The organism is Confluentibacter flavum (genome assembly GCF_002843175.1).
Lineage (GTDB): Bacteria > Bacteroidota > Bacteroidia > Flavobacteriales > Flavobacteriaceae > Confluentibacter > Confluentibacter flavum.
On the sequence record NZ_PJEO01000014.1, the window covers coordinates 1 to 115,343 of the forward strand.

General features: G+C 34.7%; 115 protein-coding genes and 1 tRNA gene (1 of these 116 running past the window's edge). 72 read left to right on the top strand and 44 right to left on the bottom strand.

Going from position 1 to position 115,343, the window contains the following annotated elements:
• The first annotated feature begins 85 nt into the window (after window positions 1–85).
• The 8 genes from CSW08_RS02910 (at window position 86) to CSW08_RS02945 (ending at window position 9,053) form a co-directional block, all read left to right on the top strand.
• Window positions 86–964, top strand: coding sequence for an IS982 family transposase (locus CSW08_RS02910; RefSeq protein WP_106658080.1), 879 nt, complete (start codon window positions 86–88; stop codon window positions 962–964).
• A 51-nt stretch (window positions 965–1,015) separates the two neighbouring features.
• Window positions 1,016–1,648 (top strand): trimeric intracellular cation channel family protein, encoded by a 633-nt coding sequence (locus tag CSW08_RS02915; protein WP_106658416.1) that lies wholly within the window; start codon window positions 1,016–1,018, stop codon window positions 1,646–1,648.
• Window positions 1,649–1,692: 44 nt separating this feature from the next.
• Window positions 1,693–2,058, top strand: coding sequence for a hypothetical protein (locus tag CSW08_RS02920; protein WP_106658417.1), 366 nt, complete (start codon window positions 1,693–1,695; stop codon window positions 2,056–2,058).
• An 89-nt stretch (window positions 2,059–2,147) separates the two neighbouring features.
• Window positions 2,148–3,008, top strand: coding sequence for a DUF3347 domain-containing protein (locus CSW08_RS02925; RefSeq protein ID WP_203226842.1), 861 nt, complete (start codon window positions 2,148–2,150; stop codon window positions 3,006–3,008).
• Window positions 3,008–3,568 (top strand): helix-turn-helix domain-containing protein, encoded by a 561-nt coding sequence (locus CSW08_RS02930; RefSeq protein ID WP_106658418.1) that lies wholly within the window; start codon window positions 3,008–3,010, stop codon window positions 3,566–3,568. Before CSW08_RS02925 ends, CSW08_RS02930 begins: the two co-directional genes overlap by 1 nt.
• 93 nt (window positions 3,569–3,661) lie before the next feature.
• Window positions 3,662–6,163 (top strand): heavy metal translocating P-type ATPase, encoded by a 2,502-nt coding sequence (locus CSW08_RS02935; RefSeq protein WP_106658419.1) that lies wholly within the window; start codon window positions 3,662–3,664, stop codon window positions 6,161–6,163.
• A 45-nt stretch (window positions 6,164–6,208) separates the two neighbouring features.
• The gene (locus tag CSW08_RS02940; protein WP_394337022.1) at window positions 6,209–8,458 is read left to right on the top strand and encodes a multicopper oxidase domain-containing protein; all 2,250 of its coding nucleotides are present in this window, start codon (window positions 6,209–6,211) and stop codon (window positions 8,456–8,458) included.
• 133 nt (window positions 8,459–8,591) lie between these two features.
• Complete coding sequence (locus CSW08_RS02945) at window positions 8,592–9,053, top strand: toxin-antitoxin system YwqK family antitoxin (protein WP_106658421.1); 462 nt, start codon at window positions 8,592–8,594, stop codon at window positions 9,051–9,053.
• Between the two features lie 118 nt (window positions 9,054–9,171).
• On the opposite strand, the gene CSW08_RS02950 is transcribed toward CSW08_RS02945, so the two are convergent.
• The 5 genes from CSW08_RS02950 to CSW08_RS02970 form a co-directional block, all read right to left on the bottom strand.
• Complete coding sequence (locus tag CSW08_RS02950) at window positions 9,172–10,398, bottom strand: ATP-binding cassette domain-containing protein (RefSeq protein WP_106658422.1); 1,227 nt, start codon at window positions 10,396–10,398, stop codon at window positions 9,172–9,174.
• Between the two features lie 152 nt (window positions 10,399–10,550).
• Window positions 10,551–11,411: an N-acetylglucosamine kinase gene (locus CSW08_RS02955; protein ID WP_106658423.1), complete on the bottom strand. Its 861-nt coding sequence runs from the start codon at window positions 11,409–11,411 to the stop codon at window positions 10,551–10,553.
• Between the two features lie 84 nt (window positions 11,412–11,495).
• The gene (gap, locus tag CSW08_RS02960; protein WP_106658424.1) at window positions 11,496–12,497 is read right to left on the bottom strand and encodes a type I glyceraldehyde-3-phosphate dehydrogenase; all 1,002 of its coding nucleotides are present in this window, start codon (window positions 12,495–12,497) and stop codon (window positions 11,496–11,498) included.
• 17 nt (window positions 12,498–12,514) lie between these two features.
• Window positions 12,515–13,501: a 6-phosphofructokinase gene (gene pfkA / locus CSW08_RS02965; RefSeq protein WP_106658425.1), complete on the bottom strand. Its 987-nt coding sequence runs from the start codon at window positions 13,499–13,501 to the stop codon at window positions 12,515–12,517.
• A 155-nt stretch (window positions 13,502–13,656) separates the two neighbouring features.
• Complete coding sequence (locus CSW08_RS02970) at window positions 13,657–18,096, bottom strand: translocation/assembly module TamB domain-containing protein (protein WP_106658688.1); 4,440 nt, start codon at window positions 18,094–18,096, stop codon at window positions 13,657–13,659.
• 182 nt (window positions 18,097–18,278) lie between these two features.
• On the opposite strand from CSW08_RS02970, the gene tsaD reads away from it, so the two are divergent.
• From tsaD to CSW08_RS03000, 6 genes are all read left to right on the top strand, one after another.
• On the top strand, window positions 18,279–19,301 hold the full coding sequence (tsaD, locus tag CSW08_RS02975; protein WP_106658426.1) for a tRNA (adenosine(37)-N6)-threonylcarbamoyltransferase complex transferase subunit TsaD: 1,023 nt from the start codon (window positions 18,279–18,281) through the stop codon (window positions 19,299–19,301).
• A gap of 75 nt (window positions 19,302–19,376) precedes the next feature.
• Window positions 19,377–20,081: a 16S rRNA (uracil(1498)-N(3))-methyltransferase gene (locus CSW08_RS02980; RefSeq protein WP_106658427.1), complete on the top strand. Its 705-nt coding sequence runs from the start codon at window positions 19,377–19,379 to the stop codon at window positions 20,079–20,081.
• A gap of 1 nt (window position 20,082) precedes the next feature.
• The gene (locus CSW08_RS02985) at window positions 20,083–20,733 is read left to right on the top strand and encodes a DUF4159 domain-containing protein (protein ID WP_106658689.1); all 651 of its coding nucleotides are present in this window, start codon (window positions 20,083–20,085) and stop codon (window positions 20,731–20,733) included.
• A 148-nt stretch (window positions 20,734–20,881) separates the two neighbouring features.
• Window positions 20,882–21,382: a TrmH family RNA methyltransferase gene (locus CSW08_RS02990; protein ID WP_106658428.1), complete on the top strand. Its 501-nt coding sequence runs from the start codon at window positions 20,882–20,884 to the stop codon at window positions 21,380–21,382.
• Window positions 21,383–21,476: 94 nt separating this feature from the next.
• Window positions 21,477–22,565 carry an AI-2E family transporter gene (locus CSW08_RS02995; RefSeq protein ID WP_106658429.1) on the top strand — a complete coding sequence of 363 codons (1,089 nt, stop codon included), beginning with the start codon at window positions 21,477–21,479 and terminating at the stop codon, window positions 22,563–22,565.
• A 7-nt stretch (window positions 22,566–22,572) separates the two neighbouring features.
• A complete protein-coding gene (locus CSW08_RS03000; RefSeq protein ID WP_106658430.1) occupies window positions 22,573–23,751 on the top strand; it encodes a class I SAM-dependent methyltransferase in 1,179 nt (392 codons plus the stop codon).
• 360 nt (window positions 23,752–24,111) lie between these two features.
• Here the strand turns inward: CSW08_RS03000 and acs are convergent, their stop codons facing one another.
• From acs to CSW08_RS03015, 3 genes are all read right to left on the bottom strand, one after another.
• Window positions 24,112–26,022 carry an acetate--CoA ligase gene (gene acs, locus CSW08_RS03005; protein ID WP_106658431.1) on the bottom strand — a complete coding sequence of 637 codons (1,911 nt, stop codon included), beginning with the start codon at window positions 26,020–26,022 and terminating at the stop codon, window positions 24,112–24,114.
• A 68-nt stretch (window positions 26,023–26,090) separates the two neighbouring features.
• Complete coding sequence (locus CSW08_RS03010) at window positions 26,091–27,821, bottom strand: sodium:solute symporter family protein (RefSeq protein WP_394337023.1); 1,731 nt, start codon at window positions 27,819–27,821, stop codon at window positions 26,091–26,093.
• Window positions 27,811–28,068, bottom strand: coding sequence for a DUF4212 domain-containing protein (locus CSW08_RS03015; protein WP_106658432.1), 258 nt, complete (start codon window positions 28,066–28,068; stop codon window positions 27,811–27,813). The genes CSW08_RS03010 and CSW08_RS03015 overlap by 11 nt, the downstream gene beginning before the upstream one ends.
• Window positions 28,069–28,254: 186 nt before the next feature.
• Between CSW08_RS03015 and CSW08_RS03020 the strand changes: the two genes are divergently transcribed.
• The 8 genes from CSW08_RS03020 (at window position 28,255) to CSW08_RS03055 (ending at window position 34,896) form a co-directional block, all read left to right on the top strand.
• Window positions 28,255–29,343, top strand: a complete 1,089-nt coding sequence (locus CSW08_RS03020) for a heparan-alpha-glucosaminide N-acetyltransferase domain-containing protein (protein ID WP_106658433.1) — start codon at window positions 28,255–28,257, stop codon at window positions 29,341–29,343.
• A gap of 67 nt (window positions 29,344–29,410) precedes the next feature.
• Window positions 29,411–29,797, top strand: a complete 387-nt coding sequence (locus CSW08_RS03025) for a hypothetical protein (RefSeq protein WP_106658434.1) — start codon at window positions 29,411–29,413, stop codon at window positions 29,795–29,797.
• Window positions 29,798–29,873: 76 nt separating this feature from the next.
• Window positions 29,874–30,734: an HAEPLYID family protein gene (locus tag CSW08_RS03030; protein WP_106658691.1), complete on the top strand. Its 861-nt coding sequence runs from the start codon at window positions 29,874–29,876 to the stop codon at window positions 30,732–30,734.
• 143 nt (window positions 30,735–30,877) lie between these two features.
• Window positions 30,878–31,345 carry a hypothetical protein gene (locus tag CSW08_RS03035; protein WP_106658435.1) on the top strand — a complete coding sequence of 156 codons (468 nt, stop codon included), beginning with the start codon at window positions 30,878–30,880 and terminating at the stop codon, window positions 31,343–31,345.
• 281 nt (window positions 31,346–31,626) lie between these two features.
• The gene (locus CSW08_RS03040; RefSeq protein ID WP_106658436.1) at window positions 31,627–32,535 is read left to right on the top strand and encodes an NADP-dependent oxidoreductase; all 909 of its coding nucleotides are present in this window, start codon (window positions 31,627–31,629) and stop codon (window positions 32,533–32,535) included.
• Between the two features lie 295 nt (window positions 32,536–32,830).
• Window positions 32,831–33,178 (top strand): helix-turn-helix domain-containing protein, encoded by a 348-nt coding sequence (locus CSW08_RS03045; RefSeq protein ID WP_106658437.1) that lies wholly within the window; start codon window positions 32,831–32,833, stop codon window positions 33,176–33,178.
• On the top strand, window positions 33,172–34,488 hold the full coding sequence (locus tag CSW08_RS03050; RefSeq protein WP_106658438.1) for a type II toxin-antitoxin system HipA family toxin: 1,317 nt from the start codon (window positions 33,172–33,174) through the stop codon (window positions 34,486–34,488). The genes CSW08_RS03045 and CSW08_RS03050 overlap by 7 nt, the downstream gene beginning before the upstream one ends.
• 147 nt (window positions 34,489–34,635) lie before the next feature.
• Window positions 34,636–34,896, top strand: a complete 261-nt coding sequence (locus CSW08_RS03055) for a Fic family protein (protein WP_106658439.1) — start codon at window positions 34,636–34,638, stop codon at window positions 34,894–34,896.
• A 139-nt stretch (window positions 34,897–35,035) separates the two neighbouring features.
• On the opposite strand, the gene CSW08_RS03060 is transcribed toward CSW08_RS03055, so the two are convergent.
• Window positions 35,036–35,287, bottom strand: coding sequence for a hypothetical protein (locus tag CSW08_RS03060; protein ID WP_157831418.1), 252 nt, complete (start codon window positions 35,285–35,287; stop codon window positions 35,036–35,038).
• 42 nt (window positions 35,288–35,329) lie between these two features.
• Between CSW08_RS03060 and CSW08_RS03065 the strand changes: the two genes are divergently transcribed.
• Complete coding sequence (locus CSW08_RS03065; RefSeq protein WP_106658441.1) at window positions 35,330–36,136, top strand: restriction endonuclease; 807 nt, start codon at window positions 35,330–35,332, stop codon at window positions 36,134–36,136.
• Between the two features lie 25 nt (window positions 36,137–36,161).
• A complete protein-coding gene (locus CSW08_RS18420) occupies window positions 36,162–36,386 on the top strand; it encodes an MvaI/BcnI restriction endonuclease family protein (RefSeq protein ID WP_262496532.1) in 225 nt (74 codons plus the stop codon).
• A 28-nt stretch (window positions 36,387–36,414) separates the two neighbouring features.
• Here the strand turns inward: CSW08_RS18420 and CSW08_RS03075 are convergent, their stop codons facing one another.
• From CSW08_RS03075 to CSW08_RS03085, 3 genes are all read right to left on the bottom strand, one after another.
• Window positions 36,415–37,362, bottom strand: a complete 948-nt coding sequence (locus CSW08_RS03075; RefSeq protein WP_106658442.1) for a phosphoribosylaminoimidazolesuccinocarboxamide synthase — start codon at window positions 37,360–37,362, stop codon at window positions 36,415–36,417.
• Window positions 37,363–37,473: 111 nt separating this feature from the next.
• Window positions 37,474–37,986, bottom strand: a complete 513-nt coding sequence (locus tag CSW08_RS03080) for a hypothetical protein (protein WP_106658443.1) — start codon at window positions 37,984–37,986, stop codon at window positions 37,474–37,476.
• 359 nt (window positions 37,987–38,345) lie between these two features.
• Window positions 38,346–39,299, bottom strand: a complete 954-nt coding sequence (locus tag CSW08_RS03085) for a PhoH family protein (RefSeq protein WP_100614904.1) — start codon at window positions 39,297–39,299, stop codon at window positions 38,346–38,348.
• 242 nt (window positions 39,300–39,541) lie between these two features.
• Between CSW08_RS03085 and CSW08_RS03090 the strand changes: the two genes are divergently transcribed.
• The 5 genes from CSW08_RS03090 (at window position 39,542) to dnaN (ending at window position 44,653) form a co-directional block, all read left to right on the top strand.
• Window positions 39,542–40,429, top strand: coding sequence for an SAM hydrolase/SAM-dependent halogenase family protein (locus tag CSW08_RS03090; RefSeq protein ID WP_106658444.1), 888 nt, complete (start codon window positions 39,542–39,544; stop codon window positions 40,427–40,429).
• Window positions 40,430–40,499: 70 nt separating this feature from the next.
• Window positions 40,500–41,219 (top strand): gliding motility-associated ABC transporter permease subunit GldF, encoded by a 720-nt coding sequence (gene gldF / locus CSW08_RS03095; RefSeq protein WP_106658445.1) that lies wholly within the window; start codon window positions 40,500–40,502, stop codon window positions 41,217–41,219.
• Complete coding sequence (locus tag CSW08_RS03100; RefSeq protein ID WP_106658446.1) at window positions 41,216–41,701, top strand: hypothetical protein; 486 nt, start codon at window positions 41,216–41,218, stop codon at window positions 41,699–41,701. Before gldF ends, CSW08_RS03100 begins: the two co-directional genes overlap by 4 nt.
• Entirely contained in the window at window positions 41,697–43,361 is a 1,665-nt protein-coding gene (gene gldG / locus CSW08_RS03105; RefSeq protein WP_106658692.1) for a gliding motility-associated ABC transporter substrate-binding protein GldG, read from the top strand. Before CSW08_RS03100 ends, gldG begins: the two co-directional genes overlap by 5 nt.
• Window positions 43,362–43,534: 173 nt before the next feature.
• Complete coding sequence (gene dnaN, locus CSW08_RS03110; RefSeq protein WP_106658447.1) at window positions 43,535–44,653, top strand: DNA polymerase III subunit beta; 1,119 nt, start codon at window positions 43,535–43,537, stop codon at window positions 44,651–44,653.
• 100 nt (window positions 44,654–44,753) lie between these two features.
• Here dnaN and CSW08_RS03115 read toward each other — a convergent pair whose 3' ends face one another.
• A complete protein-coding gene (locus CSW08_RS03115; protein WP_106658693.1) occupies window positions 44,754–45,092 on the bottom strand; it encodes a DUF4870 domain-containing protein in 339 nt (112 codons plus the stop codon).
• A gap of 287 nt (window positions 45,093–45,379) precedes the next feature.
• On the opposite strand from CSW08_RS03115, the gene CSW08_RS03120 reads away from it, so the two are divergent.
• Genes CSW08_RS03120 through CSW08_RS03130 form a run of 3 tightly spaced genes read left to right on the top strand, consistent with a single transcriptional unit; the run spans window position 45,380 to window position 47,518 of the window.
• The gene (locus CSW08_RS03120) at window positions 45,380–46,408 is read left to right on the top strand and encodes a c-type cytochrome (RefSeq protein ID WP_106658448.1); all 1,029 of its coding nucleotides are present in this window, start codon (window positions 45,380–45,382) and stop codon (window positions 46,406–46,408) included.
• Window positions 46,409–46,410: 2 nt separating this feature from the next.
• On the top strand, window positions 46,411–47,085 hold the full coding sequence (locus CSW08_RS03125) for a Tat (twin-arginine translocation) pathway signal sequence containing protein (protein WP_106658449.1): 675 nt from the start codon (window positions 46,411–46,413) through the stop codon (window positions 47,083–47,085).
• Between the two features lie 19 nt (window positions 47,086–47,104).
• Entirely contained in the window at window positions 47,105–47,518 is a 414-nt protein-coding gene (locus tag CSW08_RS03130) for a DsrE family protein (protein ID WP_106658694.1), read from the top strand.
• A gap of 207 nt (window positions 47,519–47,725) precedes the next feature.
• On the opposite strand, the gene CSW08_RS03135 is transcribed toward CSW08_RS03130, so the two are convergent.
• The 10 genes from CSW08_RS03135 to CSW08_RS03180 all read right to left on the bottom strand — a co-directional run bounded on the left by CSW08_RS03135 (window position 47,726) and on the right by CSW08_RS03180 (window position 58,359).
• Window positions 47,726–47,914 (bottom strand): YgaP family membrane protein, encoded by a 189-nt coding sequence (locus CSW08_RS03135; protein WP_162495538.1) that lies wholly within the window; start codon window positions 47,912–47,914, stop codon window positions 47,726–47,728.
• 12 nt (window positions 47,915–47,926) lie between these two features.
• Window positions 47,927–48,232 (bottom strand): hypothetical protein, encoded by a 306-nt coding sequence (locus CSW08_RS03140; RefSeq protein ID WP_106658695.1) that lies wholly within the window; start codon window positions 48,230–48,232, stop codon window positions 47,927–47,929.
• Between the two features lie 4 nt (window positions 48,233–48,236).
• Window positions 48,237–51,488 carry an efflux RND transporter permease subunit gene (locus CSW08_RS03145; RefSeq protein WP_106658451.1) on the bottom strand — a complete coding sequence of 1,084 codons (3,252 nt, stop codon included), beginning with the start codon at window positions 51,486–51,488 and terminating at the stop codon, window positions 48,237–48,239.
• Window positions 51,489–51,562: 74 nt separating this feature from the next.
• Window positions 51,563–52,639 (bottom strand): efflux RND transporter periplasmic adaptor subunit, encoded by a 1,077-nt coding sequence (locus CSW08_RS03150; protein WP_106658452.1) that lies wholly within the window; start codon window positions 52,637–52,639, stop codon window positions 51,563–51,565.
• A 6-nt stretch (window positions 52,640–52,645) separates the two neighbouring features.
• Entirely contained in the window at window positions 52,646–53,956 is a 1,311-nt protein-coding gene (locus tag CSW08_RS03155; RefSeq protein WP_106658453.1) for a TolC family protein, read from the bottom strand.
• Between the two features lie 297 nt (window positions 53,957–54,253).
• Complete coding sequence (cydB, locus tag CSW08_RS03160; protein WP_106658454.1) at window positions 54,254–55,330, bottom strand: cytochrome d ubiquinol oxidase subunit II; 1,077 nt, start codon at window positions 55,328–55,330, stop codon at window positions 54,254–54,256.
• A 2-nt stretch (window positions 55,331–55,332) separates the two neighbouring features.
• Window positions 55,333–56,664, bottom strand: a complete 1,332-nt coding sequence (locus tag CSW08_RS03165) for a cytochrome ubiquinol oxidase subunit I (RefSeq protein WP_106658455.1) — start codon at window positions 56,662–56,664, stop codon at window positions 55,333–55,335.
• 59 nt (window positions 56,665–56,723) lie between these two features.
• Complete coding sequence (gene trxA / locus CSW08_RS03170; protein WP_106658456.1) at window positions 56,724–57,020, bottom strand: thioredoxin; 297 nt, start codon at window positions 57,018–57,020, stop codon at window positions 56,724–56,726.
• A gap of 14 nt (window positions 57,021–57,034) precedes the next feature.
• Window positions 57,035–57,496, bottom strand: a complete 462-nt coding sequence (locus CSW08_RS03175; RefSeq protein ID WP_106658457.1) for a c-type cytochrome — start codon at window positions 57,494–57,496, stop codon at window positions 57,035–57,037.
• A gap of 11 nt (window positions 57,497–57,507) precedes the next feature.
• Window positions 57,508–58,359 (bottom strand): universal stress protein, encoded by an 852-nt coding sequence (locus CSW08_RS03180; protein WP_106658458.1) that lies wholly within the window; start codon window positions 58,357–58,359, stop codon window positions 57,508–57,510.
• 184 nt (window positions 58,360–58,543) lie between these two features.
• Between CSW08_RS03180 and CSW08_RS03185 the strand changes: the two genes are divergently transcribed.
• From CSW08_RS03185 to CSW08_RS03205, 5 genes are all read left to right on the top strand, one after another.
• Window positions 58,544–59,308, top strand: coding sequence for a DUF3108 domain-containing protein (locus tag CSW08_RS03185; protein ID WP_106658459.1), 765 nt, complete (start codon window positions 58,544–58,546; stop codon window positions 59,306–59,308).
• Between the two features lie 100 nt (window positions 59,309–59,408).
• Window positions 59,409–59,750 carry an FUSC family protein gene (locus CSW08_RS03190; protein WP_106658460.1) on the top strand — a complete coding sequence of 114 codons (342 nt, stop codon included), beginning with the start codon at window positions 59,409–59,411 and terminating at the stop codon, window positions 59,748–59,750.
• Window positions 59,751–59,878: 128 nt separating this feature from the next.
• Window positions 59,879–60,934 carry a M28 family peptidase gene (locus CSW08_RS03195; protein ID WP_106658461.1) on the top strand — a complete coding sequence of 352 codons (1,056 nt, stop codon included), beginning with the start codon at window positions 59,879–59,881 and terminating at the stop codon, window positions 60,932–60,934.
• A 45-nt stretch (window positions 60,935–60,979) separates the two neighbouring features.
• Entirely contained in the window at window positions 60,980–61,993 is a 1,014-nt protein-coding gene (locus tag CSW08_RS03200; RefSeq protein ID WP_106658462.1) for a M28 family metallopeptidase, read from the top strand.
• A 20-nt stretch (window positions 61,994–62,013) separates the two neighbouring features.
• Complete coding sequence (locus tag CSW08_RS03205; protein WP_106658463.1) at window positions 62,014–62,562, top strand: chlorite dismutase family protein; 549 nt, start codon at window positions 62,014–62,016, stop codon at window positions 62,560–62,562.
• Between the two features lie 76 nt (window positions 62,563–62,638).
• Here CSW08_RS03205 and CSW08_RS03210 read toward each other — a convergent pair.
• Together CSW08_RS03210 and bshB1 are read right to left on the bottom strand one after the other, a co-directional pair.
• A tRNA-His gene (locus CSW08_RS03210) sits at window positions 62,639–62,714 on the bottom strand.
• Window positions 62,715–62,827: 113 nt separating this feature from the next.
• Entirely contained in the window at window positions 62,828–63,550 is a 723-nt protein-coding gene (gene bshB1, locus CSW08_RS03215; protein WP_106658464.1) for a bacillithiol biosynthesis deacetylase BshB1, read from the bottom strand.
• A 365-nt stretch (window positions 63,551–63,915) separates the two neighbouring features.
• On the opposite strand from bshB1, the gene pckA reads away from it, so the two are divergent.
• Window positions 63,916–65,547, top strand: coding sequence for a phosphoenolpyruvate carboxykinase (ATP) (gene pckA / locus CSW08_RS03220; protein ID WP_106658465.1), 1,632 nt, complete (start codon window positions 63,916–63,918; stop codon window positions 65,545–65,547).
• A gap of 64 nt (window positions 65,548–65,611) precedes the next feature.
• Here the strand turns inward: pckA and CSW08_RS03225 are convergent, their stop codons facing one another.
• Window positions 65,612–66,193, bottom strand: coding sequence for a TMEM175 family protein (locus tag CSW08_RS03225; protein ID WP_106658466.1), 582 nt, complete (start codon window positions 66,191–66,193; stop codon window positions 65,612–65,614).
• Between the two features lie 74 nt (window positions 66,194–66,267).
• On the opposite strand from CSW08_RS03225, the gene CSW08_RS03230 reads away from it, so the two are divergent.
• Window positions 66,268–66,924 (top strand): HAD family hydrolase, encoded by a 657-nt coding sequence (locus tag CSW08_RS03230; RefSeq protein WP_106658467.1) that lies wholly within the window; start codon window positions 66,268–66,270, stop codon window positions 66,922–66,924.
• Between the two features lie 73 nt (window positions 66,925–66,997).
• Here CSW08_RS03230 and CSW08_RS18225 read toward each other — a convergent pair whose 3' ends face one another.
• The 3 genes from CSW08_RS18225 to CSW08_RS03245 form a co-directional block, all read right to left on the bottom strand.
• Window positions 66,998–67,156: a hypothetical protein gene (locus CSW08_RS18225; RefSeq protein WP_203226843.1), complete on the bottom strand. Its 159-nt coding sequence runs from the start codon at window positions 67,154–67,156 to the stop codon at window positions 66,998–67,000.
• Window positions 67,157–67,160: 4 nt separating this feature from the next.
• Window positions 67,161–70,349 carry a cytochrome c biogenesis protein CcsA gene (ccsA, locus tag CSW08_RS03240; protein WP_106658469.1) on the bottom strand — a complete coding sequence of 1,063 codons (3,189 nt, stop codon included), beginning with the start codon at window positions 70,347–70,349 and terminating at the stop codon, window positions 67,161–67,163.
• A gap of 164 nt (window positions 70,350–70,513) precedes the next feature.
• Entirely contained in the window at window positions 70,514–70,900 is a 387-nt protein-coding gene (locus tag CSW08_RS03245) for a group III truncated hemoglobin (RefSeq protein WP_106658470.1), read from the bottom strand.
• Window positions 70,901–71,079: 179 nt separating this feature from the next.
• Here CSW08_RS03245 and CSW08_RS03250 point away from each other — a divergent pair, with 179 nt between their 5' ends.
• From CSW08_RS03250 to CSW08_RS03295, 10 genes are all read left to right on the top strand, one after another.
• Window positions 71,080–71,850 carry a Rossmann-like and DUF2520 domain-containing protein gene (locus tag CSW08_RS03250; RefSeq protein ID WP_106658471.1) on the top strand — a complete coding sequence of 257 codons (771 nt, stop codon included), beginning with the start codon at window positions 71,080–71,082 and terminating at the stop codon, window positions 71,848–71,850.
• Window positions 71,831–72,340 (top strand): KdsC family phosphatase, encoded by a 510-nt coding sequence (locus CSW08_RS03255; RefSeq protein WP_106658472.1) that lies wholly within the window; start codon window positions 71,831–71,833, stop codon window positions 72,338–72,340. The genes CSW08_RS03250 and CSW08_RS03255 overlap by 20 nt, the downstream gene beginning before the upstream one ends.
• 90 nt (window positions 72,341–72,430) lie before the next feature.
• On the top strand, window positions 72,431–73,348 hold the full coding sequence (locus CSW08_RS03260) for a geranylgeranylglycerol-phosphate geranylgeranyltransferase (RefSeq protein WP_106658473.1): 918 nt from the start codon (window positions 72,431–72,433) through the stop codon (window positions 73,346–73,348).
• Entirely contained in the window at window positions 73,348–73,950 is a 603-nt protein-coding gene (locus tag CSW08_RS03265) for a Maf-like protein (protein WP_106658474.1), read from the top strand. Before CSW08_RS03260 ends, CSW08_RS03265 begins: the two co-directional genes overlap by 1 nt.
• 66 nt (window positions 73,951–74,016) lie before the next feature.
• Complete coding sequence (locus tag CSW08_RS03270) at window positions 74,017–74,550, top strand: mechanosensitive ion channel domain-containing protein (protein WP_106658475.1); 534 nt, start codon at window positions 74,017–74,019, stop codon at window positions 74,548–74,550.
• Window positions 74,551–74,570: 20 nt separating this feature from the next.
• Window positions 74,571–75,638, top strand: coding sequence for a magnesium/cobalt transporter CorA (gene corA / locus CSW08_RS03275; RefSeq protein WP_106658476.1), 1,068 nt, complete (start codon window positions 74,571–74,573; stop codon window positions 75,636–75,638).
• 118 nt (window positions 75,639–75,756) lie between these two features.
• The gene (locus tag CSW08_RS03280; protein WP_106658477.1) at window positions 75,757–76,221 is read left to right on the top strand and encodes a hypothetical protein; all 465 of its coding nucleotides are present in this window, start codon (window positions 75,757–75,759) and stop codon (window positions 76,219–76,221) included.
• A gap of 92 nt (window positions 76,222–76,313) precedes the next feature.
• Window positions 76,314–78,839, top strand: a complete 2,526-nt coding sequence (locus tag CSW08_RS03285; protein WP_106658478.1) for a PIG-L family deacetylase — start codon at window positions 76,314–76,316, stop codon at window positions 78,837–78,839.
• 103 nt (window positions 78,840–78,942) lie between these two features.
• Window positions 78,943–80,655 carry a sodium:solute symporter gene (locus CSW08_RS03290; RefSeq protein WP_106658479.1) on the top strand — a complete coding sequence of 571 codons (1,713 nt, stop codon included), beginning with the start codon at window positions 78,943–78,945 and terminating at the stop codon, window positions 80,653–80,655.
• Window positions 80,633–81,625, top strand: a complete 993-nt coding sequence (locus CSW08_RS03295; RefSeq protein WP_106658480.1) for a Gfo/Idh/MocA family protein — start codon at window positions 80,633–80,635, stop codon at window positions 81,623–81,625. Before CSW08_RS03290 ends, CSW08_RS03295 begins: the two co-directional genes overlap by 23 nt.
• Before the next feature lie 120 nt (window positions 81,626–81,745).
• On the opposite strand, the gene CSW08_RS03300 is transcribed toward CSW08_RS03295, so the two are convergent.
• Window positions 81,746–82,597 carry a DUF2911 domain-containing protein gene (locus CSW08_RS03300; protein ID WP_106658481.1) on the bottom strand — a complete coding sequence of 284 codons (852 nt, stop codon included), beginning with the start codon at window positions 82,595–82,597 and terminating at the stop codon, window positions 81,746–81,748.
• Between the two features lie 252 nt (window positions 82,598–82,849).
• On the opposite strand from CSW08_RS03300, the gene CSW08_RS03305 reads away from it, so the two are divergent.
• From CSW08_RS03305 to CSW08_RS03370, 14 genes are all read left to right on the top strand, one after another.
• Entirely contained in the window at window positions 82,850–83,746 is an 897-nt protein-coding gene (locus CSW08_RS03305; protein WP_106658482.1) for an alpha/beta hydrolase, read from the top strand.
• Between the two features lie 181 nt (window positions 83,747–83,927).
• On the top strand, window positions 83,928–84,584 hold the full coding sequence (locus tag CSW08_RS03310) for a TetR family transcriptional regulator C-terminal domain-containing protein (RefSeq protein WP_106658483.1): 657 nt from the start codon (window positions 83,928–83,930) through the stop codon (window positions 84,582–84,584).
• Between the two features lie 10 nt (window positions 84,585–84,594).
• Window positions 84,595–85,905 (top strand): ABC1 kinase family protein, encoded by a 1,311-nt coding sequence (locus tag CSW08_RS03315; RefSeq protein WP_106658484.1) that lies wholly within the window; start codon window positions 84,595–84,597, stop codon window positions 85,903–85,905.
• Window positions 85,905–86,528, top strand: coding sequence for a flavin reductase family protein (locus tag CSW08_RS03320; RefSeq protein ID WP_106658485.1), 624 nt, complete (start codon window positions 85,905–85,907; stop codon window positions 86,526–86,528). Before CSW08_RS03315 ends, CSW08_RS03320 begins: the two co-directional genes overlap by 1 nt.
• Window positions 86,529–87,950, top strand: a complete 1,422-nt coding sequence (locus CSW08_RS03325; RefSeq protein ID WP_106658486.1) for an SDR family oxidoreductase — start codon at window positions 86,529–86,531, stop codon at window positions 87,948–87,950. It abuts the gene before it with no gap.
• Between the two features lie 6 nt (window positions 87,951–87,956).
• Window positions 87,957–88,088 (top strand): DUF2256 domain-containing protein, encoded by a 132-nt coding sequence (locus tag CSW08_RS03330; RefSeq protein WP_106658696.1) that lies wholly within the window; start codon window positions 87,957–87,959, stop codon window positions 88,086–88,088.
• 115 nt (window positions 88,089–88,203) lie between these two features.
• On the top strand, window positions 88,204–88,659 hold the full coding sequence (locus CSW08_RS03335) for a hypothetical protein (protein ID WP_238987191.1): 456 nt from the start codon (window positions 88,204–88,206) through the stop codon (window positions 88,657–88,659).
• Window positions 88,656–88,934: a TIGR03643 family protein gene (locus CSW08_RS03340; RefSeq protein WP_106658487.1), complete on the top strand. Its 279-nt coding sequence runs from the start codon at window positions 88,656–88,658 to the stop codon at window positions 88,932–88,934. Before CSW08_RS03335 ends, CSW08_RS03340 begins: the two co-directional genes overlap by 4 nt.
• Window positions 88,935–89,070: 136 nt before the next feature.
• Window positions 89,071–89,286: a hypothetical protein gene (locus CSW08_RS03345; RefSeq protein ID WP_100614655.1), complete on the top strand. Its 216-nt coding sequence runs from the start codon at window positions 89,071–89,073 to the stop codon at window positions 89,284–89,286.
• Window positions 89,287–89,291: 5 nt separating this feature from the next.
• Window positions 89,292–89,975, top strand: a complete 684-nt coding sequence (locus CSW08_RS03350) for an SDR family NAD(P)-dependent oxidoreductase (RefSeq protein WP_106658488.1) — start codon at window positions 89,292–89,294, stop codon at window positions 89,973–89,975.
• A gap of 18 nt (window positions 89,976–89,993) precedes the next feature.
• Window positions 89,994–90,533, top strand: a complete 540-nt coding sequence (locus CSW08_RS03355; RefSeq protein WP_106658489.1) for a glutathione peroxidase — start codon at window positions 89,994–89,996, stop codon at window positions 90,531–90,533.
• Window positions 90,530–90,991: a TspO/MBR family protein gene (locus CSW08_RS03360; RefSeq protein WP_106658490.1), complete on the top strand. Its 462-nt coding sequence runs from the start codon at window positions 90,530–90,532 to the stop codon at window positions 90,989–90,991. The genes CSW08_RS03355 and CSW08_RS03360 overlap by 4 nt, the downstream gene beginning before the upstream one ends.
• Entirely contained in the window at window positions 90,991–91,452 is a 462-nt protein-coding gene (locus CSW08_RS03365) for an SRPBCC family protein (protein WP_106658491.1), read from the top strand. The genes CSW08_RS03360 and CSW08_RS03365 overlap by 1 nt, the downstream gene beginning before the upstream one ends.
• A 3-nt stretch (window positions 91,453–91,455) precedes the next feature.
• A complete protein-coding gene (locus tag CSW08_RS03370; protein WP_106658492.1) occupies window positions 91,456–92,760 on the top strand; it encodes a cryptochrome/photolyase family protein in 1,305 nt (434 codons plus the stop codon).
• Between the two features lie 99 nt (window positions 92,761–92,859).
• On the opposite strand, the gene CSW08_RS03375 is transcribed toward CSW08_RS03370, so the two are convergent.
• The 6 genes from CSW08_RS03375 to CSW08_RS03400 all read right to left on the bottom strand — a co-directional run bounded on the left by CSW08_RS03375 (window position 92,860) and on the right by CSW08_RS03400 (window position 99,404).
• On the bottom strand, window positions 92,860–94,023 hold the full coding sequence (locus tag CSW08_RS03375) for a sigma-54-dependent transcriptional regulator (protein ID WP_106658493.1): 1,164 nt from the start codon (window positions 94,021–94,023) through the stop codon (window positions 92,860–92,862).
• A 239-nt stretch (window positions 94,024–94,262) separates the two neighbouring features.
• Window positions 94,263–95,150, bottom strand: a complete 888-nt coding sequence (locus tag CSW08_RS03380; RefSeq protein ID WP_106658494.1) for a mechanosensitive ion channel family protein — start codon at window positions 95,148–95,150, stop codon at window positions 94,263–94,265.
• Between the two features lies 1 nt (window position 95,151).
• Window positions 95,152–96,465 carry an ABC transporter permease gene (locus tag CSW08_RS03385; protein WP_106658495.1) on the bottom strand — a complete coding sequence of 438 codons (1,314 nt, stop codon included), beginning with the start codon at window positions 96,463–96,465 and terminating at the stop codon, window positions 95,152–95,154.
• Window positions 96,466–96,469: 4 nt separating this feature from the next.
• Entirely contained in the window at window positions 96,470–97,396 is a 927-nt protein-coding gene (locus tag CSW08_RS03390; protein WP_106658496.1) for an ABC transporter ATP-binding protein, read from the bottom strand.
• Window positions 97,397–97,680: 284 nt separating this feature from the next.
• Window positions 97,681–98,799: a molecular chaperone DnaJ gene (dnaJ, locus tag CSW08_RS03395; protein WP_106658497.1), complete on the bottom strand. Its 1,119-nt coding sequence runs from the start codon at window positions 98,797–98,799 to the stop codon at window positions 97,681–97,683.
• A gap of 53 nt (window positions 98,800–98,852) precedes the next feature.
• Entirely contained in the window at window positions 98,853–99,404 is a 552-nt protein-coding gene (locus CSW08_RS03400) for a nucleotide exchange factor GrpE (protein ID WP_106658498.1), read from the bottom strand.
• Between the two features lie 164 nt (window positions 99,405–99,568).
• On the opposite strand from CSW08_RS03400, the gene CSW08_RS03405 reads away from it, so the two are divergent.
• Both CSW08_RS03405 and CSW08_RS03410 read left to right on the top strand, forming a co-directional pair.
• The gene (locus tag CSW08_RS03405; protein WP_106658499.1) at window positions 99,569–100,252 is read left to right on the top strand and encodes a TonB-dependent receptor plug domain-containing protein; all 684 of its coding nucleotides are present in this window, start codon (window positions 99,569–99,571) and stop codon (window positions 100,250–100,252) included.
• 73 nt (window positions 100,253–100,325) lie between these two features.
• Entirely contained in the window at window positions 100,326–100,739 is a 414-nt protein-coding gene (locus CSW08_RS03410; RefSeq protein WP_106658500.1) for a Dabb family protein, read from the top strand.
• A 9-nt stretch (window positions 100,740–100,748) separates the two neighbouring features.
• Here CSW08_RS03410 and CSW08_RS03415 read toward each other — a convergent pair whose 3' ends face one another.
• The 3 genes from CSW08_RS03415 to CSW08_RS03425 all read right to left on the bottom strand — a co-directional run bounded on the left by CSW08_RS03415 (window position 100,749) and on the right by CSW08_RS03425 (window position 103,037).
• Entirely contained in the window at window positions 100,749–101,654 is a 906-nt protein-coding gene (locus CSW08_RS03415; protein ID WP_106658501.1) for a TIGR01777 family oxidoreductase, read from the bottom strand.
• Between the two features lie 205 nt (window positions 101,655–101,859).
• Complete coding sequence (gene mnmD / locus CSW08_RS03420; protein ID WP_106658502.1) at window positions 101,860–102,534, bottom strand: tRNA (5-methylaminomethyl-2-thiouridine)(34)-methyltransferase MnmD; 675 nt, start codon at window positions 102,532–102,534, stop codon at window positions 101,860–101,862.
• A gap of 2 nt (window positions 102,535–102,536) precedes the next feature.
• The gene (locus tag CSW08_RS03425; RefSeq protein WP_106658503.1) at window positions 102,537–103,037 is read right to left on the bottom strand and encodes a DUF4920 domain-containing protein; all 501 of its coding nucleotides are present in this window, start codon (window positions 103,035–103,037) and stop codon (window positions 102,537–102,539) included.
• A gap of 87 nt (window positions 103,038–103,124) precedes the next feature.
• On the opposite strand from CSW08_RS03425, the gene CSW08_RS03430 reads away from it, so the two are divergent.
• Window positions 103,125–104,189: a branched-chain amino acid aminotransferase gene (locus CSW08_RS03430; protein ID WP_106658504.1), complete on the top strand. Its 1,065-nt coding sequence runs from the start codon at window positions 103,125–103,127 to the stop codon at window positions 104,187–104,189.
• A 72-nt stretch (window positions 104,190–104,261) separates the two neighbouring features.
• Here CSW08_RS03430 and CSW08_RS03435 read toward each other — a convergent pair whose 3' ends face one another.
• Together CSW08_RS03435 and CSW08_RS03445 are read right to left on the bottom strand one after the other, a co-directional pair.
• Window positions 104,262–104,648, bottom strand: coding sequence for a pyrophosphohydrolase domain-containing protein (locus CSW08_RS03435; protein WP_106658505.1), 387 nt, complete (start codon window positions 104,646–104,648; stop codon window positions 104,262–104,264).
• A 493-nt stretch (window positions 104,649–105,141) separates the two neighbouring features.
• Entirely contained in the window at window positions 105,142–107,181 is a 2,040-nt protein-coding gene (locus tag CSW08_RS03445; RefSeq protein WP_106658507.1) for a dipeptidyl-peptidase 3 family protein, read from the bottom strand.
• Window positions 107,182–107,352: 171 nt separating this feature from the next.
• Between CSW08_RS03445 and CSW08_RS03450 the strand changes: the two genes are divergently transcribed.
• From CSW08_RS03450 to CSW08_RS03460, 3 genes are all read left to right on the top strand, one after another.
• Entirely contained in the window at window positions 107,353–108,375 is a 1,023-nt protein-coding gene (locus tag CSW08_RS03450; protein ID WP_106658508.1) for an SRPBCC family protein, read from the top strand.
• A gap of 287 nt (window positions 108,376–108,662) precedes the next feature.
• A complete protein-coding gene (locus tag CSW08_RS03455) occupies window positions 108,663–109,085 on the top strand; it encodes an Hsp20/alpha crystallin family protein (protein WP_106658509.1) in 423 nt (140 codons plus the stop codon).
• A gap of 230 nt (window positions 109,086–109,315) precedes the next feature.
• Window positions 109,316–109,669: a hypothetical protein gene (locus tag CSW08_RS03460; protein ID WP_157831419.1), complete on the top strand. Its 354-nt coding sequence runs from the start codon at window positions 109,316–109,318 to the stop codon at window positions 109,667–109,669.
• Between the two features lie 344 nt (window positions 109,670–110,013).
• Here CSW08_RS03460 and CSW08_RS03470 read toward each other — a convergent pair whose 3' ends face one another.
• Entirely contained in the window at window positions 110,014–110,619 is a 606-nt protein-coding gene (locus CSW08_RS03470; protein WP_106658512.1) for a DUF1684 domain-containing protein, read from the bottom strand.
• A gap of 430 nt (window positions 110,620–111,049) precedes the next feature.
• Between CSW08_RS03470 and CSW08_RS03475 the strand changes: the two genes are divergently transcribed.
• Entirely contained in the window at window positions 111,050–112,255 is a 1,206-nt protein-coding gene (locus CSW08_RS03475) for an MDR family MFS transporter (protein ID WP_106658513.1), read from the top strand.
• Window positions 112,243–113,223 (top strand): YpdA family putative bacillithiol disulfide reductase, encoded by a 981-nt coding sequence (locus CSW08_RS03480; RefSeq protein ID WP_394337024.1) that lies wholly within the window; start codon window positions 112,243–112,245, stop codon window positions 113,221–113,223. Before CSW08_RS03475 ends, CSW08_RS03480 begins: the two co-directional genes overlap by 13 nt.
• A gap of 183 nt (window positions 113,224–113,406) precedes the next feature.
• Here the strand turns inward: CSW08_RS03480 and CSW08_RS03485 are convergent, their stop codons facing one another.
• On the bottom strand, window positions 113,407–113,796 hold the full coding sequence (locus CSW08_RS03485; RefSeq protein ID WP_106658514.1) for a gamma-glutamylcyclotransferase family protein: 390 nt from the start codon (window positions 113,794–113,796) through the stop codon (window positions 113,407–113,409).
• A gap of 6 nt (window positions 113,797–113,802) precedes the next feature.
• Window positions 113,803–114,210, bottom strand: coding sequence for a bacillithiol system redox-active protein YtxJ (gene ytxJ / locus CSW08_RS03490; protein ID WP_238987192.1), 408 nt, complete (start codon window positions 114,208–114,210; stop codon window positions 113,803–113,805).
• Window positions 114,211–114,442: 232 nt separating this feature from the next.
• Here ytxJ and clpB point away from each other — a divergent pair, with 232 nt between their 5' ends.
• Window positions 114,443–115,343, top strand: partial view of an ATP-dependent chaperone ClpB gene (clpB, locus tag CSW08_RS03495; protein ID WP_106658700.1) — the start only. Its footprint extends 1,709 nt past the window's final position; only the first 901 of its 2,610 coding nucleotides appear in the window; it begins with the start codon at window positions 114,443–114,445; the stop codon falls past the right edge of the window.

Here is a 115,343-nt window from a genome sequence, read left to right on the forward strand (position 1 = left end):
ACCCGTTGTGCATTATGATTTAAAAGAAAAAAGTTGTCCATATTACTGATAATCAGTAAATTGTTTTAGCGATAAAACATTAATTATGAACAACTTAAATGCAAATTACGAAAGAATATTGGAAGTATTACAAAAAATATCAAAAGAACAACTTTTGGACTATCAAAGACGTCGACCGAAGCTGAGTGATTTGGAACTGATTTGTTTAAGCTTAACAGCTGAATTTATGGGAATAGATAGTGAGAATGATTTATTTAGAAAGCTCCCTGTCATTATTGCCTCAAAAATAGACAGGAGCGTCTACAATCGAAGAAGACGGAAATTAGTAGGTTACATGGATGATATCCGATTAAGATTAGCCTCTCATTTTAATGAATTTGAAGATTATTTTATAGTGGACAGTATGCCTTTAGAGGTTTGTAAATTATCACGAAGTTCCCGTTCGAGAGTCTGTAAAGAGGATGCCTATGCTTTTCCTGACAAAGGCTATTGTGCCTCCCAAGGTTCCAATTATTATGGTTATAAGCTGCACGCCGTCTGTTCTATTAAAGGTGTTTTTCAAAGTGTCGATTTGAGCCCTGCATCGGTACACGATGTCAATTACCTTAAGGACATTAAAGCACAAATGGGCGATTGCACTTTAATTGGAGATAGAGGGTATCTATCAGCAGAAATACAGCTCAATTTGTTTGAAACCTGTAACATAAAGCTAAATACACCTATGAGAAGCAATCAAAAAGATTATAAAAAACAACCTTACATTTTCAGAAAAAAGAGAAAAAGAATAGAGACATTGTTCTCACAATTATGTGACCAATTTATGATAAGACGTAATTATGCCAAGTCTTTTCGAGGATTTAAGACTAGGATCCTATCTAAAATAGCGGCCCTTACAACAATTCAATATATCAATAAGTTTATTTTTGATAGAAACATCAACAATATTAAAATTAGCATTATTTAAAATGCACAACGAGTATTATTAGTTTATAAATAGCAACAAACAAAAAGAATTTTGGAACTGAATTTCACCATACTCATAGAACTCTTAGGCACATTTGCATTTGCCATAAGTGGCATCCGGTTGGCATCGGGTAAACACATTGACTGGTTCGGGGCTTATATTATTGGTTTAGTAACCGCCATTGGTGGTGGCACCATGAGAGATTTGCTACTTGACGTCACGCCGTTTTGGATATTGGATTCTAAATACTTCATAACCACAGGCGTTGCCCTTATCGCCACATTGCTATTTAAAGACAAACTATTTAAATGGGGAAGTACCCTGTTTTTATTTGATACCATTGGACTTGGACTATTTACCATAGTGGGCATTACCTTGAGTATTAATGCTGGACTGCCTTTATGGGTTTGTATTGTTATGGGAACCATTACAGGTACTGTAGGCGGTGTGGTCAGGGACGTGTTGCTGAACGAAGTACCTTTAATTTTTAGAAAGGATATTTATGCGCTTGCCTGCGTGGCTGGTGGTGGCATCTATTTTGCTTGCAGTTATTTTAACCTACCAACAGATATTACGGAAATAATAGCAGCATCAACCGTCATAGTCTTGCGATTGGTTGCAGTAAAGTTTCATCTTCATTTGCCACAGTTACAAGCACTAAACAATAAATCGAAAGACAATTAAAAGCGATACTACAAACTAATTATTCCTATCTTTGGTATTAACGTATGTCGAGATTTTTATACATAGTATGTCTAACGCTGTTTGGTTTCATTCTGATACCAACAAACAGCTATGCTTGTGGAACATCCAGAGAAAAATCGGAGCGCACCTGTACTAAGGATAAATTAGCAAATTCCGACATACAAGATTGTTGTAAACAAGCTGATTCATCTCATAGCGAAAAAGGTTGTGATGGTATTTGTAGTAATGCTGGTTGTCATTGCCCATCCGTTTTTTCAAATGTTACAAACCCCTTATTTACTAAATTAGTTCAGGTAAAGTTTATAGAGACCACAACAAACCTCTATTACCAAGAAACGTATTATTCGTCAGGATTTCTTTCTATTTGGCAACCACCAAAAATAGGCTGATTTCATACTATCACAGACAAAGGTCTGTCTTATTGAAAGCTAAAATGGGCTTTCAATTTAATTATTTCAATAATATTAAACTTTCAAAAATGAACTCAATAAAAAAATGGATGGCAATGATACTGTTGCTATCAGTTACATCATGTAACGCTCAAATTAAGAATTCCAAGACCGAAAACGTAAAAATATACGGAAACTGTGAGATGTGCGAGAGCACCATCGAAAATGCAGGAAATATTAAAAAAGTAGCTAGTGTAGATTGGGACAAAGATACCAAAATGGCAACGCTTATTTATGATTCCAGTAAAACCAACTCAGATGAAATTTTGAAGCGCATTGCATTGGCGGGTTATGATAGTGATAACTTTTTGGCTCCAGACGATGCGTATGCCAAACTTGCTGAATGTTGCCAATACGACCGTGTGAAGAAAACGGCGATAGTAAAAACGGAATCCATGGAAGACCATGCCATGCACCATCAAGAAATGGTTAATGAAAATGTAGAAATAAAGCAAGATGAACATCCATTGAAAGTTGTTTTTGACGCCTATTTTATCTTAAAAGATGCGTTGGTTGCCTCTGATGGGACTTTGACTTCTGCAAAAGCTAAAACTTTACTTACCGCTATAGATGCAGTAAAAATGGAAAAACTAACAAGCGAATCACATACTGTCTGGATGAAGGTAATGAAAGACTTGGCGTTAAATACAGGACATATGGAAGCAACCAAAGATATCAGTCTTCAAAGAACCCATTTCATCACATTATCCGACCCTATGTACCAGATACTTAAAGCTTCTAAACAAGATACATCCATATATTACCAACATTGCCCCATGGCAAATAACGGTAAAGGCGCCAATTGGTTGAGCAAGGAAAGTGCCATTAAAAACCCATATTATGGGGCGCAAATGTTAACCTGCGGCAATACCTTAGAAACGATAGAATAATGAAGCTCTACATCAAAAATATGGTGTGTAGCCGTTGCAGAATGTTAGTGAAGTCTGAGTTAGAAAAACTCGGACTTCAACTACTTTCTGTTGATTTGGGAGTCATTGACACATTGGAACCTGTTACTGAACAGCAGAAGCATGACATAGCAGCCACATTAAAAGTATTTGGGTTCGAATTGATAGATGACAAAAAAAGTAAAGCCATAGAAAAAATAAAAACTTTAATCATTGATTTGGTGCATCACAAAAACAATGAACTTAATGTGAACCTATCAGAATATATTTCTAATCATTTACTGCAAGACTATGCCATGTTGAGTAATCTGTTTTCTGAGGTAGAAGGCATCACCATTGAGAAGTATTTTATCCTTCAAAAAATTGAGAGGGTTAAGGAACTCTTGATGTATGATGAAATGAGTCTCAGTGAAATTTCTTTTTTGCTACATTATAGTAGTGTGGCTTATTTGAGCAATCAGTTCAAAAAGATTACGGGATTTTCACCATCACATTACAAACAATTAAAAGACAAAAAAAGAATGCAGATTGAGGATTTATAAATGTTACAACTCAAAACCAAAATTCTACAACAAAAGTACACGACCAACTAGCGAACTTTGTAACATAGTTTTTTAACCTTAAAATTCAAGATTATGGTACATACATATCACATAACAGGAATGACCTGCAATGGTTGTCGGAGTCACGTTGAACAAACCCTTTCAAAAGTTAAAGGCGTTTCAAAAGCAACGGTTAATTTGGAGACCGCAGAAGCGACGATTGAAATGACATCCCATATTCCTTTGGAAACGTTTCAAGAAGCCCTTAAAAATGATGGTGGTAGATATGGTATTCATTTACCAGGTGGGCATCAACATCATTCGGAATCAAAACAACAAGAACAACCTAAAGGGAAAGGCACGGGAACGTTCTACTGCCCAATGCGGTGTGAAGACGATAAAATATATGATCAGCCGGTAGACTGTCCTGTTTGTGGAATGGATTTAATAGAAGAACAGAACGTATCGAGCACTTCTTCAGAACAATGGACATGCCCAATGCATCCCGAAATTATAAAAGACGAAGCCGGTGCTTGCCCCATCTGCGGAATGGATCTGGTGCCGCTACAACCCGACCTTTCAGCAGAGGAAAAAACGTATAAAAAATTATTGAAGAAGTTTTGGATAGCATCAGTATTCACCTTGCCCATTTTTTTAATCGCCATGAGCGAAATGCTTTCTAACAATCCACTTTATGAAATATTAGAACAAAAGTATTGGAATTGGATTCAGTTGGTATTGTCCATTCCAGTTGTGTTTTATGCCACTTGGATGTTTTTTGAGCGTGCCTACAAAAGCATCAAAACCTGGAACCTCAATATGTTTACACTTATCGGTATTGGTGCGGGTGTGGCGTGGTTATTTAGTTTGTTCGGGATGTTTTTTCCAGATGTTTTTCCTTCACAGTTTAAAACAGAATCAGGTGCTGTTCATGTCTATTTTGAAGCGGCGACCGTAATTCTAACCTTGGTGCTTTTAGGGCAATTATTAGAAGCTCGTGCCCATAGCAAAACCAATTCGGCAGTAAAAGAACTATTGAAATTAGCCCCCAACAAAGCCATCAAAGTAGTCGATGGTGAAGAAGTTGAAGTGACCATTGATAAAATTGAATTAGGTGATATTTTAAAAGTAAAACCTGGTGATAAAATTCCGGTGGATGGCTCAATTATAGAAGGAGAAACCACTATTGACGAATCGATGATTACAGGTGAGCCTATTCCCGTAAATAAAGTTACTGACGATAAAGTAACGAGTGGCACTATCAATGGTAACCAATCTTTTCTGATGAAAGCCGAAAAGGTAGGTAGTGATACATTACTCTCTCAAATCATTCATATGGTGAATAATGCCAGTAGAAGTCGTGCGCCTATTCAAAATTTAGCCGATAAAGTTTCAGGGTATTTTGTACCAGCAGTAGTCCTTATTTCTTTGCTCACTTTTGCTGTTTGGGCAATTTGGGGCCCAGAACCTGCTTATGTATTCGCCTTTGTCAATGCCATTGCCGTGTTGATTATTGCTTGTCCGTGTGCATTAGGGTTGGCTACGCCAATGTCGGTGATGGTAGGCGTGGGCAAAGGTGCTCAAAATGGTGTATTGATAAAAAATGCCGAAGCACTAGAGAAATTGAATAAAGTAAATACTTTAATTATTGACAAAACAGGAACAATTACAGAAGGAAAACCTACAGTCGAAAAAATAGGTGCTTTTGGTAATAGTTATAGTGAAAGTGAAGTGCTTCAAATTATCGTCTCATTAAATAGCAACAGTGAACACCCATTAGCTGAAGCAACGGTAAAATTTGGAAAAGAACAAGATACAAAGATTTTAACAAATGAAAAATTTAGTGCTGTTACAGGCAAAGGTGTTGAAGCTTTTGTTAATGGCAAAAAAGCAGCCTTAGGCAATCCAAAAATGATGGAATACAGCAATGCCGAAATTACTTCCAAAATGCAGGAAGAAGTTAAAACTTTTCAAAAACAAGGAAAAACAGTATCGTATTTATCTGTAGATAAAGAAGTAGTTGGCTATGTGGTGATCGGTGATAAAATAAAAGCCACAAGTGCCAAAGCCATTGCCGAACTTCAAAAAAATGGCATTGACGTAATTATGCTTACAGGCGATAATCACGATACGGCCAAAGCCGTTGCGGATGAACTAAAATTGGCAGATTTTAAAGCCAGTATGTTACCCGAAGATAAAATGAAGGAGGTGGAAAAACTTCAACAACAAGGCAAGGTAGTAGCAATGGCGGGCGATGGCATAAATGATGCTCCTGCTTTAGCAAAAAGTGATGTAGGTATCGCAATGGGAACAGGAACAGACGTTGCCATAGAAAGTGCCATGATAACCTTGATAAAGGGAGATTTACAGGGTATTGTGAAAGCACAAAAATTGAGTCAATCCGTAATGAGAAACATTAAGCAAAATCTATTTTTTGCACTCATTTACAACACGTTGGGAATTCCCATTGGAGCAGGATTGCTTTTTCCATTCTTTGGTATTTTACTCTCACCTATGATTGCTGCTTTGGCTATGAGCTTTAGCTCGGTTTCAGTGATTGTGAATGCGTTACGATTAAGAACTGTTAAGATATAATAGTAAAATCATTAAATGAATAATCGAAATACATTTAATAAAAAAATGTTAACAATCGTTGTTTTACTGTTGTTAACTACTACCATATTCGCCCAAAAAGTGGTGCGATATGACCTTTATGTAAAAGACACCATCGTCAATTTTACCGGAAAAGAAAAACGGGCCATTGCCGTAAACGGACAAATACCTATGCCAACACTCACCTTTACCGAAGGTGACACGGCTGAAATCCATGTTCATAATCAACTCAAAGAAAGTACATCGTTGCACTGGCACGGCTTGTATTTGCCCAATAAAGAAGATGGCGTTCCTTTTTTAACACAGATGCCCATTGAACCAAATACCACTCACATATATCGGTTTCCAATCATTCAAAATGGGACTCATTGGTACCATAGTCATAGCGGATTACAAGAGCAAATAGGTATGTATGGCTCGATGATTTTGAAAAAAAGAGAAGACGATCCTTCTTTTAGAAAAGGGATAGATGATTTGTCATCCGTTCCCATAATTTTAAGTGAATGGACAGATTACAATCCCGAAAATGTACACCGTATGTTGCATAACGCTACCGATTGGTTCGCCATTAAAAAGGGAACCACTCAAAGCTATGCTGAAGCCATAAAGGCAGGACATTTAAAAACCAAACTCACAAATGAATGGAAACGCATGTTAGCTATGGATGTGAGTGATATATATTATGATAAATTTCTAATAAATGGCACATCAGAAAGTCAAGTTCCCTCTCCTTTGGGGAGGGCGGAGGGTGGGGCTTTCAAAGCCGGTGATAAAGTACGTTTACAGATTTCCAATGGTGGAGCATCCTCCTATTTTTGGTTGACGTATGCTGGTGGTAAAATAATGGTCGTTGCCAATGATGGTAACGATGTAGAACCTGTGGAAGTAGATAGATTGATTATAGGCGTTTCAGAAACGTATGATGTTATTGTTACAATTCCAGCGGAAAACACGTCCTACGAATTTTTGGCAACACCCGAAGACCGTACCAAGTCAGTTTCAATCTATATCGGTGCAGGCATCAAACAATTGGTAAGTCCGTTACCCAAATTGAAATACTTTGAAGGCATGAAAATGATGAACGGTATGATGAACATGGACGGCACCATGAATGATATGGGCATGAATATGTCATTACAACAAATGGATATGAACACGGTCATGTATCCTGAGATTACGGGTGATAAAAAAAGTATGAAAATGGGTGACGACATGGCGATGGACACCATGGACCATTCCAACCACAGTCCGGGTAATACGGAGATGGTCACATTGAATTACGCCATGCTAAAATCGCCCACAAAAACAACCTTACCAGAAGATGCTCCAGTTAGGGAATTAAAATTTGACTTAACAGGAAATATGAACCGCTATGTGTGGAGTATGGATAACAAAGTGCTCTCTGAATCAGACAAAATTCTGATTAAAAAAGGTGAAATCGTCAGGATAACTCTGTTCAACAATTCTATGATGCGGCACCCTATGCACTTACACGGTCACGATTTTAGGGTCATCAATGGCCAAGGCGATTATGCACCACTTAAAAATGTATTGGATATCATGCCTATGGAAACCAATGTCATTGAATTTGAAGCCAATTTAGAGGGCGATTGGTTTTTTCATTGCCATATTCTCTACCATATGATGGCTGGAATGAACCGTGTTTTTAGTTATGAAAATCAAGCACCAAACCCACTACTACCTAATAAACCTTGGGCTTATAAAAAATTACAAAGCGAAAGTAACGAGTTGCATTTTATGGTACAAAATGATTTTGCCACCAACGGAAATGACGGTGAGATGATGTTACAAAATACCCGTTGGAGTTTTGGAACGGAATGGCGATTGGGTTATAATGATATGCACGGTTATGAAGCGGAAACCCATATAGGGCGATACATGGGCAGAAACCAATGGTTCATGCCATTTATTGGATTTGATTGGCGCTATCGGAATATGGGAATGGATGAGCAGGAGATTAACTTGTTCGGACAAACAAACAAAAAAGACCTTAGAAGTGCGTTGAGTTTAGGGTTTATGTACACATTGCCTATGTTGGTAAATTTTCAAGCAGAAATGTATCACGATGGGATTGTTCGTTTGTCTTTGATGCGGGAAGACATTCCAATTTCTAAAAGAGTGCGAGCCGCGTTTATGGTAAATACAGACAAAGAATATATGGTTGGACTGAATTATATTGCCGGAAAAAATTTCGGGTTAAGAACGCACTACGACAGTGATATGGGATTTGGAGTAGGATTGACTCTAATGTATTGACTCCCATTCATGAGCCTAAAAGTGTCATTAGTTGAAAAGTTGGAAATCCTTTTTTAAGCAAAAAAAATTTTCGCTTGTTTTGTAAGATAATTTAACACATATTAGTATATGTATTTAGGTCAATTTGAAAAATATGAAAAAACTACTCTTAATATTAGTTTTAATACTCTTCAATCATATCTCGGCTCAAGAAATCAAGGAAGTAGAAATGTGTGATTTAAAATTTGAAACAAATTCTGATTCAACAGAAATGACTGTTTATAAAAATGAAAAATTATTATCTGGAAAATATAAAATTTCAGGGGTTTTTCCAGGACAATATAGTTTAACCGAATTTATAAATGGTAAAGCTGAAGGTAAAGCTGAAACTTTTTACGAAGGTGTTAGAATTAGAGAAAAATATTTCATAAATGGCCTTCCTAATGGATTATGGATTGAATACGATGATACTGGAAAAACCATTATGAGAAAAATTCCTTATTCAAATGGAATATTTCATGGAATAGCTTGGTCTTATGGAAATGATAGTGAAACTTATTACTGGTATGGAAGAATAGTATCAAAAGATGAATATGAAAAATATCAAAAAAACTAAAATTCAATCACCTAAAACACTTTCTCGCTACCGCCATGCTCTGCTTAGTGGTAGTAATTTTAAAAATATAACTTCACCTTGCTCATTGGTATAAATGATCTGAAAAAATAAGCGTAATCTAAGTTTCTATTTCTCTACCAATAGAACCACTTTCACTAGGCACCAACTCATAAATAAAATCTGGTTTAAGTCCCACTTCATGTCTGTGAGACACGTATAAAATAGCAGTATCACTTTCTAAGGCAATTTTGTTGATGAGTTGTATAAATAATTGAGCATCCACATCATCCAGTCCGTTAGTGGGTTCATCTAAAATTAATAATGGTGGCTGTTTTACCATGGCTCTAGCAATCAACACCAACCGTTGGTGACCATTGGATAAGGATAAAAAATTCTTTTCTTTAATATCGTACATATTTAATATTCGTAACCATTGATGCGCTATGAGGGTTTGCCGTTCCAAAGGGAATTTGTAAAGCCCAATAGAATCAAAAAAACCTGAAATAATCATATTTTCAATGGAATCTGATCGCATAAACCCTCTCAGCATATCGGACGAAAAATAACCAATATGCTTTTTAATGTCCCAAACCGTTTCACCACTCCCCTTTTTCATGCCGAACAACGTGATGTCCTGTAAAAAAGCTTTGGGATTATCGCCCGTTATCATGGACAACATCGTACTTTTTCCAGAACCGTTAGGGCCGATAAGTTGCCAAAATTCACCAGATTTAATCTCCCAATGAATCGCATTTAAAATAGGTCTGTCATTATATTTAACCGATACGTTTTTAAATGTCACTAACTTATAGATGGGCTTTAAGCTTGAATTGTGATGCTTGGGCAATGATTCTATAAACAAATTATTGGCATTCGTTTTTAAACTATTAATATTATCAATTAACACCAAACTATTATCTTCTAATCGATAGATTTTATTAATAAAAGAAAGTAAATCTTCCATTCTATTTATAATCTGTATAATGGGGATTTTAAAACTCAATTGTTTTAAAGTCTGTTGAATGTCGGCTTGTGCAGCGGTATCTAGATTACCAAAAACATTATCGGCAATAAGATATTCGGGGTTTTGTAAAATGAGGTGGTTTAATAAGGCTTTTTTCCGTTCGCCTTCAGAAGATTTTTGAAGACTATTTTTGGTGTTTGTCACCACATCAAAATGTTCGTGGATGATTTCTTCTTCAATGAATTGGTTTAAAGTAATTTCAGAAAAAAGCGCACCTTTTAACTTTGAAAAACCTTCAAAAAGACCACCGTCTATAATGCGATCAATAAGTTGATGCTTATCCTCATTATTGGAAATATATATGGCGTTATGGATATCCAAATAGGTGTAATTTTTAAAAAAAGGTAATAATTTGTATTATGTAAACGTGTCACCCTGAGCTTGTCTCAGGGGTCTCTTAATTTAATTTTAATTGAGATGAGATACTGAAACAATCCCGATAGCAATCGGGACAGTATGACATAAAGTTTAAATTACAAATTCTTAGTATGAAAAGCCACTAAACCTTCAATAGGCCGACGTTCAAAATTACCAACAACAAATCCCATTTCTAACGCTACTTGCCTAATTTCTTCTTGAGAGAAATAAGCAATGGAACCTGCAAAATGCACCGGAACGGTTTTAAGTTCTTCCTTGTACTGCATGATCATGTTTTTTGCAAACAAGCGGATGCCTTTTTTGATAAGTTCCACAATATAGGCTGACTCTTTATTTAAAAACATGAATTCTGCAAAGTTTGCCAAATAAGCATTTGGGTTGGATTGCTTGTAAATATTGTATTTTATGTAATCGGGTTCCAAATTATATTTACTGCCAAAAGCTACTTTAATAGCTTCGGGCATGTGATTGAAATAGTAATCTCTAATAAGTTCTTTACCATAATAATTCCCTGCAGCATCATCCATTAAAATATAGCCTAAAGACTGCACACGTTGGTGTAATTTGCGGCCATCATAATAACTACAGTTCGAGCCTGTTCCTAAAATACAAACCACAGCTGCTTCGGTTTCATGGCTAATAGTGCCATATACCGCTGCAAAAGTATCTTCTTCCACTGTTACAACCGCATTTAAAAAGATTTCTTTAAGTGCATTACGCACAATCTCCTTACCTCTATCTGTACCACAACCGGCACCGTAAAAAAACACGTGCGTAACGTCGCTTTTATGTACTTTTAAATCTGGATGCTTTTTAATTATTTTTTTTAGTTTATCCTCTGATAAGATTTCCGGATTAAGCCCTTTTGTCCTTAACTTCTCTAAAAGCTTATTACCACTATTATCTACAGCAATCCAATCGCTTTTTGTAGAGCCACTATCAACAATTAAAATCATGGTTTTTAAATAAAAAACTCCACAGACTCTTGTAATGATACTACAATATTCTGTGGAGTTGTTAACACTATTTTTTTTCTTGAATTATATTTTGCTAATGTGTTGTGCTAAGTCAACTAATTTAGTTGAATATCCAAATTCATTATCGTACCAAGATACTAATTTAAAGAAATTATCATTCAATGCAATACTTGCATCTGCATCAAAAACACTTGTCCTAGGTTCTGAAACGAAATCTTGAGATACCACAGCTTCCTCAGTATAACCTAATATACCTTTTAATTCACCTTCTGAGGCTTTCTTGAAAGCCGCTTTAACTTCATCCCATGTAGCTGATTTTTCTGTTCTTACGGTTAAATCTACAACCGATACATCTGCCGTAGGAACCCTAAACGCCATACCAGTTAATTTACCGTTAAGTTCTGGAATAACTTTACCAACAGCTTTAGCAGCTCCTGTTGAAGAAGGAATGATGTTCATTAAGGCACTTCTACCACCTCTCCAGTCTTTTTTTGAAGGACCATCAACGGTTAATTGTGTAGCAGTAGTTGCATGAACGGTTGTCATTAACCCTTCTACAATTCCGAAATTATCATTAATAACTTTAGCTAAAGGCGCTAAACAGTTTGTTGTACAAGACGCATTTGAAACGATTGTATGTTCAGCCGTGATTTTTTTATGGTTTACACCCATAACAAACATAGGAGCGTCTGCAGATGGTGCAGAAATCGCTACTTTTTTAGCACCTGCAGTAATGTGTTTTTGTGCACCTTCCAACGTTGTGAAAATACCTGTACAATCTAATACAACAGTAGCACCAACAGCATCCCATTTTAAATCTTCTGGATTACGCTCAGCAGTAATTCTTATTTCTTTGCCATTAACTACTAATTGACCATTTTTAACTTCAACAGTGCCGTTAAAACGACCGTGAATAGAATCATACTTTAATAAATATGCTAAATGTTCAACATCTAACAAATCGTTAATACCCACTACTTCAATATCTGGTCTACTAACTGCTACTCTAAAAGCAATTCTACCTATTCTACCAAATCCGTTAATTCCTAATTTTAATTTTGACATAATTTTGTTTATAAATGTTAAGTGCTCATGATATCTGAGACACGCAATAATTCTAAATTTATTTTTGTTTTTCCTTTAATCGCCATTTCTAAAGGTGTTAACTCCATAGCACCATTCATAAGTCCGACCATATAATTGGTTTTTCCTTCCAACAACGATTCCACCGCTTTAACGCCCATTCTGCTGGCCAAAACACGGTCGAAACAAGATGGTGGCCCACCACGTTGCATATGCCCTAAAACGGACACTCTAACGTCGTAACCTTCCATGTTCTGATCTACATAATCTTTAAGTTCAAAAATATTCTTTCCTATTTTATCACCTTCAGCAACAACAACAATGCTAGATGTTTTTCCTGATTTTCTACTTCTGTTTAATGACTCCACAAGTCTATCCAACCCTAAATCTTCTTCAGGGATTAAAATTTCTTCTGCACCACCAGCTATTCCTACATTTAAAGCAATGTGACCAACATCCCGGCCCATCACTTCAACAAAAAACAACCTGTTATGTGAACTCGCTGTATCCCGAATTTTATCTATAGCATCTACAACCGTATTTAAGGCAGTATCAAAACCTAAGGTATTGGATGTACCCACGATGTCATTATCTATGGTTCCTGGAATACCTATAACTGGAAAATCAAATTCCTCATTAAAAATCATGGCTCCAGTAAACGACCCATCACCTCCAATGATTACAAGAGCATCTATGCTAGCCTCAGATAATTTTCGAAAAGCCTTTTGTCTTCCTTCTTTTTCTCTAAATTCTTTAGATCTTGCAGACTTCAGCATGGTACCTCCTTTGTTTATAATACCCCTAACGCTTCTGGCATCCAATAACTGAAAATCTCCTTCAATAAGCCCTTCATAACCACGGTAAATACCGACACACTCAACATTATGATATGCACATGTTCTAACGACCGATCGTATAGCTGCATTCATTCCAGGAGAATCTCCTCCAGATGTTAAAACCCCTATCTTTTTTATTGCTTTTGGCATCAATTTTTTTTAATTAGAGGTAAAATTACTAAAGAAAAATTAGATAACGATAGCATTTACCCTATTTTAATAGGAGATGCAAAACTATAACGTTTTAGTTAATAAAAAACCTAATATATTAATATATATACAAAAATGAGGCTTTTTTTATTAAATTATTCATCCTCTTTCTTTGCAGGCTTCTGGGTAATAAAACCAGGCAAAGCATTTGGGTCGTCCTCTTCTTCGTATCCATCTTCATCTACTTCCTCTTGTTGTGGAGGTGTGACTTCCTGAGGAGTTCCTTCTTCTTGAGTTAGGTTTTCTGGAGTTTTTTCCTTTTTAAATAAATGCTGTATTAATTCTTTAAACGTATCAAAATCCACACTATAAGTAAGCCCCACGCCTTGTGTATATCCAATGTCTTCACCAAAATTCCTGATGCTATTCTCCCTATTAAATACATTTGCTGTTAATGTACCATCTTCATTCAATAAAAAATTAATTTGAACATCTCCCGCCACGACTGTTTCGTTGGCTCCAGAACCTCCAACCGGCACCCCTACTTTACCGTTTATAAGTACGCGATCGCTTATTTTTGTTTGCAGTTTTAAATCGAACCTACTATCTGTTCTGTAATCAGGTCTGTTGGTGCCTACTTCATAATTCAGACCAATATTAAGTTTGCCATCTCCGTTTGAAAAAAAGCTGTTAATGATGCCATTAAGTCGTTCTGCAATAGTACCAGAAAAATTAAGTTCACTTAATCCCCTAGAAAAAGAACCTGTTGACAGTAAATAGAGTGCTTGGTTTTGCTTATCCTCTTCGGACTCTAATCGATACTGAAGCTCAGATTTTACAGCGGAGTTCACATTTGGGAACTCAAACTCATAAAGAGGTACCGGTTGCTCTAATTGGCCTGTTAAACTAATATTAAGGTCTACTGGTATACTTCTATTAATTGGATTATCAAGTAACGGCGATGGGTTTGTTTCTGTTCTATAAACAGCCGAAATATTAATGCGGGCATTTAATGGGTCTCCATCCCAAGCAATGGTTCCACCTGGCTTTACTGTAAATTCTTTTCTAATCAAACCACCATAAGCGAAATTATACACTCCCTGAAATACTGAAAAATCTCCCCACATATTAAACTTACCATTGGTGTTGATTTCTAAAAGTATGTTGCCATTACCTCTCCCTCTTAAAGCATGCCCGGTATCTTGGTTTATTATAATTTCCAGTTCTGCTTCTTCAGTGATATCCAAATCAAAGTCTAACTCAAGTCCGTAAACATCATTTAAAACCAAATCAATACCTTTTAGTTTAGCTTCTTTTTCTTCTTTTGTTATAAAATGAATAAACGAATTATCTCCAAATGATTCTGTATTATTCAATGGGATTTTAAATACGGTTCCTGCTTTGGTTTCCCCTACCACATCTATGGACAATTGGTCTGTTGGCCCCTTAATTGTCGCCGTACCCCCAATAAAGCCTGTACCATAATAAGCGGATTCATCTGTCAATTCTGTATCCAGCACCAGCAACCTAGGTGTACTTAGTTGCAAATCCAGAGCCCATTTTGAAAAATTTGTATGGCTCAAACTACCATTTAATTGCCCTTTTGAGTTAAACTTAGTGTCGGTTAATGGAATGTTATTAAAAATGAAACTTTGGTCTTTTAAGGTTACGGATGATTTGTCAGCAAAACTGTAGTCGACATTAAGATAAGGTATGGTAAAGCCAGATTTGTTTAATGTAAGACTACCATTAATATCAGGTTGCTTTAAATTTCCATTAAGATTAACATCTCCCGTAACACTTCCCCTAATATTGTCCAATACATCTTGGAGTAACGGATTTAATGGTTTGAGTGCAAAATCATTAAAAGTAAGACTTACGTCAATATTGGGCTCGCTGCCCATAACACTTATATCTCCTTGGGCCCTAAATGATTTTTTGACATCGTCTTTAATGGTTACATCAACAATGTAATTTGTTAGGTTTTCATTTCCAGTAATGCTGGCATCAAACGATCCTAATTCAAAATCATTTACCTTAAAATCATCTATAACAATAGTGGAATTTGGTAAATAATTTCCATTTTTTTGTAAAAGATCTAATTTGCCATTGACATTTCCTGCAAGTGACAAACTATCTATATCTGGAGTAATTTTAGCCAGATCTACATTTTTAAAATTAAGTTTTAAATCTTTTTCGGTAGAGTCTTTTATAAATCCTGAAAGGCTTAATTCTTGATTTTCATGATTTATGAATAACTTGTCTATGTTAAAGTACGTAAAATTATTGTTGAATGTAAATTTGTTAAACCTATCTTGTTTTTCGTTTATGGACCATTTTGTGCCTTTTATGGTGATATCAGACGTTTTAAAACCAACTACAGATTGCTTTTCTTCATTAATAGTATGGTAAAAACTTAAATTATAAATATCATTATTTTGTTTTCCGCCTGTAAATTCGGCTCGCATAAACAAGGTGTCCCGAAGCGTCACATTTATTAAATTGAGTTTAGAGACATTGTAGTATTTTGTATTGATACTATCTACTTCTATATACGTATTGAAAAGCGGATTGCTGTTATCGATTTGTAATTCAATATCATTAGCAAAATAATCATACGCCTTTATTTCTGGAGATTTAAATGTTACCCTAAATTTTTCTTCATCGTTTTCAACCCTTCCTCTAACATATGTGTTTTTTCCAACTTCTATCTCTGGGTAGAAAACCTCTATTATTTTATTGTAAATTTTAAAATTGAAATCTACATATTGGTTTTTTGTTACTTTATAAGGTACATAGTTTGTGTACATATGCCCTAATGAGTTTTGTAATAATTTAGGTAAATCCTTAAATACAAAATTCCCATTTAAATTACCTTCAATAATATCTGGCGAGTTGATTTCTACAAAATGAACCGTGTTTTCAAATCGAGAAGAAATATCGAATTTTTCAAAATAATAGGTATCGTTTTGATTTTTATAGGAAGTGTTGCTAAATGAAATTTTACCATAGGCATTATCTAAAGTGCTACCGTTTACATTCATTTTAACATCACTTTTTAAAATAGATATACTATCCTTTTTCATAAAGTTTAATACATATAAATTGGCATAGGCAATATTGGCTTCAAAATCATATTTATTTTCTTTTCCTGAAAAATCTACAAGTCCGTTAAAATTCAGTATCAAATTTTCATCATTTGAAATAAGGTTTCCGTCAAAAATTTTGTTTCTAATATTTCCTTCAACCTTGATGGCAGTATAGTTGTAATCGTTATATTGTATTTCGAAAACATTACCAATGACCTGTGTATTGATCGTTGCAGCAACAAACCCTTGTCCTTTAACGTCAACATTTAGAGACCCTAACCCTAGTTTGGGGTTATTTAAAAATATTCCAAAATCAAAATTTTCAAAAGCCACATTGCCTTTATAAATGGCGTTATCAATATCATCAATTTTATTTATTTCTAGTTTAGAATCAAGAAAGCCTAAATCGGTATCTATTTTAATATTGGCATTGATGTTAGCAGATGTGATTTCTGTTTGTCCTGCTATGGTAAATTTGCCCAAATTATCTAACGAACTTGGAATGGAAGACCCTAAAGCATTGGGCAATAATGCCTTTAGATCTTTGTATGTTGAAGTAAGATTTAAAAAATCTCCCTTCATATAAAAATTATCGGTTTCTTTAATGAACAGATTTTTAAAGTTCATGTTTCCGAAAACCTTACTATTTGTACTAGTATTGAGCTCTAAATTACTAATCTGTAAATCATTTAAAGTCCCAGTTAAATCAACGTTAAAAGTAGCAGATTGGTTTTTTCCAAATTCGTTATAAAAAATGTTTAGCTCGTCAAATAATATAGTAGAATCCTTAAAATCTGCTATAATATTTACTTTATCTGCAAATTCCTTAAAGTTTTCCCTATCGTAAGCAAATTGTAAATAACCTTTTAAAGTGGAATTAGGTGTTTTAATATCAAGATTGGAGAAAATCATGTCTGTTAAGGAATATGAAAAATTTGTTGACATATTTTTCATTTCAAAACCTCTGCTATCTTTAAAAGCCAGTGTATTTATTCTAGTGCTAACATCACTTCCATTAATTAAAAAATTGGTAGCATTGATATTTAAATTTTCAAATTCCAATAATTTGGCAGATTCCTTGTTTTCATCCGTCATTCTAAAAATCCCATTGTAAATGGAAACATCGCTAGAAGACATTAAAAAATGATTCTCTTCAACCCTTGGGTTATCATCTTCAAATTTGGCTACAAAAACATCTAAATTAGTGTCAGTTTCTCCTTGATAAGTCTTAATATTAAAGATTAAATCCGTTATATCTATATCACCAAAGGCCAATTTGCCATTAATCAAATTCCTTACACTTAAAATAGATGTGTTTAATTCGGCTATACTGATAAGTGTGCCTTTTTTATAATCTTCAACATAAATTTTCTTAAGCTCTACATCGCCATTAAATTGCAATCCCACTTTTCCAATATTGATATTGGTGCCTAATTCATTATTAAGTCGGTTTGTAGCATATTTACCTAGTATGGTTTGAATAGCGGGAATAGATAATATCAACACCAAAATGATGAAAAGGAGTAGCAGAACACCTACTATTTTGGATGCTATTTTTAAGACTTTTTTGATACGTTGAGAGATTTTATTTTATTAATAATGAATTACATTTGCAAATACGAACGATTGAAAGCATCAGACTTTAAATTGTTTTCAAAATTAACAATTATTGTGCCTAATTTTAACTAATGTCTTCACAAAATATTTATATACTGGGAATTGAGTCTTCTTGCGATGACACAGCAGCATCTGTAATACATAACGGGCGTATATTGAGTAATGTTATTGCCAACCAAAAAATACATGAAGAATTTGGTGGTGTTGTGCCAGAATTAGCTTCTAGAGCGCATCAACAAAACATCGTTCCCGTAGTAACACAGGCTATAAAAAAAGCTAACATTACTAAAGACCAACTCAATGCCATTGCGTTTACGCGTGGTCCCGGACTTATGGGCTCGCTGCTTGTGGGCACCTCTTTTGCTAAATCCTTGGCTTACGGGTTGGATATTCCGCTTATTGATGTGAACCACATGCAAGGGCATATTTTGGCTCATTTTATAGAAGAAGATGGTTTTAACAAACCGCCGTTTCCTTTTTTGGCGATGACCATTTCAGGCGGCCACACACAAATAGTGAAGGTGAATGATTATTTTGACATGGATGTTATTGGAGAAACCATTGATGATGCCGTTGGTGAAGCGTTTGATAAAAGTGGAAAAATACTGGGCTTGGGTTATCCTGCCGGACCAGAAATTGATAAAAGGGCGCAATTGGGCAACCCCAAGGCGTTTTCGTTTACCAAACCTAAAGTAGATGGTTTAAATTTTAGCTTTTCAGGTTTAAAAACAGGGATTTTATATTTTATTCAGAAAGAAACCAAAGCCAACCCTAATTTTATAGCAGAAAACATCAATGATATTTGTGCCTCTATCCAATACACCATTATTGGTATTTTAATCGATAAATTAAAACTTGCCGTTAAGCAAACGGGTATCAAACATATTGCTATTGGCGGTGGCGTGTCGGCAAACTCGGGTATTAGAAAAGCGTTAAAAGACGGTGAACAAAAATTCGGCTGGACAACCTATGTCCCTAAATTTGAGTTCACGACCGATAATGCTGCCATGATAGCCATTGTAGGGTATTTAAAATATTTGGATAATGATTTTGCCGAACAAAATGTGGCGGCTTCGGCGCGACTGAAGATTTAAAGCCCTACCCAGCATTCCCAAAGGGAAGGGGTTTGTAACCGACATAAAATCACTTTTAACTTTTAACTTAGCAACATGCAACTTTTTTACAATCCGGACATTACTGAAAACACAAGTGAATTTTCTTTTTCTAAAGAAGAAAGCAATCATATTGTAAAAGTGTTGCGTAAAAACATGGGAGATACGCTACATATCACTAATGGCGAAGGTTGGCTATTTACTGCCAAAATCACGCTTGCCGATTTAAAAAATTGTTTGGTCAAAATTATTGAAAAATCCTTCCAGCCTAAAAAAAACTATCAGTTACATTTGGCGGTCGCACCGACAAAAATGAACGACCGTTACGAATGGTTTTTAGAGAAAGCAACCGAAATTGGAATCGATACCATCACTCCTATTATTTGTGAACACAGCGAACGAAAAATTATAAAAACAGACCGTTTTGAAAAGATCGTACAATCGGCCATGAAACAGTCTTTACATTACTATTTGCCAAAACTTAACGAACCCATCCTATTTAAGGATTTTATAAATCAAGATTTTAATGGCGATTTATTTATTGCCCATTGTGAGGAATCAGATAAAAAATCTTTGAAGAATGAAATTAAGTCAGAGTCGAATACAACTATTTTAATCGGACCCGAAGGCGATTTTAGCGTTAAAGAAATTAAAATGGCTATGGAGAATAAGTTTATTCCCGTAACTTTGGGAGACACACGATTACGTACAGAAACCGCCGCCATTGTTGCTTGCCATTCTGTAGCTTTTATAAATGAGTAATATGAAAATAACCTCTACGCTTTTTTCTCTAATCTTTTGTCTATTGTCTTTCATCTCTTTTTCACAAGACATAGCGTTACTAAAATACAAAGGCGGTGGCGATTGGTATGCCAACCCAACAGCTTTAAAAAATTTAATTGCTTATTGCAACTCGAATATCAATACCAAAATAGATCCGAAGCCACAAGAAGTTGAAGTTGGCAGCCAAGATATTTTCCAATATCCGTTTTTGCATATGACAGGGCATGGCAACGTATTTTTTAGTGAAACAGATGCCGAAAATTTGCGTAATTATTTAATCTCTGGAGGATTTTTGCATATTGATGACAACTATGGTATGGAACCTTACATCACCAAAGAGCTTAAAAAAGTATTTCCCGATAAGGATTTAAACGAACTTCCTTCCAATCACGGCATTTTTAACACGGCTTATAAATTCCCTGAAGGCTTACCAAAAATCCATGAGCATGATGGCAAACGTCCGCAAGCATTTGGTATTTTCCATGAAGACCGATTGGTTTTATTATTCACTTTAGAAAGCGATTTAGGTGATGGCTGGGAAGACCCCGATGTACACAACGACCCCGCCGATGTTAGAGAAAAAGCCCTTAAAATGGGTGCCAATATTATGAAATATGCTTTTGAAAATTAGAGCAATAGCCACTAATTCACGAATATTTATGAGCAACTTTAAATTTAAAAAATAAATATACCTGGAAATTCGTAGCAAAACAACTAAACGATTAAACAATTAAACGCCTAAACAACTCAACGCCTAAACAACAAACACCTAAACAACATTGCAACTAACCCACTACAACACAAACTTCCAAAAACACAAATTCCCCATAATTTTGGTTTGCGACAACGTCACCAATGCGCCCAATATGGGCAGTTTATTTAGAACAGCCGATGCTTTTGGAATTGAAAAACTAATCCTTTGTGGAGAAAACATTGTTCTAGGAAGAAAAATTGCGAAAACTTCCAGAGCGACTGAAAAAGTAGTGACTTATGATATATTTGAATCCGCTTCAAAAGCTGTAGAAGATTTAAAAAACGCAGGGTATCAAATCATATCGCTCGAAATCACCAATTCAAGTCAACCCATTCATTCCTATACATTTTCCACGGAAAATCCTATCGTGTTAGTTATTGGAGATGAAAATTTCGGAGTTTCAGAAGCTATTTTAAAAAACTCAGATGCCATTATCCATATTGATATGTTCGGACAAAACAGCAGCATGAATGTGGTCCAGGCTACTAATATTGCTTTATACGAAATCACTAAGCAACTTTTATAGCGTCATTTCGAGTGTAGCGAAGCAATCTCATATAAACAAACAGATTGCTTCGTCTTACCTCCTCGCAATGACAACAAATTATTATATTTACTAAATGAATTCAAAAACAATAGCAAGCGGTATTTTAAGGGCTCTGTCCATTATTATTGGCGTTGCTATATTGCTTTTTTTTCTTTATGCTATACGATCTGTTTTAGCTTATTTGGCTATTTCTGCCGTTATTTCTTTAATAGGAAGACCCATTGTATTGTTTTTAAGAAGACGCTTAAAGTTTAAAGATACGCTTGCCGTGGTGGTTACAATGGCATTGATGATAGTTGTTTTTTTAGGAATCATGAGTTTGTTTATTCCTTTGGTTATTGAACAAATTAACAACTTATCATTGTTAAATATAGACGAGCTTCAAAAGAATCTAGAAGATTTATACATGCAAATCATTAATTATTTTCAATTGAATGATTTAGATGTTAAACAATCTTTTAAAGATTATAACTTAATTTCTAAAATTGATTATTCGTTAATCCCTGCTTTTTTTAATTCGGTCATAAATGGCTTTGGCAATTTTACCGTTGGTTTTTTCGCTGTATTATTCATCTCTTTTTTCTTTTTGAAAGACAGCCAACTTTTTGAAAATGGCATTCTTATGTTCATTCCAGACAGTAAAGAAATTCGGTGGAAAAACTCATCAACCAAAATAAAAGATTTACTATCCAGATATTTTAATGGCCTTATTTTACAAATAGTTATTCTGTTTATTCTTTATACGATTGTTCTTGTCATTTTCGGAATTAAAAACGCCATCATCATTGCTTTTTTATGTGCTTTACTAAATTTAATTCCGTATGTGGGTCCGTTGATAAGTTTTGCCTTAATTATTATTCTAACTATGACCAGCAATTTAGGCGCGAGTTTTAGTGAGGTTATTTTCCCAAAAACCATCTACGTCGTCATTGGTTTTTTAATAGCACAATTTATAGACAATACGTTCAGTCAGCCCATTATTTTTTCAAAAAGCGTTAAATCACATCCGTTGGAAATATTTCTAATCATTATCATAGCTGGCATTCTTTTTGGCATAATTGGTATGATGGTAGCGGTACCAGGCTACACGGCAATTAAAGTGATTTTAAAAGAGTTCTTATCAGAAAACAAAATCGTAAAAAAACTCACTAAAGACCTTTAGTTTTATTTTGAACTCGTCTATTTTAAATACTGACATACAGCATTTTATAAATAAAAATTTACATTCAAATAGTTATGAAATATTATTAAAGGGAACCACTTTTGATTCCGTTAGCACCAAAGAACTTATCCAGCAAATAGAAGCTAAAGTCAAGTGCGAAAAAAAACTACCGACTTGGTTCAACACCCCATATATTTATTACCCAAATAAATTAAATATTGAGCAAACCTCTTCTGAAATAACGGCGACCTATAAAGCTAGTTTGATTCATGGAAAAACCATCATAGATGTAACGGGCGGTTTTGGAGTAGATTGCTATTATTTCGCAAAACAATTTGATTCGGTGACACATTGCGAGATTGACAAAAACCTATCGGAATTGGTAAACCATAATTACCAACAACTTCAAGTTTCGAATATTAAAACCGTAAATAGTGATGGTTTATCGTATTTAGAAAAGATTGATAACACTTTTGATTGGATTTATGTGGACCCTTCCAGAAGGAACGGTAGCAAAGGCAAAGTGTTTTTTTTGAATGATTGTCTGCCAAATATTCCAGAGCATTTGGATTTGCTTTTCAACCGTTCAAAAAATATCATGATTAAAACATCACCATTACTTGATATGTCTGTTGGCATTGGCGAATTACATCATGTTAAAACCATACACGTGATTGCCGTAAATAATGAGGTAAAAGAATTACTTTGGATTTTGGAACATGGTTTTACGGATGACATCGTCATAAAAACCATCAATTTAAAACAGGGGAACGACGATTATTTTGAATTTCAACTAAAAGATGAAAAGTCTTTAGAATTCACATACAGCAAACCACTCACCTATTTATACGAACCCAATACTGCCATTTTAAAAGCTGGGGCTTTCAATGCTGTTTCAGACCAATTATCTGTTTATAAACTTCATAAGCACTCACATTTATACACCAGCGAATTGCTTATAAATTTTCCTGGAAGGTGTTTTAAAATCGAAAACATCATTCCGTACAACAAAAAAGAACTGAAGCAATTGGCAATAACCAAAGCTAACATAACCACCCGAAACTTCCCTGAGACGGTAGAGCAAATACGAAAAAAACTGAACATTAAAGATGGTGGTGATGTGTATTTGTTTTTTACAACGGATGTGAATGGTAACAAAATTGTTATTGTTTGTAGCAAAATTTAAATAATTGTATAACAATACCGATGTTCATTTTGAAACCTTATTTTCTATGATTTTTGAAATAGGATAAAATTATATCGAAAAGGACGTTTAACCAAAGGTCTCGATACAAAATACCTCGTATCCTCGGTATTCCACTCGACCTGACAGGCTAACTAAAAATATAATACTAACCTAAATGTCAGTTCGATTCGCCATAAGCGAATTGTATCGAGAACTATTCTAAAATTAGAAAATTTGATTCTCGATACAAATTTCACACATGAAAAATGTGTAATCCCGATAGCTATCGGGACACTCGACACGAGGCAAAGCCGAACTGAACGAAGTTAATTGACAAATTTTATCAAAATTTACAACAGGTTATTCCAAAGCATTATCAATAATTTCCTGAACCACTTCTGGATTTAGCAACGTGCTAGTATCTCCTAAATTAGAAATGTCCTTACAAGCAATTTTACGCAAAATACGACGCATGATTTTTCCCGAACGTGTTTTTGGCAAGCCGCTAGTAAATTGAATTTTATCCAACTTGGCAATCGGACCAATATGTTCGGCAATAATTTGGTTGATTTCTTTACGCAGATTATCATGCACGCGAGATTCGCCTGTGTCTTTTAAAATTACAAAACCATACAAGGCATAGCCTTTAATATCGTGTGGAAAGCCAACAATAGCAGATTCTGCCACCGCTGGATGCTCATTAATCGCATCTTCAATTGGTGCGGTTCCTAAATTATGGCCAGATACAATAATCACATCATCTACACGACCTGTAATTCTATAATAGCCAACTTCATCACGCAAAGCACCATCGCCAGTAAAATATTTATTTTCAAAGGCTGAAAAATAGGTCTCCCTATAACGTTCATGATCTCCCCAAATGGTCCGGGCCATACTTGGCCATGGAAATTTAATGCATAAACGACCTTCAACCTGATTTCCCTTTAACTCCTTCCCCGTTTCATCCATTAAAGCGGGTTGTATTCCCGGAAATGGCAATGTGGCGTAGGTCGGTTTTGTCGGTGTTACAAACGGAATGGGAGATATCATAATACCACCAGTTTCTGTCTGCCACCATGTATCGACTATCGGGCTATTCTTTTTACCAATATTATCATTGTACCAATGCCAAGCCTCTTCATTAATCGGTTCTCCTACAGATCCTAAAACTTTAAGCGAAGATAAATTATAGGTGTCAACCAACTCTGTGCCTTGCTTTGCTAACGCACGAATGGCTGTAGGCGCGGTATAAAACTGGGTCACTTTATGCTTTTCTATGACTTTCCAAAAACGTCCGAAATCCGGATAGTGTGGCACACCTTCAAACATAACGGTTGTGGCACCATTGGCTAAAGGGCCATAAACAATATAACTATGTCCCGTAATCCAACCAATATCGGCCGTACACCAATAGATGTCACCATCCCTATATTGAAACACATTTTTAAAGGTATAAGCGGTATAAACCATGTAACCCGCTATGGTATGTACCATGCCTTTTGGTTTTCCGGTTGAACCAGATGTATACAAAATAAACAATGGATCTTCGGCATCCATGATTTCGGCTTTACAAACGGCAGAGGCATTGTCCAACAAAGGTTGTAACCATTTGTCACGACCAGCCTTCATGTCTATATTAGAATGGATTCGTTTAGCGACCAATACCGTTTTTACGGATGGACAATCTTCTAAAGCATCATCTACAATACCTTTTAAATCAATGGATTTTTCTCCACGGTAGGAACCATCACTGGTAATTACCATCTTACAATCCGAATCATTAATTCTAGTTGATAACGCTGTCGCGGAAAAACCTGCGAATACAACGGAATGAATCGCACCTATTCTGGCACAAGCCAAAACCGAAATAGCCAACTCTGGAATCATGGGCAAATATATACAGACCCTATCCCCTTTTTTGATGCCTTCGGCCTTTAATACATTTGCAAATTTATTAACACGTTCGTGTAACTGATTATAAGTTATGTGTTCTGATGGGTCATCAGGATTATTAGGTTCAAAAATAATGGCTGTTTTATCACCACGAGTTGCTAAATGTCTGTCAATACAGTTTTCGGTGATATTTAATTTAGCACCTTCAAACCATTTAACTTCAGGTTTACTGAAATCCCAACTCAACACATTATCCCATTTTTTTTGCCACATAAAATGTTCTTCTGCAACTTCTTCCCAAAAATTTTCGGGTTCCCTTACGGATTTTCTATAAACTTGATAATATTCCTCTAAGTGTTTTATATGGTAATTACTCATTTTAATTAATGTTGATTTGTTTATTCGTTGATTTGTTTAATTGATACATTGGTTTAATCACCAGTTGCTTAATGTCCTGTAGCCTTTGTTGCGCCACTTGGAATTCTGATTTTTTCAACCATAGCTTGCACATTCTTTGGGGGTTCTGGTGTAAATTTCATAATGGTGATAGATACAACAAAATTTAGAATCATGGCAATACTTCCAAAGCCTTCAGGTGAAATGCCGAACCACCATTCGCTTTTATCAGGAAGCACTTCGTCAAACCATCCTAATTTATATTTCATCATATAAAATAGCATGGAAACGATACCAACCACCATACCTGCTATAGCACCTTCTTTATTCATTTTCTTATAAAAAATACCTAAAATAATGGCTGGAAAAAACGATGCCGCTGCCAAACCAAAGGCTAAAGCTACTACGGCTGCTACAAATCCTGGTGGATTAATACCAAAATAACCAGCAACACAAACAGCACCTACAGCCGATAAACGTGCTGCAATCAATTCTCCTTTTTCAGAAATTTTAGGGTTGATTATTTTTTTGATTAAATCATGGGACACCGAAGATGAAATCACCAACAACAAACCTGCTGCTGTTGAAAGTGCTGCCGCTAAACCACCTGCCGCAACCAAGGCAATCACCCAATTAGGTAATTTAGCAATCTCTGGATTGGCAAGTACCATGATATCGTTATCAACCGTTAATTCATTTTGATCTTTATTGGCAACATATTGAATAAGTCCATCATTATTTTTATCATCAAACACAATCAATCCCGTTGTTTCCCATTTTTTAAACCATTCTGGCACATTGGCATATTCTTTATTTGAAACCGTTTCAATTAAATTGGTTCTCGCAAAAACCGATACAGCTGGTGCCGTAGTATATAAAATAACAATCAACAACAAAGCAATACCAGCCGATTTACGAGCATCTTTAACGTTTTTCACTGTAAAAAAGCGAACAATAACGTGTGGCAACCCTGCAGTACCAACCATTAAAGCCAAGGTGATGGCAAATACATCTATAAGGGATTTTGAACCTTGTGTATATTCAGCAAAACCAAGTTCGGTACTCAATCCGTCTAATTTATCAAGTAAATACGTCCCAGAACCATCAGCTAACTGACTTCCAAAACCCAATTGCGGAACCGGGTTGCCTGTCATTTGAAGTGAAATGAAAATAGCTGGTACCATAAACGCAAAAATCAATACACAATATTGCGCCACTTGTGTATAGGTGATGCCTTTCATACCACCAAGAACCGCATAAAACAATACGATAAGCATTCCTAAAATAACCCCTGTGTTAATATCGACTTCCAAAAAGCGAGAAAATACAATACCTACACCACGCATCTGACCCGCAACATACGTAAACGATACAATGAGCGCACAAAAAACAGCTACAATACGAGCCGTTTTAGAATAATAGCGGTCGCCAATAAAATCGGGCACCGTAAACTTTCCGAACTTACGCAAATAAGGCGCAAGCAATAATGCTAACAACACATAACCTCCTGTCCATCCCATTAAATAAACGGCGCCATCATAGCCTGCAAAACTAATGATACCGGCCATCGAAATAAATGATGCCGCACTCATCCAATCAGCTGCCGTCGCCATACCATTGGCTAAAGGTGACACACCGCCTCCAGCTACATAAAACTCCCTAGTTGAGCCTGCTCTGGACCAAATGGCTATTCCTATATATAGAGCAAATGTTACACCTACTAAAATGTAGGTCCAGTTTTGGACACTAATGGCCTCTACTAAAAATAAACTATGCACCATATCCGTATTTTTTATCAAGTTTATTCATCAGACGAACATACACGAAGATTAAAACAACAAACACATACATGGAACCTTGTTGGGCAAACCAAAATCCGAGTTTAAAGCCTCCTATTTTTATAGTGTCCAATGCATCTTTAAATAAAATGCCAGCCCCATAAGAAACCAAAAACCAAATGGTTAGTAAAATAAAAAGATACTTGATGTTTTCCTTCCAATAGGCGGTTGCCTTTTCTTGTTTAGTCATATTCTCGTTTAGTTTTAGTCCACTAATATATAAATTAAATTGGTTACACAGAAAGCGATTCCTTTTGGTTAAAAACAAACCATTATATATAAAACGTAATACCTGCTAAAAATCAGTAAATTATAATTTTGCTACAAATAATTTTTAAAACTATCTTTATACCAGTAAAACCATAACCGACACCTATTGCATTCTAATCGCCTTTATTTTATTGATGCCGTAAGAGCTTTTGCCATATTAATGATGTTACAAGGGCATTTTATTGATACGCTTTTAGACCCTATTTATAGAGATACTTCTAATATGTTTTTTAATATTTGGTCTTATTTTAGAGGTGTTACTGCGCCTACATTTTTCACCATTTCCGGACTTGTTTTTATGTATTTATTATTAAAAGCCAAAGAAAAAGGCAACGATAAAGCACGGATACGGAAAGGTCTTTACAGAGGGTTGTTGCTTTTGTTCATTGGATATACCTTGCGTGTTGATTTTTATGGATGGTTTCAAGGAAAATTTTACACTTATTTTTTGGTTATTGATGTTTTACAATGTATAGGTTTATCCCTAATTCTCATGGTAGGTCTATATTATGTTTTTAAGGCAAATACCTATATGTTATCTGTTGTTTTGGTAATTATCGGTTGCGTTATTTTTGTAACGGAACCTTTATACAGAACCCTATTGTTACCGGATGCGCCTTTAATTTTAGCAAACTATATTACTAAAGAAAACGGTTCTGTATTTACCATTATTCCATGGTTTGGCTATACCGCTTTTGGCGCCTTTTTTGCCACTGTTTTTTTTAGGCATGTACACAGGCGTGCCTTTAAGGCCTTAACCATTTTTACGTTTTTTCTAGTTGGGCTGTTACTCATATTTACATCGTCGTGGCTCCTTCACAAATTAGGGCGTATTACTGGTGAAACGCTTTTTGATGCTGCGGCAGATTACAATTATTTATTCTCTCGTTTGGGCGATGTGCTGGTTCTTTTTGGTTTATTCTATGCCTTTGAGCATTTTTTCAAACGATCCATCATCACAAGAATTGGTGAAAAAACATTATCCATTTACACGTTCCATTTCATCATCATTTTTGGAAGTTATACCGGCATCGGACTTAAACATTTTTACTATAAAGCCTTAGACCCATATCAAGCTATTTTTGGAGCCCTGGCCTTTATTCTTGTAGTGGTTGTTATTTCATTTTATTATGCAAAAACCAATACGTTCCTTTATAATCTATTCTTAAAAGTAGTTGATAGGATTAAGCAATAACCTTATAAACCGTGTTTTTTATAATTTCATTAAAGAAGTTTTATTATAAAAGCATTAATTTTACCCCATGTTTCATCATATAAGAAATAATACAACCGTTAGATTCCTTTGGGGATTCATGGCATTATACTTTTTAAATATTAGTGTTGATACAGTTGATCCTTACCCAAACTACATCGCTGAAGATTTATCATTCAATGATCAAGAAAGTATTGTGGAAATTATTGTGGAACAAGTTTTAGGTTTTGAAAATGCCATTGAAGAGCATGATGACCCCGATACCGAAGAGCACACAGAAAAAAATAATTTAAAAATAGGTTTTATTCCATTATACGCTTCAAATGGAAATAACAGAGAATCAATCGCAACTGTTCTAAAACAGATATGCCATCATCCAGATAGTAATGTATCTGTTGGGCATCATCAACTTAACAACCCTCCTCCCGAAGTTTGATTTATTAGTTTGTCTAAAATACATCTAACCCTAATAAGGGTTGGAAAAACTATTAATTCAAAAAAATAAACATAAAATGAATTTCAAAAACAAATTGATGTTAATGTTATTATTAACACCACTAACACATGCGTTTGCTCAAGATAGTGATATAATAAAGGATAGTATTTATATCCAAGAGGTTGAAAGTTTAAAAGAACCTGTCAAAATATTACACGCAGAACCTCTGTATATAGATCTCATTAGGGATTTAGGCGCCAGAAAAGGCGAAAAAGAATGGAACTTAGGTTTTGGATTAACCGACAACCAAGTTTTCGATTCTTACGAAGCTCTCATTGAATACGAATGGGCACCTGTCAATCGATTGGGTTTAGAAGTAGAGCTGCCATTCACTTTCTATTCTCCTATTAATGGCACACCAAGGGATGCCATTCCTTCCAATCAGTTAAACAGTATAAAAATTGCTGCGCAATGGTCGTTTTATGTCAATGAAAAAATGGCAACATCTATGGCGATTGGGTATATTAATGAGTTTGAATTGTCCAGTTTTAGGGACTTTGGAAAACCTTTAATTAAGGGCAATGTGTACAATCCGTTTTTTGTAGTTGCCAAACGTTGGGGTAACAATTTCCATTCACTCATTTATACAGGCCCCTTGATAGAGCAGAATTTTTTAACGAATTCCTTCCATACGACGTATGATATCAATACCAATTTCCATTACATGATTCCTGGCACAAGAAATTTTATTGGTATTGAATTTAATAAAACCTTGGATGCGGGCGACTTTGATATGACCATGCGACCACAAATGCGCGTGGGAATTGCAGATAATCTGCTGGTAGGCATTGTAACCGGCATACCCGTAGCAAGAGAAAACGAGCGGTTCAGTACGTTTTTAAGGCTTATTTGGGAACCTGCACATCATAAGCTTTAATGTGAATAAAGACCCTGCCATGATGCAGGGTCTTTTACTTTTTGTTAATAAATTGGTCGGCAAATTATTCTACATGGTTCGTCTACTTTCTAACATTTAAAAACTAAATTAGCTGTACCCAATAATCCTTCAAATTTGATAATATGAAAAAGTCAATCGTTCTTTTCTCCCTAATACTTGCTTTTACCAATTGTAAGAACAAATCGGAAACCAATGAAACCAGCGAACCCGTTGAAACCATTGAAGGCAAAGTGTCCACGGGATTATTAGAAGTAGGTTGCTATACCTACACTGGCAATAACAGCTCTATAACATTTGAAATAACCGACATAAATAAATCCATTATAGGAAGCCTAAATTACCATTTAGCCGAAAAAGATGCCAACATGGGCACGTTTGAAGGTCTTTTAATAGATGATGTCCTTTTGGGCGATTACACCTTTGAATCGGAAGGTGTTAGCAGCAGACGTGAAGTCATTTTTAAGTTAACTAACGGTCAACTTTTCGAAGGCTATGGCGAGATGGACGAAGAAGGAATCTGTTTTGCCAATACAGATCATGTTACTTTTACATCTACCATGCCATTAACAAAAACAGATTGCACTAAATAAACTATTATGGACATTTAGCTTAAAATTTTAGTTTTACAGACAATAGTTTGTTCTGTTTTTTGACACGAATTCCACTAATTGGCACGAATTAATTTGTGTAAATTTGTGTCATTCGTGGTTAAATTTTTAAACCTCGAAAAGAAAATGCACTTTTAATCCATAGCTTGAACCGCAATTAAAAATAATAAACATGAAATGAGCATGACCGAAAAATTGGTCGCAAACACCAATGAATATATGCGAATAACATATGACAAGTAAAAATCAATAAATATCTACATATGAAAGCCATACGAATACACGAAAAAGGAGCTATCGATAACATTATTATTGAAGAACTTCCAAAACCCAACATACAAGCCAACCAAGTTTTGGTAAAAGTAAAAGCCTGTGGAATCAATCCAGTGGATTGGAAAAGTACCGTTCATGGGTATTTTGAAATGCCTTATACTCTAGGAACCGATGTCTCTGGTACTATTGAAGCGGTTGGAACAGATGTTTCCGATTTTAAAGTGGGCAATGACGTGATTGGCTCTTTGGAATGGGCCAAACAAGGCGCCTGTGCCGAATATGTGGCAACCGAAACAAAATATCTGGCTTTAAAACCAAAAAACCTGAGTTTTGAGGAGGCGGCAGCCGTACCATTGGTAGCATTAACGGCATGGCAGGGATTGTTTGACAAACTAAATATACAGGCTGGTCAAAACGTATTAATTCAAGCCGCCGCTGGTGGCGTCGGGCTGTTTGCGGTGCAATTCGCCAAATGGAAAGGCGCGTATGTGGTTGGCTTGGCTTCTACAAAAAATGAAGCCTTTTTAAAATCCGTTGGGGTGGATGCTATTATTGATTATAAAACGGCGGATTTCTCAAACATCCCAGCCAATTTTGATGCGGTATTTGATAGCATGGCGAGTTCAGAAATTACCATTCCCTTACTTAAAAAAGGTGGCAGTTATGTATCTATTACTGCTAAACCTTCTGAAGACTTAGCTCAAAAACATGGCGTAAATGCGACTCATTTTTTATTCCATTCCAATGCTGAACAGTTAAAAACCATTGTCAATTTAATCGAACAAAACCATGTTAAGGTGTTTTTAGACAAAAAATTTAAATTGACCGAAGCCATAGCCGCTTTGAAATACCAACATGAAGGGCATTCTAAAGGGAAAAATGTGTTGGTGGTAGAGTAATAAAATAACATTCCAACCGTTCATCGCGAGTCTTTCGGCTGTCGCTCAAGACAGACTAAAGCGAAGCAATCCCATGATGTAGAACTACAAATAAACAGATTACGTCCTCTCCCGATAGCTATCGGGATTACTCGTAATGACGATAAAATTCATAATATTGATAGTTTTTACAAACATTAAATGTAATTTTTGAATATAAGGTTAGTATTTACCAACATACATTTCATTTGTCAAGAATATTTTATATATTTGTATTAGCAAAAACTAGCATTAAATATAAATAAAATATTTAAAGATGGAAAATACCAACACATTATGGTTATCAATGAGTGATAAAGCCATCATAGCCGTCATTGGAAACTACATAAAGCACCAACGCTTAAACCAAAACAAGACCCAAGCAAAAATTGCCGAAATCGCTGGTATCAACCGGTGGACCATGAGCCAAATAGAAAACGGCGAACCTATTTCATTGATTTCATTAGTACAAATTTTAAGGGCACTTGACTTGCTAAACGTTTTCGATGTGTTTAAAATCCAAACACAAATAAGTCCGTTAGAGCTTGCTAAATTAGAAAAACAAAAAAGACAAAGAGCCAGTTCAGAGAATAGTGCCGATAACCAAAACACAAGCGAATGGTAGCAGTAAAAACAGCCTTCGTAAAAATTTGGGGACACGTTGTTGGTGCTGTGGCATGGGACGAAAGTCAAGGTTTTGCCAGTTTTGAATACGAACCAAAATTCAAAAACCTGCAAATAGATTTGGCTCCCATTAAAATGCCCATTCAATCCAATCAAACTATATTTTCATTTCCAGAACTCCGTCCTTCAAAAAATAGCGAATTCAACACCTTTAAAGGCTTGCCTGGTTTGTTGGCAGATGTGTTGCCCGATAAATACGGAAACCAATTAATAAACACGTGGTTGGCACAAAATGGACGTCCAGAAAATAGCATGAACCCCATAGAACAACTCTGTTTTATAGGCACGCGAGGTATGGGTGCCTTAGAGTTTGAACCCACCCAACTAACACCCAGTAAAAACACCTTTGAGGTAGAAATTAATAGCTTGGTAAGTATCGCACAGCGCATGTTGGACCAAAGGGAAACCTTTGATGCCAATATAAGCAAAGACGAACACCAAGCCATGATGGAGATATTAAAAATAGGAACCTCTGCCGGGGGGGCGCGACCCAAAGCCATTATTGCCTTTAATAAAAAAACAGGGCAAGTACGCTCTGGGCAAACCCATTCACCCAAAGGTTTTGAACATTACATGATAAAACTAGACGGTGTAAGCGATGCCCAATTTGGGGAAAGCAAAGGCTATGGCAGGGTTGAAATGGCGTATTACAACATGGCAACAGCTTGTGGAATCGATATGATGGCATCCGAATTACTGGAAGAAAACGGCAGGGCCCATTTTATGACCAAACGGTTCGACAGAGAAGACGGCTCCATAAAACACCACATCCAAACGTTTTGCGCCATGCAGCATTTCGATTTTAATAATGTAGGCAGTTACAGTTACGAACAGTTATTCCAAACCATGCGGTTACTGCGTTTGCCCTACCCGCAGGCAGAACAAATGTACCGAAGGATGGTATTTAATGTGATAGCCAAAAATTGTGATGACCACACTAAAAATACGGCATTTAGGCTTAAACAAGGTGGCGATTGGGAGCTGGCACCCGCCTACGATGTTTGCCATGCCTACAGGCCAGAGAGCATTTGGGTAAGCCAACACGCCCTAAGCCTTAACGGCAAACGTAAAGATTTTGAAAAACACGATTTAATAAGTTTTGCCAAAGCCATGAACATAAAAAAGCCAGAACACATCATTACGCAAATACATAATACCGTGCAACGTTGGAACGATTATGCAGATGAAGTAAACGTAAATGTAAAATTGAGGGATTCTATAAAACAAACATTGTTGGATTTAGAAACATAACTAACGGTATTACGTTTGTTTTGAATAAACTAAATTGCTCGATAGTGATTAAGTTTCACTAGATTTAATTAAATTAAAAAAAACAAGAGATAAGGCCGGTTTACGAGAGCCTATTATTGAACTAGATGAAGGCTTTAAGGTTATTTTATGGCGTACCGACCAAGTAACCGACCAAGTAAACTATTGGCTTTAAGGTTAATAAATAGCCTTATAGGCGAAGCAAGCATGCCACAGCTTATGGAAAAACTAGAACTTAACCATAGGCCTAATTTTAGGGAAAATTATTTAGTGCCTGCCATCGATTTAGATTTTATAGAAATGACAAACCCAGAAAGCCCAAAAAGCCCAAAACAAAAATACCGTCTTACAGAAAAAGGAAAAGCACTATATAAAAAACAATTCACTTAAAAACAAGAAGAGAGACAGCAGGTGCCTTATTGTAAAGAGTTAATATCAAAACCGAATGAACTTTCCCTTTTTGCTAATGCTAACAAATAATAAAATAAATTAATGTAATTTTAAAAATTGTCCATAGTTATGGCAACAATCAATTACTGCCTCGATAAACCTTGAATAAAGCACCCTGCTGAATTGCTTCGATTAGGTTCGTATGCTTTTCTATTTCTGAAACATGGAACTCTTGAAAAGATTCATCAATCTCATTGATTATTGAAAATTCCTCGTGTTCAGGATGATAAAGTATTCTTTTACTACTTCTTGCAAAGCCCTTCGCAATGGAAACAAAAAAATCCTCAAAATCGCCGTTTGGGTTTGAAGCAAGTAAGATCAAATGTTCCAAATTTTTTACTAACATTTGTATAGAAATTGTATATTGCAATATATGAAATCATTTCCGAACCGAGAATATTTTTTTAATTATACAATACAAGCCTTAACTGAATTAGGAGGCTCTGGATCAAATAATGAAATTAATAATAAAGTAATAGATATACTTCAATTACCAGAAGAGTTATTAAACAAAATTCATAAGGATACTAACCAAACTGAATTTGAATACCAGATGGCTTGGGTTAGAACAATGCTTAAAAACCAAGGATTAATTGAAAACTCAAAACGGGGTGTCTGGTCCATAAAAACCAATCAAGAAATAACCCTTCCAAAATTTAAAATTCAGTTTGATAAAAATCAAGCTAAAAAAGTAGACGAGGAAATTACAGATGTTGAAGAATGGAAAGAAAAGTTGTTAAATGTTATTTCTGAAAATCTATCACCAAATGCATTTGAACGTTTGGTTCAAAGAATTTTAAGAGAAAAAGGGTTTTCACAAGTTGAAGTAACGGGAAGAACTGGAGATGGTGGTATTGATGGGGTTGGGATTGCGAAAATAAATGGTATTTTAAGCTTTCATATAATCTTCCAATGTAAAAGATACAAGGGTAAGGTTGGCTCAAAGGATATACGAGATTTCCGTGGTGCAATGGTTGGAAGAACAGATAAAGGATTATTCATTACAACTGGTATGTTTACGAGGGATGCGATATCTGAAGCTTCTAGAGATGGCGCCCCTGTAATTGATTTGATTGATGGAGATTTATTAGTTGAAAAGCTAAAAGAATTGGGACTTGGGGTTTCAGTTGAATTTAAGGAAGAAGTTACGATTGATATAGAGTGGTTTAAAAACTTCTAAAGATTATCTTCAGCTAGAAATAGGAATTGGACTAAAGTCATTTAGAAATAGTAGAACTAATGTAGAACATACAAAAAAACCTATCAAATCTCAGTTTAACATACTTATCGACCAAGGCATAATTACTTTAGATCATTTGATAAAAAGAACTTCTAAAGGAAAAGTTGTTGAGAAAGGCTCTTTATTTAAAATTAAGCCAAAAGGTCTTGATTTGCTTTTTCCGCCAAGTGAGAAATATGATTTAATATAATCATTAATCCACTAATAAAACATCTTGATTACCTCCCCAAATACCCCAACACATTCGCTTCAATACGTGCTTGTATGTTACTAACATCAGCCTTAACAAACGTGTCGCCCGTAATATTCTCATAAAGTTCGATGTAGCGGTCGCTCACAGTGGTAATATAGTCATCGCTCATAAATGGTACGGTCTGCCCTTTTAAGCCTTGAAAGTTATTGGCAATGAGCCATTGGCGTACAAACTCTTTACTTAATTGTTTTTGGGGTTCGCCTTTGGCTTGTAATTCTTCGTAACCATCGGCATAAAAATAGCGTGATGAATCGGGGGTGTGTATTTCATCAATCAACACTATTTGGCCGTCTTTGGTTTTTCCAAATTCATATTTGGTATCCACTAAAATAAGGCCACGGCTGGCTGCTATCTCGCTACCACGTTGAAACAGTTTTCGGGTATAATCTTCCAGCACCACATAATCGGCTTCACTTACAATACCGCGTTTTAAAAGATCCTCTCTAGAAATATCCTCATCGTGGTCGCCCATTTGGGCTTTGGTTGCCGGGGTAATCATAGGCTCTGGAAATTTATCGTTTTCCTTCATACCTTCTGGCATGGCTACACCACAAAGTAAGCGTTTGCCCGCTTTATACTCACGTGCCGCATGACCGCTCATATACCCACGAATCACCATTTCTACCTTAAACGGTTCACATAAATGTCCGACAGCTACATTAGGATCTGGCGTGGCAATGAGCCAATTTGGCACCAAATCTTCGGTAGCTTTCATCATCTTGGTCGCAATCTGGTTTAGGATTTGTCCTTTATACGGAATGCCTTTGGGCATTACCACATCGAACGCCGATAATCTATCGGTAGCCACCATAACCAACACCTCATCATTGATGTTGTAAACCTCTCTGACTTTACCTTTATAAACACTTTTTTGTCCTGGAAAATTGAAATTTGTAGTGGTAATCGTGTTCATGTGAAGTAGCGGTTTTATGTGATATGCAAATGTAATTTGTTTCATAATGCCAAACAAAAAAAGGAGAAATAAACTTTCTCCTTTTCTAATTCAAATATGTTTAAATTCTAATTAATTAAATCTAATATTGTAGGTTGCACCTAAACCAAGCGTTTGCAAATCAAAATCGTTTTCTGCATAGGTATTTTGGTAAAACGCATACAAATTCCAATCTCTGTTATGGTAACCAATTTGAGGGTTTACATACAATCCTCCAGAGTTATTATCTAAATTTGTTAAAAAACCATACCCTAAATCAGCGCCTAAAAATAAGCCTTCAGGTGCAAAATAATAACGAGCAAATCCAGCTAAAGGAATAACCCCAAAATCATCAACAGGATCTTTACCAAAAAAATTAGTATAACCAGAAGCTACACCGATACCGAAATTTGGATTGAATAAGTACTGCGCTCTTAGGTCTAAACCTAAATTAAATGAGGCTACATCTTTGGCATCACCAACTGGCACCCCAGCGATTACACCTGCTTTAAACCAAGAGTTGTCTGGCGTGATGTTTATCTCTGTGTCTTGAGCAAAAATTGGACTAAATCCTAATAATCCGATAACAAAAAATATTTTTTTCATGTTGTTTTTTTAAATGTTTTAAGGTGCAAATCTAGATGATTTATAGCTACCCTTTTTATATTATTTTTGTTAAAGTTTATAGAATTTATAGACAAATCAATAGAAAATACACCTAACCATTTGACTGCCTGATGAAAGGATGCACTAAATATAAAAGCCAGTTAGATTAATAACTGACTTTTTAGTGTTATTCGTCATTACGAGGGATGCAATACCTAAATAATCTGTAAGTTTTTAGTTCAAATTCATGAGATTGCTTCGTCCTATGTCCTCGCAATGACGGCTCATTTCATGGAATCCTTCGAGAAAGCTATCGGGGTTCAGGAAATCGAAGATTCGACGAAGTCAATGACAAACGACTACTCCACGTTTTCAATATGCTTGTAGGCATCAATAATCTTTTTAACCAATCGGTGACGAAGCACATCTTTATCATCTAAAAATATCATACCGACGCCTTCCACATTTTTTAAAATCAATAAGGCTTCTTTCAAACCCGAAATGGTACGGCGTGGCAAATCAATTTGCCCAGGATCGCCCGTTAATAAAAACTTGGCATTTTTCCCCATACGGGTCAAAAACATTTTCATTTGATTGTGGGTGGTATTTTGTCCTTCATCCAAAATCACAAACGCATTATCCAAGGTTCGTCCACGCATAAACGCCAAAGGCGCAATTTGTATCGTACCGTTTTCAATATAGAGTGCCAACTTTTCAGCAGGAATCATATCCCTTAACGCATCGTATAAGGGTTGCATATATGGGTCTAGCTTTTCTTTTAAATCGCCCGGTAAAAATCCTAAATTCTCCCCTGCTTCGACGGCAGGCCTTGTTAAGATAATACGCTTGACTTCTTTATTTTTTAAAGCTTGTACTGCTAGCGCAACACCTGTATAGGTTTTACCCGTACCGGCTGGACCAATGGCGAAAACCATGTCGTTGGTGCGCATAAGCTCTACCATTTTACGCTGGTTGGCCGTTTCGGCTTTTATAAGTTTCCCTCCTACACCATGCACCAAAACCTCGCCACTTTTTTGTGATGTTGTATAGTCATCACTCGTTTGGCTTGTTAAAACACGCTCAATAACATTTTCGTCAAGCTTGTTATATTTTGTGAAGTGTTTGATTAGCATATTGACCCGACGATCAAATTCTTCCAGTAATTCATCATCACCAAATGCTTTAACTTTATTACCTCGTGCTACAATTTTGAGTTTAGGAAAATACTTTTTTAGAAGTTCAATATTGATGTTTTCTGGTCCAAAAAACTCTTTTGGAGTGATTTCTTCAAGTTCAATAACAATTTCGTTCAAGTGCAGTTCTTTTTGTTTTATTTTCAACTAAGATTAACTAAAATAATGTTTACTCAGATGAAATGATTTATTATTTATTCAGTATTTTCTATTTTGTTAAATAAGACTTTATGACCTTTAATTTTCATTCAAATTATAAAAACCAAAACGAAAATTTATGTAGGTTTGTAAAACAATCTTGTAAAACTCAAAAATACTAATTTTGAGTAACCAAACGTTAAAAACATATCAACAATTTGCCAATGGCGATTATCACATTAACTTCCGATTTTGGTGAAAAGGATCACTTTGTAGGTGCTATAAAAGGTGCTATATACAGTGAACTCCCCGATGTGAAAATTGTTGATATCTCACATTCCATATCGCCTTTCAACATTCCCGAAGCGGCTTACATCATTCAAAACGCCTATAAAAGTTTTCCTAAAGGGAGCGTTCATATTATTGGCGTGGACTCTGAATTAAATGAGGAGAACAAACACATTGCCGTAACATTGGACGAGCATTATTTTATTTGCGCCAATAATGGTATTATGAGCATGCTTTGTAACGAGATTGCCCCCGATAAAATTGTTGAAATAAATATCCATGATAAAATTCAAGGCAGTTTTCCTGTATTGGATGTGTTTGTAAAAGTAGCCTGCCATATAGCAAGAGGTGGTACGCTTGATGTTATAGGGAAAACCATTGATACTATAAAACCTTTAAAAAATTTAGTGCCGTTTATAAATGAGGAGAAAACCCAAATTATTGGCAGTATTATTTATATTGACAATTATGGGAACGTTGTTACCAATATCAAGCAAAGCTTTTTTGAAACTGTTCAAAAAGGACGTGATTTTGAAATTTCGGCACGCAATAATAAATTTAAAACTGTTTTTTCAAAATACAGCGATGTTGTTAATTTTGAGATTCCTGAAGATAAACGACATGATGAAGGCAGAGGTTTGGTAGTGTTTAATTCGGGTGGTTTTTTAGAAATTGCTGTTTACAGAAGTAACCCAACCACCGTGGGTAGTGCCTCTAGCCTTATGGGCTTAAATTTAATGGATACGGTGAGTGTTAATTTTGTTGCAACGCCCCTGGTACCTAAAGGCATTGAAAGCGTCAGTGCTTTTCAAGACTATAAATAATGAACACTTTTAACTTTTAACTTTTAACTTTTAACTTTTAACTTTTAACTTTTAACTTTTAACTTAATAAATGTTTGCCATTTTAAAAAAAGAAATCAACTCATTTTTCGCATCGCCAATAGGGTATTTGGTTATCGCTATTTTTTTGATTTTGAACAGCTTATTTTTATGGGTTTTTAAAGGGGAGTTTAATGTGCTGGATTATGGCTTTGCCGATTTATCGTCGTTTTTTTTATTGGCGCCTTGGATATTGATTTTCTTGATTCCAGCAGTCACCATGCGTAGTTTTTCAGACGAAAAAAAACAAGGCACATTGGAATTGTTGCTCACCAAACCCATTTCGCATTTAAAAATTGTGCTTGGTAAATATTTTGGGGCTTTAATCCTAATTATCATCGCCATTTTACCAACCTTGCTTTATGTGTATACGGTATATCAATTGGGAAATCCCATCGGTAATCTGGATATGGGCAGTACAACGGGATCTTATTTCGGACTTCTATTCTTGATGGCGTCTTATACGGCGATTGGTGTTTTTACGTCCACCTTATCAGATAATCAAATCGTAGCATTTATACTTTCGGTATTTTTATGTTTTCTGTTTTACATCGGATTTGAGGGTATCTCAGAGTTTACCTCAAGCACATTCGTTGAACAATTAGGCATGAGTTACCACTTTAAAAGCATGGGCCGTGGTGTTCTTGATACCCGGGATATTATTTACTTTTTAAGCGTTTCCTTTTTCTTTATAACCATTACAAAACTCAATTTAAACAGAGAGACCAAATGATTGTTACACCGCTTTTTGTTGTTTTTATAAGTATCGTTTTCATCCTCACGTGGATATTTGCCAATACCATCGACAAACGTAAATGGGTGAGTTTATTAATAAGCATTATAGCAACACCTATTGTTTATTTTTTTGTTTTTTACCCGTTTATAAACATCTTTTTTAGTTATCATCATCAAAAACATTTCGATACGGAAGCTTGGAAAGAAAAGCCTGCTTTAAGATATGAAATGAGTACCCAAGTGGTTGATCAAAATTTATTTCTTGGTAAAACCAAAGCAGAAGTTAAAGAGGTTTTGGGCGCTAGCGAATGGTATGGTTGGGACGATTCCATAAAAGCCAATTCTCAAGACAAATGGAATTATAACCTTGGTTTTAAACCTGGAGCGTTTAACATGACCCAAGAATGTTTGGAGCTTGTTTTTAAAGACAATGAAGTAAAAAGCATTTCGCAATACCAAATGGAAAAAGAGTTTGATTAAAAATATTAAATATATAGGCATTCTTTTAGTGGCTTTAATAGGTGTTAACTATGTAAGCAGCATCGCCTTTAAACGCTTTGATTTAACAAAAGACAAACGTTACACCTTAAGCGAGGCCTCTATTAACATTATTAACAGCGTAGAATCCCCTATTAAAATTGATGTGTTTTTAGAAGGCGACAATTTCCCTTCAGAATTCAGACGTCTTCAAAATGAAACCAGACAATTGTTAGAAGAGTTTTCGGCAAAAAATAGCAACATTGTTTTCAATTTTATGAATCCTCTGGAAGATGAAGCCACTCGCGATAGCAATATGCAACAATTGGTACAACGTGGATTAACCCCCATGCAATTAAGCGTACAGGAAAGTGGAAAATCTACCCAAGAAGTCATTTTCCCATGGGCATTGGCTAGTTATAATGATGAAACGGTGATTATTCCACTGGTGAAAAATAAAATCGGTGCCTCACAACAAGAACTGGTTACCAACTCCGTGCAACATTTGGAATACGCTTTTGCTGATGGTTTTAGCAAATTAACAAAGCCTAAAAGTAGAAAAATTGCAATTTTAAAAGGCAATGGTGAATTGCCAGATAGATATATTGCCGACTTTGCAAAAAAGCTAGGTGAATACTATTTCCTAGCACCTTTTACGTTGGATAGCGTTGCTGTAAACCCTCAAAAAACATTAAAAGACTTAGAGAATTTCGATTTAATTATTGCTGCCAAACCCACCGAAGCTTTTACCGAAGAAGAAAAACTGGTATTGGACCAATATACCATGGATGGTGGAAAAAGCCTTTGGCTTATTGATGCCGTTGCTATGGAAAAAGACAGTTTGTACAATGAATCTGGAAGCAATTTTGCGGTCACTAGGGATTTAAACCTAACCGATTTCTTTTTTAAATATGGTGTTAGAATAAACCCAGTACTTGTTAGCGATTTATATTCTGCACCCATAATGGTGGCAACTGGAGATGGTAATGACACACAATTTATACGCCTCCAATGGCCCTATTCGCCATTAGCTTCTGGAAATCCTAATCATTCCATTACAAATAATCTTAATTTGGTAAAGTTTGATTTTGCAAATCAGATAGATACTTTAAAAAATTCAATTACAAAAACTATTCTCTTACAGACTTCTAAACTAACCAAATTGGAAGGTATGCCAAGGGAAATTAGTTTAGAGTTAGTAACCCAAGAGCCTGACCCTACTATTTTCAACAAAGGCAATCAAATACTAGCGGTGCTTTTGGAAGGTGCATTTACATCGGTTTATGACAATAGAATCAAACCATTTAAACTATCCGAAGAAAAAAATAAAAGCGTGCCAACCAAAATGATTGTGATAGCGGATGGCGATGTCATTAAAAATGATATTAATAGAAATGCACCAATGGATTTAGGATTTGATAGATCATACAACCAACCCGTGGGAAACAAGGAATTTTTATTGAATGCCGTTAATTATTTATTGGACGATGACGGACTTATAAACATTCGTTCCAAAGAAATAACGGTGGCCTTCTTAAATCAGGAAAAAATTGCCGACCAAAAAACAACATGGCAACTCGTAAATATCGCATTACCATTGGTGTTATTGGGTCTCTTTGGTTTTGGGTTTAACTACTTCAGAAAGAAAAAATACACTACCTAAATGTTAATAAGTTTGTTTCCTATTTTAGGATGTATGGGATATATTTGTAAGTAGTATATAGTCGATCAAAACGCATTAATTTTCATGGAACAACCTAGTGTTTCACTTTTTTAAAAAAGTAAACCAAATGTTTTGTTTCAGGTAACCAACAATAAATAAACAACGATTTTCAAATGAAATTTATAGTATCAAGCACATATTTATTAAAACAATTACAGGTTTTAGGCGGTGTTATCAACAGTTCAAACACCTTACCTATTTTAGATAATTTCTTATTTGAATTAGATAAATCTAAACTTACGGTATCCGCCAGCGATTTAGAAACCACCATGTTGTCTTCTCTAGAAGTTGAGAGCGATAGCAAAGGTAGTGTTGCCATTCCTGCACGTTTATTACTAGATACTTTAAAAACATTCCCAGAGCAGCCATTAACTTTTGTTGTGGAAGATAATAATACGGTTGAAATAAGCTCAAATCACGGTAAATATGCCTTGGCTTATGCTAATGGAAACGAGTTCCCAAAAGCGGTGGCTCTTGAAGATCCAAGTACGACCGTAGTCACTGGCGATATTTTAGCAACCGCCATCAGTAAAACCATATTTGCAGCTGGAAATGATGATTTAAGACCAGTAATGAGCGGTGTGTTTTTTCAGTTTTCCACTGAAGGTTTAACCTTTGTCGCTACCGATGCGCATAAATTGGTACGCTACAAACGTGAAGATGTAAAAGCCAATCAAGTAGCGGAATTCATCATGCCTAAAAAACCGTTGAATCTTTTAAAAGGTATTTTAGCAGGCAGTGAAGACGATGTGAAAATAGAATACAATGATTCGAACGCGAAATTCACCTTTGATAATTCAGAATTAATCTGCCGTTTAATTGATGGCAAATACCCTAATTACGAAGCAGTTATTCCAAAAGAAAATCCGAATAAACTAACCATCGACAGAACCCAATTTTTAAATTCCGTTCGTCGTGTGAGTATATTTTCAAACAAAACAACCCATCAAATCCGACTAAAAATTGCAGGAGCCGAATTAAATATTTCTGCTGAAGATATTGATTACAGTAACAAAGCCGAAGAACGTCTGACTTGCGATTATCAAGGAGATGATATGCAAATAGGCTTTAACTCTCGTTTTTTAACAGAAATGCTGAGCAATCTAAATGCTGATGAAGTACAATTGGAAATGAGTTTACCTAACAGAGCAGGTATTTTAACCCCTGTTGATGGCCTTGATGATGGCGAACAAATTACCATGTTGGTGATGCCCGTGATGTTGAATAGTTAATCCTCTCTGTCATTTTATGACATCTCTCCAAAGGAGAGAAAACAAATAAAAAAAGCTCACCAATTGGTGAGCTTTTTGTTTATCCCATACTAAAACTAAACTAACTAATAAATTTAAAAGAAAATGGGTATGTTGGGGTTTCACCATTACTGGCTCTTATAGCGTTAATAACAGGAAAAATAATGGATATGATTCCAAGAACAACAAAGCCCAAAAGACCCAGTCCGAGTAATAAAATTAAAGGAATACAAATAATAAAATAGACAATTAAACTTAACTGAAAGTTTATAATATTCTTCCCATGTTCATCCATGTTGTATACCTTTTCTTTTTGTGTCGCCCAAAGAATTAATGGAATGATTAAACTTCCAAAACCAGTAACCAAAGTTACCAATTGGCTTAAATGGGTGATGACTATCAGTTGATTATCTTCTCTCATGGCTGTTGTGTTTTGATTGATACCAATAAGACGCATGTATTAGTAATTTGTTACAAATAGATTTAAACAATGGCATAAAACATTTGAAAACATAAATGTTTATAAATCAGAACAAAAGAAAACTAAATTAAGCTTTTGGTCTCATTTTTTTTCTTAATTTTATATACATCTTCCCCTTTTTTGTTTTTTGTTTAGTGATTTAAAATAAGTCATTAAACAATTTGAAAACCTACTCTTTGCCCTATTACTGATTTCTTAACCTTTTCTGATTTTTAATTTTTTTAGAAATGAGTAAGAACAAGTTGAATGGATTGACAAAAATAAAAAGATTAACCTTGATATGTTTTGTCTCACTTTTAATAGTATCAACACTATTTATGTTATTTGTTTTTGGGATTTTACCAGTAAAAAATTCAGATGATTTTCCTGGTATTTATTATATGAATTACGACGTTTCTACCTTAAGTGACTCAGAAACTCATCAACAAATAAAGTATGGCTATCAGTTGTTCAACGAAACACCAAAATACATGGGGCCAGATATTGACAATCCAGAGATGGTCTATCAAGACAATAGATTGGCTTGCAAAAACTGCCATCTCAATTCTGGTACCAAACCTTACTCCGTCCCATTAATTGGTATCATTCAGCGGTTTCCACAATTTCGTGGCAGAGAAAATAAAATAGGCACCATTGAAGAGCGTATTAATGGTTGTATGGAACGTAGTATGAACGGACGTGCACTTCCTGCAAACAGTAAAGAAATGCATGCCTTAGTAAAATATCTCGAATGGTTAAGTCGATATGCTCCCGAGGACGGAAAAATAGAAGGACAAGGATTTGTTAAAATTGAAATACCAAATAGAGCTGTTAACTTAGATAATGGCAAGCAAGTGTTCGAGAAGAATTGTATTGTTTGCCATACAAGTAGTGGATTAGGCATGATAAAACCTAACAGTTACACTTATGACTACCCGCCTCTATGGGGAAATGATTCGTACAACAATGGTGCAGGTATGACAAGAGTTATAACAGCCGCCCAATTTATAAAAGCTAATATGCCCTTAGGCACCACTTATCAATTCCCTGTATTGACCGATGAAGAAGCTTATGATGTTGCAGGCTATATAAACCAACAATTGCGGCCACAAAAAGCAAATACAGAAAAAGACTTCCCTGATAAAAAAAAGAAACCCGTATCTACTCCCTACCCTCCTTATGCCGACACCTTCTCGGTTGAACAGCATCAAAAAGGGCCATTTCAGCCGATTATGGAATACTATAAGAAAACCTATAATTTAACAAAAAACAATTAATTATGAAAACAATCAAAAGTAACTCTAGACGCCAATTTCTGGGAGCAATAGCCCTTGGTGCTACTGCAAGCACCTTATCGGTACTTACAAATCCCATGTATGCTGATGTACCAATCCCTAATTCAAAAAAACTTAATGATGCAGAGGATTGGTTTGAAAAAATAAAAGGGAAACACAGGATTGTGTATGATGGATCTGAACCCCACAATGGATTCCCAATTATATGGAACTGGGCATTTTACCTAACCAACAATGGTACAGGCACACCTGATGAAGACATGACTGCCATGACCGTTTTAAGGCACAATGCTATTCCAATTGCTTTTGAAGACCGTTTATGGCAAAAATATCCTCTTGGAAAAGTGTTCGAAGTAAATACTTCTTCAGGTGAACCATATAATAGAAACCCTTATTACCAACCTCAAGAGGGTGATTTTCCGATGCCACAAATTGAGGGCATAAAACGTATGATGGAACGTGGTGCCATGTTTTGTGTTTGCGATTTAGCAATGCAAGTTTATAGTGGTATTGTCGCAACTCAAATGAGTTTAGACCCTAAAGAAGTATATGAAGATTGGGTAAGTGGCTTGCTTCCAGGCATTCAATCAGTACCCTCTGGTGTTTGGGCTTTAGGTAGAGCGCAAGAACATGGCTGTGGCTACATTTTTGCAGGATAATAATTTAAAAACAGCTATTATGAAATCCTATTTAAATTTAATTTTGGCATGCTTAATCACATCTGCCATATTTGCACAAGAAAAGCCCGTAAAAATAGTTTTTGATGTTACAAGTGATGATCCAAGTGTTCATAAATCGACCGTAAGACATGTAAAAGCTATGTCTGAAGCCTACCCTGATTCAGAGTTTGAAGTCGTAATGTACAGTGGCGCTATGGATATGGTTCTAAAGAACAAGTCGGTTGTAGCCGACGACATAGCCAATCTTGTACAAAAAGACAATGTTGATTTTGTTATTTGTGAAGGGACCATGAAACGCTATAATACAGCTTCATCAGACCTCATTGCTGGTGTTAAAAGTGTGCCTGATGGTATTCTTGAAATAATTGTCAAACAAAAAGAAGGTTGGGGCTATATCAAAGAGAGTAAATGATACTTAAATTAATAGCAAACTTCAATGTCAGTTTGAGCGCAGTCGAAAACCTTATTAAACAGATTATCAATGCATTTCGACTGCGCTCAATGTGACAATTTACATCAAAATAGACTTTTTAGATTCTGTGTTAAAATGCAAATAATTTATTGGGCTTTTATAATTTGAACAAAATACAATTACCTTGGGAAGGCTTTAGGAATTTAGCTATTCATCCTTAACTCCCAATTTTTCTAAAATAGTATCCATTAAACACCATTTTGTTATGGATGACTGTAATAAATTAGCACCCACAAAAGCGGTAAACCATAACCAATTTAAATTGACATAAATAGCAAGTAATGAGCTAATAAGTATAAAGGTTCCTGCTACGGCCCTGACGATTCTGTTTTTCATAATAAATAATTTTTAGTTTGATTTTTCTATGTTTATAAGGGCTACATGAATATGCGACAAGCTTTGCTGCTGCTGGTTGAAATCAGCGATGAATTCAAATAGCAAATCAACATGTTCTTCATTAACAAACGCATAAAAAAGAATAGATTCCGTTTGGTTCATCTCACTAGAAAACCAGTTAGATTCCACAGCATCTTCCGTGCTATCCCTATAGCCTGTTACATCTCTAAATGAGAATGTTTTTACATTGGCTTTTTTTAATTGAAGTTTGATGTCTTTTTCAAACTCTTTAATGGCGGTAATAATAACTAGCTTCATGGGCTTATATTTTTGGTTCTTGAGCATTTACTTCGATATCTTCTTGAGTCTCCACTTCAATATTTTTAGTTTCCCATTTTTTGCGTTCGGTGATATAATAAATTAAAGGCACCACAAGCAATGTCAGAATCGTGGAAACAATGGCTCCCGCCACCAATGAAATCGCCAATCCTTGGAAAATAGGATCGAATAGTATAATGGAAGCACCAATAACAACAGCACCCGTTGTCAATAAGATAGGCGTTGTTCTAACTGCACCAGCATCAATAATGGCTTGCTTAATAGGAATGCCATCATTCAATCTGATTTCAATGAAGTCGATTAGCAACACCGAATTCCGAACCATAACACCTGCCAGGGCAATCATCCCAATAAATGATGTTGCTGTAAAGAAAGCGCCTAAAATCCAGTGACCCAATACGATTCCGACCAATGATAGCGGAATGGCAACCATCATAACCAAAGGTGTTTTAAAGTTTTGAAACCACCCAACAATCAGCATATAAATAATAACGATGACTATTAAAAATGCTGTGCCTAGATCACGGAACACTTCTAAAGTGATTTGCCATTCACCATCCCATTTTACGGTGAAATCGGTTTCTTCGGTTGGGGCATCCATATACAGTTCATTAATCTTATACCCTTTAGGAAGTTCAATTTTTTGAAGTTTCTCCTCCATTCCCAAAATGGCATACACGGGGCTTTCCAATACGCCTGCCATATCGGCCAACACATACACCACACGTTTTTGGTCTTTTCTATAAATCGTTTTTTCTAAGGTTTCTTGTTTAACAGCAACTAAATCACTTACAGGAATCATTTGGCCTTGACTGCCTTTAATTTTCAGATTCTGAATATCCTGAAGCGAGGTTTTATCCTTATCGTCCAAAGAAAGCACGATGCTTACATGATCGTTAGAGGTTTCATCATACAAATTGGAAACAGGATATTCCTGTAATACATACGTTAAATTACCAACTACTTGCTGTGGCGCAATGCCATGAAGCATGGCTTTTTCTTTATCTACTTCCAAACGGTATTCAATTTGGTTGTCTTCTACCATCCAATCGGTATCAACCACATCGGCTGTGTTTTCTAAAATGGTTTTAACCTGTTGAGCGACTTTAATCTGCTCATCGTAATTAGGGCCATAAACCTCAGCAACTAATGTTGACAATACGGGTGGTCCTGGTGGCACTTCAACAATTTTAACATTCGCCCCAAATTTTTTAGCTATTTTTTGAATATGGGGACGTACAATTTTTGCGATGTCGTGACTTTGCAAATCTCTATCTTCTTTATGCAACAGATTCACTTGTATATCCGCCATATTGCTGCCCCCTCGTAAATCGTAATGACGCACCAAACCGTTAAAAGTAATGGGAGCTGACGCACCAATATAGTTTTGATAATCTACAACCTCTGGAACGGTTTTTAAGTATTGTGCTATTTCTTGGGCAACAACGGCCGTTCTTTCTAAGGTGGTGCCTTCTGGCATATCAATCACTACTTGAAATTCATTTTTATTATCAAAAGGCAGCATTTTTACAGCAACGGATTTGGTAAAAAACATCAGTACAGAACCTAAAAGTAATACGCCCGTAAGGACAAACATGATATTACGCTTTTTAGAACTATCTAAGAAAGGTTGTTCTATTTTTTTGTATATTTTATAGATACGACTGGTTTCTAAGCCAGCGTCTTCTTTATGGGCTTGCCCCTCTTTTTCCTGTAATAAATGATATCCTAAATATGGGGTAACGGTTAATGCGACGAACAATGATAATATCATCGCAATAGAGGCACCAATGGGCATCGGACTCATATATGGTCCCATCATACCGGACACAAACGCCATGGGTAAAATAGCCGCTATGACTGTAAACGTGGCCAAAATGGTTGGGTTACCTACTTCATTAATAGCATAAATAGCCGCTTGCTTAAACGGTAAACGCTTCATTTTAAAATGCCGGTGCATATTTTCGGCAATGATAATACTATCATCTACCACAATCCCCACAACAAAAACCAATGCAAAAAGCGTGATTCGGTTTAAGGTATAACCTAACATATAATAAGCAAACAAGGTCAATGCAAATGTTAATGGTACCGAAAAGAATACCACCAAACCGCCACGCCAACCCATGGCCAACATTACCAAAATAGTGACCGCTAATATGGCAACGCCCAAGTGTAATAATAACTCACCGACTTTATCTGAAGCTGTTTCACCGTAATTTCTGGTGACGTCCACATGAACATCCGAAGGGATTAAGGTTTCCTTTAATGTATCGATGTGTGCCAATATCTTATCTGATATCTTCATGGCATCGGCGCCTTTTACTTTCGATACCGAAATGGTAACCGCTGGATATTCAGACTTGTTATTTTTAAATCCGTCATTAGCTTGTCCAAATCCGAATGACACATACGAAGTTGGTGATTCTGGGCCGTCTTTAATAGTGGCCACTTGTTTTAAATACACTGGCATATTTTGGTTAACGCCAACCACTAAATTTTCAACATCTTCAGCCGTTTCTAGAAATTTCCCGGTAGTGATTAAATATTCAGTATCATTAGTTACAAAACTTCCAGACTGCGAACTGCTATTATTCGCTTGAACCATTTGCATAATACCCATAGCATCAACCCCATTTCCAGCCATTTTATCTTTATCTAAAACCACTTTCAATTGCCTGTTTCTGCCGCCTATGACTCTGGTGATGGATACATCCTTTACTTTTTCAATTTCTGAAGTTAATTCTTCTGCCAATTGGCGCAGTTCATAATCATTATAGTTTTCACTCCAAAGCGTAAGTCCCAACATTGGCACATCATCAATAGAACGTGTTTTTACAACAGGCTTGTAAATGCCCTCTGAAAACATGTTTTCATGCTTCATCAACTCGTCATACAATTTTACATAAGAACGCTCTGTATCTTCACCTACATAAAACTGAACAACCATCATGGCCTGTCCGTTCATAGCCATACTATGCACATGTTCAACCCCTTTAATATTCGAAATTATTTTTTCCAAAGGTTTTATAACTCTGCTTTCAACCTCGGTTGGGTTTGCTCCAGGATAACCCACCATCACGTCGGCCATAGGCACATTTATTTGAGGTTCCTCTTCCCTTGGGATGAGAAATGAACTGTATGTACCAATAATCATCAAACCAATCATCAACAAAATGGTTAGTTTCGAGTTGATGAAAAAATGGGCAATTTTACCCGAAATTCCTTCTTGCATGTTTATTATTATTATCCCCAAACCCCAAAGGGGCTTTTTGAGTTAGGTTATTTTAATTTATTTATATAAGTTTTTTATGGTGATGGGATTACTTTTACCCCATTATACAATTTACCATCAGCTGAAATAATAAAACTTTCATTGGATGATAACCCAGATAACACTTCCACTTGGTTTCCAAACGTTCTTCCTAAACGCAACCAACGCAATAAAGCCGTATTACTTTCACTTACCGTATATACACCAGATAATTGGCCGCTACTTACAATGGCTTCCAGAGGTATCAACACCATATCTGATTTTTCTTGTGTTTCCATGGGAAATTGAACTGTGACAAACATGCCCGATAAAATGGGGACATCCGTTTTATCTAAAGCTACTTTTACCATGTATTGTCCGCCCGTATTCTTTGCAGAACTGCTGACTTCTGTCACTTTTCCCTTTACATCCTTATTCATTGATTTAACGAGCACTGTTACAGGCACACCTAATGTTATTTTTGAAATCTCACTTTCTGGAACGCTCGCCATAACTTCAAAACCTGTTGGCATTTCCAATGCAATTAAAGGCACCCCTGGATTCGCCATATCACCATTTTTAATGAATTTCCCAGTAATAACCCCATCAAAAGGCGCACGGATATTAACATAGGCAAATTGGGCATCCACCTCGTTTTTCATTTGTTTGGCACCTTCCAATCTGGCTTTTGCCATGGTATAATTTGCTGTGATGTCATCCAATTCCTTTTGCGAAGCACTGGCATCAGCAAATAGGTTTTTGAATCTGTTATAATCTTTTTCTGCATTTGTAAAGGCTGCCGTTGCTTCCATGATTCCAGCATTCACCTGTGAGCGTTTTGCTTGTAAATCGGAATTATTAATAGCAACAAGCAATTGTCCTTTTTTTACTTTATCGCCCACGTTTACAGGAATGTCAGTAACATATCCCATCATACGTGTGCTTAAATTAGCACTATTAACAGCTTGAATCGTCCCACTTGCCGTTAAAAATGGACTATGACTATTTTCATTTATGGAGCTCATTTTTACCGAAACAGCAGTCGTGTCTGCCATTAATTTTTTCTCGTCGCTTCCGCAACTTACAGCTAGAAGGGTAAGTGCAAATAAGACTATTGTATATTTCGTTTTCATATGTTGTTAGGCTTTAGTTAAAAATTGTAAGTATGCTTGTGTAAAATTATATTCAAAAATAGTTTGGTAATATTCCAATTGTTTCTGTGCGAATTGTGTTTCTGCCATGAGTAAATCGGATGTTTTCTCCAAGCCTTCCCCAAAACGGTTTGTTCGTATTCTCAATGATTCTTGGGATTGCTCCATGGCGAGTTTTGAAAGCTGTAATTTATTTTCAGCATCCATAAACATACGTTTGGCTTTGTTGAGTTCCAACTGACTTTGCGACACATATTGCTCGTATTGGAGTTTCGATTTTTCATATTCCGCTCTACTTTTTTGGGCTTTTCCAAAACGTTTGGTACCATCTAAAATAGTCCAACTTAATTGGGCACCTACCACATAGCCGTTAGCACCGCCTTGAAATAAGGTATCATCATAAAGTTCGTAACTTCCAAAGGCATTTAAGGTTGGCAAAAAAGTCATATTATCTGCTTTGTGCATACTTTCATAAGCATTTGAGGCTAATGCCATGGCTTTAATATCCGACCGCTCTATGGACACTTGTGAAGAAGCTGTGGAATAAGAATCATTAATGGTCAAACTATCTGCCGGTTTGAAAATAGTGTTATTGGTATCATTCATTAAAAAAGACAGATAATTGGATGCATTCCCCACATTACTTTTGGCTATTTGCAATTGGTTTTTTACCTCAGTAACCCTAACATCAACAGCCAGCACATCGGCACGTTGCAAATAGCCTTGTTTAAAACTATTATCTGCCAATTGTTTATTGGATTCGGCTGCTTCAAGGGCTTTTTCCATGACATCTACCATTCTATAAGCCAGTTGCAGTTGCATATACGCTTTATCTACCTCAAAAACCAAATAATCGGTAGTTCGCTCGGTTTGTAACGTCATAGCTTCCATTTTACTTTTGGCTGCTTTACGTTGCAAAAAACCATCGACATTAATGATGGGTTGCTTCACTTCAATAAGGGTTGCAAAATTTTGTGTTTGATTTGGATTGTTTAATAAAGTAGGATCAAAATCGGCAGGGGTCAAAATCCCTTGATTTAATTTAGAACCAAATGCCATCAACGGATTGGTAGTAGAAATACCTGTATGGGACACCGTAATATTTGGTAAAAAAATAGCATTGGTTTGTCGGTAATCCCCTTTTGCCTGATTAACATCTTCTTGGGATATTTTTATGGATTGGTTTTCTTCAGCGACCCTGCTTAAAACGTCTTGCTTTGAAATTTGGATAATTTCCTGAGCATTTAGCAATGATGCCAAGCTTAAAAAACCAACCGTTAAAATGTATAATTTTTTCATTTTTTTTTTAATTTACATTGCAAATGTAGGTTAGGTAAAAACTCTAGTCCGTAACTTTTGTTACCCAAGAAAAAAGCACTCTTTACAGAGTGCTTCTAATCACCATCAAACCTTAAAACCCAACAATCAAAAAAAAGTCAATCCGGATTCGTATTTCATTTTGTCAACAGCCTAGGATAACTATTAACTACCAAAATCCTTAATTCTTGATATGAATCTTATTTAAATAAATGTAAGTTATTGTAAATTGTAGAGTGTAACTTTTGTTGCATAAGCAACATTTAGATTCCTTCTAATTTAATGTTCGCCATAGCCTATATCGTCCATTTTACCTTTAAATACTTTATACTGAATAGTAAAATAAACCAATACCAAAACGATTGCTACCGCAAACCAATAGATACCAACCGATAAACCATACTCATGGGCTGCCATATTATAAATGGTTAAATCTGGGTTGACTGAATTTGTTGAAGGCAACAATTTTGGAAAAATTGATGCTACGGTAGATGTCAATCCACCAAATAAAAACAACGAAGAAAATAAAAATCCCGTACCATCTTTTTTAAATGTTCTAATTTTAAACAAGCCTAAATGTCCTATGAAAAAAATGATTGGAAAAACCCACAGCCAAGGGTATTGTAAAAAATTATGAAATGGTTGTGGTTCTATAATATGCCAAACCAGTAATGATAAAATTATAAGTGCTAGTAACACTATATTTAATTTAAATATGACGTTTTTAAGCTTGCTATTTAAACTAGAGTTGGTTTTGAAAATAATCCAATTAGCTCCATGAATCGTTAAAGACACAACCCCAATAATGCCCAACATAAGGGTAAACCAATCAATGATTCCTAAATGCTCGGCTTGGGGACTAAACGTAGGATTCCACAGTGGTAAAAAGAAATAATGAGCTTCGTGCGCAGAAACGCCATTAGTAACCATGCCCAAATTAACCCCTCTAACCACATTTCCTAAAGCAATTCCAAAGAATAAAGCCAATAACAAACTTGCCAAACCAAAGGCTTTATCCCAAACAGCTTCCCACATTTTATTATGTATTTGACCCCGCAATTCCAAACCAATAGCCCTAAAAATAAGCAACCATAAAATCATAATCAAAGGCAAATAAAATCCACTGAAAGACGATGCATACAATGTTGGAAATGCAAAAAACAAAATACCTCCAGAAGCTATTAACCAAACTTCGTTAGCATCCCAAAAAGGCCCAATGGCATTCGTTATCGCTTTTTTATCTTTTTCGGTTTTGGCAAAAAACAAATGGATGATGCCTGCTCCAAAATCATAGCCATCCAATATTATATAAACCGCTAACATTGACATTAAAATGATATACCAAAATAATTCCATAATTAGTGTTTTATAAGTTCTGGTCCTTTATTGATAATTTTTCCAGCAAGCATTAAAAATAAAAGTCCCAATAATAAATAAAGCCCCATAAATCCTAGTAACGTAAACAATGTGTTTCCTGCAGATACTGTTGGTGATGCTCCTGCCGAGGTTCTCAGTAAATTATAAACCAACCAAGGTTGTCTTCCTAATTCGGCCGTGTACCAACCTGTTGTATTGGCGATGTATGGAAATGGCAACATAAACAATAACGACCATAAAATCCATTTGGTTTTATAAAGTTTTTTTCTGAACAATTGAACCATGGCAACTAGCATTAAACCAATAAAAATGGTCCCCAAACCAACCATGATATGATACGCATAGTACAGCCCAGGAATATTTGAAGGATATACATCTTCATCAAATTCATTCAAGCCTTTAATTTCGGCGTCCCATTTCTGATAGGTTAAAAAACTTAAAATATTAGGAACGGCAATTTTATTGTCCAATGTTTTATCTATCATGTTAGGTTGGCCGATAAGTACGATTTCAGAACCACCATCAACTGTTTCAAAAAGACCTTCCATAGCCGCAAAAGTGACAGGTTGATGTTTCACCACGTTTTTTGCTGCCATGTCCCCTGTCGGAAACGCAACTATTACACTCGATACCAATCCGAAAATAACACCCGTCTTTACAAACAGTTTTCCAAATTCATGATGTTTATTATTTAAAATATAGAACGCCCCAATAGCTGCAACCACAAAAGATGCCGTTACTAATGATGCCGCCTGATTGTGCAAATACGAGGGCCATAACCACTCGTTAGTAAATAATGCTCCAAAATTATTCAACACAAACTTGCCGTTTTCCAAGATTTCATAGCCTACCGGATGTTGCATCCACGAATGAGTTGCAATAATTAAAAAGCCGCTTGCCCAAGAGCCCAAAAACACTAAAAAGCCCGTGACAAAATGAAGCCTATGTCCTAATAATTTTTCACCAAAAATAAAAAGCCCTAAAAAAGAGGATTCCAAAAAGAAGGAAAACATGCCTTCCATGGCTAGCGTCTGACCAATAATGCCTCCTGTAAGCTCAGAAAATTTAGCCCAATTGGTGCCAAATTGAAATTCCATAGGAATTCCAGTAACAACACCCATCGCAAAATTGAGTGCGAAAATTTTCATCCAGAACTTGGCTGCTTCGTTATAGGTGTCAACGTTGGTTCTTAGGAATTTCCATTTAAAATAGACGATTATCAAAGATAATCCCATGGTTAATTGCGGAAATAAATAATGAAATGTAATGGTAAATGCAAATTGCATTCTATCATAAAAGAGCATGTCTTCCATGTAATAATTTTTAGGTTCCCAAAAATACAACACAGAAGATTAATTATAGGTAACTTTTATTACTTATTATTCTGTAACAAGCTAATTAAATCCTTTTTTTCAACAACACCAGACTGTCTCCAAAGTTGTTTGCCATTTTTAAAAAGAATCAGTGTTGGAACTCCCCTTACCTGATATTTGGAAGCCAGAGCCTGATTTTTATCCACATCAATTTTTATGATTGAAACCGTTTCACCCAAGCTATCTTTGACTTCTTTTAATATGGGCGACATGAGCTTACATGGTCCGCACCATTCTGCGAAAAAATCCACCAAAATGGGTTTATTTTGATTTATTATGTCTAGAAAACGACTCATTGATTATAATTTATTTAATTTGGACGCATGCATCCTTTATTTTGATTAAAATGCTCTTGAAACCGTTCTGGTTGTTCAATATCATTATCAAAAATATAATCGGCTATTTGTTCGATAACATTTTCAGGATAAGGTAATTTTTGCATCATGCCGAAACGTTTTACGGCACCATACATTTTAGCATTACTTTCAATAGGCTCTTTTATCCATTTTTGCATATCGGCAACAAACTCTTTTTTACTTGTTACGCTGTTAATATACCGCATTTTAATCGCTATCATTGGCGGCGCAATTCGGTCGGCTTCACTTGTCGTAGCGTTATGGCAGGCATAACAATGCGTTTCCATCAGTTTTTTGCCAGGATGTGTTTGGGCTTCTAAAACATCTGAATTTTTGGCATAAGTTGCTCTTTTGTTTGAATTGTCACAATTAATAATCAATAAAACAAGTACAAGAACCATTAAACTGTTTTTCATAGTATCTAAATTTAAGGAATAAGTTCTTTTTTATTGATGACCAAAAAAGGAACCCCTATTTTAAAACCAAAGGTTTCTACTGGATGCCTAGTAAATAAGCGTTCTAAAAACGAATGTTTTGTGTACAACATAGCAAACATAGCTATTTGGTTTTCAATAATGTGCTTATTAATAATTTCAAAAATATCTTTACTGTTTATAGTAATGTATTTATGGTTTGCTTCGGTGAAATGTGTTTTAAAAATAACTTCATTACTAAAAACTTCATGTGTTAAATGATTTTCATCCTTGATATGAAGAATTTCTAATTTCGATTTATAAAGTGAATTAAAATCCTTTAACCATTTTAATTCTTCAACGCCATATAATTCTAAATGATTGGTGGTAAACAGTACTTTATGTAATCCGTTAAATTTACAGTTATCGGGAATAGCCAAGATTGGCACCTGGCACCGTTGCATCACATGAACCGTGTTACTACCAAAAATGACTTTTTCCAATCCGGATGCCCCTTTAGTTCCCATAACTATCAAATCGACATCATGAATCTTGGATACATGATTTATCGAATCAATTAAATTGTCATAATCTACAATAGAATAAAAATGATGTTTGTCGTTAAGATGCTTCGCTTTAATTTTTAAAATAATATTATCAATCGACTTTTTTGCGGCCGAAATTAACGTTTGATATATAGTTGTTGAAGATGACATAACCATGATATCTTCTGAAATAAAAGATGATGCCTTTTGCACATTAAGTAAGTAAAAATCACAGTTTGTATTTTGAAACATATCTATAGCATACTGAATGGCATTGATTGAATTTTTAGAAAAATCGGTAGGAAGCAGTATTGTTTTCATCTCAAAAAATATAGGATTAATAGGTAAATGTATATTACCATATCAAATAAAACTATGACATATATCAGTTAGACTCACGTCATTTTAACCATTAAAATAAATTAGCATAATAACGTAAAGGTTTGTACTTTCGGCACAATAAATGATTCAATTTAAGCTGTAACCCAAACCTAATATTTACATAATGCGCATCATATTCTTTCTTGCATTTTTAGTAACCTTTTTCGTTAACGCCCAAAACAATGCGATTGGCAACGCTGAAAAACTGGTGTTTACCGCTTCTTACAACATGTCTGGAGTCCTTAATAATATCGCTGAAGTTACTATGGAAACCAGTGAAGCCAAAACCTCTAAAGCAACCTTATTAAGATTAAAATGTACCGCTTCTACATACAGCAAATGGGATAATTTTTTTAAAATTAGGGATTTATACGAAAGCTATGTTAACCCCAGTAATTTAACACCTTATTTATACAAAAGGGATGTTAATGAGGGAAGCTACTACAAAGGAATGAAATATACCTTTGACCCAAAAACCAACAAGGTTAAATCTGTACAAAACAAAAGAAATAAACCAGACGAAAATAAGGACCTTACCATACATGCTGGCACTAAAGATATTGTATCTACCATATACAGTTTAAGACTCATTGACTTTAAAAATATGGCAGTAGGAACAAAAAAAACCTTTACCATACTTTTTGATAGAGAAGAAATGAAAGGTCAATTTACCTATCTAGGAAAGGAAACCATTACCACAGCTATAGGAAAAAAGGAATGCTATAAATTAGCAATAGGTTCAAACCAACCAGAAGTGCTTAAAGGTACCAATAGTAATTTTTTATGGCTTACGGCAGACGCAAATAAAATCCCTGTTTATGGAAAATTCAAAATCCCTGTAGGCAATGGGGAACTAAAAATAAAATCCGTTGCAGGTTTAAAAAACTAAATTCATTGCGATCTAAAATGTCGATTAAAAAATTTGAAACCAACAAAAATGTTTAAAAGAGGTGTTCTATCTGACCACTGAAAAACAATAAATTTAACAGATGAAACAAGTATTTATAATTTTAGGTCTTATAGCAGCTATATTAGCCACTATTTTATCGGTATTACCTCTTTCTAATCTGGCTATATTCCCTGCAATAGCAGCACTTATCTTTGGTTTAATTGCCTTTTACTTATCAAAAAAAGCTGGGTATGTAAAAAAAATTATCCAATTCACTTTTTTATTGACCATCCTAGCGCTTTCAATAACCATTTACAAAGCTGTGTTTACTAAAGTTGAAGTGACCAATACAGAAGAATTGATTATAAAAGAAGAAGAATCGAAACAAGAAGCTATTGAAGAGCTGGAAGATCTGGATTTAGAAGATATAAGTATTGAATAGTAGTAGTTTTATTACATAGTTTTTATATATTTGCTTATAATTTTAATGAAACTAGCATATTAACGTTTTTTATGCCCCTAAAAAATTGATTATTGGCGAGTTACATGTGAAAAAACCCTCGAAGCCACATGAAAACCTTTTGCATTCTCTCAGCATTCGCATTAGTTGGTACTTGTGCCACTACAAAATACACCACAAAAATCCAGAATCTAAAGGATAGTATCACCATTGTTGATAGTACCTTGGTTGTCAATTATGCCCAAACCATAACATCAAAAGAGTTAAGTAAAGAACTCTATTCGTTTTCTTCTAATGCATTTGAAGGGCGACAAACTGGTGAAAAAGGACAAAAATTAGCGGCTCAGTTTCTTAAAAATTATTATACAAAAGAAAAAATAGCGTCCCCTTTTGGAGACTCACTATATTACCAAAACATACCTGAGACCTTCTTCTCAAATAATATCAAAGCTTCAGAAAATGTCATGGCATATATTGAAGGTTCAGAAAAGCCTAATGAATTGATTGTAATCTCCGCGCATTTAGATCATCTTGGTATGGACGAAAACGGTGAGGTATATAACGGCGCTGATGATAATGGTTCTGGAACGGTAGCCATTATGGAGATAGCCCAAGCCTTTCAACAAGCAAAAATCGATGGGCATGGACCCAAACGAAGTATCTTATTTTTACATCTTACTGCAGAAGAAATTGGTACACAAGGCTCTTTATATTATACCCAAAACCCCGTATTTCCATTAGAAAACACCATCGCCAATCTTAATATTGATATGATTGGGCGCATAGATAACATTCATAAAGAGGATAAAAATTACATCTATTTAATAGGCTCTGATAGACTTAGCAAAGAGCTACACTACCTTTCTGAAAAAGTAAACAACACCTATTTTAATATCAATTTAGATTATAGATTTAATGCTGAAAACGATGACAATCGTTATTATTTTAGATCAGACCATTATAATTTTGCGGCACATGGAATTCCCGTTATTTTTTATTTTAATGGAGAACATGATGATTACCATAAAATTACTGATACCCCCGATAAAATAGATTATCAACTATTGCAAAATCGTGCACGTCTCATTTTTGCAACCGCATGGCAATTGGCCAATCAACCAAATAGATTAGTGATTGATACCAAAAACGACCTTCTTTTAAATTAAAATTATACCTATATTTACTGCACTTACTTTTTATAAAAAATTCAGATGAAAAAAATAATGTTGCTCTTAAGCATCACGATTATGTTTTCTAATTGCGGTACTTCCCAAAATGCTAGTTCAAATTCAAAAAAGGCAATTCCAGATGTTTCATATTTTGCGAATACCATAGCTGCTGAGCATTTAAAAGATATGCTATACACCTTTGCTTCCAATGAATTTGAAGGCCGTAGAACAGGAGAACCAGGTCAAAAAAAAGCCATCAATTTTATTAAGGACCATTATGTAACCATGGGGATTCCTTCACCCATTGCAGATGGTGATTATTTTCAAGAAATCCCAGAAGCCTTTTTTGGCGGAAAAGCCAAAGCATCCGAAAATGTACTTGCATATATAAAAGGCTCTGAAAAACCAGACGAAGTGCTTATTATTTCCGCACATTTAGACCATGAAGGCGTTAAAAGAGGAGAAGTATATAATGGTGCGGATGATGATGGCTCTGGTACCGTAGCTATTATAGAAATCGCTAAAGCATTCAAAGATGCTGTAGATAAAGGATTAAGACCAAAGCGAAGCATTCTATTTTTACATGTAACAGGAGAAGAATTAGGACTTTATGGCTCTCAATATTATGCCGATGTAGACCCAGTATTTCCATTAGAAAACACGGTCGCCAATTTAAATATAGACATGATTGGCCGTATAGATGCCAAACATGAAAACAATCCGAATTACCTATATTTAATAGGGTCCAATAAATTAAGCACTGAACTCCATGACCTATCGGAAGCGGTTAACATGAAGTATTTAAACATGGAGTTTGATTACACGTACAATGAAGATAACGACCCAAACCGTTTTTATTACCGATCAGACCATTACAATTTTGCAAAAAACAATATTCCTGTTATTTTCTATTTTAACGGTACCCATGCCGATTACCACAGGCCAACAGACACCCCCGATAAAATCGAATACGATTTGCTGGCAAAACGTGCCCAATTAATTTTTTACACTGCTTGGGAAATTGTTAATAGAGAAGATAGGATTAAATTGGATTGAAAAAACAGAAGCGATTAAATATGATAGATAATATTTTTGATTTTATTGGAGGCAACCACGGACAGTGGAAAATATTAAAAATGGAGCCCATAGTTGGAGAAACGCTTAAACAAGCTCCCTACCTAAAAATAGTAAAGAGTTCTACTGTAAAATCTAGTGAAGGGGTTTGGTCTCTTAAAGGCTTAATAAGTAATATTCGATATACAGAAAAAGAAGAAAAAGAAAAACTGATTTCAATACAGGCTGATCTTGGTAGACCAGAAGCAACAAAAGCCGCTCTAATTCCTATAAAAAAATCTGAAGTTTGGTGGACTCTTGCCCAAGACGAAAGAAGAAAGATATTTGAAGCACAGTCGAACCATACAAAAACAGGACTTAAATATTTGCCCGCTATTGCACGCAAATTATATCATTGCCGAGATATTGGCGAACCATTTGATTTCATAACCTTTTTTGAATATGCCCCTTCAGATTCAGAGGCCTTTGAAGAGCTTGTATATTCATTGCGCAAAACAGAAGAATGGAAATACGTGGACAGAGAGATAGACATTAGACTTATAAGGGAATAAAAACACGTTTAGATTGTATATGACAAAAAAAGCCTTTCTCCCGAGAGCTATCGGGATTGAAAGGCTTTTACTTTTTGGGTGGAAGACCGGGCTCGAACCGGCGACCCTTGGTACCACAAACCAATGCTCTAACCAACTGAGCTACAACCACCATGTAGCACGCATCTTAAATGCGAGTGCAAATGTAACTGATTTCTGTTTTTCTACAAAGCCTTTTTATAATATTTTAACTAAGAAATTTTAAATACGTAAAGCTTTAAACTAACTACTTCAAATTAAACAAACTATCAACGGCCAAATAACGTTCTACCGTAAACCCTTCACCATACTCTACCCCTACCAATCGGCCCAAATCCCTAGCTCTATAGGAAATACTGTCCGCGAAATTTTTACTGGAAATAGGGGTTTCTGGCTCATTATTGCTTGTGCCGTGAAATTGTGTTTTATAAGCAAAAACCGCTTTTAATTTGGTGTCTATAAACCCAGTCACATCAACAACAACATCGGGTTTCAAGTTTTTCCATTGTATGTAGTGGTACACTTGTTTTGGTCGCCATACCGCTTGCGGTTTGTCATTCCCTTCCAAAAAGGTTTCCACTTTAATCAATCCGCTTAAAAAACACGCATCGCTCACCAACTTACTGCCCTTGGCATGGTCTATATGTCGATCCTCAACCGCATTGCAAATCACAATCTCAGGTTGGTATTTACGAATCATTTTTAGGAGTGCTAATTGGTGTTCTTTATCATTTACAAAAAAGCCATCAGCAAACTGCATATTTTCCCTAAGGGTTACCCCAAGTATTTTTGCAGCATTGGTAGCTTCTTCATGTCTAATCTCAGCACTGCCCCTAGTTCCTAATTCTCCCTGGGTCAAATCTATAATGCCTACTTTTTTGCCTTTGGCTATTTCTTTTGCAATGGTAGCACCACAACCTAACTCGACATCATCTGGATGTGAGCCAATTGCAAGTATGTCTAATTTCATTTTAATTATTTTATTAAAAAACTTAGTTTTTAGATGCTTTTATTGTGAATTTCACAAAATGTAAACGTTTGAACATTATTAAAAAATCAAAACTACCGAAAAAAGCATCAAAAAAATCATTACTCAATATTACGAAAACGTATTCGCTCTTACTTTCTTTATATAAACGTACAAAAAAATATGAATAGTTGAAAAATACTGTGTAACAGTAAAGTATGACATTAATCATAAATCCTGAAGCTCTTCCACAGTAATTTTACTATATAATAAAAGCAGTCACGTGAAATGCATGCAAATGTAAAATTAAATAACAATACTTAAACATATACATTAATACAATTAATGGGAACCTTAAAATTAATAAAATGAAAGATTCAGCAACACTTAAACAAAAATCAGGATTAGAACCGTATGGTTTGAAAGATGTCACAGCACATTGGAATTTATCCCCTGAAAAACTTCAACAAATTACCGTCGAAAAAAACATGGGTAAAGAAACCCCTAACGGTACCTTAGCTATTAATACTGGTAAATTTACCGGTAGATCTCCTCAAGACCGTTTTCTTGTAAAAGATGATTATACAAAAGATAAAGTTTGGTGGGGAAATGTTAACAAACCCGTATCTCCTGAAAACTTTGATAGATTAGAAAAAGAAGTTACCAAATACCTTTCTGGAAAAGAAATTTATGTAAGAGACGGCCAAGTATGTGCCGAACCAGAATACAGAACAAATATTAGAACCGTTACCGAGTTACCTTGGTCTAGCTTATTTGTTTTTAATATGTTTTTAAGACCTAGTGAAAAAGACTTAGAAAACTTTAAAGAAGATTGGTTGGTTCTTTGTGCACCAGGTTATGTGTGCCCAGACCCTGGTGATTACGGCATACGTCAAGGTAATTTTTCAATTATAAATTTCACTAAAAAAATAGCCTTGGTTGGTGGATCTGCCTATACTGGAGAAATTAAAAAAGGTATTTTCTCTGCTTTAAATTTAATTTTACCAGTAGAAAAAAACGTGTTGCCAATGCACTGTTCTGCTAACGTTGGAAAATATGGCGATACTGCCATTTTCTTCGGATTATCTGGTACAGGAAAAACAACATTGTCTGCTGACCCTGATAGAAAATTAATTGGTGATGATGAGCATGGCTGGACTGCAGATAACACTATTTTTAACTTTGAAGGAGGTTGCTATGCAAAAGTAATTGACCTTACCGAAGAAAAAGAACCAGACATTTTTAGAGCGATAAGACCAGGGGCTTTATTGGAAAATGTGGTATTTAAAGCTGATGGCGAAGTGGATTATTTAAATGGCAGCATCACTCAAAACACTCGTGTAAGCTACCCTATTTATCATATTGATAACATACAAGAGACATTGTATGCCAATAACCCGAAAAATATATTTTTCTTGACTTGTGATGCTTTTGGTGTATTGCCTCCAGTATCTAAATTAACCCCAGGACAAGCTGCTTACCATTTTATTTCTGGTTACACTGCCAAAGTAGCAGGAACTGAAGCTGGTATTACAGAGCCTGTACCATCATTCTCTGCTTGTTTTGGCGCGCCATTTATGCCATTACACCCAACGGTTTATGGCGAAATGTTAAGTAAAAAAATGTCGGATGCAGGTGTTAATGTATGGTTAATAAATACTGGTTGGAGTGCTGGACCTTATGGTGTTGGCTCTAGAATCAAACTAAAATACACAAGAGCTATGATTACTGCCATATTAAATGGCGAATTAGATCATGTAGATTATGAACAAAACCCAATATTTGGTTTATTTATGCCTAAATATTGCCCAGGTGTCCCCACTGAAATATTAGACCCAATGAATACTTGGTTGCAAAAAGGAGCTTACATAGGTAAAGCTATACAGTTAGCACATTCATTCCATCTAAACTTTGAAAAATTTGCTAATGAAGCTTCTAAACAAATTATGGAAGGTGGTCCCTTAATTGATGAGCATCATCACTTAGAAGAACACATTTAATAAGTGCTTTCAAGAAGAAAAGGAGCTCCGATTGGAGCTCCTTTTTATTTTATTAATCATGTATTTACCTTTCGTTCTTAAGTGCTTTCTCTATTCTGGTATCAGGTATTAACCAAATAATGGCAACCAGAATATATAAAGCTCCACTAATCCAAATACTTATAAATGAAGACAAGATTCCTAATAAATATAAAACAGGAGATACTTTACCCTTTAAATCCTTGCCCAAAGCTTTCTTTAAAATAGAATTATCTCCATGACTTTTAATAATAAGGTTTTGTAAAACAAAATAAGCAATGGCAGCACCCAAAAGTACGATGCCATATAAAAATACAGTGGCACTTGTAAAATGGTTTTCTCCCATCCAACCCGTTACAAAAGGAATTAAAGATAACCAAAACAACAAATGCATATTAGCCCATAATATAGTGCCGGTAACATGCTTAACCGTTTGCATCATGTGGTGATGATTATTCCAATAAATCGCTAAATATATAAAACTCAATACATAGCTTAAAAAAACAGGTAATAACGATTTTAAATCCTCAAAACTGCCTCCATGGGGTACTTTTAATTCCAATACCATAATGGTAATTATAATTGCCAAAACACCATCGGTGAAGGCTTCAAGTCTTCCTTTTGTCATCTTATTAATCTATTAATTCACTTTTAAAGTTATTAAAATACTAAATATTCTTATAAATTCGCAAAAAAAATAAAATGTTAAAAGCTGTTATATTTGATATGGATGGGGTTATTATTGAAAGTGAACCTTTGCACAATATTGCCTACCATAAGATGTTTGAAGACGTTAATATTGAAGTGCCTGATGCCCTTTATGAATCGTTTACGGGAAAATCGACCTTAAATATTTGCAAACAACTGTGTGATATCTATAAACTTGAAGCATCACCCGAATCCTTAGTAAATCTAAAAAGAAAACATTTTGATGCTATTTTTGAAAATGATACCAATTTTGACCTTATGGAAGGGGTGTTGGATTTGATAAAGGATTATCATAAAAACGGACTTACCTTGGTTTTAGGTTCATCGGCGACTATGCCCAGTATTGATAGGATTTTTAAACGCTTCGATTTAAGTCCCTATTTTAAAGCAAAACTTAGTGGTGCCGATTTAAAAGAATCGAAGCCTCACCCAGAAATTTTTATGAATGCCGTTAAAGCATCGGGATTTAAAACCGAAGAATGCATGGTTATTGAAGATGCCACCAATGGTATTTTAGCAGCTAAAGGTGCTGGCGTATTTTGCGTGGCTTATGATAGTTTTCACTCAAAAAACCAAGATTATAGCCAAGCGGATTTGGTTATTAAAAAGTTTGAAGACATACGTTATGATAAGATTAAGCAGTTGTTTTAATACCTTCTTAATTAATGAACACAATTAAAAAAATTAAAAAAAACACTTTTTAAAATTGAAAGTCTAAAATAACCTAAATATCGTTTTTATCTTGATTGGCTTTATTAATAATGGCTTTTAAGCGTTCTTTTCTTAGTTGCCCTTCTGTTTTTTTCTTGCTTATTTTTTGAGCCATTAGCTTAGAATGCTTCGCTTTATTTTTTGTGTTTTTATCTCTACCTGTTTTAGCCATAAAATTACTTCTTATAAAACTTGGCATACCCACGATACGCAAAAAACCCTAACAAAGCAACTATACCAACAACAATAGCAATGATGTTAAAACTTGCTATTTGCTGACCAGATTGGTATGAATGTAAACCAGACAGATAAAAATTAACTCCAAAATAGGTAAATATAATAAACCCAAAGGCCATGATTGAAGATAGATTATACCACCAACTACCGCGGAGTCCCGGAATGAGTCTCATGTGAATTACAAAGGCGTACATCATAATACTTATCAAGGCCCAAGTTTCCTTTGGATCCCAGCCCCAATAACGCCCCCAACTTTCGTTGGCCCACATACCTCCTAAAAAGTTTCCGATGGTTAGCATGACCAAACCAACGGTTAGTGACATTTCGTTTATGATGGTAAGTTCTTTGATGTTTAAATCCATTTTAACCTTATTCTTTTCCGTGGTAAAAATCATAAGCAATAAAGACACGACACCTAAAATCATTCCTAATGTAAAAGGGCCATAACTAGCCACAATAACTGCCACGTGAATCATGAGCCAATAACTATTTAAAACCGGTTGTAAATTAGCAATGGCAGGATCCATCCAACTCCAATGAGCAATCATTAAAAGCATAGCGGTTACAAATGCGGTAGCTGCTATGGTCAATTCACTTTTTCTACCAAAGGCCAAGCCAAAAAACATGGTAGCCCAAGCCACATAAATCATCGATTCGTAGGCATCGCTCCAAGGGGCATGTCCAGAAATATACCATCTTACAATTAATCCGGCAGTATGTAGCAAAAACAACCCAATTATAATAACCTTAAATATGGTCGCTACTATTTTTAAAGTTTTGCTTTTGTCTTTAAAAATTTGAATAATCAATACAATAAAAAGCAAGGTGCCAGCATATAAGTACCAACTAAATAACTTCTTGAAAATATCGTATTTATTATATAATACCTCTGTATTTATTTTTTCATCAGAAAGCATCACGGAACCGCCGTAACGTTGTTGTGTTTTTTTAAATGCTTCTAAGAACTTATTGGGTTCGGTAAAATCCCCCGTTTGCTTAGCGGTATTCAGCATATACAAATAAGCATTAAAGCCATTGTTTATAAAATTGGCATATAATGAATCTGTAATTTTAATGTTCTCATCGTTCTTATAATCGTAATTCGAAATCCATTTATTATTTTCATCATTGGGTAAAGGAAAAATTTTCAATGGCATACCCTCTAGCGTATTATAAAGCAACGTTACCCGCTGATCTGTTTCTTTAAATTGCGTTTGGTAAGCATTAGGCTGATTTGTCTTATAAGCATCGTCTAGATAAGGTGATAATTTATATTCTCCTCTTTCTGTGAAGAAATCTGATAGAGTTACATATTTTTCACGCTCATCAACATCGATAATATGTCTAATGGAGTCCCCTTTTTTTAAGGCTAAATAAATAACAGGAACGTTATACCAAAGCATGGGACTTTCTTGCATGGATAAAAAGACTTGATTCGCATCAAACTCTTCATAAGTATCATTCTTGCTTAATTTACGAAGCATTTCTGATGCATAGGTATTAACAGGCATCATACGTCCGCTAAGATCCTGAATCACCATGTGAGCAAAATTTTCCGCATGCTCCTTAGGCGTTATATTTACCCTTAAAATAGAATCCACTAATGTCTTTTGGGCTTTTATATTATTGTGAGCATCATGTTCGGAATTGTCTTGAGAAAACCCATTTAAGCCAAAACACAACATTAAAACTGCAAGTAATTTGGATTTTTTTGATTTAACCTTTTCCAATTGCCTTTTTAAATCTCCAAAACGGGAATGTTTACTAAATAAAATAGCCATTAACCCAAAATACAACAAGAAATACCCAATATATGTAATCAAAGAGCCCCAATAATCGTGGTTTACAGATAAAATTGTTCCTTTTTCATCGGGGTCGAAACCAGATTGAAAAAACCTATAACCGCCATGATCTAAAATGTTATTCATAAAAATCTTATAGTCATAACTGCCTTCTTTCTCGTCAAATATGGTTACTTCACTTGAATAAGCCGAATATCCCCTCTCTGTACCTGGATAACGTTCGGCCTCAAAATCGTTTAGCTTAATTTGAAATGGCAATTCCATAACTTTAGAACCATATTTTAAAGCAAAATCCAATCCGCCAACTTGTATTTGCTTAAATGCTCTATCCATGCCTTTTCCGCCAAGTACACCCACACGTTTGGTTTCTCCATTGGTTGTTATTTTAAATACGGCACCATCTTCATCATTTTTTAATATTTGAGATTTTTGAACCACATCAAAAAAACCTTTTACCACAGGGTTTGGAAACACCATTTGCATGTCGCCAATAATATAGCGCGAACGCAGCATTAACGGTTGTAAACTATCTTTTACTAAAGTCCCTTGAGCCATGGTTGCCATGGTTAAATATTCCCCTTCAAATGGCGAATTTATGGTAAGTCCTTCATCATTATAGGTGATGTTTATAGCACCATCTGTGGGTTTGTTAAATGCAAATAAAACATTATGGATACTTGCCACCTCGCCTACTTTTAAAAAGTGATTGTGAGGACCGTCACCACCAGACTCCACAACTTTTAAATAAGATTCCCCGTTTTCATCTGGTACAATATCTTCTTCTGCGCCTTTAATGAATTTTTCAAGTTCAATGGTGACTGGTTGTTCGTTGTATTTGGTTTCAATCTTAAAATCGTTATCCATTCGGTACGAAAAATCCACTTCCTTTTCTAATGGTAAACGTTGTGCTACACCGTCAATCTCATAATCGCCATCTATATATGCCGTAACATAGGTCTTCGCCGATAGAAACGTGTTTTCGGTTGCGCCTTCACGAATCGCCATCATCCCTTCAAAACTAACATATCTGGTAATACCAGCACCTAATAAGATGAAAATGAACGCTAAATGCAAAATTAAGGTCGTCCATTTTTCTTTTTTATACAACCTAAATTTCACGATGTTCCCCAGAAAATTGATAACAAAAATCCCCATAACGGCTTCAAACCACCACGCATTGTAAATCAAGTTTCTGGTATAAGCAGTTGGAGAAGTATCTTGTCCAGCATCTAAAAAAGTACCTGTTACCATAGCGGCAGCAAAAACTATAAATAAAACGGCTGTGAGACGGGTAGAAAAAAGAATTTTAGCTAGTTTATTTTGCATAAGATGAACCCTTTTAAGGTGGGGCAAATTTAAGTATTATAGTTTATTTTAAAGTGTTAAAGTTTAAGAGTTTCTATGTTTTAGAGTTGCAAAGCTACAAAGTTGCAAAGTTGCAAAGATTCTGAGTTTCTGAAAAAAAAGTGACTGCTACTGAAAACTGCTTACTAAGACTGTCTTGCTTCAAAAATTTTTAAATACAGAAACGTTCCCATTTTTCGGGCACGTCGTTTAGCATTTTCGGCATAATCGCCTTCAAAAAGCTCGTCAATCGTTTGAAACCAAAGGTTTAACCAAAGTCCGAAATGCAATTCCGTTATCGTATTGTTATTTTCATTGTCCACCTTCACATGTGCTTCCAAAGGATTACCCAAATATTTCGTTTTTAAAAATAAACTAGATTCCCAAAAGGTCGTGAGTCGGTCTAAATGAGCATCCCAATCTGTAATCACATCATTAAAAAATGGCCCTAGAATAGCATCCTTCCTAACTTTGACATAGAAAGTAGACACTAATAAGAATACATCTTCCCTAGTTTTGATATCGTTTTTCATACATACAAATTTACGCTTTTTTCTATTTAAGCTGCAAAGCTTTTAAGTTTCAAGGCTTCACAGTTGAGATATATATTAGAAATTTAACTATTTATACTAAGCCACTTTGAAACTTTGCCACTTTGAAACTTTCAACTTTTAACTCTTAACTTTCAACTTAACTTCTGTATTTTAGCAACATGATTTCGGTAATAATCCTAGGCGCTGGTAATGTCGCCACACATTTATTCAAAGCTTTCAAAAAAACAGAAGAAATATCTGTTAATCAATGGTATAACAGACATTTAGACTTGATTAGTCCCTATAAAAATGATGTGGCTATTATTGATGATTTGTCTCAACTTAAAGAAGCCGATGTGTATATTTTGGCCGTGAGCGACGATGCTATTAAAGAATTATCATCAAAATTGCCGTTTGAGAATCGATTGGTAGTCCACACTTCTGGAGGTGTTAGCCTTTATGATATAGACAAAAAACATAGACGTGGCGTTTTTTATCCACTACAAACGTTTAGCAAAGATGCTTGTATGGATTTTGCAAATGTGCCTATTTGTATTGAGGCTATTAAAAGTGATGATTACCATATTCTAAAATCATTGGCAATTAGTATAGGAAGCGCCACCAAAAAGGTAAATAGCGATCAAAGACGTGTGTTGCATTTAGCAGCCGTATTCGTGAACAATTTTACAAATCAGTTATACAGGATCGCTCATGAAATCACGGAAAGTGAAGGGGCTGATTTCGATATATTAAAACCGCTAATACTTGAAACCGCAAACAAAGTTCAAGAATTTTCACCGTATATGGCGCAAACAGGACCCGCCAAACGCAATGATAAAAAAACAATAAGAAAACATTTGAAAATTTTAAATAACAACCCACATCATAAAGCCATTTATGAATTACTAACCGACTCAATACATATGACACATGGAAGAAAAAAGCTATAAAGAATATTTAAACCATATTACCACTTTTATTTTTGACGTCGATGGCGTTTTAACCAATGGTGATTTGCATGTTACCAATACGGGCGAACTTTTAAGAATCATGAATGTAAGGGATGGTTTCGCCCTTAAATTCGCGGTGAACTCGGGTTATAATGTTGCCATCATATCGGCTGGGACCAATGATGGCGTTAAAATTCGGTTAGAAGCCCTGGGCATTAAAACAGTCTATTTAGGAGCCCACAAAAAACTTGAAAAGTTTTATGAATACATAGAAACCAATAATATTAAAACAGAAAACATCCTTTATATGGGCGACGATATGCCAGACTATCCTGTTTTAAAAGTTGTTGGTTTACCTTGTTGCCCACAAGATGCCGTAGCAGAGGTAAAAGGAATTTCTAAATATATATCCCATAAAAATGGTGGACAAGGTGCCGTTCGAGATGTGATTGAACAGGTTTTAAAAGTTCAGGATAAGTGGGTGTTTTAGCTGTTAGCTGTTAGCTGTTAGCTGTTAGCTGTTAGCTGTTAGCTGTTAGCTGTTAGCAAAATTAACTATTCACTTTTCACTATTAACTAAATGCACGGCATTTTAAACCTCATTCGCTGGAAGAACTTATTGATGATTGCCTTGGTGCAATTACTGATTAAATATGCGTTTCTGGAATCTTATGGGGCATCAACGAGTTTAGATACCTTAGGCGTCATTCTTTTAATTATCGCTACGGTTTGCATTGCCGCAGCTGGAAATATTATTAATGATATTAATGATGTTGAAACCGATGTTATTAACAAACCAAATAAGATAATTGTAGGTAAAAACATTTCAGAAAAAACAGCTTATAATTTATTTATTATATTGAATGTGATTGGCGTTGGCGTTGGATATTACTTATCCAATTCCGTTGGAAGAAGTGGGTTTTTCTCCCTATTCGTTATTATTTCAGTATTACTTTATGTGTATTCAACTTATTTGAAACAACTGTTTTTAATAGGCAATCTGGTTATTTCTATTTTAGTGGCTTTAAGCATTCTTATTGTTGGCGTTTTTGAATTGATTCCTAACATTACCGAACAAAACCAAACCATCCAACTATTATATTTTAAAACCATATTAAATTACGCTTATATGGCTTTCATTTTAAACTTAATAAGGGAAATAAACAAAGACGTGGAAGATATGGAAGGCGATGCTAAAGCAGGCATGAATACGCTACCCATCATTATTGGAAAAGAAAATACCAAATATATAATTTTGGGGCTTTCGCTATTGACACTGTTTGTCATTGGATATTATGTGGTGGATACATTGTACAACAACCAAATCGCTGTCATTTATTTCTTGATTTTTATCATGGCACCACTACTCTATTTGAATATTAAAATTTTAAGTGCACAAAAAAAAACCGACTATACCCATATTAGTAACATCCTTAAATGGATTATGCTTTTTGGAATGCTTTCCTTACTTTTATACACCTATAATGCAACACGGTAATGTTAAGCGAAAAATTAAAAAACCACAGGATTATTTTGGCTTCGGGTTCCCCAAGACGGCAACAGTTTTTCAAAGAATTGGGGTTGGATTTTGAGATTCGTTTAAAACCCATAAAAGAAGACTATCCTTCTCGATTGAAGCATTTTGAAATCAGTGATTATTTAGCACAGTTAAAGGCACTTCCCTTTAAAGATGAATTAAAAGATAACGACATTCTTATCACAAGCGATACCATTGTTTGGCATCAAGGAAAAGCCCTTGGTAAACCCTTAGATGAATTAGATGCTTTTGCAATGCTAAAATCTTTAAGCAATACTACTCATGAAGTGATTACATCGGTTTGTTTTACAACAACTAAATTTGAAAAAACGCTTAACGACATTACAAAAGTCACTTTTAAAAGCTTAACTGACCAAGAAATAAATTATTACATTAAAACCTGTAAGCCTCTTGACAAAGCGGGTGCGTATGGTATTCAAGAATGGATTGGGCAAATTGGTGTTACAAATATGGAAGGTTCTTATTTTAATGTTATGGGTATGCCAACGCATATGGTTTATAAATCGTTGCATGATATTGTTAATGATTTGCAAAAACACTAAATTGAACAACACTTTTTTATTTTCTAACGTATCTTTGGTTCATTATTCAATTTAAAAAAATTTAAAATGTTTTTCGAAACTTATAAAAGCGAATTTATAATTACTGGATTTCTTCTTCTTTTTTTACTTATCGTCCGATTTATTTTAACCACGCTTATCACAAAAATATCCAGAAGAAACGGCATTAATATAGCTCGAATCCATTTAATCAATAGATATGTTTCGGTAACGTTATTTTTAATAGCCCTCATCATCATCCCATTTATTTTTGGAACGAAATTAGAAAAATTAGTTGTTCTTTTCTCTTCGGTTTTCGCTGTTATTGGTATTGGTTTGTTTGCTATTTGGTCTATTTTAAGTAATATCACCTCTGGAATCATTATGTTTTTCTCGTTTCCTTATAAAGTTGGAGACAAAATTCAAATACACGATAAAGATTTTCCCTTAGAAGGCATTATAGAAGATATTAGAGCGTTTCAGCTACACCTTCGTTTGGAAAATGGCGACCTAGTAACCTATCCCAATAATTTAATGTTACAAAAAGCCGTAACCCTTATTGAAAAAGACGCCATTATTGATGACGGCATGGATGCCATATAAATACTTCATACATTTATTAAATGGGTAAACTCAAAGGTAAAAAAAGGTATAAGAAATTAGGACTAGCTCCTGGAAGTGTTATTTATACTGGAGACAAATCATCAAAAAAATTATTCATTGAGGCTTTTGATTACAATATAGAGCAATGTATTGATAAAGAATTAAATAATGTTGAGGACATTTTTGAATTTAAACATATAGATACTATTACATGGATTAACCTAAATGGTTTAAACCATGTCAATGAAATTGAAAAAATAGGGAATCACTTCAATTTACATCCTTTAGTTTTAGAGGATATTGTAAGCATTTCACAACGCCCTAAAATTGATGAGTATGATGATTATTTATTTGTGGTCTTAAAAATGCTTTATCAGGACGAAAACGAAACCATCATTTCAGAACAAGTTAGCTTTGTTCTTGGCAAAAACTATGTACTTTCTTTCCAAGAAGCTGATGGTGATGTGTTTGATACCGTAAGAGACCGCATTAGGCATGGAAAAGGTAGGGTTCGCACCATGCAGGCCGATTATTTGCTTTATATTTTAATGGATGCTATTGTTGATCACTATTTTAGTATTATAGAAAGTCTTGGCGAAAAAATTGAAGATTATGAAAGTCGTATCTTTTCAGGACATGTAGACAAATCAATCAACAAGGATATTCAGGATTTAAAAAGAGAAGTGTTAAGAGTTCGCCGAGCCATTTTTCCTCTTCGCGAAGTCATTAGCAGAATTGAAAAACACGAGAGCCCACTCATTCTAGATAAAACAAAAACCTTTTACCGCGATATTTACGACCATTTAATTCAGGTTTCAGAAAATATTGATATCTATAGGGAAATGATTTGGAGTTTAATGGATATGTACATGACTACCATTAGTAATAGAATGAACGAAGTCATGAAAGTATTAACCATTATGGCTTCCATATTTATTCCCTTGACTTTTATTGCGGGTATTTATGGCATGAACTTCGATTATATGCCAGAACTCCATTATAAATATTCTTATTTTATTCTTTGGGGTGTTATGATTGTCCTTTTTATAGGGATGCTTTATTATTTTAAGCGGAAGAAGTGGTTGTAAATTTTGATTTCTGTCAATTTGACATTTTAAAATTCTGTGCATTTTATTGAAAGCTTTTGGTATATTTTTTGAAATTATTCAGTAAAAATAAAATTGTTTAATTTAAAATGTATCAACTATGAAAACACTTAAATTTATTCCAATTTTCTTTCTTCTATTTTATAATTGCACAGCACAAAACAAACAAAAAACAGAAGAGAACTCTTTAAAACCAGACGAAAATATTCAAGTAAACAAAGAATATGACGAGTACGGCAATTTAACAAAATACGATTCTATTTATTCTTATAGCTACTCATCTAACGGAGAAATTAACGATAGTTTAAAGATGCTATTCCAAAAGCATTTTAACAACCATTCATTATTTAACGATTCGTTTTTTGATGATTTCTTCAAACAAGATTCAGCTTCTGGACATTTCAACCCGCACAACTTTTTCTACAAAGGTTTCATGAATCAAGATGATCACATTAAAAGCATGATGAAGCGTATGGACTCTATTCAGCAATTATTTTTTAATCAAAACTTCCAAAGTATCATTCCTGCCGAACCCAAAAAAAAAAATGATTACAAAGGAATCTAAATACCCGTATTTCAAAACCGTTAAATAAAGATTAAAACCAGCAAAAGTGCTGGTTTCTTTTATATATTTGGTTTTTAGCTAACTAAATAAACATGCGAAAAACTATACTTTCTTCCATATTAATACTACTTACTTTTACAATTTTACATGCCCAAAAACCAACAACACCCTCATCTTCAGAAATTTTTGAATCCATTCAAAAACTAAATTTTTTAGGGTCTGTTTTATATGTGGCAGCGCATCCAGATGATGAAAATACATCGCTTATCTCCTATATGTCCAATCATGTAAAAGCCCGAACTGGGTATTTAGCCATTACACGAGGTGATGGGGGACAAAACCTGATTGGCCCTGAGATTAGTCATTTATTGGGCGTTATAAGAACCCAAGAATTATTGGCGGCCAGACGAATTGATGGCGGTGAACAGTTTTTTACAAGAGCTACTGATTTTGGTTTTTCAAAAGATCCGGAAGAAACTTTATCTATTTGGAATAAAGAGGATTTATTAAGTGATGTTGTTTTAGCTATTAGAAAATTTAAACCAGACGTCATTATTAACCGTTTTGATCACCGAACTCCGGGTACAACACATGGACATCACACCAGTTCTGCCATGCTAAGTTTTGAAGCTTTTGATTTGGCCAATGACCAATCCGCCTTTCCAGATTTACTGAAAATCGCCGACGTTTGGCAACCAAAACGCATATTTTATAATACCAGTCCTTGGGCTTTTGGAAGTCCAGAAGAATTTGAAAAAGCAGACAAAACAAATCTAATTACTTTTGATACAGGTATTTATTATCCGCTTAAAGGCCTGTCAAATAATGAAGTGTCTTCGTTGGCAAGTAGCCAACATTTAAGTCAGGGCTTTGGGAGACTAACCAATAGAGGATCGCAAAATGAATATATTGAATTTTTAAAAGGAGATGCTTTAGTAAATAATGAAACTGTTTTTTCGGGTATTGATACGTCATGGAACCGTGTAAAAGGCGGTAAAGCGATTGGTGATATTTTATATAAAGTTGAACATGAATTCAATTTTAAAGACCCATCGGTACATCTAGCGGATTTAATGAAAGCATACCAGTTACTTCAAACCATTGAAGATGACCATTGGAAAACCATAAAAATTAAAGAATTAAAATCCATCATAGAGGCCTGTGCCGGGTTGTATTTAGAAGCGTCCGCAGAAACGAGTTCAAGTACGCCAAATAGTAAAATCAACGTAAATATTGAAGCTTTAAATAGAAGCAATTCACCTATTGAATTGGTTAGTTTTTCAAAAACAGATGGTACAACCAGTCTACAAAACACCCTTTTAAAACCAAATATCAAGCAAAACATAAAAACGGATTATACCATCACAGATAACGAAATCTATACTACACCTTATTGGTTGGCAGAAAAAGGCACGTTGGGCATGTATAAAGTAGATGATAAAAATTTAATAGGCTTGCCAGAAACCCCAAGACAAGTATCGGTTGACATCAATTTGAAAATAAACAACTCACCTATTACCATCACAAAAGATGTTATTTATCGTTTTGGAAAACCAGACAAAGGCGAGTTATATCGCCCATTTGAAATCATTCCTGAAGCAGCTGCAAAAATCCCTGAAAAGGTCATCATTTTTGAAAATGACAAACAGAAAAATGTGGAAATCATCGTAAAGGCAGGTCGGGACAATTTAGAAGGTTTTGTTGAAATAAATCATCCAAAGGATTGGAGCGTATCTCCCGAAAAGCAAACTGTTTCCATCGCCTTTAAAGATCAAGAGCAAAGATTCATTTTTACTATCATTCCGCCAAAGAACCAAAGTGAAGGGTATATCAATCCAATCATCCATATTAATGATAAAATATATACCAAAGAGCGCATTGAAATCGATTACGACCATATTCCATATCAAACCATCTTAGAACCAAGTGAAAGTAAAATTGTGCGGTTAGATATAAAGAAAAAAGGCAATAATATTGCTTATATTGCTGGTGCTGGTGATGTCGTCCCTGAAAGTTTGGAGCACATTGGTTACCATGTACAAACTATAAATCCAGAAAATATCAGTGCAGACATGTTGAACACCTTTGATGCCGTTGTGATTGGCATTAGAGCATATAATACCATTGACGAATTAAAATTCAAACAACAATTATTATTTGATTTTGTTGAAAAAGGCGGTAATATGATTGTACAGTACAACACCAATTCTAGATTAAAAGTGGATAAATTAGCGCCTTATGATTTAAAATTATCTAGAGATCGTGTCACTGATGAAAATGCCGAAGTCCGTTTTTTAGAGCCCAATCACCCCCTTTTGAATTACCCAAACAAAATAACCCAAGAAGATTTTGAAGGATGGACACAAGAACGTGGTTTGTATTATCCAGGTGAATGGGCAAGCGAATTTACACCCATTCTTTCCATGAACGACAAAGGTGAAACACCAAAAGATGGTAGTTTATTAGTTGCTAAATACGGTAAAGGCTACTATATTTATACTGGATTAAGCTTTTTTAGGGAATTTCCAGAGGGGGTTTCTGGAGCTTACCGATTGTTTGCCAATATGCTATCGATAGGTAAAGAAGATATTAAACAAGCAGAAAATTTAAAGCAATAACGGATGAAAGATTATAAATGGAATAAGATGTACACGCTGGTGCTGGTTGCGAATGCTGTTTATATCATCTTATTTTATTTTTTAACGAAATCCATTTAAAACAATGCAAGAACTCTATTGGATAGATTGGATTGTTTTATTAGTGACCCTATTAAGTATTGTTGCCTATGGAACTTGGCAAACTCGGGGCAGTAAAAATGTACAGGACTATATTAAAGGAGGCAATACCTCAAAATGGTGGACCATTGGTTTATCGGTCATGGCAACACAAGCCAGCGCCATTACTTTTCTTTCAACACCTGGACAAGCATTTAATGACGGCATGGGGTTTGTACAATTCTATTTTGGTTTACCCATAGCCATGATTGTTATTTGTATGGTTTTTATTCCTTTATATCATCGGCTTAATGTGTATACCGCTTATGAGTTTCTTGAAAACCGTTTCGATTTAAAAACCAGAACCCTTACAGCCATTTTATTTTTAATTCAGCGCGGCTTGGCGGCGGGCATCACCATTTTTGCACCTGCTATTATTTTATCGGTTGTGCTCGGTTGGAATTTATTGATCCTTAATATTATCATCGGTCTTTTAGTGATTATTTATACCGTTTCTGGCGGTACAAAGGCGGTTAATGTCACTCAAAAGCATCAAATGTTGATTATTTTTATTGGGATGCTTGTGGCATTTTTTATCATAATAAGTAAACTTCCTCAGGATATTAGCTTTACCAAAGCGCTTCATATAGCTAGTGCCAGTGGGAAAATGAATATTTTGGACTTTTCTTTTGATTTAGATAATCGTTACACATTTTGGAGTGGTATTATTGGCGGTACATTTTTAATGCTGTCGTATTTTGGCACCGACCAAAGTCAAGTACAACGCTATTTGTCTGGGAAATCTGTTAAAGAAATGCAATTGGGACTCCTTTTTAACGGCTTGTTAAAAGTACCCATGCAATTTTTTATTTTGTTGGTTGGCATTATGGTTTTTGTGTTTTATCAGTTTAACCAAGCACCTTTAAACTTTAATCCTAATGCTACGGAATTTATTCTGAATTCAGAATTTGCTGAAGAGTATAAATCGCTTCAACAAGAAGAAGACATTATTTTTAACAACAAACGGGACCATATAAAATCATACGTAAGTTATGAAAACGCTGATGCTTCCAAAGCTATTGTATTGGCGAATGAGGCTAATAAAAGCGTCAGAGATAAAGCGAAGTCACTCATTGATAAAGCGGCTGAAAAGCAAAAAATTAAAGTAGAAAAGAATGACGTTGATTATGTGTTCATTTATTTTATTTTAAATAATTTACCCAGGGGACTCATCGGGCTCCTTTTAGCCGTTATTTTAAGTGCCGCCATGTCGAGTACTTCTAGCGAATTGAATGCGTTGGGTTCTACAACAACCATGGATTTATACAAACGTAACACCAGTGAAAAAACCGAAGACCACATGGTAAAAGCTTCTAAATGGTTTACATTTGCTTGGGGCTTAATAGCGATTGGTGTTGCATGTGTTGCCAATCTTGCTGAAAACTTAATACAGTTGGTAAACATTATTGGCTCTATATTTTATGGCAATGTATTGGGCATATTTTTGTTGGCATTTTTCTTTAAATTTGTAAAAGGAAATGCCGTTTTTATAAGTGCATTACTCACACAAGCCATCGTCATTGCACTTTACTTTTTAGACCTTCACGAGTATATTAATCTTCCTTTTCTATGGTTAAATTTTGTAGGGTGTACCATAGTTATTACTATTGCAAGTATAATACAAATAACAAATCGAAATGACAGAACAATCACAAACTAAAAAAATTAAATGGGGCATTATTGGCTTAGGAGGTATTGCCAATAAATTCGCAAACGACCTTTTAACCATTAAAGATGCTGAATTATATGCGGTTGCCTCTAGAACACAGGAAAAAGCCAATGACTTTGCAAAAAAATATGGTGCAAAAAAAGCATACGCAACCTATGAGGATTTGGCAAACGATCCAAATATTGATGCCGTTTATATAGCAACACCTCATGCTCTTCATAAAGAAAATGCAATCATGTGTTTAGAAAAAGGCATCGCCGTTTTGGGTGAAAAACCTTTTGCCATGAATGCTCAGGATGTTGATGCCATGATTGCAAAAGCCAAAGAAAAGAATGTGCTTTTAATGGAAGCGCTTTGGACCTATTTCTTGCCGCATTATCAATATGTACTAAAGGAATTAGAAAATAAGACCTATGGAAATATTCTGAAAATAGAAAGTGATTTTGGATTTAAAAAACCGTTCGACACTAAAGATAGATTATTCAATAAAGCTGTTGGAGGTGGTAGTTTATTGGATATTGGCATCTACCCTATTTTTGCAAGTTTATCAACTTTAGGAATGCCGAATAATATAGAAGCTAAGGCTACTTTTTTTGAAAATGGAATAGATTCTTCATGCCACATGGTTTTTAATTACGGTGATGACGTAAAAGCCTATTTAAAAAGTTCTATTTTGGAAGTATTTCCAACGGAAGCTATTTTTTACTGTGAAAAAGGAACCATAAAAATCAATCGTGAGTTTCATTGTCCGAGTACCGTTACTTTAATTTCAGATGGAAAAGAAGAAACCATTGATTTTGGATATGATAGCAACATTTTTGGTTACAAATATGAAACCATGCACTTCAATAAACTACTTCAAGAAGGCAAAAAAGAAAGTGATATTATGACGTTTGATTTCAGTAGAAAACTTATCAAACTGCTTGATGATGTGAGGGGAATTATAAAACTGAGCTACTAAAAAACTAAAAGACCTAACTAGATTTAAATATTTAAATCTAGTTAGGTCTTTTAGTTATACATAATACTCTTAAAAGTCTAAAAATCTAAACCTTTAAAAGCGAAGCGTTCTCCATCCAAATTACATCGCTCCCCACTCTTTCAAAGAATCTTTATTCAATTTTACATAATCACCATTTCCTGCCTCTTCAGAAGCAGCCAACGATTTTTTTGCAGCAGCAATAGCGCCTGCTTTATCACCTGCTTTCGCATAAATTAAAGATTGCTGTCTTAATTGCCAAAATTGTGCCTTATCTCCAGCCATAGTTATGGCTTTATCAATCCACGTTTTAGCTTGTTTGATATCTTTACCTTCTTGTAAATAATAAACTGCGGCATTATAATAATCATTTCCTGTCGGTGTAGCGTTCATCACATTGTTTATACTAGCTAACACCATGTCATCTGTTGGCACATCAATTTTTACACCAACATAAACTTTTTCCCAAAGTATACCTAAGGTGCCACTATTGCTTGTTAAATCGTCAAATGTTATGGTGAATGTTTCAATATTCATTGGCAAAGGATAAATTTCAGCATTCACTTTTACTGCCACTTTAGAATCATCCCATTCAGCTGGCAAGCCACCGTTGTTTGCATCTGTATAAAATATAACATCCCATGCAGTAGCGTTTGGAATGGCATAAATGGCATAGGTTCCTGCTTTTAAAGTCGTGCCACTTACTTTAACATCTGTACTAAAAGTAATTTTTGTGTTTTGATTAGCACCTAAACGCCAAACCTGACCATAAGGCACCAAATCTCCAAAAATCTTACGATCTCTCATATTGGGTCTAGAATATTCTAGAGTTACATCTGTTAATCCAACCTTCTGCTCAACTTTAGAAAACGGACTTGGTTGTGGTGTTACAATTTGTGCGTTAACCGTCAGTACAGTAGTCATGGTTAGCAATAATAATAGTAGTTTTTTCATGTTATTTTTTGATTTTATTTTAACTTTTAAAGTTAATCATTCTTAATTTCTAATTTGTTAACAAAACCTTAAATTAAGCACGGATTGTTTATAAATACCTATAATGGAAACCTTTAATTAAGCTAATGTGCTTCCAGGTGCTTTTTCTATAACTTTTTAGTTTTCAGTAAATTATTTATTTAAATGCTAACCATAAAATTTTCGTAGTTCCTTTTTAAGCCTTTACTTTGGCTATTATTTACTACCATAATTATGAACCATACGATAGCAACATGCCTATTGATATTTTTTTCTTGGGTTGCTATATCCCAAACCAGATATATCGACCCTGTTTTCGATAGTATAAGCAGTAAAACCTACACCTATTCCATTAAGGGTAAAGACACCTTGAAGTTAGATATTTACGAACCTGAAAACGATTCATTAATCAAAAGACCTTTGTTTGTTATTGTGCATGGAGGTGGTTTTAATTCTGGCAATAGAAATGCTAATTCGTTGATTAATTTGGCCGAAAATGTTGCCAAAAAAGGGTATGTCGTAACGTCTATCGATTATAGGCTATTGAGAAAAAATGACTATTTTGGTTGTAATTTATCTGTAAACAAAAAATTGAAAGTTTATAGCAATACCGCAGACGATTTACTTAGTGCATTAGAATATTTAGTGAATTACAAAACCAATTTTAGAATAGATGAGTCTAAAATTGTCATCATAGGTATTAGTGCTGGAGCAGAGACGGCTTTAAATGTTGTCTATAATAGAGAACTGGTTATTAGAAATTTAGATCGGTATGCCCATATTAAACCTGCCGCAGTTATTTCTGTTTCTGGTGCTTTATTAAATTCCGATATCATAAATAATGCGGTTCCTGGCGTTTTTTATCATGGTGCCTTGGATAAAATTGTTCCCTATGGCAAGGGAGCTCATCATACCTGCGATTTAAAAAGTAAGGGGTTTTTAATAATCGATGGATCTAAACGAATTACCGAAAAATTAGAAGCTCTTAATTCGAGTTTCATGTTTTATAGTTATTTAAAACAAGGTCATCATGAATTTGACATCCCCAACGATGATATTAAAGAAGCCTTTATTTTCATTAACGATATTGTCTTCGAAAAAAAATTCTATCAGGCGAAAATTACACAATAAAGCAGTCAACCAAAACTGCTCAATACTTTATTTAGTCTTTTTAAAGTCCTTAAAGACATCATTTCCCATTATTTGAATGTATCCATTTTCATGTTTGTATATGTTTCATACTGTTAATATTTGTTTAACTTTTAATTTAAATCATTAAACATTTGTATCTTTGAGCTATATTTATAAAGCCATGGCAAAGAAGAAAGTAATAAGTGCAAAAGACATCATTACCTTTTATATGGATTATGTGTTAGAGCATAATGAACATCCAAAATCGGTGTATGCATTTGCAAAAGCAAATAATTTTGAAGAATCCTTGTTTTATACTCATTTCGGATCGTTTGAAGCAATTGAAAAACATGTATTCAAAGTGTTTTTTGAGAATACCATCACTGTGTTGGAAAAGAATGAGGATTACAAGACATATGACTCACGCAACAAGTTATTGGCATTTTACTTTACCTTTTTTGAAAACTTAACTGCCAATAGAAGTTATGTGGTGTATGCTTTTAACAAACACAAAAACAGTCTTAAAAATCTAGATGTCCTATCGGAATTAAAGCGTCATTTTTCAAAATACATTGACCAATTAGGTATTGAAACACTTGATATCAAACAGGCTCAAATTGAAAAACTTCAAAACAAAGCCATTAGCGAATCTGCTTGGATTCAACTGCTGGTAACCATGAAATTCTGGATGGATGACACGTCCGCCAGTTTTGAAAAAACCGACATTTTTATAGAAAAATCGATAAATACCAGTTTCGATATTTTGAATGTAGCACCCATTAAAAGTGTTATTGACTTTGGAAAATTTCTTTTCAAGGAAAAAATGCACATGAATTAAAAAATAATTAATGAAAACCATAGACAGTATACCTACTTCAAAAATGCAACGTGCCAGTAAATTGGTATCAACAGGCGCCAAAGTCGGTGTTAATTACCTCAAGTATTATGGGGATAAAATGATAAACCCTGAGACAGAGGCTAAAGATCGTTTAAACAAAAATAATGCGGAAGATATTTATGATGGACTGAAACAACTAAAAGGAAGTGCTTTAAAAGTAGCGCAAATGTTAAGCATGGAAAAAAGTATTTTACCTCAGGCTTACGTTGAAAAATTTTCGCTTTCGCAATTTTCTGTACCGCCATTATCCGCGCCCCTAGTTTTAAAAACATTCAAAACGTATTTTGGGAAATCGCCAAATGAGATATTCGATACTTTTAATGCAACTTCTGTAAACGCCGCAAGCATCGGACAAGTCCATATTGCGGAAAAAGAAGGGAAGAAACTTGCTGTGAAAATCCAATATCCAGGAGTTGCACAAAGTATCGCGTCAGATTTGGCTATGGTAAAGCCTATAGCCATGAGCATGTTTAATATCAAAGGAAAGGATTCCGATAAATATTTTAAGGAAGTAGAAAATAAACTTATTGAGGAAACAGATTATGTGTTGGAAATGAAGCAAAGTAAAGAAATTGCTTTAGCTTGCTCTCACATTTCCAACCTATTGTTCCCAAATTATTATGAAGATTGGTCCTGTGAACGCATCATTACCATGGATTATATGGAAGGTGAACATATTTCAGAATTCACAGCTCACAACAATAATGTTGAAAAGTCCAATAAATTAGGACAATCGCTTTGGGATTTCTATATGTATCAAATACATGTATTGAAAAAAGTGCACGCAGACCCGCATCCTGGTAATTTTTTAATTTCAAAAAATGCAGAGCTTATCGCATTAGATTTTGGTTGTATGAAAGCCATCCCTAATGAATTTTATGTGCCCTATTTTGAATTGGCTAAACCAGAAAACATCCAAAATAAAGCTTATTTTCTATCAAAACTGTTTGAACTCGAAATTCTAAAAGCAGATGATAGTAAAGAAGAATTGGAATTTTTCACCACTATGTTTCACGAGATGCTAAGTTTATTTACACAGCCGTTTCATAACGAGCATTTTGATTTTGCAGATAAAAATTTCTTCGGAAAAATTGCTGAACTAGGTGAACGCTATTCTAAAAGTACCGATCTCAAAAAAATGAATGGTAATAGAGGTTCTAAACATTTTATTTATATCAACCGAACCTTTTTTGGGTTGTATAATTTAATGTTCGACTTAAAGGCCAGCAACATCAAAATAAATAATTACAAGCATTTATAATGGCTTATTTCAGCAACAAGGACATTTCAGAATTAAATCATTTTTATAAAATAAATCTTATCAACAGTTGTTCTGGCTATAAATCAGCAAACTTAATTGGCACAAAATCAGCTAATGGTATTTCTAATGTGGCCATTTTTAGTTCGGTAATTCACCTAGGTTCAGAACCCGCATTGTTAGGTTTTATTTTAAGACCAGCAACCGTTACGCGCAATACCTACGAGAATATTAAAGAAACTGGGGTTTATACCATAAATCATGTACACCAAGCCATTATTGAGGATGCGCATCATACCTCCGCAAAATACGAGTCATCCATTTCAGAATTTGATATGACTGCATTGGAAGAAGCGTATTTAAACAATCTTTACGCCCCTTATGTTAAAAATGCGCCTGTTCAAATAGCCATGAATTATGTTGAAGAATACCCTATTAAAGAAAACGGTACCATCCTTTTGGTTGGAGAAATCCAGCATTTAAACATCAATGATCATCTTTTAAAAGATGATGGCTTTGTCAATTTATTAGAAGCAAATGTTGTTGCTATTAATGGTTTAGATAGTTACACTGTGCCCATGTCACATACACGGTTGGCTTACCAAAGACCTAAAAAATCATCATAAATGAAAATACTCGTTACAGGTGCCACTGGTTATATTGGTAAAAGGCTCATCCCTTTATTAATCCAAGAGGGTCATGATATTGTGTGCACTGTAAGAGATACGATGCGTGCAGATAAAGGTTATTTGAAAGAAGAAAAAGTTTCTTTTGTTCAAGTAAATTTTTTGAATGAAGATACTTTAAAAAATATTCCAAAGAATATCGATGTTGCTTATTACTTGATACATTCCATGTCTAATGCCTCAGAAGATTTTAGTATTCTGGAAGCTAACTGTGCTTTGAATTTTAAAAATAGCATGGAACAAACTGCTGTGAAACAAGTTATTTATTTAAGTGGCATCACAAACGAAAAAGAACTTTCCAAACATCTAAGTTCACGTAAGCATGTAGAAGAGGTTTTACAATCAAATACCTATGCATTAACCATTTTTAAAGCTGGTATTATTGTCGGTTCTGGCAGTTCTTCTTTTGAAATTATAAGGGATTTGGTTGAAAAACTACCTTTTATGATAGCACCAAAATGGCTGAATACAAAAACACAGCCTATTGCGGTAAGGGATGTTTTGTCCTTTTTAGTAAATAGTGCCGGAAATACAACTTTATACAATACCTCTTATGATATTTTCGGACCAGAAATATTGACCTATAAAGAGATGTTACTTAAGTTTGCTGAAGTACGAAAACTTAAAAGATATATCGTCACTGTTCCTGTGATGACGCCTAAATTATCATCATATTGGTTGTATTTTGTGACGTCCACATCCTATAAATTGGCGACGACTTTGGTAGATAGTATGGGCGTTCAAATTATTGGAAAACCGAGTAATATCAACAGTGTTCTAGGTGTTTCACCCTTAACTTACAAGAAAGCTGTGGAGTTAGCTTTTGAGAAAATTGAGCAAAATAGTATTATTTCAAGTTGGAAAGATTCTTTGGTCAGTAGCGGCAGATTGGGAAATGATTTACATAAATACATTAACGTTCCACAATTTGGGTGTTTTAAAGATTACAAAGAAAGTAAGGTCCAAAATGAAACCGATACACTGGATAAAATTTGGGCCATTGGCGGTACCAATGGTTGGTATTATGGTAACTTTTTATGGAAAATCCGAGGATATATCGATAAACTTTTTGGAGGCATTGGATTAAGACGAGGCAGAACGAGTCCCACGGATTTGGATGCTGGCGATGCCCTAGACTTTTGGCGTGTTATTTTTGCAGATAAGTCACAAAAAAAATTATTGCTTTATGCCGAAATGAAGCTTCCGGGCGAAGCTTGGTTAGAATTCAAAATCGAAGATGGCATTTTAAAACAAACAGCCACATTCAGACCTCGTGGATTGGTTGGCAGATTGTATTGGTATGCTGTTTTACCGTTCCATGGGATTATTTTTAATGGATTGATCAAAGAATTAGCCCATTAAAACATGATTAAAAAACAACACTTACCTCAAAAAACATGTGTTGTTTGTCAATTGCCATTTACGTGGCGAAAAAAATGGGAAAAGAACTGGGAATCCTTTAAAAATCACGCTGGAATTCTCAAAAAAATTCTATTGTAAAAAATGAAAGTCTTCACATTTTAAATAGCATACTCTAGCTGAGCGTAAATAGTATTACTAATTTTACGGTAATACATGCCTAAAATGTTAATTTTTGTTTAACATATATTTAATAATGTTAAACATTTTATATATTTGGTGTATGGTATTAGACACCACATATAAAAATAAAGAACACGAAAACCTTATCAATGATTTGGTTGGAAAACGCTTTTCGTTTTTACAGTCAATTAAAATGAAAGGCATCGGTTCTAAACGTATGATTATAGACGAGGTTAGTCCGAATATGAAAACATATACCAACAAAATTTACTATGTTAATTATGCCAATATTGAAATGCGCCCATTTGGTATTTTAATTAGAATTAACAAAGGGTTGAGTAATTTTACCTGGGTGATTCCTTACTATCAATTGGTGATTTATAAAACTAACGGAAGTTGCATTCACGCACAAGGCAGATTTATTAAATTCAGAAATAATATAAACTTCAAAGAAAATAAAGCATTTTTCGATAAGCTTTTAGACAAAAAAATAGAACATGAATCCCAATACAATTTTCAGGGTATATGATGGTTTTTTCGGAAATTGATATAGATAGAATCATAGAAATGGCTTGGGAAGACCGAACCACTTTTGAAGCTATTAAATTTCAATTTCATATCAATGAACAAGAGGTTATTGAAGTGATGCGGCGCGAACTGAAATCTTGTAGTTTTAAAAGATGGCGGAAGCGTGTACAAGGTCGCGCCACAAAACATGAAAAATTAAGAAGTTTTGACTTAGGAAGGTTTAAATGCTACAGGCAAAAACATATTTCCAATAACATGATATCAAAAAGTTGTTGACAAACACTAAAATGCTAATATTTACTTAATATATCCTATTAAAATAATGGAAATATCCTATAATTTATTATATTGGTAAATTGTGGCAAAAAAGTCGCATCAAATAAAAAAATAAATAATATTTAGACTGGAAATTATGGATATTGTTAACAAAGCTTTAGAATTTGAACAACGCAAACAAGTATTTAAAACAACTAGCGAACGCATAGAGGCATCAAGAGAGGTAAAAGATCTTATTTTAGATTTGAACACGGTTTATAAAACCGAAAAAGATCCGAAATTAATGGATATTATGAAACGCCTAACTGCCATCAAACAAAAAATAGAAAAGCGTCTTAAGGGACGCCCATAATTAAAATGAAAACGATATTAATAATTGGAGGTAGCAAAGGTATAGGACATTCCATTGTAAATGCATTAGTAAATACCCATAACATTATTAATATCAGCAGAAGCACACCGCAACTGACTCACGATAATTTAAAGCATTACAGTTGTGATATTACAAAAGATGATCTTCCTGATATTGAAAAAGCAGACGGATTAATATATTGTCCGGGGAGCATCAATTTAAAACCCATATCCCGATTAAGCATCGACGAGTTTAAAGAGGATTTCGAAATCAATGTTTTGGGTGCCGTCAAGGCAATTCAAAAGTATTTGCCTATTCTTAAAAATGGAAACAAACCTGCCATCATTCTTTTTAGTACTGTGGCCGCAAAATTAGGAATGCCATTTCATGCGTCTATTGCCAGTGCCAAAGCTGGTGTTGAAGGCTTGGTGAAATCTTTAGGAGCCGAATTAGCACCAACCATTAGGATAAATGCCATTGCACCAACGGTTACGGATACCGAATTGGCTTCCAAATTGTTACGTAACGATAAAATGATTGAAGCCATCACAGAGCGTCATCCTCTTAAAAAAATATTAAAACCTGACGAAGTTGCAGAAATGGCTGTATTTTTATTATCAGAAAAAGCAGCGTCCATCTCTGGGCAAATATTCCAAATGGATTGTGGCATTGTTTCATTCAAAATATAATCTTATAAATTTATTCCTATGAAAAAATTAATCCTGTTAAGTTTAATCCTTTTAGTATCTACAAGATCCATGTCACAAGCACCTAAATCATCTATCTACGACATCAAACTTACTGGTTTGGATGGCAGTCAAATAGACTTAAATAAGTTTAAAGGAAAACACATTTTGTTTGTCAACGTAGCCTCTAAATGTGGTTTTACGGGACAATATGCCGAATTACAAGAGCTTTATAACCAGCACAAAGGAAACCTGATGGTCATTGGGGCTCCTTGCAACCAATTTGCCAATCAAGAATCTGGAACTGCTAAAGAGATACAAGCTTTTTGCGAAGCCAATTATGGTGTGACCTTTTTAATGACGGAGAAATTAGACGTCAAAGGAGACAGTCAACATCCATTATACCAATGGTTGACAAAAGCATCAAAAAATGGCAAAGTGGATTCTGAAGTTAAATGGAATTTTCAAAAATATTTGGTGGATGGCAAAGGCAATTTAGTTGATTATTATTTATCAGCTGTAACACCTATGGATGCCAAAATTGTCAAAAACCTACAGTGAAAATTTTAAAACTCATTGCTATATTTTTAATCATCAATTTTGGCGCACTAGCCATTGGCTCATGGCTCATGGATAATGGGCCAACGTCCGATTGGTACACCAATTTAAATCAAGCGCCTTGGACGCCGCCGGGATGGGTTTTTGGTGCAGCTTGGTCGTTTATAATGGTTTGTTTTTCAATATATATGGCTTACCTGTATGCTGAAGTACCAACCACCAAAATAAAAACATTATTCATCATCCAGTTTGTACTAAATGTCTCATGGAATTACATTTTTTTCAATCAACATCTGGTAAGTTTAGGACTTTTGGTCATTGTTTTGCTCACCATATTAGTCGCTGGGTTTTTATTCACGTTTAACAAGCAGCTCAAACTTAAAAGCATCTTGATACTCCCCTATTTTGTTTGGTTGTGTATTGCAACATCCCTTAATGTCTACATTCTTTTTAATAATTAATGAAAGTATATACCCTTTATAAAAAACAGCTTTTACCAATTTCAAAAAAGGAAGCTTGGTTATTTCTATCAGACCCAAAAAATTTAAAAACCATCACACCCGATTATATGGGTTTTGATATTTTATCTGGAGCAGACAGACCCATGTTTGCTGGTCAAATCATACAATATATTGTAACTCCCTTATTAGGTATTAAAACCAAATGGGTGACCGAAATCACACATGTGGTTGATGGCAAATATTTTGTGGATGAACAACGTTTTGGACCGTATGTCTTGTGGCATCACAAACATTTTATAAAAGAGATTGATGGCGGTGTGGAAATGGAAGACATTATTGATTATAAAGTACCTTATGGGATTTTAGGTCAACTCGTTCAGCCTATTTTAGTCAAACCGAAATTAGAGGAAATCTTCAATTACCGAACTAAAAAATTGGAAGAACTGTTTGGTAAATTTTAAATTATGAACCCATCCATTAGCATTTTCTGGTTTCGTCGCGATCTGCGTTTAGATGATAACAAAGGTCTATTTGAAGCTTTAAAGGACGAAGAAAACATATTGCCTATTTTTATTTTTGATAAACAGATTTTAGAGTCACTTCCTGAAGATGATGCGCGCGTCACGTTTATTTATGAAACACTCCAAACGATGCGCCATACACTCCAAACTAAGTATGACAGTAATTTGGCTTTGTATTATGGAACTCCTTTAGACGTTTACAAACAATTGATGGACACCTACAACATCAAAGCGGTTTATACCAATCATGATTACGAACCGTATGCCAAAGAACGGGATGCTGAAATTAAGTCTTTATTGGAAAAGCATCACATTATTTTTAAAACGTATAAAGACCAAGTCATTTTCGAGAAAAATGAGATTATAAAAAGTGATGGCACCCCTTATGTGGTTTATACACCATATATGAAATTATGGAAACAAACATTTAAATCCGTTACCCTTGAAACCTACAACACTGAGGCTTATTTTAAAAATTTAATCAGAACTAGCGATGTTCCCAACCTCACTTTAAACGCTATTGGTTTTAAAAAATCATCACAAATCATTGCGGATTACAACGTCAATTCCCACCTTATTCAAAACTACGAAGCCACTAGAAATTTCCCCGTACAAGATGCCACCTCCAAATTAGGACCGCATTTACGCTTTGGAACGGTGAGCATTCGCGCCATGGTTAAAAAAGCGGTTTCAGAAAACAATGAGATTTTTTGGCAAGAACTCATTTGGCGCGAATTTTTTATGCAAATTCTGTGGCACTTTCCACATACGGTGACACAAAGTTTTAAACCGCAATACGACCGGATTGTTTGGCGAAATAATGAAGACGAATTCAAATTATGGTGTAAAGGTCAAACGGGTTATCCGTTTGTAGATGCTGGCATGCGCCAACTTAATGAAACGGGATTTATGCACAACCGGGTTCGTATGGTCGTGGGGAGTTTTTTATGCAAACATTTATTAATCGACTGGCGTTGGGGCGAAGCCTATTTTGCCGAAAAACTGCATGATTACGACATGGCAAGCAATGTGGGCAATTGGCAATGGGTAGCTGGTTGTGGTGTGGATGCGGCACCTTACTTTAGAATATTCAATCCTACCACACAAATTGAAAAGTTCGATAAGGATTTGAAATACATTCATAAATGGGTTCCAGAATTTCAAGAACTTACCTATCCACAACCCATGGTGGATCATGGTTTTGCCAGGGAACGCTGTTTAAAAACTTATAAGGAGGCTTTAGCCTAATAAACAAATATTCATTAGCACAAATCAATTTGTGGATATTCGTGTAATTCGTGGTTAAGTTTTTAAAACATGTAAGAGAAGAGAGATAGTGCTCTTTATTTATTTTGTGGCGAATAATTTCACGTCATTTTCACTTACTTCATTACCACCTAGTATAATTAAGCGTTCTACAACATTACGCAATTCTCTAATATTACCAGTCCAATCGTAATTTTGCAACAACTTTATAGCTGCATCTGAAAATACTTTTTTGGCATTACCGTGTTCATCAGCTATTTTATTGGTAAAATAATCAATGAGCATTGGGATATCTTCTCTTCTATCATTAAGTGGTGGCACTTGAATTAAAATTACTGCCAATCTATGGTACAAATCCTCACGAAATCTACCTTCTTCAATTTCCTTTTTTAAATTTTTATTGGTAGCAGCGACCACGCGAACATTTACCTTAATATCTTTATCGCTACCCACACGCTGGATTCTGCTTTCTTGCAGGGCCCGTAGAACTTTAGCTTGTGCTGATAAACTCATATCTCCTATTTCATCTAAAAAAATAGTACCTCCATTAGCGGCTTCAAATTTTCCAGCTCTATCTTTTACAGCACTTGTAAATGCACCTTTGACGTGCCCGAACAATTCGCTTTCTATTAACTCACTAGGTATGGCAGCACAATTAACCTCAATCATTGGTCCTTCAAATCGATCGCTTTTTTGGTGCAACCAATGTGCCACCAATTCTTTACCCGTTCCATTTGGCCCTGTAATAAGAACCCGTGCATCTGTTTGTGCTACTTTTTCAATAATGTCTTTTATATGGCTAATAGCTTTACTCTCGCCAACCATTTCAAAATTTTTACTGACTTTTTTCTTTAGAAGCTTATTTTCAACAACAAGTTCTTTTTTGTCCAAAGCATTTCTAACCGTATTTAACAATCTGTTTAAATCCGGTGGTTTAGAAATATAATCAAAAGCTCCTAATCGCATGGTATTAACGGCGGTATCTAAATCACCGTGACCAGAAATCATAACTATCGGTATTTCTGGTTTTAATTTTTTTACGACTTCCAATACCTCAACACCATCCATTTTAGGCATTTTTATATCGCAAAGAATCAAATCAAAATCATCATTTTTAATTTTTTCAATACCTTCGAGACCATCTTGAGCTTCTTCTACATGATACGTATCATTTTCTTCTGAAAGAATTTTTGTTAACACGCGTCTTATAGCTGCTTCGTCTTCTATTATTAAAATTTTTGGCATTCCTTTTTAGATTTAAGATTAGAGATGAAAGATTAAAGACATCTATATTCATATTTATATTATTTAAATGAGCTTTGAAATCATAATATCATTTAGTGTTTTTCAATTTATACTCATTTTTTTTAATTAATTGGCCAATATATATCGCTTTAACATCTACTAAAATAATCTATTATAAATTTACATACTAAACCAAAGCATATTCAAAGAACCTAGTTTTTTCATTTATCTTTTGGCTTTTATTTATCTTTTGTCTGTCCAATAATATGAATATCTCTTTGTGGAAATGGTATGGTTACATTATGTTCCCTAAATAATCGATCTATTTCATAGCGGATATCACTTTTTGGCATGTTAGCCGTAAAACTATCTGACAAGGTAAATATGACTTTAAAATCAAGAGAACTCTCACCAAAATTATCAAATAGTACCACAACTTCTGGTTCAGGCAATACATTGGGATGCGAACTGGCTGCTTGTATTAATAGTTTTCGGACCAATTGGACATCACTGCCATAAGCTACCCCAACGGACACAATCTCTCTAGTAGTAGTGCCATTTTGCGTCCAATTATAAAGACTATTTTCTAAATATAAATGGTTTGGAATTATCAAAACCTTATTAGTGATGGTCACGGCTCTTGTCGTCCGTAATTTAATTTCTTCCACGCGTCCTACCTTACCATCTATTTCAATTATATCCCCAACATGAACGGATTGGTCAATTAAAATAAAAACACCGGAAATGATATCTTGAAATAAGGTTTGAAGTGCTAATCCAATACCAATCATTAATGCTGCAGATGCTGCAAAAACAGCTGTCACATTGACCCCTAAACCATTTAAAGTAATAAGCAGAATAACTAAATAGATCAACCATCTAAAATATCCAAAAACAACATTGAATTTACCTTTATCATCTTCCGGAAGTTTCTTTGTTAAAACTCTTAAAACCAATCTTAAAATAAGCGTGGTTATGAAAATAATCGTAATAACCACTAAAACATCTTTTACGGAAATACTAATATCTTTAGTAAAATCGAAATGTAGATTTAGCAATTCTTTGGTTTTTTCCCAAAGGGAACTTTCTTTAATGGTATCCTCTATTTTTTGTAAATCCTGACTCATCTTAATACTTAATCCATTTTATCAATTCCTTATAACTAGGTTTTTTGCCATACATTAAAATACCGACACGGTAAATTTTTGCCGCAAACCATACAATTAGAATAAATGTACCAATTAAAATTAATAATGAAAGTAATTGTTGCCATAAAGGCACACCAAAAGGAATGCGCATTAACATAACAACTGGTGATGTAAATGGTATAAACGAAAATACAGTTGAAACCGTCCCATGTGGATCTTCTATAACAGTGAAAAAACCGATGTAAACGGCCAATATTAACGGCATCATTACCGGTAATAAAAATTGTTGGGTATCGGTTTCGTTATCAACAGCGGCTCCAATAGCAGCATATAAAGAACTATATAATAAATAACCACATATAAAAAATAGAATAAATGCTATAATGAGATTGGTTATCGGCAGATTGTAAAAAGCCGTCATGATATCTTGTAATTGCATATTCGCCTCTGGATTTTCCATAGCTTGTTGCATCATTTGTTGTTGTGGTGATTGCATTTGGGCAACATCAATTCCAAAAACAGCTGAAATAATAAATAATAAAACACCTCCTAATACTATCCAAACTAAAAATTGAGTAATACCAGCTAAAGAGGTTCCTATAATTTTACCCAACATTAACTGTATTGGTTTTACTGAAGAAATAATGACCTCTATAATCCTGCTTGTTTTCTCTTCAATAACGCTGCGCATGATCATGTTGCCATAAATTATGATGAACATGAACAACAAATAACCAGCCATGCCGCCAAAAATAAGTTTTAGAACGCTATCTATTTTGGATGTTTTTCGACCATCAAAACTTTCTTGTTCAATAGAAACATTAGCCCTTGATGTTTTAATTTTTTCAATATCAAAGCCTTCTTTTTGCAATTTAAGGTCCGTAAGCTTATTTTCTAAAATACCTTCTAAATCTGAAATTAAGCTAAGTGATGGCGATTCTTCTGAATAAAACTCAATATGTTTTGGAACAAAACTTATGGAGTCTAATTTTCCTATATATAATAATCCGTAATTAGATGCTTCTTTAACTATGGCTTTAGCATCTGTTAAAGTCATGTCTTCGAACATATTATATTTGGTGTGTTCTGAATTCTGAAAAGCATCTTTGACCAATCCAGACTCATCTAAAATGGAAATAGTACGTTGTTTATCATTATTTAATTGTGACAAGTAGGCGACAACAGATATTAAAATTATCATGATAATCGGACTTAAAAAAGTCATAACTATAAACGATTTATTTTTAACTTTTGTTAAATACTCGCGTTTTATAATGAGTGGTAAATGGTTCATAATGTTAATTATTCTTTACTGTTTGAATAAAAATATCGTTCACGCTTGGTATTAATTCCACAAAATGGGACACATCTCCCCTTGAGGTTAAAAAACTCAGTAAATCATTTGCTTTATCGTTTTCTGAAAGCTTTATATTAAGTTTCAGCTCATCTCCCAAGGTTTTAAAATTAGCAGGTGCTATTTGAAATTTTTGGGATAATTCTTGTTGCAAGCTAGATTTTTCTTGAATTGAAATGCCAACCTCATATGTATTGGTTTTAAATTGGCGTTTTACATCCACCAATTTTCCATCTAATATTTTATTCGATTTATGTATCAATGTAATATCATCACACAACTCTTCCACGGATTCCATTCTATGGGTTGAAAAAATAACAGTGGCGCCATCGTTTCGTAACTGTAAAATTTGGTCTTTAATTAAATTGGCGTTTATGGGGTCGAACCCAGAAAAAGGCTCATCAAAAATCAAAAGTTTCGGATTGTGCAACACCGTCACCACAAATTGTATTTTCTGCGCCATGCCTTTTGAAAGTTCTTGGATTTTTTTGTTCCACCAATCACCAATTTCAAGTCGTTCGAACCAATATTTCAAGCGTATTTTAGCTTCTGCTTTACTTAGCCCTTTTAATTGTGCCAAATATAAAACCTGCTCGCCTACTTTCATGGTCTTATACAACCCACGTTCTTCAGGTAAATATCCTATATCCTTTATGTGATTAGAGCTAAGCGCTGTTCCATCTAAAAAAACACTACCACTATCTGGCATGGTAATTTGATTAATGATTCGGATGAGTGTTGTTTTTCCTGCACCATTCGGGCCCAATAATCCGTAAATACTTCCTTTGGGAACTGTTAGAGACACATTGTTAAGTGCCGTAAAGTCTCCGTAGTTTTTTGAAACGCCATTGACTTCTAGTAAGTTACTCATTCTAGTTTTAAATTGACTTTGAAACGTAAATATATTAAATGTTAAGGGAGTAAGTTTAAACCTTTAATGATAATTTAATATTTAAATATATGGCTATAAAAGCAAAACCCACCCTTAATAAATTAAGGATGGGAAAAAAATTGCTATGAAAAAGAAAAATATCACTAAAATGAATTAGTGATATCCAAATATAGTTTTTTTTTAATTATGAACAAAAGAATATGATAAGTTATAAGCAAAAAAAATCCGTATAAATACGGATTCTTTATTTTATAGCTATATAATTAAGAAAACATATCTTTCACCTTTTCAAAAAAAGATTTATCTGTGCTATCTGGCTTCGGTTCAAAATGTTCATCATTTTGCATGGATTCAAAAAACTCCTTTTGCTGTTTGCTTAACGTTTTTGGCGTCCAAACATTGACATGCACTAGTAAATCCCCACGACCATACCCGTTTATACTCGGAATTCCTTTTCCACGTAAGCGTAAAATTTTACCAGATTGTACTCCTGCTTCCACCTTAATACGTACTTTCCCGGTTACGGTATCTATTTCTTTTGAGGTCCCTAGAACAGCATCGGGATAACTAATGTACATATCGTAATGTAAATTATCTCCTTCACGCTGCAATTTATCATGTTTTTCTTCTTCAATGACTACAATAAGATCGCCTGCAATACCATGTCCTGGTGCCTCATTTCCTTTTCCCGACACTTTTAGTTGCATATCATCTACAACACCTGGTGGTATTTTAATAGACACGGTTTCTTCGATTACTTTTAAACCTTGTGCATCAGCATCAGCTGGCTTTTTATCAATCACTTGTCCAGCACCACCACAAACATTACAAGGTGAAGAGGTTTGCATTCTGCCTAAAATAGTATTGGCAATACGTGTTACCTGACCGCTACCGTGGCAGGTCGAACATGTTTTATAGGTAGTTCCAGACGCTTGAACTTTACGTCTTACTTTTATTTTCTTTTCAACCCCGTTGGCAATTTCCTCAAGATTCAATTTTACTCTAATACGCAAATTGCTGCCTTTTACACGACGTTGACCGCCTCCGCCACTAAAACCTGAAAATCCGCCTCCTCCAAAAGCACCTCCAAAAATGTCACCAAACTGACTGAATATGTCGTCCATATTCATATTCCCTCCATTAAAGCCTCCGCCACCTTCAAAAGCTTGATGCCCAAATTGGTCGTACTTGGCTTTTTTATCGGCATTGCTTAATACCTCATACGCTTCGGCCGCTTCTTTGAACTTGGCCTCTGCTTCTTTATTATCTGGGTTTTTATCTGGGTGGTATTCTATAGCTTTTTTACGATATGCCTTTTTTATTTCGGCTTCGCTAGCATTTTTATTAATACCTAATATCTCGTAGTAGTCTCTTTTTGCCATGTTCCTTTACTAAATCCCTCTTCAATGGAAAGGATTTTTTAAATTAATATTTTTTATTGTCCAATGACGACTTTAGGAAAACGAATGACTTTATCCCCAAGTTTATATCCCTTTTCAATAATGTCGATAATCTTTCCTTTTAAATCTTCTGTCTGCGCTGGGATTTGTGTAATTGCTTCATGGTTATCAGCATTAAAAACGGCTCCTTTATCAACTTTAATGGCCACAAGCCCTTTTTGTTCTAGAGAATTCATTAATTTTTGATAAATTAACAACACCCCTTTTCTCAAAGCTTCCGCTTCTTTGTCATCATCAATATGGCTTAATGCGCGCTCAAAATCATCAAGAACTGGCAATAATGTTTTCATGACATCTTCGCTGGCTGTTGCAAATAACTCCATGCGTTCTTTCGCCGTGCGTCGTTTATAATTTTCAAACTCAGCAAATAAGCGTAAAAATTTATCTTTTTCCTGTTTTATTTCTTCTTGTAATTTTTCCTCAAGGGTTTCTTCTTCAACAACTTGTTGCTCTACATCAATAGTTTCTGCTTGCGCCTGGGTTGTTTCTTGTGATTTTATATCCTCTTTCTTATCTTTTTTACTCATATATTTTCTGATATTAATATAAACACATAAACGTATTGGCAAAATTACTGCCATTATTATAAAAATGTCATAATGTCATTCATTTTTTTTTGAAAGCCATAAAACAAATTATTTATTTTAAAAATCATATTTTTGTTATATGACCAATTAATTTTTAATCAATCATGAAACATAAAATATTTATAATTACAACAATACTCTTAATTTCAAGTTTTAAGTTTCATAGCCAAAATAGAACTGTACAAGGAACTGTAAAAAATAACTTTGACGAACCCATTGAATCTGTTTTCGTGAAAATCAAAGGTAATGATATGGGCGTTTTTACTGATTCAACTGGATTTTATAGCATCTTAGTTCCCCCAAAAAGTAAATTGATTTTCTCCCAAATAAGTCATGGTTACAAAACTCAGAAAATATCAGTAAAAGGAAAGGATATACTTGATGTTTTTCTAGAATACAACCTAAAAGCTAAGCCCTACGAAGGTAAAGATGTCAATACAGGTTATGGAAAAATTAAGCAATCAGAAAGTACTATTTCTGTAAGCTCTGTGGACGAAAAGCTTATTGAGCGAGAAAACAATTTAGATATGGCTACTTTTTTAAGAACCGTTCCTGGTGTTACTGTTACTGATGATGGTGGTAATTTAGGAATTGTAATACGGGGAAATCGTAGTTTAATGTCCAGTGATGCACCGCTCATCATGCTAAACGGTTCGCCTTATAACGGCTCATTAAAGAATTTAAACCCAAGGGATATTAAATCCATTGATGTCTTAAAAGACGCATCTGCAACCGTTGCTTATGGTTCTAGAGGTGCCAATGGCGTTATTTTAATTACAACGAAGTAGCAAGGTAATATTTTAATTGCTTTACATTTTCTTAGATTTTAGTTAAAAACTATATAACATTAAATACAATCAAATGAAAATAAAAATTTTACTGCTATTGACCGTTATATTAATTAGCAGTTGTGTTGATAAAAAAAATGACAATGACCATAAACCAGAAATAACACCCAATACAGAAGAAATGACCAAAAAATTGCGCCATGTGGTATTATTTAAATTTAAAGAATCGTCCACACCTGCCAATATTAAAGGAGTAGAAACGGCCTTCGGAAAATTACCTTCTGAAATAAAAGAAATCAAAGACTATGAGTGGGGATTGAACAACAGTCCTGAAGGTTTAAGCAAAGGATTTACACATTGTTTTCTCGTTACTTTTGATAGTGAGGAAGATAGAGCCATATACCTACCCCATCCAGCACATAAGGCTTTTGTGGACATTTTAAGTCCGCATTTGGAGGATGTATTGGTTATCGATTATTGGAATTAAATTAAGATATCATCCCAATAAATCATCCAAAGCTGGTTGCAAATGGTGGTATTCAAAATAAAAGCCTTTATCTTCTATTTTTTTAGAACTTACACGCTGGCTATCAAACAGCAACGTGTGCATTTCGCCTAGAACCAATTTCATTGCAACCTTAGGTATATTGGGTAAAAACAAGGGTTTATCTAATATTTTAGCAATGGATTTTGTTAACTCTTTATTCGTGACAGGATTTGGAGAGACACCATTATAAATGCCTTCTAATGTATACGTTAGAATATAAAGATACATATTGGCTAAATCATCAAGGTGAATCCATGACTGCCATTGTTCTCCAGTTCCAAAAGAAGCCCCTAATCCAAATTTTATGGGTTTCGCCATTTTTGGAAGTGCGCCTCCTTTTTCTGATAATGCTAATCCAGTTCTTACTTTAGAAACCAACATATTTAATTTCGAAAAACCATCAACACTTTGCTCCCATTTTGTGACTACCTCACTTAAAAAAGTATCATCAAAATCCTTAAATGTTTCATCATAATAATGGGTTATCGAATCTGGATATATTCCAATGGCACTTGAGGCAATAACATGCTTAATAGTATGCGACTCTCCCTTTAAGGAATCAATTAAAAGTTGGGTGCTTTCAACCCTACTATTTATAATCTCTTTTTTATAAGAAGGCGTCCATCGTTTCGAAATAGCGGCGCCAGCTAAATGAATAATGGCATCAACCCCATTGAAGCAATTTATATCTAGTTCTTTATTTGTGATATTCCAGTAAAAACCTTGGTAACCTTTTGTGTGTTCAATTTTAGACTTACTTGTCGTTAAGTAATTTACATCTATGTTATTTATATGGCAGCGTTTAACTATTTCTTTCCCAATAAGCCCCGTTGCACCTGTAATTAAAACCCTCATTCTCTTTTTTTATAAAATTACAAAATGATAAGAGTATAGATATTGTTTTTATATTAGGTTTAACAGTACTAATGAATAATGAATAATGAGAAATGAGAAATGAATAGTTAAAAATGGATTCCGTTTATTTAATAGCGTTTAACATTTGGCTGGCGCCGAATGTTCAGAGTCTTTTGGGGCTAAACATTTGGCTTTCGCCGAATGCTTAGAGCCTTTTTGTGGCTCTGAGCATTTCACGTTTTCCTGGTGGGCCAGGTAATTTTTCTACGTTGAAGCCAACTGCTTGCATGGCTCTACGCACGCTTCCTTTTGCGGAATACGTCACCAAAACACCATTAGGTTTTAATGCTTCATACATTTTTTGGAAGATGGTTTCTGTCCATAGTTCCGGTTGAACCCTAGCTCCAAAAGCATCAAAATAGATGATGTTAAATTTATTTTGATCTTCTATGTCTGAAAAGAATTTGTTTTGTTTGGTAAGTGAAAAATGGAGGGTGATTTTATGTGTTTCTTCCCATGATACTTGATGCATGTTTTCGAAAAAAGACGCTTTGTTTTCTGCCTTTAATTCGGTCACATAATTCATCTTAGCAATGTCTTCTACTGAAACTGGATACGCTTCTATCCCATAATAATCAATGGAAATATTCAACTTTTCTGATTCAATATTGGTGATGAAAGCATTTAATCCGGTACCAAAACCAATTTCCAAAATAGATATTTGATTATAATCTTGTTCACATAAATAATTTAAACCATGCTTGATAAACACATGATACGCTTCTTGAATGGCACCGTGTTTAGAATGGTATGGCTCGTCCCATTCCGGTAAATATATGGTAGAAGAACCATCGGCAGTAATAATAACTTGTCGCTCCAAAATTACTGTTTGATCAATACACCATCTGCTTCAAAAGACAAAGTTCTTTTAGGCTGTACAATGCTCGCAATTTCGGCGGTTGTCTTTCCTGCATCTTCGGCATAATGCTGTTGCTCATCCACAGGTATTTCATCAATAAAGGCAAGGCCATTAATAACAACTTCTTTCCCAACAATATCTTTTGGAACAAAAAAACCATAATCTTTAAATTTTACCATAATTTCCTTTCCATCTTCTAAATCTAAAGTCATCCAACAGCCTTTTGCCTGACAAACACTACTGACTTTTGCCGCTATTTTAGAATCAATCGTATCGCCCACACTCATCACTTCATATTGTATGATGGCATCCATAACCTCTAAAGCATCATCTTCAGTAATATTCTTTCCAAAAGATGCATATTCAACAACCTCATCCTTTTGGTTTGTTTTTTCAGCATTTTGCTTACATGATGCTGATAGAAAAACACAAATACTTAGTAGTAATATATTTTTAACACTCATAAAGTTTGAATTTTAGCGTTTTGTTGTAAATATACCCATTTTTTCAACGCTATTTTCTTAAATTTGTTTACGTAAAGACATGAATTTATGAATACATTAATGAGTGATATAAAAATCACAAGGACAAAAACTACAAAAATTCATGATGTAGATTTTGATAATTTAAATTTCGGAAGAACATTTTCCGATCACATGTTGGTATGTGATTATAAAGATGGTAAATGGCAGTCCCCAGAGATCGTGCCATATCAACCTATTGTTTTAGATCCTTCAGCAAAAATATTCCATTATGGACAGTCTGTTTTTGAAGGTATGAAAGCCTATAAAGATGCCAATGATTCTGTCTGGTTATTTCGTCCTTTAGAGAATTTTAAACGTTTAAATATTTCATCTAAACGATTGGCAATTCCTGAATTACCAGAAGATATTTTTATGGAAGGGCTAAAAGCACTCTTAAAAGTGGATAGTAATTGGATTCCAAAAAAAGAAGGCAGTTCTTTATATATAAGACCGTTTATTTTTGCATCGGGGAATGGGTTTCATGCCTCCCCTGCCGACCAATATAAATTTGTTATTGCTTTAGCGCCTTCTGGTGCTTATTTTTCTGGAAAAGTTAAGGTGTTGATTGAAGAAACCTATTCTCGCTCCGCTAATGGTGGTGTGGGTTTTGCTAAAGCGGGCGGTAATTATGCGGGACAGTTTTACCCAACACAATTAGCTGTTGAGAAAGGCTATCAACAAGTAATATGGACAGATGACACCAACCATGAATACATTGAAGAAGCTGGTGCCATGAATATTTTTATTAGAATAAACGACACGCTTATTACGGGACCTACTAGCGATAGAATATTGGATGGTATTACCCGAAAAAGTATTATAGATATTGCGAAAAGGGAAGGTATTCCTGTAGAAGTTAGAAAAATTACAGTTAGCGAAGTTGTAAACGCTGCTAAAGATGGTAGCTTAAAAGAAATGTTTGGTGCTGGCACTGCTGCCGTTGTATCGCCCATATCTGGTTTTGGATATAAAGGTATTGATTATGATTTGCCAGAATTAAAAGATACGTATGCCACTTTTATAAAAAAGTATATTACCGATATTCAAACAAACAAATCTGATGATCCATTCGGTTGGAGAGTGAAGATGTAATCCCATACCTAACCCTTCCCAAAGGGAAGGGAACTCAAACTGTAAAAAAAGAGAAGCTAAGCTTCTCTTTTTTTATTTCTTCAATATAGCATCTATATCTGGCTTAAAATAATTAGGGCCTTTTAGGACTTTACCGTCTTCTCTATAAATCGGTTGTCCATCTTCACCCAATTTACTCATGTTACTACGTTGAATTTCTTCAAATACTTCTTCAATTTTATATTGCAAACCGTGTTCTATAATGGTGCCGCATAAAATATAAAGCATATCTCCAAGGGCATCGGCGACTTCAACCAAATCATTACTATTGGCTGCTTCTAGATATTCTTCATTTTCTTCTTTCATTAAATGAAATCGAAGTGTATTTTTTACTGTTCCTAAATCCGCTTTTGGAGATTCTAGGTGACCAATTTTAAATGCTGTATGAAATTCCTTGACAGCTTCCAATTTATTTTTCATTGATTATTTGCTTATTTTTGCATAAAAATAACCATATGTTCAGTAAAGGTCAAATCTATTTCGCCATTTTATTCATTATCGTTTTTGCAATCGTTATTGCTTACACTTATAGAAAAGATTTGAAACTTCACAAGAAATTTTATTCGGGTAGTATTTGGGTACTCATAGCCTTTATTAGCTTCATTTTGTTTATAAGTGCCATAAAATTCTTTTTTAAGTAATCTTCATATTATTTACTAGGTAGGACAATCCGAACTTCACCTGTTATATAGATAACATAAACTAAATTAAACCTTTTGTAAAAAAAGTAGTCTATTTTACGCAACCATTTGCAAAATGGCGCATCTAGTTATTAAACCCAATCAAAAAATGAAACTTTTAATAATCATTAGTGTTCTTATTGTTGTGAATTTAATTCTTTTAGCGTTTAGTGTAAACAAAAAAACAGAACCTTGAAAAGATTCTGTTTTTATAAATTTTACCTAAAAAACGTTTAATTAATTTCTGGCAAGAAGTTGTAATGTTTACTGTATTCCAACATTTGTCCTGAAAATGTTTCAGGATATGTCACCTTAACCTCTATAATCTCGCCTTCATCATTGATTTTCGGAACCAACACTGGGTTCACAAAACCTGAATATGGTGGAGAATCAAACTGTTTGTTTCGCTCCAAAATTTCTTTATGAAGTGCCTGATCCACTTTAACGCCATAGGTTTCTACTAACGTTTCTGCAGCGGCATAATCGCCTTCCGATTTTATACGTTGTACGTCTTTTAATAATTCTCCGAAAAGTTCACGAAGTTTATCATAATCGTTAATATTAAAAGAGGTTTTTCCATCTCTGGTGATTTTCTCAATCACATTATCTGCTTTTCCTTTTTCAAATACCCAAGCTGAAATCCATTGCCTGTTACGCATGTGGGCTTCCTCAACATCATCCCCTAAATTTAAACGTATTAATTGCGTCATCAATCCATTTCGTATATAATCATTATATCCAGCCATGCCCACTTTTTTCCAATCATCTACCAATCCTAATTCTTGAAGTTTAGGACTATACTGATAATAAAGCGCCACTAAATCCGCACGTCCTTCTTCTATAGTTGATGCATAATTTTTAAGTGTTTCTTTAGTTTCTCCAACGCCTGGGTTTAGTTTGCCAGACGCATGACCAATGACTTCATGTAATGCTGTATGTAATTTATCCGATAATTGCCCGTATTGCTCAGTAAGTTGCAACTCTTCTTCATCATTTACAAATTCTTTTAAACGTCCTGTGTTTCCTGCATTATCGTAGGCATCGGTAATGTTTCCTAAGGACACCGATTTACTGCCCACTGCGGCACGTATCCAATTGGCATTCGGTAAATTAACGCCTATTGGGGTGCTTGGTGAAGCGTCACCAGCTTCTCCTGCTACGTTAACTACTTTATAGGTGACACCAATCACGCTGTCTTTTTTGTGTTCTGGCATTAATGTGGAATTATCCTCAAACCATTGGGCATTATCTGACAACACTTTCATTTTCTGTGACATGTCAAAATCATTGATTTGAACAATCGTTTCATAAGAGCCACTATAACCCAATGGGTCGTTATAGACTTCAATAAAACTATTAATATAGTCTATATTACCTTCGGTCGCCGTTGTCCATGCCACATTATAATCATCCCAAGTTTGTAGATCACCTGTTTTGTAATAATCGATTAGCAAACCAAGTGCATCACCCTGTGCTTTATTTTCGGCAACGCCTTTAGCCAGCTCTAACCATTTAATAATCTCATCGATGGCAGAACCGTACAAACCACCCGATTTATAAACACGTTCTTTCAACACACCATTTTCTTTAACTAATTGCGAATTCAATCCAAAAGATAATGGCTGTTTTGGATTCGGTGAGACTTTGGTTTTATAGAAGCTTTCCACATCTTTATTTGTCACATTTGGCCCATAAAAATTAACTGCCGAAAGCGCCACATTATCAACACCCTTACCTTGGTTTACTTTTTTGGAATCTTTATCATTAAAAAGAACATCAAAAGCCTCGCCTTCTAAAACGGTATTTGTGTCCGATAAAAGCTGCTTTAAATAGTCTGCACCAAAATCTGGTTTTATTTTATCGTTTGAATAATGATGGTGAATGCCATTACTAAACCAAATACGTTTTAAATACACTTCAAACGCTTTCCAATTGGCAGTGGACTTATCGCCATTGTAATTGGAGTACACAGATTCCAAAGCTTTTCTAATGGTCAGATTGTATCGGTAATTTTGGTCCCATATAATATCCCTGCCAGACAACCCCGCTTGGGTTAAATAATAAACCAATGTTTGTTCCTTTAAAGTGAGTTTCTCCCAATCGGGAATTCGATATCTTAATACTTTAATATCAGCAAATTCATCGACTTTGTAATCAAATACAGAATCTGTTGCTACACCCACATTCACATTTGTTTTTTCTGATTTATCTTGGCCACAACCTACCAAAATACTTGTTGCAAGCACTAAACATGCCATTAATTTTAATTTCATTTGAATTATTTTATTGTTAGTCACTCTATTTATTGAAAATTATTATTGAAAATTACCGATTATCGATTTTTAGTTGAAGAATATTTAATTTTAAGGTTACAAATATAATAATTTATCAATAATTATTTGTAAATCCGTACCTTTGATTTATGACATTTTCAATAAAATAAAATGAAAACCTTTAAATACATCGCATTCTTATTATTAGTAGCTATTATAGGTACAGCTATCTACATCGCAGTACAACCCAATGAATTTTCCTTTAACAGAAGTCGGGTTATTCAAGCCCCTGTGCCTGTGTTATTTAACAAGGTAAACGATTTTAAAAATTGGCCAGAATTCTCTCCTTGGTTGGAACAAGAACCTGATGCCGAACTTACTTATGGTGAAAAAACCGTTGGTGTTGGTGCCTATTATAGTTGGAACGGCGCTGTTTTAGGTGAAGGTTCCATGGAAACACGAGCTGTTGAAGATAACAAATCCATCTCCCAACACATTTCTTTTATAAAACCTTTTGAATCGGAATCGAATATTAACTGGGATTTTGAACCCATTGATGAAGGCACCAAAGTGACTTGGAGCATGGAAGGCAAACAGGATTTTATGACTAAAATGTACACCGTCTTTTCTGGCTCAATTGAAAAAAATACTGCACCCGATTTTGAACGTGGTTTGTTTAAACTAGACAGCACGGTGACTGCCGATATGAAAAAATACAGCATTACCGTAAGTGGCATCACAAACCATAGTGGTGGCTACTATTTATACAGTACCACCTCCAGTAAAATTGACGAGGTAGCATCGGCTATTTCAGACATGCTGCCTAAAATCACCAAATATGCCCAAGAAAATAATATTGCCATGGCAGGTGCGCCATTTGTTAGTTACATTAAATGGGACGAACAAAATAACGCTGCCATATTCTCTGTTTGTGTCCCAACCACAGATAGAGTGATTACCACCGATAGTGATGTGCTAACAGGAGAATTACCCACTTTTAGGGCCTTAAAAACAACCTTAAAAGGCAACTACACCAATTTAAAAGAAGCTTGGGATGTTGCTAGAGACTATATCCCCAAAAACGGTTTGGAGTTTCCCGATGATGGCCCTATGCTTGAAGTTTACATTACAGACCAAACCCAATACCCCAACCCGGCAGATTGGGTAACGGACATTTATATTGCTGTTAAATAGATAACCTGTTTTGCTAAGTTTATTTTGGACTTTTAGCGGTATTTTTAGATGTATTTGGTGAAATAACTTCAATATAAAGAATTATTTATCTGTACATTATCCTTTAAAAATATTTGAAATTTATATTTTTATTAACACATAATTTATTTTAATTTTCTTAAGTTAAGAACTCTTTTTCAATCTAATTAAGGCGTTCCAAAAGAAAGGTTAGCTAAGGAGGTTAACCGTCAACTTTTGTTTTATTATTTTTCACCGACTATCTCATATGGTTTTTTTAAAATAGTATCATGGCTACCAAAATAAAACTCAAAAAACAATTTGTTAATATCTCATATTATAAGCGAAGTGATTATTTAAAAAATAGCATTTATAATCATGATTTAAGCGAAAAAACAACTTCAACTTCTGCTAAAATTACCGAGACCGATTCCTCTTATCATTTTGAATTAAAAAAACCCGGTTATATAAAAGAAGATTTTAATTTTTATATAAGTAAAGGCAATTTAGTGGTAACAACTGAAAAAAGAAACCAAATGAATATGAAAGAAATTATTAAAAATAAAGGTTCAATACATTCATATTGTTACCCTTCAGCCTATTTTAAAAAAGAATTTGATTTGCCAAATGATATAGTTAAGAATGAAATTGTAGTTGATTATAAGGATGGTCTTTTAAGTTTTGATTTGCTTAAATCAAAAAAAATGAATTGAGCGTTATGCATAAATGGGAAAAAACAACTTGTCCTGAATCAAATAAAAGGTTCTACTGATTACATTAAATTCTCTGCACTAAATTTCCAACCACTCAAAATGATTAATTTTTAGTTTGTTAAGAGGACTTTACCAGTTTTTTGAGAGATGTATTTGGTGAAGCAATTATTAAATTCATCAGAAAAATAACTAACTTCGCATATTATGTTAATAAGTTGTTTTCAACAACTATGGACATAAAAAATCAAAATGATCATAGTATTGTAATAATGAGTAATTTCAAAAATTTAAATAAGGTACTTTTTCTTTTTCTAATTCTAGCCAACTTATATATTTCTTTTGAATATGGAATTAGCCAAGAATCTGATTTAAACAACTGTCATGTTGAACTTGTAATAACACAAAATCAGGCTGAAAACGATATTATTAATTTTGACCAATTACAGCAATCTTCATCACTTGATATACCTATTCAATCCTATAAGAATCCTCACGATTTTGAGTATCAAATTCAAAATAATAATTTATTAGAGCAGCTAAAATATCGTGTCCAAAAACTTCCTGCTTTAAACTTTAAACTTTAAATCTATTTCCTTACAAATCGTTATAAACGAAATTTCAATCCAAAAGTCTCATTGTATTTAATATAACTGATTTTAAATCGACCCATTAAATAACTCAATTCCTAACCAATGGAATTGAAATAATTATTTGTATAAAATCAATTTGCAATGAGAATAAAAAATTTTTTGCGGTTTTTAATGCTTTTGATTTTCATAATAATAGCCTCAATAATTCCTTTTCCAATAAAATTTTACAAAAAAGACAATTTACCTTCTTATGAAATTGAACAGATTGATACAAAGGAAGAAAATGAAAATACGAAGGATGATTATGAAGCATATTCCTGAGATTAATTTAATTGTTACTAATGCTTCCCAAAAGCCTTCACTCCTGCTTCAATTCTAGTTTTTATATAATTCTCACGAGGTACAATGGGGCAAGAATATTTGTCATTATAGGCACAATATGGGTTATAAGCTTTGTTAAAATCAATGTCTATGGTATCGCTTTTGGGTATCCGTAAATCGATGTAACGTCCTCCACCATAACTTTCAAAGCCGTTGGTTTCATCTAAAAAAGGCAAAAACAAATAATCTTCCAAACCTTCTTTCTCCATGGTTTCAGCACCTTGATACACATTCAGTTGGTATGGCTTTCCTTTTAATTCAAAATGTAAAATCCCAAAAACACGCTCTTTACTCACTCTACTTGTGGTAGTCCGCATATTAAACCATTTAGAATCTGGCGTAAGCTCCAAGCGTGCTTGTACAACGTAAGCAGCATCAAACTTAAAAAAGTCCAAGCCTTCAAACTCTTTTCGGTCCTTATCCTTTAGAGGTGATTTGGAAGCGTCTTTATATTCGGCATTCAACTCACGCTGAAATTCTGTATCGCCTTTTATGGGGCGTTTATCTTGACTGCAACTTGAAAAGCAAATCAAAATAAGGAATACCTTCATTATTAATTTCATTTGTAAAGAATTGATTATTCATAATTAATCATAAAACGTTTGCCACCCTTAACTTGCTCGTGCTGAATTTATTTCAGTATTTTCAGGGTTTCCTTGCTAAGTTGTTGCTTTTTTAAAAATATAAGATGCTGAAACAAGTTCAGCATGACATAAAAATAAGCACGTGACTTAAAAAAGTTATTTCAAAAATACAACTAAAGAATATTTTATATAAATTTGAGCCATCAAAATTAAAATTAATATGCGTCGCAACGTCACTATTTGTATGAAGCCATCCACCTCTTTAAGAGATAAGGGTTGGGCTTTTTATGTATTGTGGTGATATGAATGCATTTGTTACAATATTTAAAAAGTCCGACTTCACAGTCGGACTTTTTTGTTTAATACATTTAATTTAAAAAAGCCCCTCCTTTGGAGGGATTAGTGAGGAATGAAAACACTATTCAACAATTATTTAAACACATTTAAAGGCCTATCAAAAGAGGTTTGGTGGCTCGCATTAATCACACTTATAAACAGGGCTGGCACCATGGTGATTCCCTTTTTGTCTTTGTACTTAAAGGAAGATTTGCACTTTAGCATTGGAGATGTGGGCTGGATTATGAGTGCCTTTGGCTTTGGATCTGTAGCTGGTTCTTGGTTGGGCGGAAAACTAACCGACAAAATTGGCTATTACAAAGTAATGGTTGGAAGTCTGTTTATTAGCGGATTGCTTTTTATCGCCTTACAATTAGCGAATGATTTTGCAACAGTTTGTTTTGGGGTTTTTGTAGTGATGCTAACAGCAGATGCCTTTCGTCCTGCTATTTTTGTAGCCCTTAATGCGTATAGCAAACCAGAAAACAAAATACGATCCCTGACCTTAATTCGACTTGCCATAAACTTAGGATTTTCGGCAGGACCTGCTGTGGGCGGACTCATCATTACAGGGTTGAGTTATGCCGGTTTATTTTGGGTAGATGGAATCACATGTATTTTAGCCGCATTATTGATGATTCAGGTTTTAAATCCGAAAAAAGCAAAAGTTTTGGATACTATTGTGAACGATAATCCTACTTCGGCTTATAAAGACAAGGCCTTTTTAGTATTTTTAGTGGCCATGACACTTTTTGGGATTGTGTTTTTACAATATTTTTCAACCATTCCCATTTACTATAAAGATGTTCATAAACTAAGTGAACTAGAAATTGGGATGATCTTGGGCTTAAATGGGTTTCTTATTTTTATCTTTGAAATGCCTTTGATAAAATGGTTGGAACATACCAGATATACCAAACTCGGACTCATGTTTTTCGGAGCGCTTTTAACAGGAATAAGTTTATTCGTGCTTAATTTAACCGCTTGGTCTGGCGTTTTGATTATGGGTATGTTGTTAATGACCTTTGGTGAAATGGTAGCGTTTCCTTTTTCGAATGCCTTTGCCGCAGACAGGGCTAAAAAAGGAAATCAAGGTGAATATATGGCACTGTACTCTATTTCGTTTTCCATAGCCCATATTTTTGGACACAATGCTGGGTTACAAATGGCAAACGGGCTTGGTTTTGACACCACATGGTACATTATTAGTGGTATTGCACTGGTTTGTGCGCTGATATTATTTAGCTTGAATAAACATTTAATAAAATTAAAATTTTGAAAATAGAAAAAGACATCATCATTATTGGCGCAGGCCCCATTGGGATTGCCTGCGCTTTAGAATGTAAAAAAAGACAATGGGATTACGTAGTTATTGAGAAAGGTGCCCTTACCAACTCGTTATTTAATTATCCCAGAAATATGACATTTTTTTCTACTTCGGAAAAACTGGAAATTGATGATATTCCGTTTATCAGCAACAACCCAAAACCCAACAGGGATGAAGCTTTGGAATATTACCGACGCGTTGCCACTTCAAATAAACTTCACATAAATTTATATGAAACGGTGAATGCCATCAAAAAAGATGGTGATGGTTTTTCAATTTCAACTACCAAAAGCAACTATACATCAAAAAAGGTTATTATTAGTACTGGGTTTTATGATATTCCGAAATTATTAGATATTCCTGGTGAAAATCTTCCCAAAGTGACACATTATTACAAGGAAGCCCATAATTATGCGTTACAAAATGTCGTGGTGATTGGTGCTAGTAATTCTGCCGTAGATGCCGCTTTGGAAATTTGGCGTAAAGGCGGCCATGTTACCATGGTTGTTAGAGGTGAAAACATTGGGGAACGTGTAAAGTATTGGGTGCGACCAGATATTGTAAACCGGATTGAAGAAGGCAGTATTAATGCGTATTATAATTCGGAAGTCATAAAAATTGATGAAACAACTATTGAAATTAAAACACCTGAAGGATTAATCACTTTGGATAATGATTATGTTGTAGCACTTACGGGCTATCTGCCTAATTTTAAGATTTTAAAAGACAGTGGTATCACGATTTCTGATGATGATAAAAAAATACCAAGCTACAATTCAGAAACGATGGAATCTAATATTAACGGTTTGTATTTAGCTGGTGTTATTTGTGGCGGAAACGAAACCCATAAATGGTTTATTGAAAACTCTAGAATCCATGCCAAAATGATTGCCAATCATATTGAAAAGGATTTCAAATGAAAGAACCTATATTAAATAACAACCCGCTGAGTGCATTTAGTTTCAGATAATAACTTTTACGATTAGAAATTATTGAAAAGAATTTTGTATTAAGAACCTTTATATAACTACTGCTTGATATTATGACATCACTACAGGTTTGTTCCCTTGCTCTGGACAAAGCCACTTGAAGGGACATACTAGTTATTTAAAATAACGCCCAGAAGGTATTAATTTAAGCGTGTCGGTTGGCAAATTATAAGCATAAAACCAGGTGTTTATTTCAGTACCATCTTCTAAATAGGCTATCACTTGGTCTCGTACAAATTCATAGTCATCTGGAGGGCCGGCGCCAATGCCTTCATAATCGTCCAAGACCTTAAAAACAGTTTGTGTGTCTTTAATTTTAAAAATATTACCGTAAACGCGTTCGGAGGGATTATCACTTACAATAGCCCCTGGAAACCCATCCAGATCATAAAGCTTACCAAGAATATAGGCATTCCCAATAAATTCAGCATTATAATGTAAAAAACAGGACATACCATTGTTAACGGTTTTCATCAAGGTGCCATAAACAAATAAATAGTCCATATCATTTTATATAAAACGTTTCAAGTCCAAATTATTTATAGCACCATGACTGGCGTGCAGAACCACGATGCCATTTTTGATAACCAACATTTGCGGCGATTCGTGAACGATATTAAATGTATTGGCAACAACGTTGGATATTTCTCTGTAAGTTAATAAATCTAAATAATATAATTCTAAATCATGGTCATTAAATTCATAATCTTCAACAAATTGATTCTTAACTATTCTACTAATACTGCAACGAGTAGAATATTTAAAAATAACCTGGGTTTTGGTAGTCGATTTATCTTTAATAGTCTGTAACTGACTTAGTGTATTTAAATCAATCCAAGGCAATGTTTTTTCTTCTTTTTGTTCAACTGAACTGCTAAATAATTTGTTAAATAATCCCATAATTTGTATCTTATACATGATAAGTCTCAAAATTTTAGAAATCTTACAAACTGACTAAAAGTCAGTGTTTTAAAGACTTTTAACGCCATTTTGTCCTATGTATTAGGCTGGTAAGATTATTGACTTCATCACCATGTAAAATTAAATCAATTAAAAAGATTTAGGCCTTACAAAAAGAGAAAAGATATAAATAATGGGATTCCCTCCCGATAGCTATCGGGATCGAGGGAATGAAAAAAAAATAAAGCATATGAACTTAAATAATTATACAATAAAATCGCAAGAAGCTATACAGCAAGCGCAACAAATCGCGCAAAGTTATGGCCATCAACAGATAGAAAACGAACACCTTTTTAAAGGTATTTTTGAGGTTGATGAAAACGTGTTGCCATTCCTTTTAAAAAAATTGAATGTGAATATCGTTGTTTTAGAACAGGCCTTAGATAAACAACTCGAAAGTTTCTCTAAAGTATCTGGTGGTGAACTTATGTTTTCTCGTGAAGCTGGAAAAACGCTTAACGAGGCTGCTATTATTGCAAAAAAAATGAATGATGATTATGTCTCTGTGGAACATTTAATCATCGCCATTTTTAAATCTAACAGCAAAATAGCACAAATGCTAAAAGATCAAGGTGTTACCGAAAAGGCACTAAGTTCCGGTATAAACGAATTACGCAAAGGCGATAGAGTGACGTCCCAAAGTCAGGAAGAAACCTATAATTCGTTAAATAAATATGCCAAAAATTTAAATCAACTAGCTAAAGATGGTAAGCTAGATCCCGTGATTGGACGTGATGAGGAAATACGAAGAATTCTTCAAATTTTATCCCGTAGAACCAAAAACAACCCCATCCTTGTTGGTGAGCCTGGTACTGGTAAAACCGCTATTGCAGAAGGTTTAGCACATCGAATTATTGATGGAGATATACCTGAAAACTTAAAAGATAAACAGATTTTTGCACTGGATATGGGTGCTTTAATTGCTGGTGCCAAATATAAAGGCGAGTTTGAAGAACGCTTAAAAGCCGTTATTAAAGAAGTGACGGAAAGTGAAGGTGATATAGTGCTGTTTATAGACGAAATCCATACACTTGTTGGGGCTGGTGGCGGACAAGGCGCTATGGATGCTGCCAATATATTAAAACCTGCCC

Excerpts from the sequence above, each read along its gene's own strand:
- CSW08_RS03100 (WP_106658446.1), top strand. The coding sequence starts at position 41,216 with ATGATTGTTACACCGCTTTTTGTTGTTTTTATAAGTATCGTTTTCATC.
- cydB (WP_106658454.1), bottom strand. The coding sequence starts at position 55,330 with ATGGAATTATTTTGGTATATCATTTTAATGTCAATGTTAGCGGTTTAT.
- dnaN (WP_106658447.1), top strand. The coding sequence starts at position 43,535 with ATGAAATTTATAGTATCAAGCACATATTTATTAAAACAATTACAGGTT.
- corA (WP_106658476.1), top strand. The coding sequence starts at position 74,571 with ATGGGTAAACTCAAAGGTAAAAAAAGGTATAAGAAATTAGGACTAGCT.
- CSW08_RS02930 (WP_106658418.1), top strand. The coding sequence starts at position 3,008 with ATGAAGCTCTACATCAAAAATATGGTGTGTAGCCGTTGCAGAATGTTA.
- CSW08_RS18225 (WP_203226843.1), bottom strand. The coding sequence starts at position 67,156 with ATGGCTAAAACAGGTAGAGATAAAAACACAAAAAATAAAGCGAAGCAT.
- CSW08_RS03320 (WP_106658485.1), top strand. The coding sequence starts at position 85,905 with ATGGCTTATTTCAGCAACAAGGACATTTCAGAATTAAATCATTTTTAT.
- pckA (WP_106658465.1), top strand. The coding sequence starts at position 63,916 with ATGAAAGATTCAGCAACACTTAAACAAAAATCAGGATTAGAACCGTAT.
- CSW08_RS03430 (WP_106658504.1), top strand. The coding sequence starts at position 103,125 with ATGAATACATTAATGAGTGATATAAAAATCACAAGGACAAAAACTACA.
- CSW08_RS03245 (WP_106658470.1), bottom strand. The coding sequence starts at position 70,900 with ATGAAAAACGATATCAAAACTAGGGAAGATGTATTCTTATTAGTGTCT.
- CSW08_RS03260 (WP_106658473.1), top strand. The coding sequence starts at position 72,431 with ATGCACGGCATTTTAAACCTCATTCGCTGGAAGAACTTATTGATGATT.
- CSW08_RS02985 (WP_106658689.1), top strand. The coding sequence starts at position 20,083 with ATGAAAATAACCTCTACGCTTTTTTCTCTAATCTTTTGTCTATTGTCT.
- CSW08_RS03065 (WP_106658441.1), top strand. The coding sequence starts at position 35,330 with ATGAAATCATTTCCGAACCGAGAATATTTTTTTAATTATACAATACAA.
- CSW08_RS03015 (WP_106658432.1), bottom strand. The coding sequence starts at position 28,068 with ATGACTAAACAAGAAAAGGCAACCGCCTATTGGAAGGAAAACATCAAG.
- CSW08_RS03470 (WP_106658512.1), bottom strand. The coding sequence starts at position 110,619 with ATGAAATTAATAATGAAGGTATTCCTTATTTTGATTTGCTTTTCAAGT.
- CSW08_RS03415 (WP_106658501.1), bottom strand. The coding sequence starts at position 101,654 with ATGAGGGTTTTAATTACAGGTGCAACGGGGCTTATTGGGAAAGAAATA.
- CSW08_RS03165 (WP_106658455.1), bottom strand. The coding sequence starts at position 56,664 with ATGGAAGACATGCTCTTTTATGATAGAATGCAATTTGCATTTACCATT.
- CSW08_RS03230 (WP_106658467.1), top strand. The coding sequence starts at position 66,268 with ATGTTAAAAGCTGTTATATTTGATATGGATGGGGTTATTATTGAAAGT.
- CSW08_RS03280 (WP_106658477.1), top strand. The coding sequence starts at position 75,757 with ATGAAAACACTTAAATTTATTCCAATTTTCTTTCTTCTATTTTATAAT.
- CSW08_RS02955 (WP_106658423.1), bottom strand. The coding sequence starts at position 11,411 with ATGATTTTAATTGTTGATAGTGGCTCTACAAAAAGCGATTGGATTGCT.
- CSW08_RS03190 (WP_106658460.1), top strand. The coding sequence starts at position 59,409 with ATGAAACAAGTATTTATAATTTTAGGTCTTATAGCAGCTATATTAGCC.
- CSW08_RS03155 (WP_106658453.1), bottom strand. The coding sequence starts at position 53,956 with ATGAAAAAATTATACATTTTAACGGTTGGTTTTTTAAGCTTGGCATCA.
- CSW08_RS03255 (WP_106658472.1), top strand. The coding sequence starts at position 71,831 with ATGGAAGAAAAAAGCTATAAAGAATATTTAAACCATATTACCACTTTT.
- CSW08_RS03090 (WP_106658444.1), top strand. The coding sequence starts at position 39,542 with ATGGCGATTATCACATTAACTTCCGATTTTGGTGAAAAGGATCACTTT.
- CSW08_RS03135 (WP_162495538.1), bottom strand. The coding sequence starts at position 47,914 with ATGAAAAACAGAATCGTCAGGGCCGTAGCAGGAACCTTTATACTTATT.
- gldF (WP_106658445.1), top strand. The coding sequence starts at position 40,500 with ATGTTTGCCATTTTAAAAAAAGAAATCAACTCATTTTTCGCATCGCCA.
- CSW08_RS03310 (WP_106658483.1), top strand. The coding sequence starts at position 83,928 with ATGGCAAAGAAGAAAGTAATAAGTGCAAAAGACATCATTACCTTTTAT.
- CSW08_RS03335 (WP_238987191.1), top strand. The coding sequence starts at position 88,204 with ATGTTAAACATTTTATATATTTGGTGTATGGTATTAGACACCACATAT.
- CSW08_RS03140 (WP_106658695.1), bottom strand. The coding sequence starts at position 48,232 with ATGAAGCTAGTTATTATTACCGCCATTAAAGAGTTTGAAAAAGACATC.
- CSW08_RS03325 (WP_106658486.1), top strand. The coding sequence starts at position 86,529 with ATGAAAATACTCGTTACAGGTGCCACTGGTTATATTGGTAAAAGGCTC.
- CSW08_RS03305 (WP_106658482.1), top strand. The coding sequence starts at position 82,850 with ATGAACCATACGATAGCAACATGCCTATTGATATTTTTTTCTTGGGTT.
- CSW08_RS03385 (WP_106658495.1), bottom strand. The coding sequence starts at position 96,465 with ATGAACCATTTACCACTCATTATAAAACGCGAGTATTTAACAAAAGTT.
- CSW08_RS03200 (WP_106658462.1), top strand. The coding sequence starts at position 60,980 with ATGAAAAAAATAATGTTGCTCTTAAGCATCACGATTATGTTTTCTAAT.
- CSW08_RS03425 (WP_106658503.1), bottom strand. The coding sequence starts at position 103,037 with ATGAGTGTTAAAAATATATTACTACTAAGTATTTGTGTTTTTCTATCA.
- CSW08_RS03315 (WP_106658484.1), top strand. The coding sequence starts at position 84,595 with ATGAAAACCATAGACAGTATACCTACTTCAAAAATGCAACGTGCCAGT.
- CSW08_RS03290 (WP_106658479.1), top strand. The coding sequence starts at position 78,943 with ATGCAAGAACTCTATTGGATAGATTGGATTGTTTTATTAGTGACCCTA.
- CSW08_RS02910 (WP_106658080.1), top strand. The coding sequence starts at position 86 with ATGAACAACTTAAATGCAAATTACGAAAGAATATTGGAAGTATTACAA.
- CSW08_RS03410 (WP_106658500.1), top strand. The coding sequence starts at position 100,326 with ATGAAAATAAAAATTTTACTGCTATTGACCGTTATATTAATTAGCAGT.
- bshB1 (WP_106658464.1), bottom strand. The coding sequence starts at position 63,550 with ATGAAATTAGACATACTTGCAATTGGCTCACATCCAGATGATGTCGAG.
- CSW08_RS03355 (WP_106658489.1), top strand. The coding sequence starts at position 89,994 with ATGAAAAAATTAATCCTGTTAAGTTTAATCCTTTTAGTATCTACAAGA.
- CSW08_RS03265 (WP_106658474.1), top strand. The coding sequence starts at position 73,348 with ATGTTAAGCGAAAAATTAAAAAACCACAGGATTATTTTGGCTTCGGGT.
- CSW08_RS02935 (WP_106658419.1), top strand. The coding sequence starts at position 3,662 with ATGGTACATACATATCACATAACAGGAATGACCTGCAATGGTTGTCGG.
- CSW08_RS03035 (WP_106658435.1), top strand. The coding sequence starts at position 30,878 with ATGAAAAAGTCAATCGTTCTTTTCTCCCTAATACTTGCTTTTACCAAT.
- CSW08_RS03445 (WP_106658507.1), bottom strand. The coding sequence starts at position 107,181 with ATGAAATTAAAATTAATGGCATGTTTAGTGCTTGCAACAAGTATTTTG.
- gap (WP_106658424.1), bottom strand. The coding sequence starts at position 12,497 with ATGTCAAAATTAAAATTAGGAATTAACGGATTTGGTAGAATAGGTAGA.
- CSW08_RS03250 (WP_106658471.1), top strand. The coding sequence starts at position 71,080 with ATGATTTCGGTAATAATCCTAGGCGCTGGTAATGTCGCCACACATTTA.
- CSW08_RS03115 (WP_106658693.1), bottom strand. The coding sequence starts at position 45,092 with ATGAGAGAAGATAATCAACTGATAGTCATCACCCATTTAAGCCAATTG.
- CSW08_RS03080 (WP_106658443.1), bottom strand. The coding sequence starts at position 37,986 with ATGAAAAAAATATTTTTTGTTATCGGATTATTAGGATTTAGTCCAATT.
- CSW08_RS03435 (WP_106658505.1), bottom strand. The coding sequence starts at position 104,648 with ATGAAAAATAAATTGGAAGCTGTCAAGGAATTTCATACAGCATTTAAA.
- trxA (WP_106658456.1), bottom strand. The coding sequence starts at position 57,020 with ATGAGTCGTTTTCTAGACATAATAAATCAAAATAAACCCATTTTGGTG.
- pfkA (WP_106658425.1), bottom strand. The coding sequence starts at position 13,501 with ATGCCAAAAGCAATAAAAAAGATAGGGGTTTTAACATCTGGAGGAGAT.
- CSW08_RS03475 (WP_106658513.1), top strand. The coding sequence starts at position 111,050 with ATGAAAACACTATTCAACAATTATTTAAACACATTTAAAGGCCTATCA.
- CSW08_RS03030 (WP_106658691.1), top strand. The coding sequence starts at position 29,874 with ATGAATTTCAAAAACAAATTGATGTTAATGTTATTATTAACACCACTA.
- CSW08_RS03365 (WP_106658491.1), top strand. The coding sequence starts at position 90,991 with ATGAAAGTATATACCCTTTATAAAAAACAGCTTTTACCAATTTCAAAA.
- CSW08_RS03120 (WP_106658448.1), top strand. The coding sequence starts at position 45,380 with ATGAGTAAGAACAAGTTGAATGGATTGACAAAAATAAAAAGATTAACC.
- tsaD (WP_106658426.1), top strand. The coding sequence starts at position 18,279 with ATGTCTTCACAAAATATTTATATACTGGGAATTGAGTCTTCTTGCGAT.
- CSW08_RS03300 (WP_106658481.1), bottom strand. The coding sequence starts at position 82,597 with ATGAAAAAACTACTATTATTATTGCTAACCATGACTACTGTACTGACG.
- CSW08_RS03375 (WP_106658493.1), bottom strand. The coding sequence starts at position 94,023 with ATGCCAAAAATTTTAATAATAGAAGACGAAGCAGCTATAAGACGCGTG.
- CSW08_RS03025 (WP_106658434.1), top strand. The coding sequence starts at position 29,411 with ATGTTTCATCATATAAGAAATAATACAACCGTTAGATTCCTTTGGGGA.
- CSW08_RS03390 (WP_106658496.1), bottom strand. The coding sequence starts at position 97,396 with ATGAGTAACTTACTAGAAGTCAATGGCGTTTCAAAAAACTACGGAGAC.
- CSW08_RS03450 (WP_106658508.1), top strand. The coding sequence starts at position 107,353 with ATGAAAACCTTTAAATACATCGCATTCTTATTATTAGTAGCTATTATA.
- acs (WP_106658431.1), bottom strand. The coding sequence starts at position 26,022 with ATGAGTAATTACCATATAAAACACTTAGAGGAATATTATCAAGTTTAT.
- CSW08_RS03040 (WP_106658436.1), top strand. The coding sequence starts at position 31,627 with ATGAAAGCCATACGAATACACGAAAAAGGAGCTATCGATAACATTATT.
- CSW08_RS03345 (WP_100614655.1), top strand. The coding sequence starts at position 89,071 with ATGGATATTGTTAACAAAGCTTTAGAATTTGAACAACGCAAACAAGTA.
- CSW08_RS03225 (WP_106658466.1), bottom strand. The coding sequence starts at position 66,193 with ATGACAAAAGGAAGACTTGAAGCCTTCACCGATGGTGTTTTGGCAATT.
- dnaJ (WP_106658497.1), bottom strand. The coding sequence starts at position 98,799 with ATGGCAAAAAGAGACTACTACGAGATATTAGGTATTAATAAAAATGCT.
- CSW08_RS02945 (WP_106658421.1), top strand. The coding sequence starts at position 8,592 with ATGAAAAAACTACTCTTAATATTAGTTTTAATACTCTTCAATCATATC.
- CSW08_RS03145 (WP_106658451.1), bottom strand. The coding sequence starts at position 51,488 with ATGCAAGAAGGAATTTCGGGTAAAATTGCCCATTTTTTCATCAACTCG.
- CSW08_RS03180 (WP_106658458.1), bottom strand. The coding sequence starts at position 58,359 with ATGAAAACAATACTGCTTCCTACCGATTTTTCTAAAAATTCAATCAAT.
- CSW08_RS03295 (WP_106658480.1), top strand. The coding sequence starts at position 80,633 with ATGACAGAACAATCACAAACTAAAAAAATTAAATGGGGCATTATTGGC.
- ccsA (WP_106658469.1), bottom strand. The coding sequence starts at position 70,349 with ATGCAAAATAAACTAGCTAAAATTCTTTTTTCTACCCGTCTCACAGCC.
- CSW08_RS03130 (WP_106658694.1), top strand. The coding sequence starts at position 47,105 with ATGAAATCCTATTTAAATTTAATTTTGGCATGCTTAATCACATCTGCC.
- CSW08_RS03455 (WP_106658509.1), top strand. The coding sequence starts at position 108,663 with ATGGCTACCAAAATAAAACTCAAAAAACAATTTGTTAATATCTCATAT.
- CSW08_RS03270 (WP_106658475.1), top strand. The coding sequence starts at position 74,017 with ATGTTTTTCGAAACTTATAAAAGCGAATTTATAATTACTGGATTTCTT.
- CSW08_RS03350 (WP_106658488.1), top strand. The coding sequence starts at position 89,292 with ATGAAAACGATATTAATAATTGGAGGTAGCAAAGGTATAGGACATTCC.
- CSW08_RS03125 (WP_106658449.1), top strand. The coding sequence starts at position 46,411 with ATGAAAACAATCAAAAGTAACTCTAGACGCCAATTTCTGGGAGCAATA.
- CSW08_RS03485 (WP_106658514.1), bottom strand. The coding sequence starts at position 113,796 with ATGGACTATTTATTTGTTTATGGCACCTTGATGAAAACCGTTAACAAT.
- CSW08_RS02980 (WP_106658427.1), top strand. The coding sequence starts at position 19,377 with ATGCAACTTTTTTACAATCCGGACATTACTGAAAACACAAGTGAATTT.
- CSW08_RS03055 (WP_106658439.1), top strand. The coding sequence starts at position 34,636 with ATGGCGTACCGACCAAGTAACCGACCAAGTAAACTATTGGCTTTAAGG.
- CSW08_RS03370 (WP_106658492.1), top strand. The coding sequence starts at position 91,456 with ATGAACCCATCCATTAGCATTTTCTGGTTTCGTCGCGATCTGCGTTTA.
- CSW08_RS03400 (WP_106658498.1), bottom strand. The coding sequence starts at position 99,404 with ATGAGTAAAAAAGATAAGAAAGAGGATATAAAATCACAAGAAACAACC.
- CSW08_RS03340 (WP_106658487.1), top strand. The coding sequence starts at position 88,656 with ATGATGGTTTTTTCGGAAATTGATATAGATAGAATCATAGAAATGGCT.
- CSW08_RS03195 (WP_106658461.1), top strand. The coding sequence starts at position 59,879 with ATGAAAACCTTTTGCATTCTCTCAGCATTCGCATTAGTTGGTACTTGT.
- CSW08_RS03175 (WP_106658457.1), bottom strand. The coding sequence starts at position 57,496 with ATGAAAAACAGTTTAATGGTTCTTGTACTTGTTTTATTGATTATTAAT.
- CSW08_RS02995 (WP_106658429.1), top strand. The coding sequence starts at position 21,477 with ATGAATTCAAAAACAATAGCAAGCGGTATTTTAAGGGCTCTGTCCATT.
- CSW08_RS03205 (WP_106658463.1), top strand. The coding sequence starts at position 62,014 with ATGATAGATAATATTTTTGATTTTATTGGAGGCAACCACGGACAGTGG.
- CSW08_RS02925 (WP_203226842.1), top strand. The coding sequence starts at position 2,148 with ATGAACTCAATAAAAAAATGGATGGCAATGATACTGTTGCTATCAGTT.
- CSW08_RS02940 (WP_394337022.1), top strand. The coding sequence starts at position 6,209 with ATGTTAACAATCGTTGTTTTACTGTTGTTAACTACTACCATATTCGCC.
- CSW08_RS03010 (WP_394337023.1), bottom strand. The coding sequence starts at position 27,821 with ATGGTGCATAGTTTATTTTTAGTAGAGGCCATTAGTGTCCAAAACTGG.
- ytxJ (WP_238987192.1), bottom strand. The coding sequence starts at position 114,210 with ATGTATAAGATACAAATTATGGGATTATTTAACAAATTATTTAGCAGT.
- CSW08_RS03045 (WP_106658437.1), top strand. The coding sequence starts at position 32,831 with ATGGAAAATACCAACACATTATGGTTATCAATGAGTGATAAAGCCATC.
- CSW08_RS03285 (WP_106658478.1), top strand. The coding sequence starts at position 76,314 with ATGCGAAAAACTATACTTTCTTCCATATTAATACTACTTACTTTTACA.
- CSW08_RS02920 (WP_106658417.1), top strand. The coding sequence starts at position 1,693 with ATGTCGAGATTTTTATACATAGTATGTCTAACGCTGTTTGGTTTCATT.
- CSW08_RS03150 (WP_106658452.1), bottom strand. The coding sequence starts at position 52,639 with ATGAAAACGAAATATACAATAGTCTTATTTGCACTTACCCTTCTAGCT.
- CSW08_RS03405 (WP_106658499.1), top strand. The coding sequence starts at position 99,569 with ATGAAACATAAAATATTTATAATTACAACAATACTCTTAATTTCAAGT.
- CSW08_RS03460 (WP_157831419.1), top strand. The coding sequence starts at position 109,316 with ATGGACATAAAAAATCAAAATGATCATAGTATTGTAATAATGAGTAAT.
- CSW08_RS03380 (WP_106658494.1), bottom strand. The coding sequence starts at position 95,150 with ATGAGTCAGGATTTACAAAAAATAGAGGATACCATTAAAGAAAGTTCC.
- CSW08_RS03050 (WP_106658438.1), top strand. The coding sequence starts at position 33,172 with ATGGTAGCAGTAAAAACAGCCTTCGTAAAAATTTGGGGACACGTTGTT.
- CSW08_RS03075 (WP_106658442.1), bottom strand. The coding sequence starts at position 37,362 with ATGAACACGATTACCACTACAAATTTCAATTTTCCAGGACAAAAAAGT.
- CSW08_RS03185 (WP_106658459.1), top strand. The coding sequence starts at position 58,544 with ATGCGCATCATATTCTTTCTTGCATTTTTAGTAACCTTTTTCGTTAAC.